Source organism: Streptosporangium sp. NPDC002544 (genome assembly GCF_040295965.1).
In the GTDB taxonomy this organism is placed as follows: Bacteria; Actinomycetota; Actinomycetes; order Streptosporangiales; family Streptosporangiaceae; genus Streptosporangium.
In genome coordinates, this window is record NZ_JBEOWJ010000003.1 from 1 (window position 1) to 113089 (window position 113089).

A 113089-nucleotide genomic window follows, 5' to 3' on the forward strand; every position below is an offset into this window, starting at 1 on the left:
GAAGTTAAGCTCTTCAGCGCCGATGGTACTGCACCGGGGACGGTGTGGGAGAGTAGGTCGCCGCCGGACAATCTTTCATGAGGGCCCTCACCTTTTGGTGGGGGCCTTCGTGCTTTCCGGGAGAGTTCCGAACGGGAGGCCGGCCGTGGGCCCTCTCCATACCCTGGAATCTGAAATGGTTGAGGGGATCCAGAGGCCCTGCGGAGGCACCCGGGTTCAGGGACGGAGCTCCGAGACATGCCTCGGAACCGGAGGCTGAGAGAGCCGCCGTACGCCTACGGAGAACCAGAAGCCCCGGCCGATGAGGACCGGGGCTTCTCGCGTTGGAGCGCCGCTCGTCAGGGCGTGATGAAGAGGGCGTCGCCCACGGTCCGCTCCGCGCCGTCCGAGGGCCGGTTGACGGGCTTGTGGCCGACGACCATCACACTGGAGCCACCACCGTCGAAGTTGATGGCCTGCTTGGCGCCCAGCCAGCGCATCAGCTGAGCAGCCTCCACCATCGAGGCACCCACGGAGATACCCGGGTTGCGTCCGTCGACCGTGACCAGGATCAGCCCGCCCGACTTGTTGACACCGACCATCGTGCGCGGGTGGCGCCGGAGCATCATGTTGACCGAGGCGTGTCCGTCGGCCGCCGCGGTGATGCGCACCCGGCCGTTCCTGACCAGCCCGACCCCGCCGCCCATGATGTGTGTATCAGGGGTGAGCGGTATCGCCCGCTGCGTCCGCAGGTCGATGACCTTGGTGTCCAGCTTCATCCAGGTGCCCTGTGTGTGTTCCTGCAGCCAGACGGCCGCCAGGCCGGTGCCGTGAAGCACGTAGGTGCCCCGGGCGACGATGCCGCCGGCCTGGCGGACCGTGACGACCTGGCCTTGGGCGTCGATGACGGCCTCGATGCCGCCGTCGGTGGCCGTCTTGCTGCCGAATTCCTCGGTGTAGAGGACGAGCTCGTCGCTTCCGGCGGCCCGGTTGATGCCGTTGACCTCGGCCTTCGTGCCGTCCGAGGAGATCGCGGTGACCTGGGTTCGCAACTCGGTGATCCGGGCCTTGCGGCCCTGGGTGATGACGAGGCCGCTGCGGCCTGGTACGGCCTCGCTGAGCAGCCTGCCACCCACCACGGAGACACCGACCGGGTCGCCCTGAAGGGCCTTGGCGGTGTGGATGTTGAAGAAGCCGCCGTTGACCCCGGCGATGGCGCCGGTCAGTTTCGACATCGAGCTGGTGGTCTCGCGCTTGGCCACGCTCTTGCCGACGCTCGTCTTGAAGGACCCTTTGAACACCTTCGGGTCGACCATCAGCACGCTCATGTTCCAGGGACCGGTGGTCTCGGTGCCGTCGTCGCCGAGATAGTCGGTCTTGGCCCGGATGCCCTGCTCCTTGAGTTCCTTCACGACCTTGTCGGCCTCGGCCCGCTTGCCGAATGACCACAGGCCGATCCTGACCATGTATCGCTCCACAGCCGGGGCGTCCGCTGCGGCGGGCTGCACGATCCGCAGGATGCTGGGAGTGAACCCCGCCGCCTCCACGGCCTCGGCGACCGTCTGCGCGGTGTCCAGGCGGCCGTCGTCGTGGCCGTTGGGCATGAGGGCGGAGACTGTCCAGCCCTGTGTGGACTTGCCGTGCTTCACGCTGAAAAGATCAATGCCCGGTGCCACACTCTGCTGGTTTTTCACCGTGGCCATGCTCACACCCAGTGGGAACGCGGAGGAGGGAAACCCCGAACTCGCCTGCTCGGCCTCAGCGGGAATCGCTGTGGCGGTGAGCGCTAGGGCCGTGAATCCGGCGACAAGGCGTCGCGACATGTATATCTCTCCCCGTTGGTTTCAGAGTTCGTGCACCATCGTGCCGAGATCTACAGGGCGAGGGGAGCGAAACACGCGAAACATCCCAAGAAAGTGTTGCTGCTCACGCAGGGTCATGTCACCCGCGGGAGAATTCACATGCCCGCGACGGTCCCGACCGGGTCAACGGTCCTGGTCAATAAGGATTAGTCCCTGGCCGTTTCGTTGCGACAGCGAGAATGCGACGCTACGGTGCAGTAGGCCGCATTTCCTCAGATCAAGCGGCACATCTTTCCGAGAGGCAGCCGTCATGGGGCTGAGCATTCTCATCGTGATCATCGCAAGCGTGATCCTCGGTGTCATCCTCGGGGCGATCCTGACGCGTCCGCGCCGCTGGGATCTCCACATCTGTGCGGATGACCCCGTTCACTTGGATGCCGCATCCGACAGACACGGTTAGTGCAGTTCGCGTACGAAGTCGGTTCAGGAAGACCCGGAAAAGTCCGCAGGAGTTACCGCGGGACGGATCGCCGCATTCGGTCATCGGGGAAAGCGGTGATCGGGGTAAACGGACGGTCGTGGGTCGTACGGAACCTCGGTTCCGTACGACCCACGACCGTGATCTGGTCAGCCCATGCAGTGATACACCTTGCGCAGGGTCTCGTGGACGATCCAGACGGTCTTGGCCCCCTCGGCGAGCAGGCAGACCGAGCCGGGGACGAGTTCGAGGGTGGTACCCCCGTCGACCTCCAGCGTGGCGCGGCCGGACAGGACCACGAACATCTCGTCACGTTCCACATCGGCCACGGTGCCCGGCGTGATCTCCCAGATGCCCCGGCTCTGCCCGCCATCCGGTGAGGACCACAGCTCGATGGACGAAACGCGCGGGGAACCCGCCAGGATCTGGTCGGGTTCCAGCTCGTCCGGTGAGAGCTGCACGTCACCGGTGGGGACGGAGAACGCCCCGGCAGCGGCGGTCATCCGGGCCAGATCGGCGGGCTCTGGGATGAGAATGTCGGGCATGGGGACCTTTCAGGGGCGGGGATTGTCTCTCCGGAAGGACTCCAGCGCCAGCAGGGCGACATGGAGGGAGAGGCAGGACTCGACATCGTCCAGATCGGTGTCGAGGACGCGTTCCAACCTGTGGAGACGGTCGTAGAAGGCGGGGCGCGACAGATGCGCCCGCTGAGCGGCGAGGGCCTTGTTGCGGCCCGCGTTGAGGTAGACCCGGAGGATCCTGGTGAGATCGCCGCCGCGTTGGGCGTCGTGGGCGAGCAGCGGGCCAAGCTCGCGTTCGGCGAAGGTCTGCAGCCGGGCGTCGTCACGCAGGAGGTGGAGCAGGCCCCGCAGACGGAGGTCGGGGAGCCGGTAGAAAGCGCGTCCGTCGGGCTGCCTGACGGCCACGTCGGCGACCTGCTCGGCCTCCAGGAAGCTTCGCCGCACGTCGCGGACCGACTCGACCACGGAACCCGCGGCGAGGACGAAGGGGGTCGTGAAGGCCGTGCGCAGGTGGTCGGCGAGCATGGTCAGCGCGGATTCGGGGAGGACGCGCGGTGGCAGGGGGAGCAGGACGCCGACCCGGTTCTGGTCCAGGGCGCCGATCAGGGCGGGAAGGCGGGCCTCTCGGCAGGCGGCGGCGGCCGCGTCGCCCAGTTCGGCGAGCTGGGCGAGTTGCTCCTGGCTGTCCATCGGCTTCTCCGCCGGCTCGGCCAGGCGCAGCACCACGCTCATGAGCCTGCGACCGGTGAGCGGCACGCCGACCGCACGGGCGCGGGCCGCGGCCTCCTCGGGGTCGGCGTACGCGTGGGTCAGGATTCCGGTGATGATCGTGCCGTGTGCCTGACGCTCCAGTGACTCCTGGTGGCGTTCCAGCAGGCGGCCCAGGGCGAGGGTGGTCGCGGCGCGTTCGGCGAGCACGATGTCGTGCGGTCCTGGCTCGCCGTCACAGAGCAGGATCAGGCGGCCCCAGTCCTGGCCCCGGGCGCCGACCATGGTGACCAGCCAGCCTGAGGCCGCGTCGTAGGCGGTCCGAGGGTGGGGTGCCACCGAGCGGGAGCGCGTCTCCCAGCCGGCCAGTAGCGTGCCCGTGTCACGTCCGGCGGTGTCGCATGCCAGGACCTGGTGGGCGAGGTTCTCCAGCAGCGCGGGGCGTCCGGACAACCGGGTGACCTGGCCGAGCACCCTCGCGGGGGAGGCGCCCTCGACCGACAGCTCGGTGAAGACCTCGTGCAACTGCTTGGAGGCGCGGAGTTCCTCCAGCTGGATGTCGATGATCCGGGCGTGCACCGACTCGGTGATCTGCACGAACGGCGTCTCCATCGCCAGAGTCACCAGGGGCAGGCCGTGCACTTCGGCGGCGTTGATCACGGCACGGGGCAACTCTTTGATGAACTTGCGGCCCAGCTCCACGATCAGCCCCGACGCACCCACGGCGGCCAGCTCGGCGACATAGTCGGCGAGCTTGTCGGGGTCGTCGGGCAGGGCTATGCCGGTGGTGAGCACGAGCTCGCCTCCGCGTAGCAGGTGGGCGATATCGGTGACCTCGCCCACGTGCACCCAGCGCACCCGGCTGTCCAGTCGGTCAGCTCCCGCTACGACCTGTGGATTGCCCCGGCGAACGGTGTCCAGGGCGAGGACGTCGGCGACTGTAGGGAGCACACACAGAGAGTATCTGATCAGAATGTAAGTACGCGTGGTCCCCCTTTTACATGCTGTTTACCTGCCATCCGTGTACCTGCGGTATCGGGCCCGCGGTGTCGTCTTCACCGGGTTAGGAGATGATCGCTAATGGATGCCCGGCCGCGGGGGCGGTGTCGCGCCGGGGTCCGCCGAGGCCGGTGCCGGTGCCGAGGCCGCGCGGTTCAGGCGGGCCTCCAGGCCGTCGAGGAGGCAGGTCAGGCCGAACTCGAAGTTGAGCGCCCTGGTGGTCTCGACGTCGATCTCCCTGAACTCGGCGTAGCGGGCGGCCAGTCCGGGGTGGCCTGACGCGGCCTTCTCCACCGCCGGATGGAGGGCCGCGTTCAGCTCGTTGGAGTCAAGGCCGGTCCGCTCCATCATGGTCCGCCAGGAGATTTCGGGCAGGGTGACCCCGGACACGTAGGCCATGAGCGTCGAGGCGGCGTAGTCCTGGTCGAGGCCACGGAACCCGGCGTGGTCGAAGGTGGCGACGAGCCGGGTCATCAGCAGTATCGCGTTGGGGCCGATGCCGGGGATGGTCCCGATGAGGTTGGTCACCCAGGGGTGCCTGAAGAGCATCTGGCGCATGCTGTACGCGAAGGAGGCGGCGGAGTTGCGCCAGGTGGTCTCCTGGACGTCCGGGACCGTCAGCTCGCCGTAGACCTCGTCGAGGACCAGCTCCAGCAGCTCGTCCTTGTTGGCCACGTGCCAGTAGATACTGGTGGCCCCCGAGCCGAGCCTGGCGCCCAGGCGGCGCATGCTCAGTGCGTCCAGCCCCTCGGCGTCGAGCAGTGCCATCGCCTCGCGCACGATCTGCGCGCGATCGAGCCCCGGACTCTTGGCGGCGCGCGACTCGCGCGTCCAGACGGAGCTGAAGTGCTGTTTCACGCTCCAAGCATAAATCCGATAGTACACCGTGCGAGCTTGTCGTACAGTGTGCGAGTGGAATCGAACACTGTACGAGTCGAACGCGATCCGAGGCGCTGGTGGATCCTCGGAGTACTCTGTCTGAGCCTGCTGGTCCTGGTGGTGGACAACACGGTCCTGAATCTGGCCATCCCGGCGTTGATGGTCGACCTGGGAGCCACCCCCGCGGACATCCAATGGATCATCGATGCCTATGTCCTGGTCTTCGCCGGGTTGCTGCTCACCTCGGGCAGCCTGTCGGACCGTTATGGCCGTAAGCGTTTCCTGGTCATCGGCCTGCTGCTGTTCGGCGGTGCCTCGCTGATCGCCGTGCTGGTCACCGAGCCCTGGCAGCTGATCGGTGCCCGCGCGCTGATGGGCGTCGGCGGCTCCCTCCTGATGCCGAGCACCCTGTCGATCCTGATCACCGTCTTCGACGAGGAGGAGCGCCGCAAGGCGATCGCCGCGTGGAGCGCGGTGGCCATGGTCGGTGTGATCGCCGGTCCCACGCTGGGCGGTTTCCTGCTGGAACACTACTGGTGGGGATCGATCTTCCTGCTCAACGCGCCCGTCGCGATCGTCGCCGTCGTCGCGGCGGTGCTGCTGATGCCCGAGTCACGTGGTCCGGCGAGAAAACTCGACCCGCTCGGCGTGGTGCTGTCCACGGTCGGCATGAGCGCCCTGGTCTACGTGGTCATCTCCGCCCCGACGGCGGGCTGGACCTCGGCGGAGTCGCTGGTCGCCGCCGGCGTGGCGGTGGTCGCGCTGGGGGCGTTCGTGATCTGGGAGCTCAGGTTGGACCATCCAATGCTCCCGCTGGAACTGTTTCGCAACCGGAACTTCAGCGGTGCCTCGTTCTCGATCGTGCTGATGTCGTTCGGCACGGGCGCGCTGCTGCTGATGCTGACCCAGTACCTGCAGTTCGTGCTGGGCTACGGTCCCATGCAGGCCGGTCTCGCGCTGCTGCCGTACGCCGTGGCCGCCGCGCTGTTCAACGGGGTCGGTGCCGGGCTGGGGCGGAAGGTCAGCAACCGGGTGCTGGTCGCCGTCGGCCTCGCCGTGATGGCGTCCGGCTTCGGGGTGCTCACCTTCATGACCGCCGACACCGGGTACGGCATGTTGATCTCCGGTCTCATGCTCATGGGGATCGGCGGCGGCCTGGCGGGTCCCGCGGCCTACGCGACGCTGATGGGCGCGGTGCCGCCCGCGCACGCCGGTGTCGGGTCGGCGCTCAACGACACGGTCCAGCAGGTCGGCATGGCGCTGAGCATCGCCGTGCTGGGCAGCGTGCTGGCCGGGGTTTACACCTCGTCGATGCCCGCGGACGCCCCGGCCGGCGCCAGGGAGTCGATCGGAGCGGCGCTGCGGCTGGGGGATCCGGGGGTGATCGAGACCGCGCGCGAGGCGTTCGTCTCCGCCATGTCGTTCGGCTCCTGGGTGGGAATCGCCTTCACGCTGGCCGCCGCCACGCTGGCGTTCCTGGTGCTGCGGCCCGCGCCCGTGGGCACGGCCGCCTCGGACACCGACCTGGTGAAGACCGAGGGCTGAGGTTCTCCGGCCGCCGCCACGGCGTGCCGATCCGCCCGGCCGATCCGCCCGGGCGGATCGGCACGCCGGCCTGGGCGTACCGACCTGACAGTGTGCTGGGTTTGGCGACTATATGCCGACATGTTGCTGGTATGAGGAGGGGGCCCCGAGCGGTGATACTCGATGTATGTCGGACCTCCTTGCGCGCCATCGCGCGGTAATGCCCAACTGGCTGGCTCTCTACTACGACGAGCCCATCGAGATCGTCTCAGGCAAGGGCAACCGGGTAGTCGACGCGTCGGGCAAGACCTACCTCGACTTCTTCGCGGGCATTCTGACCAACATGATCGGGTACGACGTGCCCGAGGTGCGGGAGGCCGTGGAGCGGCAGCTCGCCACCGGTGTCGTGCACACCTCCACGGTCTACCTGCTGCGCGGTCAGGTCGAGCTGGCCGAGAAGATCGCCAGGCTCTCCGGTATCCAGGACGCGAAGGTCTTCTTCACCAACTCCGGCACCGAGGCCAACGAGGCCGCGCTGCTGCTGGCGACCTACGCGCGCAAGTCCGACCAGGTGCTCGCCATGCGGCAGAGCTACCACGGCCGCTCCTTCGGCACGATCGGCGTCACGGGCAACCGTTCCTGGAGGAACAACTCGCTGTCGCCGCTGAACGTGCACTTCCTGCACGGAGCCGACCGGCACCTCGCCCAGTTCCGCGGCCTGTCCGACGCCGGCTACATCGAGGCCTGCGTCGACGACCTGCGCCACGTGCTCTCCACGGCCGTCTCCAACGACGTGGCGGCGCTGATCGCCGAGCCGATCCAGGGCGTGGGCGGCTTCACCATGGCCCCCGACGGGCTGTTCGCCGCCTACCAGGAGGTCCTCGACTCCGAGGGGATCCTGTTCATCTCCGACGAGGTGCAGACCGGCTGGGGCCGTACCGGCTCGGCCTTCTTCGGCATCCAGAACCACGGTGTCACGCCCGACATGATGACCTTCGCCAAGGGGCTGGGCAACGGCTTCGCGGTGGGTGGCGTCGTCGCCCGGGGTGACCTGATGGACAACCTCCACGCCGTCGGGCTGGCCACCTTCGGCGGCAACCCGATCTCCATGGCCGCGGCCAACGCCACCCTGGACTACGTCCTCGACCACGACCTGCAGGCCGCCGCGGCCAGGACCGGTGCCCTGATCATCGACGGGCTCCGCGAGGCCGCGCCGCGCCTGCCGATCGTCGGCGACGTCCGCGGCAGGGGCCTGATGTTCGCCGTCGAGCTGGTCGACCCGGCGACGGGCGAACCCTCCCCGGCGCTCGCCAACCGGTTCATGGAGGAGAGCAGGAAGGCCGGCCTGCTGGCGGGCAAGGGCGGGCTGCGGGGCAACGTGCTCCGCATGGCCCCGCCGCTCACCCTGACCATGGAGGAGGCCGCCGAGGGCCTCGGAATCATCGTCGGTGTGCTCGAAACCGTCAACGCCGAGGTCGCCTCGTGAAGAACGTCACTCACTGGATCAACGGAGCCCTCGTCGAGGGCTCCGGCCGCACCTCCGAGATCTTCAACCCGGCGACCGGAGAGGTCACCGGGCGGGTCCAGCTGGCCTCGGTGGAGGAGGTGGACGCGGCCGTGGCCGCCGCCGTCGCGGCCTGGCCCGCCTGGCGGGACGCCTCGCTGGTCAAGCGCTCGCAGGTACTGTTTCGTTTCCGCGAGCTGATGTACGCCCACCGCGACGAGCTGGCCCGGCTCATCTCGGCCGAGCACGGCAAGGTCCACTCCGACGCGCTCGGCGAGGTCGCCCGCGGCCTGGAGGTCGTGGAGTTCGCCTGCGGCATCCCGCACCTGCTCAAGGGCGGCTTCTCCGAGGGCGTCTCCACCCGGGTCGACTCCTACTCGATCCGGCAGCCGCTGGGCGTCGTCGCCGGGATCACCCCGTTCAACTTCCCGGCCATGGTGCCGATGTGGATGTTCCCGATCGCGATCGCCGCGGGCAACGCCTTCATCCTCAAACCGTCGGAGAAGGACCCCTCGGCCTCGTTGCTGATGGCCTCGCTGTGGAAGGAGGCCGGGCTGCCCGACGGTGTCTTCGGCGTCGTCCAGGGCGACAAGACGGCGGTGGACCGGCTGCTGGAGCACCCGCACGTGCGCGCGGTCTCGTTCGTCGGGTCCACGCCCATCGCCCGCCACGTCTATGAGAGCGCCACCCGTCACGGCAAGCGGGTCCAGGCGCTCGGCGGCGCCAAGAACCACATGCTGGTGCTGCCCGACGCCGACCTGGACCTGGTCGCCGACGCCGCGGTCTCGGCGGGTTTCGGCTCGGCCGGTGAGCGCTGCATGGCGATCTCCGTCGTGCTGGCCGTGGACCCGGTCGGCGACGAGCTGGTCGACAGGATCGTCTCCCGGGTCGCGGAGCTGACCGTCGGCCCCGGCGACGATCCCGCCGCGCAGATGGGGCCCCTGGTCACCGAGGCCCATCGCGACAAGGTCGCCTCCTATCTGGAGCTGGGCGTCGCCGAGGGGGCGAAGCTCGTCGTGGACGGCCGCCGGACCCCGGTCCTGGGCGGTGGCGCGGCCGAGGAGAGTCCTGGTTTCTGGCTGGGGCCCACGGTGCTCGACCATGTGCCCGCCGGCTCGCGGGTCCATACCGAGGAGATCTTCGGTCCGGTCCTGGCGATCGTGCGGGTCTCCTCCTATGAGGAGGGCCTGGAGCTGATCAACGGTGGTGAGTTCGGCAACGGTACCGCGGTCTTCACCAACGACGGCGGCGCGGCCCGGCGTTTCCAGAACGAGGTCGAGGTCGGCATGGTCGGTATCAACGTGCCGATCCCGGTGCCGATGGCCTTCTACAGCTTCGGTGGCTGGAAGTCCTCGCTCTTCGGTGACACCCATGTCCACGGGAGCGAGGGTGTGCACTTCTACACCCGGGGCAAGGTCGTCACCTCCCGCTGGCTCGACCCGAGCCACGGCGGTGTCAACCTCGGCTTCCCCACCAACGGCTAGTGGTCCCGCATCGGACATCGAGCGGGAGGTTCCCGGTAGGGAGCAGGCGCCCCGACCAGGGAGAAGGAGGCGCCCCACCCACTGGCCCCTGAACCGTGAGGTCCGCGTCCCTCCTGCCGGGACGCGGGCCTCACGTGTGCTCTGACACCTCTGCCGCGGGGCGGGGCTCGCCCACGCCTGGCCGGTGGGAACCGGGCACACACCCCAACGGACCGCGGGAGGCCGAGGATGGCCGGTAGGCTCCCGGGCAGATCGGTGGCGACGTCGGGAGGAAACCTCGTGGGCCTCGTGGGCAGGGACAGGCTCCGTCGCGCGCGTCTCGGGGCAGTGCTGGGGGCGGGCGGCCTGGCGCTCGCCACCCTGGCCCAGGCGGGGGCCGCGAGCGCGGCCCAGCCGGTGCGGAGCTCCACGCCCGTCGCGGCGCCCGGCTCCGAGCCCGGAGCCACCTCCAGCCCGGCGCCGTCGGCGTCCATCGGCAAGGGCGAGGGCATGCTCCAGGTGCTCACGTTCCAGGGGTACGTCGAGTACGGCGCGGTCAGCTCGCGGGTCAACTGGCTGACACCCTTCGAGCGGGAGAGCGGCTGCGTCGTCAAGCTCGACCGGGTCAGGACGAGCGAGGAGATGGCCGCCAGGTTCGCCCGGGGCGGCTACGACGTGCTCTCGGCCGCCCCCGACCTGGCCGGTCTGCTGGTGGAGCAGGGGAAGGTCGCGCCGCTCGACACCGCGCTGGTCGCCGACTACCGGCGGATTCCCAAGCGCCTGCGCGAGCTGCCCGGTCTGCGTGAGGACGGCAAGGTCTACGGCATTCCCTACCTGTGGGGGGTGAACCGGGTGGTCCGCGAAGGGGACGGGCCGCGGGGGCCCCTCGCCCTCTACGGGGCGGCTCCGGCGGCGATCAGGAACAGCCCGCTGAGCATCGCCGACGCCGCGCTCGCCCTCAAGGGGACGCGCCCCCAGTTGAAGATCAAGAATCCGTTCCAGCTCACCCCCGCCCAGCTCGACGCCGCGATGAAGCTCCTCGCCGAGGGCGACGGCCCCGACCGGGTTTACTGGGACGGCTCGCTCGACCTGGTCAGGGCACTGTCGGCGGAGCGGGTGCGGATCGCCCAGGTCCTGCCCTACCACCTCGACCTCTTCCAGCGCGCGGGCCGGCCGATGAAGGTGCTGAAGGGAGGCCCGGCGACAGGGTGGGTCGACTCGTGGATGCTCGCGGCCAAGCCGGCCAGCCCGAACTGCGCCTACCGGTGGCTGAACTGGATGAGTTCGGCGCGGGCGCAGCGCCCCGCCGCGGCCTGGACCGGCCTCGCCCCGGCCAACCCGGAGGCGTGCGGCGGGCGCGCCCGCCGGATGTGCGAGGCCTACCACGTGCGTGACGACCGCCGGCTGCGCGACGTCCTCTTCGCCGCCCGCCCGGCGAGGGACTGCGGCGGCCTGGGTGGGGAGTGCACCGACTACGCCGACTGGGCGGAGCGCTGGAAAAGCCTCCGAGCATCCTCGGAGCCTGGAAAGCCCCGGATCTCCGACTGAGGCCGCACCCGGTCGCCCCCTCGCCGGGAAAGGGAGGCTCCGTGATGTTCCCTCTACCCTGCTATGTCTGCGCTCTCGGCGACAAGCTACGTTTTTCGTTGCTCTGATCGTTTTCGACGATGGATTCAGTGGGAAAATCATGCTCTTAATATCGACTGGTCGACCAGTCAGTGGGTAGGCTAGTCGCCATGAGAATCCTTCTTGTTGGAGCGGGCGGCGTTGGCTCCGCCGTCGTCCCGATCGCCGCACGCCGAGATTTCTTCGAACACATCGTGGTCGCCGACTCTCAACAGGACCGGGCCGCCGCCGTGGTGGCCAGGATCGCGGACCCGCGTTTCAGCGCCATCGGGCTGGACGCCTCCGACCGGGTGGCGGTCGAGGCCGCCCTCGCCGAGCACCGCTGCGACGTGCTCTTCAACGCGGTGGACCCCCGCTTCACCATGTCCCTGTTCGAGGCGGCGCTCAACGCCGGAGCCCACTACCTCGACATGGCGATGTCGCTGTCACGCCCCCATCCCCGCAGACCGTACGAGCTGACCGGGGTGAAGCTCGGCGACGAGCAGTTCGCCCTCGGCGAGGCATGGCGGGAGCGGGGCGGGCTGGCGTTGGTCGGCATGGGCGTGGAACCTGGGCTGGCCGACGTCTTCGCGCGCTACGCCGCCGAGCACCTCTTCGAGAGCATCGAGGAGATCGGTATCCGCGACGGCTCCAACCTGGTGGTCGAGGGCTATGACTTCGCGCCGACCTTCTCCATCTGGACGACCATCGAGGAGTGCCTCAACCCGCCGGTGGTCTGGGAGGACGGTGACTGGCACACCACCGAGCCGTTCAGCGAGCCCGAGGTCTTCGACTTCCCCGAGGGGATCGGGCCCGTCGAGTGCGTCAATGTCGAGCACGAGGAGGTGCTCCTCGTACCGCGCTACATCGACGCCAGGCGGGTGACGTTCAAGTACGGTCTCGGCGAGGAGTTCATCGGAGTCCTGAAGACCCTGCACAAGCTGGGCCTGGACAAGGCGGGCAAGATCAAGGTGGGTGGTGTCGAGACCTCGCCGCGCGACGTGGTCGCGGCCAGCCTCCCCGACCCGGCCACGCTCGGTGACCGGATGCGGGGCAAGACCTGCGCCGGAACCTGGGTGAAGGGCGTGGGCAAGGACGGGCGGCCGCGCGAGGTCTACCTCTACCACGTGGTCGACAACGAGTGGTCGATGCGGGAGTACGGCTGCCAGGCCGTGGTCTGGCAGACGGCGGTGCACCCGGTGGTCGCCCTGGAGTTGCTGGCCACCGGCGCCTGGTCGGGCACCGGGGTGCTCGGCCCCGAGGCGTTCGACGCGGTGCCCTTCCTGGAACTGCTCAACGCCTACGGCTCGCCGTGGGGCATGCGCGACCAGACCACCCCGGCTCTCCTGTCGGCCTGACGCGCCGCGCCCTCGGGCGAGCCGTTACCGTTCCGCCTGCGCCAGCCGGGCGGCCCGGGTCTCCAGGTAGCGCTGTTCGGGAAGGCTGGTGGTACGGCGCGCGGCCTCGCGGTAGCCGGCGCGGGCGGCCTCACGGTCACCGGCCGTCTCCAGCAGGTGCGCGCGCACCGCGTGCAGGCGGTGGTGCCCGGCCACCCGCTCGTCGGCCTCCAGGCCCCCGAGCAGGTCGAGTCCGGCCCGCGGGCCCTTCACCATCGCGAGCGCGACGGCGTGGTTGAGCGTGACCATCGGGTTGGGGGCCAGGCGTTCGAGCAGCCTGTACAGCGCGAGGATCTGCGGCCAGTCCGTCTCCTCGGCGCAGGTCGCCTCGGCGTGCACCGCGGCGATCGCCGCCTGGAGCTGGTAAGGGCCGAGAGGTGCCCAGGCCAGCACGTCCGTGATGAGCGCGACCCCCTCGGCGGTGGCCTCCCCGTTCCAGCGGCTCCGGTCCTGCTCGGCGAGCGGTATCAGTGAGCCACCGGGCCCGGTGCGGGCCGGTCGCCGGGCGTCGGTGAGCACCATGAGGGCGAGCAGTCCGGCCACCTCGCCGTCTCCGGGCAGCAGCCCGCGGACCATGCGGGCGAGCCGGATCGCCTCCCCGGCCAGCTCGGGGCGTTGCAGGTCGGGTCCCGAGGTGGCCGTGTAGCCCTCGTTGAAGATCAGGTACAGCACGTGCAGGACCACTCGCAGCCGCTCGGCCCGCTCCGGCTCGGGAGGCGGTGTGAAGGGAATGCCCGTGCTCCTGATCCGCTGCTTGGCCCGGCTGATGCGCTGGGCCATGGTCGCCTCGGGGACGAGGAACGCGTGGGCGATCTGCGCCGTGGTCAGACCGCCGACCGCGCGCAGGGTGAGCGCGACCTGCGAGGCAGGGGAGAGCGCGGGGTGGCAGCACAGGAACAGCAGGGTCAGGGTGTCGTCCTGCCCGCCTGCCCGCTCGGCGTCGGCGGCGGGCGAGCGGAACTCGTCCGCGGGCGTCCGCGTCGCGACCAGGGTCTCCCTGCGGGTGCGCGCGTACTCGCTGCGCAGCTCGTCGGTCAGCCGGCGGGAGGCGACCGTGATCAGCCAGCCGCGGGGATTGTCCGGTACGCCCTCGCCGGGCCACTGCAGGGTGGCGGCCAGCAACGCCTCCTGCACCGCGTCCTCGCACGCGTCGAAGTGACCGTGGCGCCGGACGAGCGCGCCGAGGACCTGCGGCGCGAGCTCGCGCAGCAGGTCCTCGGTTCCACTGGCAAGGGTCACGCCTCGGTACCGGCCGTGCTCATGATCGGCCGTATCTCCACCGCGCACAGCCGGGCGTCCGGCCAGCGTCTGGCGATCTCGGCCGCCCGCTCGGGGCTCTCGCAGTCGATCACGCAGTATCCGGCCAGGTGCTCCTTGGCCTCAAGGAACGGCCCGTCCGTGGTCGCCGGCACGCCGTCGCGCATCCGCGCGGTCCTGGTCTGCGAAGGGTCGGCCAGCGCCTCCCCGCCGACCCACTCGCCGGAGTCGGTGAGCTCCTTCATGAGGGCGCCGGCCTCGCCCATTATCCCGTCGACCTCCTGCGGGGACAGGGTCTCCCAGGTCGCGGGGTTGCTGTAGATCAGCAGCATGTACTTCACGCTCTCGCTCCTCGTGCTCGCGGCGCCCGGCGCGGGTGCCTCTCACGGTCAGGTCGGAGCGGGTGGTCCGGTCTCGACATCCATCCGCAAGGAAAGTGGCGCCCGCACCTCCGTGGCCGCGAGCACCGGGCCGTACGGCGGCCTGACCTCGTGCACGGGCGCGCTCCGATGCTGGAGAAGCTACCCGAACGGTGCACGCCTCGGGACGGTGCGGGGTCGGAGGTCTAGGAGAAGGCCACGTGGCGAGGGAGGGAGTGGGCGTCGTCCTGTTGCGGCAGCAGTGCCTCCGCGCACTCGGGGCAGGCGAAGAGGGCGTTGCCGTCCGGAAGGCGGCCGATCCTGATGCGCGGGCGGGGCCACTTCTTGTGACAGGCCACGCAGGCGTCGCCCTCACGCTGGGTGCGGGTCAGCCCCTCGGGGTCGAAGGTCATCGTGCCGTGTGCCGTTCTGGCCGGCCGCCAACTCATCTTGAATTCCTCCAGCGTGGAGACCCCTGGTTCTCTCCCGCGGCTCGGCCGTGGGGAGGATGTCGACACGTTTCCTGTGGTGATCGAGCACTTTCATATCGGAACTGTTATAACGCGATCACAGCCCGTGACCGTTGTGGTAGGTGTCAAGTGGTGGTTAAATCACGGCCTACATGCAGGCCGTATAACGGCAAATAGGGCACTCAGCATCAAGCCGGGTGCCCTATTTAGTGGTATCTAAACCGTCAGACCTCGCTTATGGCTTTCTCCAGGATGGTGAGCCCCTCCTCCAGGAGGTGGTCGGGGATGACCAGCGGCGGCAGGAAGCGCAGCACGTTGCCGTAGGTGCCCGCGGTCAGCACGAGCAGGCCCTCGGCGTGGCACCTCCTGGCGATCTCGCCCGCCGCCGTGGGGTGCGGGTCCTTGGTGCCGGGAACCACCAGCTCGATGGCGATCATGGCCCCCCGGCCGCGTACGTCGCCGATCACCGGGTTCCGCTCCGCCATGGCGCGCAGCCGGGGGAGCATGGTCTCGCCGATGCGGCGGGCCTTTCCGGTCAGGTCGTCGGCCTCGATGGTCTCCAGCACGCCCAGTGCCGCCTCGCAGGCGAGCGGGTTACCGCCGTAGGTGCCGCCCAGACCGCCCACGTGAACCTTGTCGAGGAGATCGGCCCGGCCGGTGACCGCGGACAGCGGGAGGCCGCCCGCGATGCCCTTGGCGGTGACGATGATGTCGGGCACGATGCCCTCGTCCTCGCAGGCGAACAGGTCGCCGGTACGGGAGAAACCGGTCTGCACCTCGTCGGCGATGAAGACGATGCCGTTCTCCCGGCAGAACTCCGCGATCCTCGGCAGGAAGCCCTTGGCGGGCTCGATGAAGCCGCCCTCACCCGCGATCGGCTCGATCACCACGGCGGCGACGTTCTCCGCGCCGATCTGCTTGGTGATCTGGTCGATCGCCTGGGCGGCGGCCTCCTCGGCGCAGTTCTCCGGGCCCGAGGGCCAGCGGAACGGGTAGGCCAGCGGCACCCGGTAGACCTCGGGGGCGAACGGGCCGAAGCCGTGCTTGTACGGCATGTTCTTGGCGGTCAGCGTCATCGTCAGCAGGGTCCGGCCGTGGTAGCCGTGGTCGAAGACGACGACCGCCTGGCGGCCGGTGGCCTGGCGGGCGACCTTGACCGCGTTCTCCACGGCCTCGGCGCCGCTGTTGAGCAGGAAGGTGCGCTTCTCGTGGTCGCCGGGGGTGATCTCGTTGAGCTTCTCGGCGACCTGCACGTACGACTCGTACGGCGTGATCATGAAGCAGGTGTGCGTGAAGTCGGCGACCTGCTTGCGCACCCGCTCGACGACGCGCGGAGCGGCGTTGCCGGCGTTGGTCACCGCGATGCCGGAACCGAAGTCGATCAGGGAGTTGCCGTCGGCGTCGACGACCACACCGCCTCCGGCGTGCGTCACGAAGACGGGCAGTGTGGTGCCGATGCCCGGTGGTACGGAGGCCTGTTTGCGCGCGAACAGCTCACGGGACTTCGGGCCGGGGATCTCGGTGACGATGCGGCGTTCCTGCGGAAGCGAGGGGCCGCCCTCGGTGACGGTGCTCATGATGTGAAGGTATGCGGTGGATGTCGGTGTGCCGATGATGCACTATGTCAAAATTGACGGGGAACACTGGACGTAACGTACAAAACGGGGGTGGCTGTGGCGCCGACGCTGCGCACCGTCGTACGGCGGTCGCCGCTCGGGCTCGGCGTGCTCGCCGGTGGAGACGCGCTCGACCGGCCGGTGCGCTGGGTGGCGGTCAGCGAACTGGAGGATCCCACCCCGTTCCTTGAGGGCGGGGAACTGGTCCTCACCACGGGCATGCGCCTGGACGCCGGCAACGCCGCGTCCTACGTCGAGCGCCTGGTCGGCAGGGAGGTCGCCGGCCTCGGATTCGGCGTCGGGCTCGGGCACGAGACGATCCCCGGGGAACTGGTCGAGGCCGCCACCCGGGCGGGGCTGCCGCTGCTCGAGGTGCCGCGCGACACCCCGTTCGTCGCCATCGGCAAGGTGGTCAGCGAACTGCTCGCCGCGGAGCAGTATGACGAGCTCAGCCGTGCCTTCGCCGCCCAGGGCCGGCTCACCCGCGCCGCCCTGCGCCCGGAGGGGCCTCGCGCGGTGATCGACCGCCTGGCCCGCGAGCTGGGCGGCTGGGCGGTCCTGCTCGACGAGGCGGGGGCCGTGCGGCACGCGGCGGGCCGGGGTTCGGCCGGCGCCGCCGACGACCTCGGCCCCGAGCTGGAGCGGTTGAGAAAGATCACCAACCGTGGCGCGCCCGCGAGCGTGGCCCTCTCCTCGCCCAGGGAGCACGTCATCGTGCAGCCGTTCGGGGCCCGCCGGGTCAGGGGATTCCTCGCCGTCGGCCTCGGCCGGCCCTTCACCCCGGTCGCGCACACCGTGGTCAACGCCGCCGGTTCCCTGCTGACGCTTGCCGCCGAGCACGGCAGGGAGTACCTGGCCGCCGAGCGCCGGGTCCGCTCGGCGGTGCTGCGGCTGCTGCTGGCCGGGCAGGTGGACGCCGGGTGCGAGACGCTGGAGCGGCTGGGGGAGCGGCTTCCCGCCGGGCCGCTGGTGGCCATCGCCTGCGCCGGCGAGCGGGAGGCGGTGCTGGAGGCCGCGGGTGACGAGTTCGCGGCGGCAGACGGCGACACCGGCGGGGACACCGGCGGTGACAGGGTGGTCCTGCTCGTCCCGGCCTCGCGGGCCGATGCCGTGGCGGCGGCGCTCGGCGAGCACGGCCCCGTCGGGGTCGGCGATCCCGCCGGTCTCGACGATCTGCGTACCGGACTCGACCAGGCAGGCCAGGCGCTCGCCGCGGCCAGGCGCGGTGCCGTGCCGGTGATGCGCTTCGCCGATCTGGCGGGCCGGGGACTGCTCTGCCTGCTCGACTCCGACGCGGCGGCGGCGTTCTCCGCGGCGCTGCTCGCCCCGCTCAGGAAGTACGGCTCGCGCGCGGATCTGCTGGAGTCCCTCCGGGCCTACCTGGACTGCAACGGCCACTGGGACGCGGCGGCGCAGCGGCTCGGAGTGCACCGTCACACCCTGCGCTACCGCATGCGCCGGGTCGCCGAACTCGTCGGCCGTGACCTCGACGACCCGGCGGCCCGTGCCGAACTCTGGATCGCCCTGGCCGTCGCCGGGTGACGGGTCCGCTCGGTGAGCCGGAGCGGGGGCTCCGCCCACAAAGAGGCCGGGGAGCCGGTCACGCCCGGGAGACGTCGGCGACCAGGTAGCGGGAGATGACGGCCTGGGTGACCGTGTCGTAGGTGCTGCTGTCGCGCAGGTGCCCGGCACGTTCCAGGCTGATCGCGCCCTGGGCGGCGGCCCACACGGCATCGGCGATCTTCCTGGGCTGGGTGGGGACGATGTACCCGGCCGAGATGCAGTCGGCGATCACCCGGTCGACGATGTTCAGCGCCGCGCGGGCCAGGGTCCTGGCCCGCTCGCTCGGTACGAAGCCGGGAATCGCGCGCTCGAACATCAGGGCGTAGTAGCCGGGCTCGTCCAGCGCGGCCTCCCGGTAGACGGGGCCGAGCGCTATGAGGTGCTCCAGGGAGTCCCTGCGCGGGGGCACGGCCTCCAGACGCCGCCGGAAGCGCTCGAAGCCTTCCAGGTACAGAGCCTCGGCGAGGCCCTCCTTGCTGCCGAACATGGTGTAGATGACCGTTGTGGAGCACTCCGCCTCGGTGGCGATGCGGCGCATCGACAGGCTCTCGGGGCCGATGGTGACCAGCAACTGGCTGGCGACGTCGAGCAGCCTGGTGCGCAGTTCGTCGTGTGAGGCCCGTTCACCGAGGAGATACGCGCCCTGAAGGCCGCGCGGCGCCGAGGAGGTCATGCGCCCACGCCCTTCCGCTCTGAGTGTTCATTCGGTGACTTAGCCATGATGAAGATCATTTAAACCGGCGCCATGTAAGGAATATCACCGAATGCCCCTCTTTTCGTTACAGGGTCGGGGTGAATGGACCATTGGCCGGAAAGGTGTACCGGTACCGGGATCTTGTGCGGAGTGGAGTAAGACCACATCGGCGCAGGTGACATAGCGTCGAGGTATGGACGTGCGCCCCTTCTGGCTCGCCGGCCGCCCCGCCACAGGCGACGCCGAGCTCACCGTGACCAATCCGCATGACGGCCGAGTCGTCGCCGTCTGCTCCGTGCCGACGGCCGACCAGGTCGAGGAGGCCGTAGCCGCCGCGGCGGCCGTGCGGAAGGAGGCGGCCGCGCTCCCGATCCACGTACGCGCCGACGCCCTCGCGCACGTCTCGCGCCGCCTGGCCGAGCGCGCCGACGAGATCGCCCGCCTCATCAGCGAGGAGAACGGCAAGCCGATCTTCTGGGCCCGCGGCGAGGTCGGCCGTGCGATCTCCACCTTCAGGTTCGCGGCCGAGGAGACCCGTCGCCTCAGCGGCGAGACCATGCGCCTGGACACCGAGGCCGCCTCCGCGGGCCGCCTCGCCTACATCTCGCGCGTCCCGCACGGCCCGGTCCTGGGCATCACCCCGTTCAACTTCCCGCTCAACCTGGTGGCGCACAAGGTGGCCCCGGCGATCGCGGCCGGCGCCCCGATCATCGTCAAGCCCGCCCCGGCGACACCGGTCTCCTCGCTGGTCCTGGGCGAGATCCTGGCCGAGACCGACCTGCCGGAGGGGATGTTCTCGGTGCTCCCGGTGCCCAACGACCGCGCCGGAGGGCTGGTCGAGGACCCGCGCCTGCCCGTCGTCTCCTTCACCGGGTCGGCTCCCGTGGGGTACGCGATCCTGGAGACGGTCCCGCGCAAGCACGTGACCCTGGAACTCGGCGGCAACGCGGCCGCGGTGGTCCTCGCCGACGCCGACCTCGACTGGGCCGCCTCGCGGATCGCCCTGTTCTCCAACTACCAGGCCGGTCAGAGCTGCATCGCCGTGCAGAGGGTGATCGTCGAGGCGTCGGTGCACGACGACTTCGTGGCCAGGCTCGTCCCGGCCGTCGAGGCCCTGGTCGTCGGCGACCCCGCCGACGAGAAGACGCAGGTGGGCCCGCTCGTGTCCGTCGAGGCCGCCGAGCGCGTGGAACAGTGGGTCGGCGAGGCCGTCGCGGCCGGTGCCCGCCTGCTGACCGGCGGCACCCGCGACGGCGCGACCGTCGCGCCGACGGTCCTCGCCGACGTGCCGGCCGACGCCAAGGTCTCCTGCGAGGAGGTCTTCGGCCCGGTGATGATCGTCCAGACGGTGTCCGGAGTGGACGAGGCGTTCGCCACGGTCAACGATTCCAAGTACGGCCTGCAGGCCGGGGTGTTCACCCGCAGTCTCGACAATGCCTTCCGGGCCAACCGGGAGCTTGAGGTCGGCGGAGTGATCATCGGTGACGTGCCGTCGTACCGCGCCGACCAGATGCCCTACGGCGGGGTCAAGGACTCGGGCGTCGGCCGCGAGGGCATCCGCTCGGCCATCGCCGACCTCACCTACGAGAAGGTCATGGTCCTCACCGGCCTGACCCTCTGAGCCCGCCCGGTGCCCCGGTCGCGGTGTCCTGCGGCCGGTTCACCGGCGACGGCACTTCGAACCGGTCGCGGCTTCCGGTGTCAACGAGGCCCGCGCTCCTCCGCACCGGAGCCGCGGGCGCCCGGAGGCCACGGCCGCCTCGATTGTCATGACGTTGCGGCCATGGCGTAGAGCTCCCTGGCCGAGTCGCCGAAGTAGGGGCCGTACATGGTGCGGTGGTCGTCGCTGTATTTGAAACTGCTGACCGAGACGATCGTGCCGCTGCCGGTGGAGGGGTCGAAGCCGCTCAGCCACGGGCCCCCACTGGATCCGGCGGTCATGTCGCAGCGCATCCCCTGGTCGCCGGTCTGCCCGTTCGGGTCGTCGCGGAGCGTGCCCGCGCAGTAGACCAGGTGCTCGCCGTCGTAGGGCGAGTCGGCGGGGAAGCCGAAACCGCTGGCGGGGCGCCCTCTGGGGGTGCCGAAAGCGATCTGTTGACCGCCGACGGCGTCGCCGAGGTGCTTGCCGTCACTGGTGTTGACCGCCACCATGCCGATGTCGTGGCTGTCGTCGCCGCCGCGCGACCAGGGACCCGCGACGAACATGCGGCGCGCGGTGTACTGCCCGTACGGGCGGCGGCCCTGGGAGTAGCCGGGGACGAAGGTCCAGTTGTCGGCCCAGGCGCCGGCGCCGTCCTTGACGCAGTGACCGGCGGTCACGACCAGATCCCTGTTGGCACTCCTGACCGAACTCGCCGAGCACACGAAGTCACTGCCCTTGATGGTCAGGAACACCCGCCCCGTGGTGCGTTCGACCATTCCGCCGGAGGTCCAGCGGGTGCCGGAGGTGCGTGCGGCGGCGCCGTTCGGGCTCCGGTGGGGGGCGACCCCCCGGCCGGCTCGGGCGAAGAGCCGCCCGAGCAACCCGCCGGCCTTCGAGAGCCGGTCGACGGGGAGCGCCGAGGCCATCCGGCGGGGGGTCCAGTAGCCGAGCACGCGCTTTCGCTCCGACGCGGTTGGAGCGATCGTGTGCTCGACGACGTCCGGCATGCCGGACGTCGCGACTTTCGCGGTGAGAAGGGGGACGGGGGCGTTCGCGATCCGCTGCCCGGACTCGGCGGCCGTCTGCCGGATGGCCGTCACGCCGGTCGTCGGGACGCCCAGCAGCCCGGCGACGAGCGGGGCGGCCGCAAGCAGGGGGAGGCTTGAGGTCATGAGGACCGAGTTTGCACTACGGAGAGTGTTTCTGTGATTACTTTAGGGTATTCGGGGGCGTCGAGGGCCCGGTGAGTCTCAGGGGGCGCCGGTTGTCTGGGCGGCCTCGTAGACGGCCTGCGCGTCGGTGCCGAAGTACGGGCCGAACATCCAGCCGGAGGCGAAGTCGTACTTGAAGCTGTTCACCGAGTTCAGGGTGCCCAGGCCGGTGCTCTCGTTGAAGCCGAGGAACCAGGGACCGCCGCTCGACCCGCCGGTCATGTTGCAGTTCAACCCGATGTCGCGGGACATCAGGAAGTCGTCGAAGGCACGTCCGGCGCAGTAGACCAGCTTGGAACCGTCGTAGGGACCGGCCGCCGGGTAGCCGAAGGAGTGCATCTGCGCCCGGCGCGACTGGTTGAAGGAGACGCCCTGGCCGCCGACCACGTCGGTCAGCGACCTGCCGTTCAGCGGGGCCACCACGGCCGAGGCCACGTCGTAGTTGATGTCCTCGGTGTTGTTCCACTGCGGGGTGGTGTAGAGCGTGGTCGCCACCCATGTGCCGTAGGGTCGGTTGCCGTTCTCGTATCCCGGTACGAACACCCAGTTGCTGTGGAAGGCCCCGCCCATCCGCACGCAGTGCCCCGCGGTGATCACGGTGCTCCTGTTCTCACTCGTCACCGCGTTCGCCGAGCACGAGGCGTTGCGGCCCTGGTAGGTGAAGAAGACGCGGCCGGTGGTCTTGGCGATCGCCCCGCCGCGGGTCCACGGCGCGCCGGTGGAGGCGCGGACGGCCGCCGTGCCCTTGGCGGCCATGCCGGTGGCCGGGACGGCCTCGCCGTCCTGCGTGGTCGCGGGGATGGAGACGGGGTCGGCCGCGGCCTGCGCCGCGATCGCCGCCGAGGTGAGGCGGGCACCTTCCTTCTCCGGGATGAGGGTGGCGAGCGGCTGTGCCGCCTCCATCTTCGCCTCCGTCCAGTAGCGCTGGACGGTCCGCTGCTCCGCCTTGGTGTCGGCCGCCTCCTTCTCGACCGGCTGGGGGACGGCCCGCGTCGCGGTGACGCCCCCGCCCGTACCCGGGCCGCCCGCACCCGTGCCCGTGGCGCCGTGCGCGATCGTCGCGGTGAGCAGAGTGCTTCCCGCGACCGCGGTGAGAAGGGGGATGAGTCGTGCTGTGCGTCGCATATGTACCTCCCGAGGCCCGTTGCTGTTCCGGGAAGCTAGTGCGCCGTACGTGCGTATTTCTCAAGATTTACAGCTATTGATATGACGGAATTCGGACTTAAATATCGCCTTTTATCGCGTGTTTCACGTCTAACAGATTTCCGTGTGGATGAGGCCGATTCGACAGCGCGGCCCGAGCCGGGAGAATGGGACGGTGCAGCCAGACACCGTCCGCTCCGTCGTCCTGCTCGGCTCGACCGGGTCCATCGGGACCCAGTCCCTTGACGTCATCGCCCGCAACCCCGGCCGGTTCCGGGTGGTCGCGCTGGCCGCCTACGGTGGCCGGATCGACCTGCTGGCCCGGCAGGCGGCCGAGTTCAGGCCCGACGTGATCGCCGTCGCCGATCCCGCCGCAGTGCCGGAACTGCGCGAGGCCCTGGCCGCGCGCGGGGTGGACGCGCGGGTGCTGGCCGGTCAGGAAGGGGTGGCGGAGGCCGCCTCCTGGCCCGCCGACGTCGTGCTCAACGGCATCACCGGCGCGCTGGGGCTGACCTCCACGCTGGCCGCGCTGGAGGCAGGCCGGGCGCTCGCGCTCGCCAACAAGGAGTCACTGATCGTCGGAGGGCCGCTGGTCAAGCGCCTGGCCAAGCCGGGCCAGCTGATCCCGGTCGACTCCGAGCACGCCGCGCTGGCCCAGTGCCTGTGGGCGGCGGGTCCCACCGGCCCCGACGCCTCCGCCGTGCGGCGCCTGGTCGTCACCGCGAGCGGCGGGCCCTTCCGCGGCAGGTCGCGCGCGGACCTCGCGGAGGTGACCCCCGAGCAGGCACTCGCCCACCCCACCTGGTCGATGGGACCGGTGATCACGGTGAACTCCGCCACGCTCGTCAACAAGGGGCTGGAGGTCATCGAGGCGCACCTGCTCTTCGACATCGGCTTCGAGCGCATCGACGTCGTGGTCCACCCGCAGTCGGTCATCCACTCGATGGTCGAGTTCGTCGACGGCTCGACCATCGCCCAGGCCAGCCCGCCCGACATGCGCCTGCCCATCGCGCTGGCCCTCGGCTGGCCCGAGCGGGTCGCCGACGCCGCGCCCGGCGTCGACTGGACCGCCGCCCACACCTGGACGTTCGAGCCGCTCGACGACGGAGCCTTCCCCGCCGTCGCGCTGGCCCGCCACGTCGGCGCGGCCGGCGGCACGGCACCGGCCGTCTACAACGCCGCCAACGAGGTCTGCGTCGAGGCGTTCCTGGCCGGTCGGCTGCCCTTCCTCGGCATCGTCGACACCGTGGCCTCGGTGGTCTCCGAGCACACCGTCACCGAGGCCGGATCGGTGGCCGAGGTGCTCGATGCCGACTCCTGGGCACGGATAAGGGCACGGGAGCTCACCGGGACTGCCTAGACTGGTGAGCGTCGTCGACTCTTCAAGGGCTGAAAATGACTTCTGTTGCTCTCGGAATCCCGTCCGTAAGGACCAGGCCGATCGCCGAGCGACGCATATCTCGTCAGATCATGGTCGGCTCCGTCCCCGTGGGCGGGGACGCGCCGGTCTCCGTCCAGTCGATGACCACCACGGTCACCGCCGACGTCAACGCGACGCTCCAGCAGATCGCCGAGCTGACCGCCTCGGGCTGCCAGATCGTCCGGGTCGCGGTCCCCTCGCAGGACGACGCCGACGCGCTGCCGACCATCGCCAGGAAGTCGCAGATCCCGGTGATCGCCGACATCCACTTCCAGCCGAAGTACGTCTTCGCCGCGATCGAGGCGGGCTGCGCGGCGGTCCGGGTCAACCCCGGCAACATCAAGAAGTTCGACGACAAGGTCGGTGAGATCGCGCGGGCCGCCGCCGACCGCGGTGTGCCGATCAGGATCGGCGTCAACGCCGGCTCGCTCGACCCCCGCCTGCTCCAGAAGTACGGCAAGGCCACCCCCGAGGCGCTGGTGGAGTCGGCGCTCTGGGAGTGCTCGCTCTTCGAGGAGCACGGCTTCCGCGACATCAAGATCTCCGTCAAGCACAACGACCCGGTCGTGATGGTCCAGGCATACCGCCTGCTCGCCGCCCGGTGCGACTATCCGCTCCACCTCGGTGTCACCGAGGCGGGCCCGGCCTTCCAGGGCACGGTCAAGTCCGCCGTCGCCTTCGGGGCCCTGCTCGCCGAGGGGATCGGCGACACCATCCGCGTGTCGCTGTCCGCCCCGCCGGTCGAGGAGGTCAAGGTCGGCAACCAGATCCTGGAGTCGCTCAACCTGCGCGAGCGCGGCCTGGAGATCGTCTCCTGCCCCTCCTGCGGGCGCGCCCAGGTCGACGTCTACACCCTGGCCGAGCAGGTCCAGGCGGGGTTGGAGGGGCTGAAGGTCCCGCTCCGCGTCGCGGTGATGGGGTGCGTCGTCAACGGCCCCGGTGAGGCCCGCGAGGCCGACCTCGGTGTCGCCTCCGGCAACGGCAAGGGCCAGATCTTCGTCAAGGGCGAGGTCATCAAGACCGTTCCCGAGTCGCAGATCGTGGAGACCCTGATCGAGGAGGCGCTGCGCCTCGCCGAGCAGATGGGCGTGGAGGTCGACCTCGACGACGACGTCACGGGCCCCCAGGTCGTCGTCGGCTAGGCACCGTCCCGCTTCCCGCACCTGTCCGCCCCCCGGTCGCTCTCTCGCCGCCGGGGGCGCACCTTTTGCGGGGTGCTCTCCGCCGGAGATTTCCGTTTTCCGGTCTCCGTAGCCTCCGTGGCCGTTTGCGGTGTTCTGCTGGCCCACCTGGTGGCGCCGTCCGACCTGGGGTCATTACACTTAGCAATCATCTGACTACACTTTGCTAGATATCCGGTTGTGTCCCGGGTGAATCGCGCCACCTCCGGGAGACCATCGCCTCTGCCGTACGAGTAGGGGGACCGCACAGTGAAGAAGAGGGTCGTCGGGATTGCCGCGAGCATCGCGATGCTGGCAGCCGCGGTGGGAGTGCCGCAAGGGGCGGTGGCCCAGGGGGCGGTGGCCCAGGGCAGGGAGGAGCTGGTCTGGGGGCCCTGCGAGGGCGGGACCTCGGTGCCCGGGGTGATGCCGTCCGTTCCCGGGCAGCGGGCGGACAGCCGGATGGAGTGCGCCACGCTGAGTGTGCCGCTCGACTACGACAACCCGTACCAGACCATCAACATCGCCCTGAACCGGATCAGGGGGAGGGCCACCCACGACCGTCTCGGCGCGCTGCTGGTCAATCCAGGCGGTCCCGGGGCGTCCGGGCGCGATCTGGTCAAGGGCGTCGTGGCAGGGCTTCCCGGCGGCCTGGCCGACCGGTTCGACGTGATCGGTTTCGACCCGCGCGGGGTGGGGGCCAGCGAGCCGGCGCTGAGCTGTGTCGATCCCGTGGAGTACTACAAGCCGCCCCGTCCCGACCAGGTGCCGGTCACCAGGCGGGACGAGAGCGTGCTCATCGACCGGGCCCGCGAGTACGCCCAGGCGTGCGGCGTCCGGTGGGGCTGGATGCTGCCCCACATGACCACGGAGAACTCCGCCAGGGACATGGACCTGATCAGGGAGGCGCTCGGCGAGTCGAAGATCAGCTTCCTGGGCTACTCGTACGGGACCTACCTGGGCGCGGTCTACGCGACGCTCTTTCCCGACCGGCTCAGGCGGCTCGTCCTGGACAGCGTGGTGGATCCGCGCGGTATCTGGTACCGCTCGAACCTGAGCCAGAGCATCGCCTTCCAGAGCAGGCACCGGGAATTCCTCAGATGGATCGCCCGTCACAATCCGGTCTACCGGCTGGGCACCACCGAGAGGGCCGTCTCCTTCGCCTGGGACGCCATGCGTACCCGGTTGGGCGGCCACCCCGCGGCGGAAGTGATCGGCCCGAGCGAGCTCGACGACCTCTACACCGTCGGCGGCTACTCCGACGCCGTCTGGCCGCAGCTGGCCAAGGCATTCTCCGCCTACGTCAAGAAGGGGGAGACGGCACTCCTGCTCAACGCCTACCGCAAGCACGCGGAGAACGACGCCAAGGACGAGAACAACTACGCCGTCTACCTGGCGGTGCAGTGCAGCGACGCGGTCTGGCCGCGCGACTGGACACGCTGGCGGACGGACATGACCAGGGCCAACGCCAGGGCACCCTTCCTCACCTGGCCCAACGCCTGGTACAACGCGCCGTGCGCGTTCTGGCCCGTGCAGGGAGGCACCCCCGTGCGGGTGCACGACAGCACCATGCTGCCACCGGTCATGCTGATCCAGGGCGAGCGCGACGCCGCCACCCCGTACGCGGGGGCGCTGCGGATGCGTACCCTGCTCCGCGGCTCCCGGCTGCTGGCCGTGCCCGGTGGCAACCACGGGATCTCGCTCAACGGGAACGCCTGCGTCGACCGTCGCCTGGCCGCCTACCTGCGGGACGGCACCCTTCCCGGTGGAGCACGGCGGGACTCCGGCAGCCCGGACGCCCGTTGCCCCGGCCTGCCGCTGCCGGTGCCCGTGCCGGTGATCGGACCCTCGCCCGTCCGGGTGCCCGCCGGGCACCCGGGGGGAAGGGCGATCTAGCAGGTAGATGAGATGCTCTGTGTTGGTTCCTGCCAAAATCGAGGGGGTCGCGTAGGCTGAGCATGTGATGCTGCGTACAACGGCGTCGCGCGTGCTCGACGACAACGATCGAGACGAGGTCCTGGCGCTTCTCGACATCGACCCCGTCGGTAACGTTTTCGTCGCCTCCAGGGTCCGTTCTGTCGGGCTCAATCCGGCCAGACTCGGTGGCCAGATGTGGGGGTTCGGGCCGCGCGGTGGCCTGACCTCCCTCTGTTACGCCGGGGCGAACCTGGTTCCGGTCAACGCCGGTACCGACGCCGTCTACGCCTTCGCCGAACGCGCACGCAAGCAGGGCCGCCGCTGTTCCTCGATCGTCGGCCCGGCCGACGCGGTCGAGGTGCTCTGGGAGCGGCTGGAGCCGCACTGGGGAGCCGCCCGTGCGATCCGCTGGGCGCAGCCGCTCATGGTGACCACGGAGCCGTCGCCGCTCCCGGCCGACCCGCTGGTGCGGCGGGTCCGGCCCGACGAGTTCGACATCCTGCTGCCGGCCTGCGTGGCGATGTTCACCGAGGAGGTGGGCGTCTCCCCTGAGCTGGGGGACGGCGGAGCCCTCTACCGGTCCCGGGTCGCCGAGCTGATCAGGATCGGCAGGTCGTACGCCCGCATCGAGGGGGGCAGGGTCGTCTTCAAGGCCGAGATCGGCGCGGTGACGCCGCACGCCTGCCAGATCCAGGGCGTCTGGGTCCACCCCGACCTGCGTGGCCGCGGCCACGCGGTGTCAGGGATGGCCGCGGTGGTCAAGCACGCGCTCGACTACTTCGCGCCGGTGGTCTCGCTGTACGTCAACGACTACAACGCCCCGGCCAGGGCCGCCTACCGCAGGGCCGGTTTCGTCGAGGTCGGCACCTTCATGTCCGTGCTCTTCTGACCGGCGTCCCGCCGCTCCGGGCGGATCGCCGGTCTTCGAGCGACTCGGCCACCGGCGGATCGAGGTCGAGACCGTGCGCCTGGACGACCGGACGCTCACTCGTGTCCGGATGCCCGAGCCGCTTTCCGGGCTCGGCTCAGGGGCTGCGGACCAGGCAGGTCACGAGGTGCTCCAGCTCCGCCTCCGGGTCGGCGGTGAGACCGGCGTGGACCGGGCCCGTCTGCACGATCGTGCTGCGCGGGGCGGTCAGCCAGCGGAACCGGCTGCCCAGCGGCTCCTCGGTCAGCGGTCCCTCGTCGCCGCCGCAGGAGCGCCGGTAGACGTCGAGCGCGTGCCGTACGCCGTCGAGGTCCACCTGGGGATCGAGGGCGCGCAGGCGTGCCTCGTCCAGTTCCACGCGGGCGCACAGGTAGCCGCGTGGCTGGCAGTAGAGCAGCACGCCGGCGTTGATCAGCTCGCCGCGCTCCACCCGGGGGATGACCCGGATGATCGCGTACTCGTAGACGTCCTTCACCGGGTGTCCTTCCAGAACGCGCCCACCGAGCCGGGCTTTCCCTGCTGAGCCGCCGAGTCCTGACCGGAGGCGGCCGAGGGAGCCGGCAGCCAGGTGCGCGGGCCCTGGGCGCGGGTCAGCAGGTGCTCGACGTACGCCTGCCGCACGGCCTGCGCCCCGTCGAACCCCGGCTCGTTCTCCAGCCACTCGTCGGGAACCTCGTCCACCACCCCGTCGAGCAGGTCCCTGGTGATCCTCTCGCTGAACTCGGCGTCGGCCTCGGACATCCGGGTGGCGAAGGGGGCCATCACATGGTCGCGCGCGTCGAAGCCGCGCAGCGGGTCGGCCGAGGGCCAGTTGTGGTGGAACCAGAGCGCGGCGCCGTGGTCGATCAGCCAGGTGTCGCCGTGCCACAGGAGCAGGTTCGGGTTGCGCCAGCTCCGGTCGACGTTGTGGATCAGCGCGTCGAACCAGAGCAGGCGGGAGGCGAAACCGGGCTCTGGAGGCCAGGCCAGCGGCTCGAAGCCCAGCGCGCCCGGCAGGAAGTCGACGGCCAGGTTGTTGCCCTCGCTGGCCTTGAGCAGGTCCTGGATCTCCTCGTCCGGCTCGCGGGCGCCGAGCTGTGGATCGACGTCGATCACCTTCAGCTCGGGCGTGCGGAAGCCGAGACGCCGGGCCAGCCCGGCGGACACGATCTCCGCCACCAGGACCCGGCGGCCCTGGCCGGCGCCGCGGAACTTCACGACGTGCGTGCCGAGGTCGTCCGCCTCCATGACCCCGGGGAGCGAGCCGCCCTCCCGCAGGGGCGTCACGTAACGGGTGGCTTTGATCTTTTCGAGCACCCGGCCAGGCTATCGGCTCGGGCCGCCGGGCGATCGGCCACCCGGCACGCGGGCCCGGCCGGGGCACACTGTGCCGGTTCGGTGCGGTGATCACCACCGCGGCCCGATACGGGGCCGTGCCGTGTCGGGCGAGGCGTCACATCTTCGAGACGACCTCCTCGGCGAAGCGCTCCATGGTGGCTATCTTGAGCTCGATGCCCTCGCCGTACCCGGCCTTCTCCTCGGGGGTGGCGAGCCACCAGGGCGCGGCCATCGTTCCGGTCACCCCCTTGTCGGCGAAGCGGCGGTAGGTGGCGGCGTCGGGCATGACCGCGAGCGGCGCGATGATCTGCAGGGCGTCCTCCGCCCTGCCGTACTCCTTGAGGTAGCGCCGCAGGTCGGCGAGGACCGGGTCGAGCTGCTCCTCGGTGTAGATCCGGTTGCCCATCCAGCCGTCGCCCGTCCTGGCCGCGCGGCGCAGCGCCGCCTCGCTGTCGCCGCCGACGAAGAACGGCACGGGCACGGAGGGTACGGGGGAGATCGAGAGCGGGCCGTAGTCGTAGTGGGTGCCGTGGTGGGTGACGGTGCCGCCGGCCCAGAGTTCGCGCAGGGCCGGGATCATCTCGTCCAGCCTGCGACCCCGGGTGTGGAAGTCCTGGCCTGTCTGGACGAACTCCTCCTTGCACCAGCCGACGCCGACGCCGAAGGTCACCCGGTTCCCGGACAGGACCGCGGCCGTGGAGACCTGCTTGGCGACGGTGAACAGATCACGGGCCGGGGCGATGTAGACGTTGGGCGCGAAACGCAGGGTGGTGGTGACGGCGGCCATCGCGCCGATCGTCACCCACACGTCCGGCCAGTGCGTCCCGGCGTTCCAGCGGGGGGCACCGGTTCTGGAATAGGGATAGGGCGACTCGAAATCGGCATAGAAGATGTGGTCCGACAGGGTGAGCGTGTGAATGCCGCACCGCTCCGCGGCCCTGGCCAGTTCGACGAACTGGCCGGTCTCGACGAATGACGCTCCAAGCCAGAACTGCACGGATCCTCCCGGGCTCCGAAACGCTGAAATTTCGATAGATGTCCCCCGGGGGAGCCGGGGGACGTCTGCGGGTGCCGTCCCTGTCCTTACTTCCCACCGGGATTCCCGACGGGGATTTCCCGGAGGGTGGGGACCTCTGGAGGGCCGGATCGGCGAAAGGTCAGTCGGAGAACTCGGGGATGACCTTGGTGGCGAACAGCTCCAGGTTGCGCTTGACGGTGTCGAGGGGCAGGACGCCCTGCTGCCCCTGCATGAACAGGCCGAACCACTCCAGGTTCGGCATCCGGTCGAGCATGCGCTGGATGCCGCGCTTGACGTCGTCGGGGCCGCCGAGCAGGGCCATCTCGACCTCGTTCATGCGCTTGAAGTCGCCCTTCTCGGGGCTGATCGGCTGGTGCCTGTCGTCCTCCTTCTTACGCAGGACCTCCAGGTAGCCGAACGGCCCGAAGAAGGCGGCGAAGTCCTTCTGCATGCTCTTGCCGTAGGTGGCGATGGCCTCCTCCTTGGTGTCGGCCATTCCGACGATCTTGAGGATGCCGGTGTGCTCGCCCAGCTTGTAGTCACGGCCGCACTTGGCCGACTCCTCCTGGTAGAGCCTGGCCTTGGCGGCGTGATCGTCGGGGTTCGGGGTGAACATCCACGGCAGGATGTCCTCCTGCGCCGCCCTGACCACCGAGCGGTCGGAGATGGTGAACGGCTGCCACAGTTCCGGGTGGGGGTTCTGGTACGGCCGGGGGCAGACCGAGATCGCCTGGATCTTCCCGTCGTCGTCGAGCTCGCCCGGGGCGCCGAAGGCCCTGGTCCACTCCTGCGCGGGCCAGCCCTCGATCCCGTCGAAGGGCGAGGGGACCTCGTAGTCGAGCACGTCGGACTTGTAGCGGAGCGTCTCCTGGGTCCACGCCATCTTCATGATGTTCAGCACCTCGCCGAACACATCGAAGTTGCGGTTGTCGGAGTTCGACCCGTCGGACCTGGCGGCCGAGGCGTGCCAGCGCTGCCCCAGCACGTTCATCCAGCGGTTCTGGTAGCCGCGGGCCACGCCGAGCCGGAGCCGGCCCTTGCTGAACTGGTCGAGCAGGGCCACGTCCTCGGCCGCCCTGATCGGGTCCCAGGCGGGCAGCACCAGGCCGAGCGGGGCGAGCAGGATGCGCTCGGTCCTGGCCGCCAGGTCGGTGAGGAACATCAGCGGGTTGACCGAGAACTCGAAACCCTCGGAGTGGAAGTGGTGCTCGGTCATCATCAACGCGTCGAAACCGATCTGGTCGGCGTGGACGGCGATCTCGCGCACCTCGTCCAGCAGCCTCTGGTACGACTCGGTGTCGCGCCCGATCGGCCTCCTGGCCTTCGCGTTCTCCTCCTGGCTGTAGCCCGAGCCGGGGATCTGCGGGTTGAGCATCAACGAGAACTTCACGGCAGGCTCCTTAGCCAGTTGGTGACGACGATGAGGAACTCGCCCGGACGTTCCTCGTGCAGCCGGTGACCGCTGCCCTCCCAGGTGACCGCCTTGGAGTGCGGGTTCTTGAACAGTCCGGCCTCCCAGGTCGCCTGGGAGGGGTCGAACCAGAAGGTGAGCACCGGGCAGGTCCGGCGCGCGAGGTATTCGTCGGAGTTGGGGCGCAGGCCGAGCGCGTCCGGACCGCCGAACATCGCCTCGAACGCCTGGAGCAGTACGTGCGGAGGAGTGGCGAGGATCCGGCGCCGGTGCCACTCGCGCAGCCACTCGGGCGTGGCGGCGGTCTGGGTCCACTCGTCGTTGCGCAGTGAGACCCCCACGACGTCCTCGCGCATCTGCTCGATCAGGGTGGGGAGGTATTCGCTCAGCGCCCCCGCGAAGCCGTAGCCGGGATCGACCGTGACCAGCGCCCTGACCAGCGAGGGATACTCCACGGCGAGGTGGGAGACGATCTGGCCGCCCATCGAGTGGCCGATGGCGACACAGGACTCCACGCCCAGGGCCGCGCAGAGCCCGGCGAGGTCGTCCGCCATCCGCCGGGGGGTGTTGCCCTCCTCGGGCGCGGAGGAGTAGCCGTGCCCGCGCATGTCCACCGCGATCACCCGATGGTCCCTGGCGAGGGTGGGAATGTGGTGGACCCACTCGTGGGAGTCGGCGCCCAGACCATGGACGAGCAGCAGCGTCGTGTCGCCGGAGCCGTCGTCGGTGTGGAACAGCCGGACGTCGCCCAGATCCGTGAACGCCATCAGCGTCCTCCCGTGAGGATTGCCGTGTCCGCCGGCCGCGGTGCTCAGCCGTGCCCGGTGAACGCCTCGTCTTTGGTGACGTGAGCAAGCTACCCTAGGGATGATAAACGAGCAATCGCTTGGTTAACCAAGCGGGTCCGCTTGGCCGGGGCGTTCCCCCCGGCAACCTGGGCGGACGGCTGGGATACGGGACAGAATGTCCGGCGAAGACGGGGTGTCCGGCCGAGAGGCGAGACGCCCGTCGAAGGTCCGGGCGTGAAGACGGAGGCGCTGATGCGGCTGGGTGTCACGATGTTCGCCACCGACCGGTCCATGCCGGTCTCCGAACTGGCCGGGGCGGCCGAGGAGCGCGGGTTCGCCTCCCTCTACCTGCCGGAGCACACGCACATCCCCATCTCCCGCCGTACGCCCCCGGCCGCGGGACAGGCGGTGCTCCCCGAGGAGTACCGGCGTACGCTCGACCCGCTCGTCGCGCTCTCCCACGCCGCCGCCGTGACGAGCGAGATCACCCTCGGCACCGGCATCATGCTCGTCGCCCAGCGCGAACCCCTGGTCACCGCCAAGGCCGTCGCCACCCTCGACCACCTCTCCGGCGGCCGGGTGGTGCTCGGCATCGGGTTCGGCTGGAACGTCGAGGAGGTCGAGGATCACCTTGGCCCGCAGGGTTTCCGTTCCCGCCGCGACGTGGCCCGCGAGCACATGCTGGCGATGAAGGCCCTGTGGAGCCGGGAGGAGGCCGGTTTCGACGGCCGCCACGTCGGCTTCGAGCCCTCCTGGTCCTGGCCCAAGCCGATCTCCGGTCCCCCCGTCTACGTGGGCGGGGCCGCGGGCCCCAAGCTCTTCGCCCACGTCGCCGAGTACGCCGACGGCTGGATGCCGATCGGCGGCCGGGGCATCAGGGCCGCCCTCCCCGCCCTGCGCGAAGCCTGCGACAAGGCGGAACGCGAGATGGCCAAGGTCATCCCCTTCGGCACGCTCCCCAACGCGGAGAAACTCGACTACTACTCCGAACTGGGCATCGAGGAGGTCGTACTCAGCCTTCCCAGCGCCGAGGCCGACCGGATCCTCCCCATCCTCGACGAGTACACGGCCTTCCTCCGCTGACCGGCCGCAGTCCGGGCATTCCCGGTGGGCACGAGGTCGTGGACCCGTTCAGGTCGCCGACTCCGGGGGAATGGCGCGCCGGGGCCTGGCCCCGCGGGCCGTACCGGATGGCCGGCCCGGCACCGGCTCTGTGCTGGGCGTTGGCGATTCGGGAGGTGTGTCGGGACTTGCCCTGACCTGAGCATCACATGAATATCACGGTGAGGGAGAGAAGACCTGTCTGCCCGTTGACTGTCGGCGATGCTTCTTCTTGAGTGAGAAGGGTGGCGGCGAGGGGAGGCTCGCGTGCCGTATGCGCAGCCGCTCAGAACGGGGGATCCGGCGGCGCTCGGTGAGTACGAGATCATCGGGCGGCTCGGAGAGGGAGGCCAGGGAGTGGTCTATGTCGGGGTGCGCCCCGACACCGGATCAGAGCCCTACGCGGTCAAGCTTCTGCACGGCTCGGTGGGGGAGAACCCTGAGATCTTCCTGCGCGAGGTCGAGCTGGCGAAGCAGGTGGCCCGGTTCTGCACGGCCCAGATGATCGACGCCGGGCTGGACGGCGACCGGCCCTACATCGTCAGCGAGTACGTCGACGGCCCGTCGCTCCACCGCGAGGTCGCGGTCAGCGGGCCCCGCGAGGGGGGCCGGCTGGAGCGTCTGGCCATCGGCACGGCCACCGCGCTCGCGGCCATCCACCGGGCCGGGATCGTGCACCGCGACTTCAAACCGCAGAACGTGCTGCTCGGTCCGGACGGGCCGAGGGTCATCGACTTCGGGCTGGCCAGGGCGCTGGACGCGGCGGCCACCCAGAGCGGGCGCGGTGCGGGTACTCCGGCCTACATGGCGCCCGAGCAGGTGGAGGGCGCCGAGATCAACCAGGCGGCCGACGTCTTCGCCTGGGGCGCCACGATATGTTTCGCGGCCAACGCCCAGGCGCCCTTCGGCCAGGACTCGATCGCGGCGGTCCTGAACCGGATCCTCACCGCGGCCCCGCAACTGGGGCGCCTCGACGGGCTGCTCGGCGCGCTGGTGGTCGACTGCCTGGACAAGAATCCCGGTAACCGTCCCAGCAGCCGGGAGCTGCTGCTCGCGCTGCTCGGCAACGACGGGCACAGGTCGGTGCTCGACTCCCGGACCCCTCCAGTGCCCGGCGGTCTCGCCCTGCGGGCCGGCTCCGGCGAGCCTGACGTCTCAGACCCGTCCGGCGTGTCCGATCCCGCTGATTCCTCGGATACGCCCGGTTCCTTCGATGTGCCGGGCCTCGCGGGGAGGTCGCGCACCTCCGGGTCCGCCTGGCGGGCGATGTCCGGTGGGCGCGGGCACTTCACCGAAGGCGAGGACTTCGACGAGCCCCGCACTCACCCGGGGCGGGCGGCCACCAGGGCGTCGATGGCGGTCTCCGGGGCGCTGCTGGTGAGCGCCGCGGTGCTGGTGGGGGTGCTGGTCCCGGCACTGAGCGGTGTCACCCCGAAAGGCGCGGCGGTACCGCCGGCGGTGCCGGTGGTGGAGAGCAGTCCCCAGGTCGAGACGGCGCCGCAGCCGAGCAGGACGAGCCCGCCGGTCAGGCCGCTCCCGACGAATCCGGCCAAGCCGCCGCGCGCGGAGGGTGTCAGATCCTCCCCGCTGCCACCGTCCGAGGTCACGACGGTCGTGCCGGCCCTCGTCGGGCTGGACCGTTCCGGGGCGGCGCGCCTGATCAAACAGGCCGGGCTGGTCGCCGGGACCGTCCAGGAGGTCAACTCCGACCGGCCGGTCGGGGAGGTGCTCGCGAGCAACCCGGTGGCGGGGACCACACTGCCGAGGAAGGGCAAGGTCAACCTGGAGGTCTCCGCGGGGATCCAGGTGCCCACGCTGGTCGGCCTCGCCAGGAGTGCCGCCCAGGCGGCGCTTACCCAGGCCGGGCTGGTCGCCGGAGGGGTGAGTACGCGCTGCTCGGACCAGCCGGCCGGGCGGGTGCTGGCGAGCACCCCCGGTGCGGGCAAGCGCGTCTCGCCGGGCAGCGCGGTGGCGCTCGTCATCTCCAGGTACGGCGTTCCGGTGCCGTCGATCACCGGCCAGAGCGCGGCCGATGCCTCGAACACGCTCGGCGGGGCGGGTTTCGCGGTACGGACCCGGGCGCGGCTGGTCACCGACGACGCTCAGGACGGTGTGGTGCTGGCGCAGAGCGTGGCGCCGGGCACCTGTGCCCGGCCGGGCGCGACGGTTGTGATCACGGTCGGTGTGGCGGGCCAGAGCGGGCCTGGTCCGGGGCCTGGTCCGGGGCCGAGCCACGGTCCGGGGGAGACCACCGCGCCTCCCGATCCTCCCGACTCGCCGGATCCGGTGCCCGGGGAGGCGGCCCCGTCGGGATGACGGCGTCCCGGTACGGCGGCGGGCCGGGGCGATGGGCGCCCGCGGGGGAGCGGGGAACTCGGGTGTGGTGTTCGCGGGGCGGCGGGGTAGCAGTCAGATGGCGGCCAGGGCGGTGGCCAGCAGGGCCTTCCTGACGTCCTCCTGGGGGAGGTCGATCGTCTTGACCACCCCGTACTGGAGCGACCCCAGCAGGGCCCAGGCCCAGACCCGGCGGTCGGGATCGGGGTCGGGGCCGGCCAGCCGGTGGTAGATCTCGTCACGGAAGGCGCGGATGATCTCGCCGGGGGAGCCGGGTGGCGCGTCGTCGGCGCCGCCGATGTCCTCCATGATCAGCCGGATGATCGCCCGGTACCTGACCACGAAGGTCACCAGAGCCTCGACGAAGGCGCGGTCGTCGTCGAAGTCGCTCTCGATCAGGACCATGATGTCCTCGGCGGCGGGGGCGAGCAGCTCGGTGGCCAGCCGGTCCTTGGGATGGAAGTGGTAGGCGACGGCGGTCTTCGTCAGGCCGACGGCCGCGGCGATGTCGGCCAGCGAGGTCGCCGCGTAGCCGCGCTCGGCGAACAACCGGCGAGCGGCGTCGAGGATCCGGCCGCGCGTGTCGTGTCCATGTTCAAGTGTGGTCATCGTCTCAATCCCACGCTATTGGGAGTATTTCCCAGTTTGCGCGCCTACTCTCGTATCGTAGGTTCTGTACGGCCGTACAGTACGGCGTTTCAGGCACATTTCAGACTTTAATAGGGCGGTCACCGAATGTCTGGTTTGCTGGGGCGGCTGGGGAGTTGGTGCGCGCGGCATGGCAAGGCGGTGCTGGCGCTGTGGGTCGTCGTCGCGGCACTGCTGATGGCGGGCTCGGTGCTGTTCCCCGGACCGGCCACCAACGACACCAGCCTCCCCGGCACCGACGCCCAGCGGGCGATGGACCTGCTGAAGGACGGCTTCGGCCCCGGTTACGAGATGGGTGGTTCGGTCCAGCTCGTCCTTTACTCTCCCGACGGCTCCCTCATCGCCGAGCCGAGGAAGAGCGCGGTGGAACGTGCCGCGGAGCAGATCCGCAAGGTCCCGCACGTGGTGGAGGTGACCCCTCCCTCCCGGACGGGCGGGATCGCGCCCAGCCTGGAGATCGGTTTCATCGCGGTCAAGCTTGAGGGGCACGACACCACCAAGACGGCCGAGACCGCCAAGCTCCTCGTCGAGGCGGCCGAGCCCGCGCGGGCGGCGGGCCTGGAGGTCGTGCCCGCCGGCTCGTCGAGCCCGGCGAACAAGGAGATCAAGACCGGGACGAGCGAGATCATCGGAGTGATCTGCGCGCTGCTGGTCCTGCTGTTCGCGTTCGGCACCCTGGTCGCCGCGATGATCCCGATCTTCGTCGCGCTGGTCAGCATCGCGACCGGGCTCGGCACGATCGGCCTGCTCGGTCACCTGGTGGACGTGCCCAAGCAGGCGCCGATCCTGGCGACGATGATCGGCCTCGGCGTCGGCATCGACTACGCGCTCTTCCTGCTCAGCAGGCACCGCAAGCTGCTGGCCGACGGTGTGCCCGTCCACGAGGCGATCCGCCGGGTGGTCGCCAGCTCCGGCGGTGCGGTGGTGTTCGCCGGCGGCACGGTGATCATCGCGCTCAGCGCGCTCATGCTCGCCGACTTCCCCATGCTGCAGACGCTCGGCTGGATCACCGGCATCTCGGTGGTCTGCGCGGTGCTCACCGCCGTCACGCTGGTCCCCGCGCTGCTCGGGATGCTCGGGCACCGGGTCAACGCGTTCCGCCTGCCGTTCATGGGGCGCCGGGGCAGCCACGGCTCCTCCGGCTGGGCCTCGCTGGGCAACTGGGTGGCCAGGCGTCCCTGGAGCGTGCTCGCGCTCAGCGTCGTGCTCCTGGGAGCGCTCGCCGCCCCCGCCCTGGGACTCAAGCTGGGCACGCTCGACAACGGCTACGGCGATCGCGGCACCGACGCGCGGCGCTCCTACGAACTGCTGCAGGCCGGGTTCGGGCCCGGCATGAACGGCCCGCTCGTCGTGGTGGCGGATCTGGAGACCCCGGTCGTCGACCGGAAGCCCGTCCCGGCCATATTGCAGAACCTGAAGGACCGCGTCGCGGACGTCGAAGGGGTGGCCCATGTCGGCGACCCGGTTCTCAACGAGCGCGGTACGGCGGCCCTGGTGCAGGCGATCCCCGACTACGCCCCCAGCGACCCCCGGGCGCTGGAGGTGGTCAAGGCGGTCCGCGCGATCGAGCTCAACGGAGCCAAGGTGCACGTGGGCGGTGAGGTCGCGGGCATGGCCGACGCCAACTCCAAGATCGCCGGGCGTACCCCGCTGGTCGTCGGCGTCGTGGTCCTGCTGAGCGCGCTGTTGTTGCTCCTGGCGTTCCGCTCGCCGGTCGTCGCACTCAAGGCCGCGGTGATGAACCTGGTCTCGCTCGGCGCCGCGTTCGGCGCGCTCTCGCTGGTCTTCTCCCTGGGGTTGGGCAGTGGCCTGGTCGGCATGGACCCGCCGGTCAACGTGGACGCCTCCTATCTGAGCACGCTCTTCTTCACCGTGCCGATCGACAGCTACATCCCGCTGATGCTGTTCGCGATCCTGTTCGGCCTGTCGATGGACTACGAGGTCTTCCTGCTCACCGCCGTGCGGCAGGCGTACCTGAGGCACGGCGACAACCGCAGGGCGGTGGCCGAGGGGCTGGGGTCGACCGGCCGGGTGATCACTTCCGCCGCTCTGATCATGGTCTCGGTCTTCGTCGCGTTCGTCGCCTACCCCGACCCGATGGTAAAGATCTTCGGTGTCGGCCTGGCGGTGGCCATCGCGGTGGACGCCACGATCATCAGGGGGCTGCTGGTCCCGGCGACCATGGTCCTGCTCGGCAGGTTCAACTGGTGGTGCCCCGCCTGGCTGGACCGTCTCCTGCCCAATCTCTCCGTCGAGGGGCAGGAGGAGGACGAGGAGATCGAGGAGCCGAGCAGGGAACTCGTCGGCGCGGGTCGCGGCTGAGCCGAAGCGGCGACCGGGTAGGCCGTGCACGAGGGCGGCGGTCAGTCGAAGACGATGACGCTGCGGGCCACCGCCCCCTCGCGGACGTGCCGGATCGCCTCGTTGATCTCCTCCAGCGGGAGGCGCTCGCTGACCAGGCGATCGAGGTCGAGGCGGCCGCGCAGGTACTGCTCGGCGAGCATGGGCAGGTCCCTGATCGGGGCGGCGTCGCCGCCCTGGGTGCCCATCAGGCGCCTGGAGGCGAACAGCAGGCCCGGCTCGACACTGAGCGGCTCGCCCTGCGGCGGGCTGCCGACCATCACCGTCGTGCCGCCGGGCTGGGTGGAGGCGAGGGCGGCGCCGAGCACGCCGGCCACGCCGGTCACGTCGAAGGCGTAGTCCACGCCGCCCCTGACGATCTCGCCCACCTGCTTGGGCAGGTCGGTGACGAGGATCGTGTGGGTGGCGCCGAACTCCTCGGCCAGCTTCAGCTTCTGTTCGGCCACGTCCGCGGCGACGATGGTGGTGGCTCCGGCCAGCGCGGCGCCCTGGACGACGTTCAGCCCGACCCCGCCGCAGCCGACCACCAGCACGCTGGAGCCGGGGGTGACCTGCGCGACGTTCAGCACCGCGCCGACGCCGGTGATCACCCCGCAGGCCAGCAGGCACATGGTGTCGAACGGCGCGTCTTTTGCGATCTTCACGCACATCGCCTCGTTGACCACGGCGTACTCGGCGAACGAGCCGATGCCGATCATCGTCCTGGCGCCGTCGCCGTCCACGGTGATCCGGGTACCGCCGTCGCGCATCGTGCCCATGATGGCCGCCATCCTGGCGGGGCCGCCGCACAGGTGGAACCGGCCGGCGCCGCAGTTGCGGCAGCGCCCGCAGGCGCCGTTCATCGCGATGATCACATGGTCACCGGGTCTGACGCCGGTCACCCCGGCTCCGGTGCTCTCCACGATCCCGGCGCTCTCGTGGCCGAGTACGAAGGGGAGCCGTCGCACCACCGGGCTCTTGCCGTCCAGCGCCTTGATGTCGGACCCGCAGACGCCGGACGCCTTGATCCGCACCCGCACCTCGCCGGGTCCCGGGTCGGCTATCTCGACCTCGCGTACCTCCAGCGCCGTGCCGAACCCGGTGAGTACGGCCGCACGCATCAACATGTCCGCTCCCGTCGAGCCGAGGGTCCCGTGCGCTCCGCACGTCGGCCCGGAGCGGCATTATAAGCAAGCAATTGCTTGGTTATCCACCCTGTCGGGGCACCGCTCTGCCTTCCAGGTGGTCGAGTGGCCCGTGTGGGGGGTGTGGTGATCTTCCATTGACACCCCCGGATGCCAAATCTACGCTGACGAAACCAAGCGAGCGCTAGGCCAAATTGCGTCGAGTGTGCGCCGCACGGCACGGCACGGCAGGGAGCGACCTATGAGACGGCAGGCAGTGCGACTCATCGGCCTGGTGGCCGCGGCGGCGCTCGCCGCAGGCGGCTGCGCGGCCGAGCAGAAGGCCGCGGGGGGCGGTGGCTCCGAGGGGGCGGCGGGGGTGACCGACACGACGGTCAAGGTGGGCGGCGTGCTCACCAAGACCAGCGCGAGCGGCTACTCCACCAAGGACGCGGAGATCGGGGCCAGAGCCAGGTTCCAGCGCGCGAACCAGGCCGGCGGCGTGCACGGACGCACCATCGAGTTCATCGGGGCCGAGGACGACAACCAGGACGCGGCCAAGGGGGATGCGGCGGCCAAGAAGCTGGTCCAGAAGGACAGGGTGTTCGCGCTGGTCCCCGTGCACGCGCCCAACTTCGGCGGCGCGACCTTCCTGGAGCAGCAGGGCGTGCCGTGGTTCGGCTGGGCCACCGGGCCGCAGTGGTGCGGCACGAAGACGGGCTTCGGCTACAACGGCTGCCTGGCGCCGCAGCCGGGCGCGGGCTCGCAGACCTGGTGGGGCAACCAGATGGCCGAGCTCATCGGCGGCTCGGCGGGCAAGAGCGTCTACATCCAGACGAGTGACTCCAGCGGCAGCAAGTACGGGGGCAAGACCATCTCGCAGTCCTTCGAGGCCGCGGGCTTCAAGCTGGTCGGCCTCAACTCGGGTCTGCCCGCCGCGGCCCCGCCGCCCGACTGGCTCCCGTACATCAACAAGATCATGACCTCCGACGGCGGCGGGCCGCCGGACCTGGTGGTCTCGATCATCGCCGGCACCAAGTTCAACGTCGGCCTGTACGGCGCGCTGAAGAAGGCCGGCTACCAGGGCCTGATCTCCGACGCGACCAGCTACGACGCCGCGATCCTGGCGGACCCGGCGATCGCCCAGGCGCTCGAAGGCGTGATCGCGGCCCCCATGTTCGAGCCCTTCGAGTCGCAGGCCCCGGAGATCGCGCAGCTCAAGGCGGACGTGGAGAAGGCCGCACCGGGGACTCAGCTCACCCAGCATCTGGCCATCGGCTACTGGGCGGCCGACATCTTCCTCAAGATCCTGGAGCAGACCGGCAAGGAGCTGACCAGGGAGAGGTTCCTGGCCGCGGCCAACGGCTCCTTCGACTACGAGAATCCCGGCTTCGGCCGGATCCGCTATCCCCGGGACCACACCGAGCCCAACGGCTGCGGCGCCCTGGTCAAGCTGGAGGGGGGCGCCTTCAAGGTGGCCAAGAACATGAAGTGCTTCGACAACGTCCCGCTGAAATAGCGGGCGCGGGCTTGCCGCTCACGCGTCTGGCGGGCCACGTGAGCGGCGAGCCGGGGGCACCTCCGGCCGCCCCGCCGACCCTCACCCGTCAACCCCACCATCCGACCGTCGTCCTCTTCGGGGAGCGGCTCCGGCCCGCGCGAAGGCCGGCCGTACCGGTCCCGCAGGCGAACGGGGCACACCCGTGAGCAGTCAGCAACCAGGCGCGAAATTCCGGGGTGAAGGCCCTTATGTCCGAGCTTGTTGGTTACATTCTCAGCGGCCTCGTCACCGGAGCCGTCTTCGCGGTCATGGCCTCGGGGCTGACCCTGTCCTACGCGGCGACGGGCGTGTTCAACTTCGCCCACGGGGCCATCGGGTTCCTGGCCGCGCTGCTGTACTTCGAACTCAACGTGGGCCTCGGGCTGCCCGCCTGGGCGGCCGGGGTGGTCGCGGTGGCGCTCTTCGCACCGCTGCTCGGATACCTGCTGCACAGGGTCATGTTCCGCGGCCTCGCCCAGGCGGGGGAGACGGCGCAGATCGTCGGGACCATCGGCCTGACGATCGCGCTCCCGGCACTCGGGCTGCTGGTGGTCGACCTGGTCGCCGAGCCGTTCGGGCTGCCACGTGCCGACGCGACCTCGCTGCCGCGCGGCCTGGGCCCCTACCCGGCGGTCACCTACGCCTTCGGCGGCGTCCACCTCGACTCCGACCAGCTCATCACCTTCGCCTTCGCGGTGCTGGCCGCCGTGGGGCTGTGGGCCTTCATGCGGCACACGCCGTACGGCCTGAGAATGCGCGCCTCGGTGGACTGCCGCGGGCTGGCCACCCTGCGTGGGATCGACGTCGACGCCTCCTCGGCCATGGCCTGGACGCTCAGCTCGACACTCGCCGGGCTCGCCGGGGTGCTGGCGGTCTCGACCCTGGGCCTGGATTCCACCGCGTTCACCGTGATGCTGTTCGTCTCGGCGACGGCCGCGGTGTTCGGCCGGCTCCGGTCGATCCCGTGGACGTTCGCGGCCGGGCTCGGGCTCGGCGTGGTGCAGAACCTGGTCGCGGGGTACGCGGACTTCGCCGAGGACGTCACCGGACTGCGTACGGCGGTACCGGTGATCCTGCTGTTCGTCGGGCTGATCCTGCTCAACCGGTCCAGGGGCCGCATCGCGGGGTCCGCCGCCGAGGACGCGCCGCCGCCCGACCACCTGGCCGACCTGCCGCCGTGGCGGCGGCGCCTGCCGTGGGCGCTCGGCCTGATCGCGCTGCTGGCCTGGACCCTCACCCGCCCGGCCGACGACTTCTACGTGAGCGTGGTGGCCCAGGGGCTCGTCCTCGCGCTGATCTTCTGCTCGTTCGTGGTCGTCACCGGCATCGGCGGCATGGTCAACCTCGCGCAGGCGTCCTTCGCCTCGATGGCCGCGCTCACCTGCGGCTGGGCGTTCTCCTCCGGCCTGCCCCTACCGGTGGCGATCCTGCTGGGGGTGCTCGGCGCGACAGCGGTCGGCGTGCTCGTCGCGCTGCCCGCCCTCCGGCTGGGCGGCCGGATTCTCACCCTGGCCACGCTCGCCCTCGCCCTCCTCGCCGACCAGGTGCTCTTCCAGATCGACGAGTTCAGCAACGGCACGATCGGCTGGCCGCTGCCCGCCCTCGGACTGGGGTTCGCCGACACCACCGACCCCCGGGTACGGGTCCTGCTGCTGCTGGCCCTGATCGGGCTGGTCGGGCTCCTGGTGCGGAACCTGGAACGGTCGGCCTCGGGCCGGGCGGTCCTGGCGGTCCGCTCCGCGCCCGCCGCCGCGACCACCTCCGGCATCTCGGCACCCCGTACCAAGATCATGCTCTTTGCCCTGGCCTCCGGGATCGCGGGGCTGGGCGGAGTGTTGTTCGCGATCTCCAAGGGCTCGGTGACGGCCACCGACCTGCCGGCCTTCTCGGGTTTCGTCTGGCTGGCCGTGGTCGTCCTGCAGGGCGTCCGCAGGATCGGCGGCGCGGTGCTCGGCGGGCTGATCGCCGCGATCTTCCCCGAGCTGCTGGCCGGGTGGCACGTCTCCGCGCACGTCGGGGCGATCCTCTTCGGGGCCGGCGGGATGATCCTGGCCAGGCATCCGGACGGGGTGCTCGCCCAGCTGGGCGAGGCCCGCCACCGCCGCCGCACGCGCGGTGACCGCGCCGCGGCCCTCCAACGCGAGACACCCCCGCGCGAGGGGGGCGAGAGCGCGGGGCCCGCTCCGGAGCCGAAGGCGATGAACGGGACCGGCCATCGCCCGGTCACCGCGCCGCCGCGGGCACCCGCCGCCGAGGACGCGCTGTTCCGGCTGGAGGGCGTGGTCGCCGGGTACGGGGACGTCACGGTGCTGCGCGGGGTGGACCTCGCGGTACGGCCGGGAGAGGTGGTGGCGCTGCTCGGCGCGAACGGCGCGGGCAAGTCCACCACCTGCGCGGTCGCCGCGGGGGATCTCCGGGTGACGGCGGGGCGGGTGGTCCTGGACGGGGTCGACGTGACCTCCTGGCCCGCCCACCGCCGCGCGCGGGAAGGCGTGCTGCTCGCACCCGAGGGGCGCGGTGTCTTCCCCGGGCTGACCGTGGACGAGAATCTGCGGACCTGGCTCGCCGATCCCGGTCCCGTCTACGAGCGGCTGCCGCAACTCGCCAGGCGCCGGGGGCTTGCCGCCGGGGCACTCTCCGGCGGTGAGCAGCAGCTGCTCACCCTGGCTCCCGCTCTGGTCAGGCCGCCTCGGGTGCTGATCGCCGACGAGCCCTCGCTCGGCCTGGCACCGCTCGTCGTCGAGCAGGTCTTCGAGGTCTTCGCCGAGCTGCGCGAGCGCGGCGTCGCGCTGCTCCTGGTGGAGGAGAAGGCCACCTCGGTGCTCGAACTCGCCGACACCGTCGCGTTCATGCGCCTGGGCAGGGTCACCTGGACCGGCCCCCGGGCCGAGGTGGACGGCGCCAGGCTCACCGCCGCCTATCTGGGGGTGTCGTGACATGAGAGACGGGGTGGCGATGAGCGCGGCGCTGCGGGTCGAGGCCGTGTCGGTCTCCTTCGGGGGCGTCCACGCGCTCACCGACGTCTCCTTCGAGGTGCCGGCGGGCCAGGTCTGCGGGGTGATCGGGCCCAACGGGGCGGGTAAGACCACGCTGTTCGACGTGATCTCCGGACTGCGCCGGCCGACCTCGGGTTCCGTCTCGGTGATGGGCCGCGAGAGCACGGGGATCCCGGCGGTGCGGCGGGCGCGTGCCGGACTGCGCCGTACCTTCCAGCGGACCCAGGTGTTCGGCCGGCTGACCGTGGCGGACAACGTGCTGGCCGCGATGGAGTGGAGGGGCGGGGGAGGTGGGCTCCCGGCCGACCTGGTCGGCTGGCGGGGACGCCGGAACCTGGAGCGGGCACGCGGGGAGCGGGTGGACGAGGTGCTGGAGCTCTGCGGGCTGAACGGGCTGCGCGACGCCTACGCGGCGGCACTTCCCGCCGGGTCGCGACGCCTGGTCGAGCTGGCCCGCGCCCTCGCGGACGCGCCGTCGCTCCTGCTGCTCGACGAGCCCACGTCCGGTCTGGACGCCGACCAGACCGCTCGCATCGAGGAGGTCATCGGGGCGTTGGAGACGACGATCCTGCTGGTCGAACATGACATGGGATTCGTGATGGACACCTGTGACCGTCTCGTCGTCCTCGACCTCGGCCGCGTCATCGCCTCGGGCGCTCCCGCCGAGATCCGCGAGGATCCCGTGGTCCGTGCCGCCTATCTCGGCTGACCTCGTTCTCCGCGCGCGTGAGATTCCGGGGCGATCGGGGGCCGCGCGGCGCGTACGGATTCGACGCTCGCCGTTGTGGGCATATACTCGCCCATACCTTGATCGCTTACCGGCGCGGGGCCGTCCTGCCCCTTGAGCGCCGGGAGGGTTCCAGCACGTCGTCGGATGCTCTCGGCGGCCTACCAGTCGCTTACAAGTACTCCCCAAGTGGTTCCCGTCATGCTCTCGCCTCGGGAAGCAAGTTTTGGGGAGAGTACGAAGATGTGGGGAAGAATCAGCGCCGTCGCGGGCCTGGTGCTGGCGAGCACGCTGGCACTGCCGAGTACAGCGGTGGCCAAACCCGAAGAGGTCGACGTCCCCGTCGGGACGTGGCTGGCCGCCAGGACGCACCCGTCCGTCCAGCTGACCTCGGTGTCCTACACGGCGGACGTGGCCGTGCCGACGCCCGAGGCGAACCTGGAGGCGATCAGGACCCTGACGCAGCAGGGGATCAACGCCGTACAGAGCGGCAAGATCTCCTCCGACGAGAACAGCATCTACCGCTGGGTCGTGCAGCAGATGGCCAAGAACCCGGGCCGCTACTTCTCGCCCGGCGGGCAGGAGCGGGTCGTCGAGGCGACGGCGGGCGGGCTGTGCACCGGCTGGTGGATCACGCCGGACGGCTACATGGTGACCGCGGCGCACTGCGTCGGCCAGGAGGACACCGAGCTGGCCCAGACCTTCGCGGCACAGGCGCTCACGAAGATCAACGAGAAGGACGCCGCGGACCTGGTCGCCAGCCTCGGAGACATCGCCTCCGACGAGGAGATCCTCCGGAACGCGGCGAAGATCTTCCAGATCTGGAACGCGGAGAACATCAAGATCCGCAATGTCCAGAGCTCGCTCTCGCTGCTGCAGAGCCTGCCGGGCGGCGGCGTCGACAAGACCACCAAGACGGTGCCGATCGAGCTGGTCGCCAAGGGCACCGTTTACCCGGGCAAGGACGTCGCGATCCTCAAGGCCAACGGGCAGAACAACCTGCCGACCGTGCCGCTGGGCGAGGACTCGGACGTGCGCGTCGGCGACACCCTCTACATCAGCGGGTTCCCCGGCACCGTGACGCAGACCTCGATCTTCAACCTTGAGTCCAAGCTCGACCCGGCGTTCACCGAGGGCCCCTACAACGCCAGCCGCCAGACCCCCGAGGGGGTGCCGTACATCCAGACCCAGGCGCCCTCCTACCCGGGCAACTCCGGCGGTCCGGTGTTCAGCAAGGACGGCAAGGTCATCGGCATCCTGGTCGGCGGCCTGATCCAGCAGGACGGCGGTTCCACCGAGGGTGAGAGCTTCGTGCTGCCGGTCAGCATCGTCAAGGAGAAGCTGAACGAGAAGAACATCAAGCCGGCCGAGTCGGCGACGACGAAGGCCTACAACGAGGCGCTCGACTTGTTCTTCCAGAACAGGTACTCCGACGCGCTGCCCAAGTTCCGCGAGGTGCAGGCGCTGCAGCCGAACCACCCGTACGTCGCCAAGTACATCAGCGACTCCCAGCAGGCCATCACCGCGGGCAAGGACGAGAGCGGCACCCCGATCCTGCCGTGGCTGCTCTGGGGCGGCGGCGGCCTGGTCGCCGCGTTCGTGATCGGCACGCTCGTCGCGGTCGCCAGGGGCAAGAGCCGCTCCAAGGGGCCGGCCTCCTTCCCGCCCGCTCCGTACGGGGCGCAGCCCGGCTACCCGGCGCAGTTGCAGGGCGGCCAGCCACAGTACGGCCAGCCGCAGTACGGCCAGCAGGGGCAGCCGTACGGCGCGCCGCCGCAGCAGTATCAGCAGCGACCGCCCTACCCGCTCCCGGCGGGGCCCGAGACCCGGGCGGTCCGCCCGCAGTCGCCGTACGGCCCGCCGCAGCCCCAGCAGGGGGCGGGCGGACCGGGAGCGAACACCCGGATCGCAGGTCTGGAGGCGGAGCTGGAGCAGCTGCGCCGGAACATGGGGCAGCGCCCGCCCGAGCAGCGCTGATCACGTCCGCTCGGGTGGGTGTCCACTCCTGGGGGGGAGCACCGGCGGCGCCCGTCCGAGCGGAATCGGCGTCACCCGTCCGAATGTGCCGGACGGTCGTCCGTGCGACGGCGTTCGGACAGGTGACGCCGGGCGAACACCCCGGTGGTGCCCTTCGGGCGAGGGGCACCACCAGGGTGTCGAGGCCCGGAGCGGAACCATCGCTCCGGGCCTTTCGCGGTACGGCCCGCTGTACGCTTACCCAAGCGTGCGCTAGGTTGGTGTAGTGGATCTGGACTTCACCCCCGCGGAGCGGGAATTCCGGGCCGAGGTGCGGGACTGGCTGGCCCGGCATGTCCCGGCCGCCCCGCTGCCCTCGATGGACACGAGGGAGGGCTTCGAGGCGCATCGCGAGTGGGAGCGCCTGCTCGCGGCGGACAGGCTGTCGGTGGTCTCCTGGCCCGTCGAGTACGGCGGGCGGGGGGCGAGCCTCGTCGAGTGGCTGATCTTCGAGGAGGAGTACTGGGCGGCGGGCGCCCCCGGCAGGGTCGGCCAGAACGGCATCTTCCTGCTGGCCCCCACGATCTTCTCGTACGGCACGGCGGAGCAGCGGGAGCGCTTCCTGCCCGCGATGGCCAGGGCCGACGAGGTCTGGGCGCAGGCCTGGTCCGAGCCCGAGGCGGGCAGTGACCTGGCCGCCCTGCGGTCCCGCGCGGAGCGGGTGGAGGGCGGCTGGCGGCTGTACGGGCAGAAGACCTGGAGCTCCCGGGCCTGCTACGCGGGCTGGGGCTTCGGCCTGTTCCGGACCGACCCCGCCTCGGCCAGGCACCGGGGCCTGACCTACTTCATGTTCCCGCTGGCCGACGTCACCGTACGGCCCATCGCCCAGCTCGACGGCGAGCACGGGTTCGCCGAACTGTTCTTCGACGGCGTCGAGGTCCCCGACGACCTGGTGCTCGGCGCCCCCGGCGAGGGCTGGCGGATCGCGATGGCGGCCACCTCCTCGGAGCGGGGACTCACCCTGCGCAGCCCCGGCCGGTTCACGGCCACGGCCGACCGGCTGGTCCGGCTGGCCCGCTCGGGTGGCACCGAGGGCACCGATCCCGCCCTGGCCGACCAGGTCGCCCGCGCCTGGCTGGACGCCGAGGCCTACCGCCTGCACACCTTCGGCACCGCCCGCCGTCTGGCGGCGGGGGAGGAGATCGGCTCCGCCTCCAGCATGGGCAAGGTCTTCTGGTCCGAGCTGGACGTGCGCATGCACACCCTCGCCCTGCGGCTCCTCGGCGAGCGCGGCCTCCTGGACGGGGGTGCCCCCGAGGCCGAGGACGGCGGGCGCTGGCTGGACGGCTTCCTGTTCTCCCTGGCCGGACCGATCTACGCGGGCACCAACGAGATCCAGCGCAACATCATCGCCGAACGCGTCCTGGGGCTTCCACGATGAACTTCGCCTTCACCGATGACCAGCTCGCACTGGCCGCCACGGTCAGGGAGGTACTCGCCGCGCACTGCCCGGCTCGGGCCGCGCGGACGGAGCGGACCCCCGCCTGGTCCCGGCTCGCCGAGATCGGACTGTTCGGGCTGCTGGTCCCCGAGGAACACGACGGCCTCGGGCTGGGGCTCCTCGACGCGGTGCTCGCCTTCGAGGAGACGGGCCGGGTCGCGCTCCCCGGTCCGGTGGCCGAGACCGCGGTGGCGGCCCCGGTGCTGCTCGCCGGCGACCCGGGGCTGGGCAAGCTCGCCGCCGGCTCGCTGCGGGTGAGCGTGCGCATCGGCGACCAGGTCTACTCTCCCGACGCGGACCTGGCGGACCTGCTGGTCGTCGAGCGCGACGGCGTCCCGTACGCGGTGCGGCCGGGGCGGGCGCGGCTCACGCCCCAGTCGGGGGTCGATCGGACCAGAAGGCTGTTCGCGGTGGACTTCGACGCGGGCTCCGACGGTGTGTCCGACGGTGTGACCCGGCTCACGGCCCCGGTGGCCCCCGCGGTCCGCGCGGTCACCGTGGCGGTCGCCGCCCAGCTGGTCGGGGCGGCCAGGCATCTGCTGGAGACGAGCGTCGGCCACGCGCTGACCCGCAGGCAGTTCGGTGTCCGGATCGGGTCCTTCCAGGCGGTCAAGCACCTGCTCGCCGACGTGGCGGTGGCCGTCGAGTTCGCCGCGCCGCTGGTCTACGCCGCGGCCTTCGCGGTGGACAGGGAGTTGCCGACCGCCGGCCGGGACGTCGCCGCGGCCAAGGCCGCCGCGGGAGAGGCCGCCGAGCTGGCCGCCAGGGCCGCGCTTCAGGTGCACGGCGCGATCGGCTACACCGAGGAGCTCGATCTGCACCTGTGGCTCGCCCGGGTGTGGTCCCTCTCCGCCGCCTACGGCGGCACCGCCCTGCACCGGTCCCGGCTGAGAGCCGAGATCCTCGGTTCCGCCGGACCGGTGAGGTGGCCGTGAGCCGGGAGGTCCCGGCCGGCCGTGAGCGGGGCCGCCCGCGCGAGGGCGCGGTTCCCGCACGGCCACCGAGGGAGGCGTCGTGAGGTTCGGGGTCCCGCTGGGGCTGATCCATCCGGACGCGTGGCGGGACGTCGCGGTCGCCGCCGACGAGCTGGGGTTCGAGTCGGTCTGGCTGCCCGAGCACCTGGTGTTCACCACCGACCTGTCGCTGGCCGTCTATCCGGGAACCGACAGGCCGGGTATCTCCCCGGTCACCCCGCTCTTCGACGCCCCCGCCTACCTGTGCTGGCTGGCCGGGCTGACCTCGCGGATACGGCTCGGCACCGCCGTGCACCTCTACGCGCTGCGGCATCCCTTCGTCTCCGCCCGCGCCTTCGCCACCCTGGACAGGGTCTCGGGAGGGCGGGCGATCTGCGGGGTCGGCGCCGGTTGGTACGAGGGGGAGTGGCTGGCGGCCGGGGTGGACTTCGCGACCCGGGGCCCACGCCTGGACGAGGCGATCGAGGTGACCCGGCGGCTCTGGTCCGAGCCGGTCGTCGCGCACGCGGGACGCTTCTATGACTTCCCCGAGGTCGCGTTCGAGCCCAAACCGGTCCAGGACCGGCTGCCGATCCTCGCCGGGGGCGAGTCGGGCGCGGCCCTGCGGCGGGCCGCCCGGCTCTGTGACGGCTGGATCAGCATGCCGCACTCCCTGGAGACGATCCGCCCGCAGCTCGACAGGCTCGCCGCGCTCCGCGACGACCGCCCCTTCTCGGTCACCGCGCACGCCTACGAACTCGGCGGCCCCGCCGAGATCCCGCGCTGGGAGAGGCTCGGCGTGGACCGCATGATCGTCCGCCCCTGGCGACGCAGCCGCGACGCCGTGGCCGCGCTGGCCGCCTTCGCCGCCGATCATCTCTAGATTCATCGGGTCCCTAGGCAGGCACCCCTGTCCTGCGGCGGCGCCCCCGGTAGCCGCTGTGCACCAGGACGTCGCCCGGTTCGGCGGGTGAGGTGAGGGGGCCGGCCGGGATGGCGGACCCACCCCGACCGCCCCGACCGCTCCGGGCCACCGGGAGGGAGGCGGAGACGGTGGCCGTTCTCGGGCCGGTGGCCCGGTGAGCGGGCATGGTGGAACGGGCGGGGTGGGCGGAACGGGCCGGGGTGGCCGGGATGGTGGTGGTGATCACGGGGTCGGCCCGGCGGTGGCGGCGGCCGCGCAACGGGGCGTCTTGCACGAAGGTGGACGACTCCACCACGGGACGCTCGGGCAAACGACGCCTGCCCCGGTAGGGCGCGTTGGAACGGCCGGGGGTGCCGGTCCGGCCGGGGGCGCGGCGGCGGCCCGGAGCCCTGCGGGACGGGGGAACCGGCGCGGTGCGCTCGGTGGCGAGCGCGAGCCGTACCCTCGACTGCTTGGCCCTGGTGTGCGCGATGATCGCGGCCGCGGCGAGCAGCACCGGCGCGAGCACGGCGGGGGTGCCGAGCTCCGGGGGATGCACGGTGAGATCACGGACGGTGGCGGTCGGCGAGACGGCGAGCGCGCTGGTGTCGGCGGTGGAGGCCTTGGCGTGCTTGCCCGGCGAGGTACGGCCGGTGGGGGCCGGCACCTGGGCCTGACCGGGCGTTCCGGCGGCCGCCCGGTCACCCTCCGAGGTGTTCGCGGTGCCGCTCTGCCGCGATGCGGCGGCCCCTTCGCCGTTCCCCGGGACGGTCCTGCCGTCATCTCCCGAGGCGGTCTTGCCGCGGTTCCCCGAGGTGGACTCCCGGCCGTTTCCGGCGGCTGTCCCGGTGGCGTGCCCGGGGGTCTGTCCGGCCTTGCCGGGGCCCGCGGACGCCGAGGTCTTTCTCGCGGGGACGGGGGCGGGGACCAGGGCGAGCAGGTCGGGTCCTGGATCGATCGCCACCAGGTTGCCCCCGCCGCCGCCCCCGCTCGCGGTGGTGGCGGCGGGGTCGAGAACCGTCTGCTTCTCGGTGGCCTCCCGGTCCAGCCGGGCCTTGATCTTCTCCGGATACCCGTAGCCGACGACCTTGCCGGTGTCGCGCTCCTTGCGCTTGGCGATCCCCCCGTCGATGTTGCCCTCGATCGTGTGGATCCTGTTCCCCTCGACCCGGGTGACGATCCCCACGTGGTCGATGCCGTCGATCCTCTTCGAACCGCTCCAGTCGAAGAAGACGATGGCCCCGGGCTTGGGAGTGGTGCCCCAGGCGTCCTGCTGGCGGAACCACCGGGCGTGGTAGACGGTGTAGGCGAACTGGCCGATCCACTCCTCGTAGCCCAGCTTGGCGGCCGCCCAGGAGAGGTACATGTCGCACCAGGGGGCGGCGGTGTAGTCGGCGTCGAACTCGACGGTCCTGCCGTACCAGTCGCCGAACTTGGTGTAGCCGCCGCTCTTCTCGGAGTATCCGAGCTGGCTCTCCAGCAGCTTGATGAACTTCTGCATCTCAGGGGTCATATGAGGTTTCAGGGGACCCCCGGTGGCCGTGCGGGCATGGTCGCTCCGCCTCGCGACCTGGCCACCGGGAGACGGGGTCGAGCGACGGCGCGTTCACGCGAGCCTCCCGGGGACGGGTGAGACGCGTGCGGCGGCACCACTGGCCGGTTGTCTTCCGTGACGAGGGAGGCTACCCGGCCTCAAGGACAGGTCACGACAGTCTAAAGTGCATGCAAAGTCACTCGGCGTCATATACCTAGACAAAAGGCGACGTCAGGGGGTTTTCACGCGATCTTCCGTGAGTAGAGCATTTGGCGAAAAGATCTACGGGGCGTCCGCAACCGGAGCCAGGAGCGCTGTCTCCGCGTGGATCGGCCCTGTTGACCATCCCCCCTGCCGAGGGCCGACCTCTTTACCATCGGCGAAATAGGTATGGATATGGGTATTTATCCCGATATGCCGGGATCGGTGCTGGGAGATGCTCGTCACAACGAAGGCTCAACTGCAACCAATGAAGGACCAAAGGTAGGAGCCATGTGTCAGCACCAGCCGCGATGCCCTCTCGCAAGCGCCCCCGATCATGAAGCCGCGTCCCTCGTGGCCTTCCACCCCGAGCAGGGGTGGGGTCTGCTCTGCAACGGCGTCGTGGTCTTCGATGACACCGGAGCGCTCCTGCCGGACGGGCGGAGCACTCCCGTCCACGACATGCCCACTCACCGCGTTCCAATGAGGCAGGCGGCATGAGTCCGGTTCGCGTTCCCGCCGGCCAGGGGGCGAGCACGCCGCTCCAGCGGGTCACCCAGCCGTGGCCGGTCGCCGACGGCGGCCGGGTGCGCGAGCCGCACCCGGCCGAGGTGGCGCCCATGACCCTCTTCCCTGAGAAGCCGGACGTGAAGGAGACGTCGTTCTCCCTCACTCCCGAGTCGTCGTCCGTGCCCCGGGCCCGCCGGATGACCCGCGCCTGCCTGGCGGACTGGGGGCTGCGGGAGGAGCACAGCACGGTCGCCGAGCTGCTCGTCAGCGAGCTGGTCACCAACGCGCTGCACCACTCGCGGGGGACCATCAGGCTCGCCCTCTCCTTCGAGGACGGCCTGCTGCGCTGCGAGGTCGAGGACGCGGACGCGGACCCCTCCCCGATCCGCGTGTACCAGGCCTGCGAGGACGACGAGCGGGGACGCGGGCTGCACCTGCTCGACCTGCTCTCCTGCTGCTGGGGTAGCGACCGTACCTGCGGCGGCAAGGCCGTCTGGTTCGAGCTTCCCGCGCACGCCGCCGCCGAGTGCTGACCGCGGGTCCGCCATACGCGCCGGTCACCCCCGCTCCCGCCGGGAGCCGAACCCACGTACCACCTCGGAAAAGCGGAGGCAGAGTTCCCCGACTCGCCGTCCGCTGGCCGCCGGAGCCGACGAGATCGCCGCACTCGTCGGCTCCGGCGTCCCCCTCCTCCCATCAGGTGCCGGATGGGTGACTCCCGTCCGTGTCCCGGTTGCGCTCGCCGATCCAGACGGCGATCTGGGCCCGGGAGTGGAAGCCCAGTTTGGTCATGATGTGCTCGATGTGACCCTCCGCGGTGCGCTGGGCGATCGTCAGCGAGGCCGCGATCTCCTTGTTGCTCAGCCCCTGGGCGACGAGCTGGGCGATCTCGGTCTCCCTGCGGGTCAGCGGGGACGGCGACGGCTCGGCCCTGTCGGGATGCCTGCCGGGGCGGGCGCCCTCGCCGAGGGCGAAGGCCAGCGCCTCGTCGCAGGGCAGTTTCGCGCCCCGCCTGACGGTGGCGTCGAAGGCCGCTTTCCCGAGGGCCTCACGCGTACGGGCCTCGCACTCGTCGTGGTAGTGCATGAGGTGTCCGAACCCGGACATCGGCGCTCCGATCGCCTGCCAGATCGTCTCCAGGATCCCCAGTAGTGCGGCCGCCCGCCGGTGGTCTCCCTCCGCGGCGGCGATCCAGGCCAGCACCTCCAGGTTGACGCCGATGCCCAGCAGGTCGTCGAGCGAACGGTTGAACCTCAGGCTCTCCCTCTCCAGCTCGGTCGCGCGCCGGGCGTCGCCCCGGGACCAGACCCCGATGCCGAGCGCCATCATCGCGTAAGCCCGGTGCCAGCCCTCCCCGTGGGCTTCGCAGAGCGTGAGGCACTCCTCGCCCGCGGAGACGGAACTCGTCCAGTCGCCCAGGAAGGAGTGGGCGAGGCAGAGCCGGATGAGCGTCAGGGCCAGGCCCGCCGGGTCGTCGTCGACGCGGTGACGCGCCGCCGCCTCCTCGTAGAGCTCGATCGCGGCTCCGAGGTCTCCCCGGGACATGGCGATCATTCCCGAGTAGAGCGCGACGTAGCCCAGGATCGGCTCGTGCCCCGGCCGGTCCCCCAGCACCCGGGCCTCCTCCAGCATCGCCGCGGCGGCGGTGACGTCGGCCTGGATGATGGCCAGCCAGCTGTTGGACCACAGCGCGCGGCCCCGGATCTCGTCGGGCCCGGTGACGGCCGGCAGGCTCCGGTCCAGCCAGTGGCGTCCCTCGCTGAGATAGTGGCTCGTGATCCAGTGGTAGAGCAGGTCGGCGGCCATGCCCAGGGCGGCGGGGGTCTCCTCGGGGTCGGTGAAGCAGTACTCCAGCGCGGTGCGCAGGTTGGCGTGTTCGAGATTCAACCTGCCGAACCAGGCCACCTGGAACGGGCCGAACCGCTGCGCGTACGCCTCCGTGGACAGCCGCCGGTAGTGGTCGCGGTGCAGCCGCCGGAGCGCGGTCTCCTGCCCCAGGTCCACGAGCCGTTCCCGGCCGTACTGCCGGATCGTCTCCAGCAGCCGGTAGCGGGTCACCGAGGAGGTGGCGGGGGAATTCTCCTTGATCAGGACGGACTTGCCCACCAGCCCGATCACCAGGTCGATCACCTCCTCGCGATCGATGCCGTCCCCCGAGCAGACCGCCTCGGCCGCCTCGAGGTCCAGGCCGTCGGCGAACACCGAGACGCGCGCCCACAGCAGCTGCTCCTTCTCCGTGCAGAGGGCGTAGCTCCAGTCGATCAGTGCGCGCAGCGTCTGCTGGCGGGGCAGCGTCGTGGGCGAACCTCCGGTGAGCAGCCGGAACCGGTCGTCCAGCCTGGCCAGCAGGTCCTCGGGAGAGAGCGCGCGCAACCGTGCGGCCGCCAGCTCGATCGCGAGCGGGATGCCGTCCAGCCTGCGGCAGATCTGCTCCACGGCGGCCCGGTTGGCCTCGGTGACCGTGAAATCCGGCAGGACGGCGCAGGCCCGCTCGGCGAACAGCCGTACCGCCTCGGACTGCGTGGCGGGCTCGGCGGGCAGCCTCGGACGGTCGGAGTCGGGTGCCGGCGGCGGCAGCGGCAGCGTCGGCACGGCCAGCGTCTGCTCGGCGGCGATGCCCAGCGCCTGCCGGCTGGTGGTGAGGATCCGCAGGCCGGGGGCCGAGCGCACCAGGATCTCCACCAGCACGGCGCAGTCCCGCAGGAGGTGCTCGCAGTTGTCGAGGATCAGCAGCGCATGCTTCTCCCTGAGGTGCTCGACGACCACCTCCACCGGGGGGCGGTGCGAGGTGTCCCTGATCGCCAGGGCCTCGCTCACCGACGCGTCGAGCAGTTCGGGGTCCTTCAGCCCGGCGAGCTCGACCAGCCACACCCCGTCGGGAAAGGCCCGTTGGACGTCGGCCGCGACGCGCAGGGCCAGCCGGGTCTTGCCGACGCCGCCGGGGCCGGTGAGGGTCACCACGCGGGCTCTGGACAGCAGACGCCTGACCTCGGCCACCTCATGCCGACGTCCTACGAAACTGGTCACCTCGGGTGGCAGCCCCGCTGTCTGCCACCGTTTCGGGGTGGCCGGTGCCACCTCATCCATCAGCGTTCATCAGCGCCTCACGCCGGCCTCGGCAGGCGAACCGTCACATGTTCGGGTCCGACCGGCACCATCCACACTATGCGCAGGGGGGTTTGCCCCCGTACGCGCCGTGACCGTGACCGGATGGGCGCCGGTGGATCAGTAGCCCGCGCCGGTCAGCAGGCCGCCGTCCACCGTGAACTCGCTACCGGTGCAGTAGCTCGCCCGGTCGGAGGAGAGGAAGGCCACCACATGAGATACCTCGACGGGCTTGGCGAAACGCTTGATGACCATGGACTTCATGAACGCCTCCGCGTCCACCTTGGCGATGATCTCCGGGTCCAGCACCATGGAGGTGTTGATCGCGCCGGGGTGCACGGAGTTCACCCGGATCTTGAACTGGGCGAGCTCGCGGGCCGCGGCCTTGGTCACCCCGCGTACGCCGAACTTGGAGGCGGAGTAGGCGGACATGCCCTCGGCGCCGATGAAACCCTCGACCGAGGAGATGTTCACGATCGAGCCCCGGCCGGCGGCCCTCATGGGCTCGATGACGGACTTGACGCCGAGCCAGGTGCCCTTGAGGTTGACGTCGAGGACACGCTCGAACTCCTCCAGCGCCATGTCCTCGATTCGACGAAATTTCAGGATTCCGGCGTTGTTGACCAGGACGTCGAGCTTGCCGTAGGTATCGACGGCGGCGCCGACCGCGCGCTCCCAGTCCTCGGGCCTGGTCACGTCCTGGTGGACGAAGAGCGCCCCGGTCTCCTCCGCGAGCGCCTTGCCCTCCTCGTCGAGCACGTCGCCGAAGACGACCCGCGCCCCCTCCTGCAGGAACAGCCGTACATGGGACTCGCCCATGCCCCTGGCACCACCGGTGACCAGCGCGACCTTGCCGTCCAGAAGACCCATGTCAAGCTCCTCGGATGAAACGTGCGGCGGCGGCGACGGCCACGGCGGCCGCCTCCATCGAGCGGTAGACGGGGATTCCCGCACCGGCGGCGATCGCGCGGACCTCGTCCTCGACTCCGGGCGGCGCGCACTCGCCGTTCCTGGTGACCAGGGTGATCCTGGTTCCCGGCAGGTCCCGCTGCGCCCGGGCGAGGTTGTGCGCGTACGCGTAGAGGGGGTCGGCGGAGGTTCCGAAGGTGAAGAAGCTCTGCACGTTCACGTGCGCCACGACGTCGGGGTACGGCCGGCGCGCCACGATCGCCCCGATGACCTCCCTGACCAGCTCAGGGCGGCCTCGCGGACCCACCGGGACCTCCAGCGGATTGGCCGGAGAGGTGCCGGCGGCCCCCGCGCCCAGGGCCTTCAGCACCTCCCGCGTCTCGTCGGGCAGCGCCGCCAGCACCAGCCCCGCCGCGTCGAGGACGTCCGCCGCCAGCACGCTCGCTCCGCCGCTCGGGCCGATCACCAGCACGGAGGGAAGGCCGTCCTCGCCGCGGCCCGTCCACGGCTCCCGCGCGGTGTCCGCGACGGACCCGGTGGGGGGAGCGATCCTGGAGGCGTGGGACTGGAAGAAGGACAGGGCGCCGATCAGGTCGTCCTGGCTGCCGACCAGGACGGCGCCGGTCTGGTCGGCCAGGGCCCGCCAGACGCGGCCGTCGCCGACCATGCCGCCGGTGTGCGAGGCGGCCGCCCTGCGCCCCTGGCCGCTCCGGCCGCCGACCAGCAGGACGACCGGGAGCCGTCCGCGCACGGACATCAGGGCCTCGAAGAGGGCACGGCCGTCCCGGGGGTCCTCCAGGTACATGCCGACGACCGAGGTGTGCTCGTCACCGCCGAGCCAGCCGAGCAACTCGGCGGGGGTCACGTCGGCGGAGTTGCCGACCGTGGCCACGCGGCTGAACGCCAGCCCGCGCCGCTCGCCCACCCTGACCACCTCTCCGGCCAGGCCGCCGCTCTGCGAGATCAACGCCACGTGGCCCGGAGGCCCCGGCTCGCCGCCGATGAAGGTCTGCCCGCCGCGCGGGCTGTAGACGCCCATGCAGTTCGGCCCGAGCAGCCGGGCCCCCGCCTCCCGTGCCGCCCTGACCAGCTCGGCCTCCAGCCCGGCGGCCCCGGCCTCGCCGAACCCGCCGCTCATCACCTGGACGAACGAGAGGCCCTTCGCGTGGCGCACGACCTTCGCGCAGCGGTCGGCCGGTACGGCGACCAGCGCGTAGTCGGCGTCCGCCTCCGCGAGGGTCGGCACCGTGGGCACACCGTTGATCTCGTCCGCCTCCGGGTGCACCGCGACCAGCGGCACGCCGGTGGCCTTGTAGAACTCCAGGAACATGTTCCCGAAGTTCGGTCTGCTCGCGGACGCGCCCACCACGGCCACCGCCCTGGGCTCGAACAGCGCGGTGAAGTCCTGCCCGGACCCGTGCTGTCCCGGGGTTTCCGGCCCCGGCCCGGTGGGCTCCGCCGTGCCGGGAAGGTAGCGCGCGTCCACCGCGACCACGCCCTCCTCGGTGGCGATCACCGGGTTGAGTTCGAACTCGCCGAGATCCAGCCGTTCCCACACTCCTCCGGCCCCGCCGATCGCGAGCAGCAGCCCGACCAGGGCCTCCGAGTCCACGGCGGGCCGGCCGCGGTGGCCGTGCAGCAGTGGCGCGCCGCGCAGTGAGGCGAGCATCCGCCGGGCGTCGGCCTCGGAGGCGGGGCAGAGACAGAGCGCGGTGTCGCGCATGACCTCGGTCCACACGCCACCGAGCCCGGCGAGCAGGACGGGTCCGAAACCCGGGTCGCGCATCACGCCGACGATCAGCTCGACCCCCGGTGCGGCCTGCTCCTCCACCAGGAACCCGTCGGGCGTGATGCCCCGCGAGACGAGTCCGGCCAGCATCTCGTCGGCGGCGGACGCCGCCTCGGCCGGCCCGGACAGCCCGAGCTGTACCGCCCCCGCGTCCGACTTGTGCACCAGGCCGGGACCATGGGCCTTGAGCACCAGGGGAGGCGTCAGTCCCCGGGCCGCCGCGGCGACCTCGGCGGGGGAGGCGGCCGTGGCGCCTCGGGGCACCGCCACCCCCCACTCCCGCAGCAGGGCCTTGACCTCGTGCTCCGCGAACCGTGCGGGGGCGGGCCGCTGAGATGCTCCGGACGCCGTGGATACCGCGGATACACCGGACATCTCGGGCGGCCCGCCGGTGGATGCGGTCACGCCTCGTCCATCCGGTTCTGGTACCTCTCCCGGATCTCCCGCCTCAGCAGCTTGCCGGGTCCGCCGGAGGCGTCCTGGAAGTGCGGGAGTTCGGTGGCGACGACGACGTGGTCGGGGCGCTGGTGCGCGGGCAGCGTCTCGGCCAGGGCGAGGGCGATCTTGGCAGGGTCGGCCGGGTGTCCCGTCCTGGCCACCACCGCGAGCAGGATCCGCTGCTCGACCGCCTCCTGCCCCTCGGTCTGGGCGGGCACGCCGACCGCACCGGCCTCCGCCACGCCGTCCAGCGCCACCGCGGCCTCCTCGATCACCGAGGGCTGGGACCAGATGCCGCCCTTGAACACGGACTCCTCGCGGCGGCCGAGCACCGTGAGGTTTCCGTCCTCCGACAGGACGCCCAGGTCACCGCCGACGTACCACTCGTCGCGCAGCACCTCGGCGGTCTTCTCCGGCAGGCCGTCGTACCCGGTCATCCGGTGCGGCCCGGCGAGGTTGATCTCACCGACCTCGCCGGCCGGCCGGGCGCCCGAGGGGCCGGTGATCCGCACGGCGTTGCCGGTCCGTGCCCTGCCCGAGGAGCCGAGCGGCGTGCTGCCGTCGTCGACCCGGCCGAGGCAGGTGTAGGGGGCCTCCGTCTGGCCGTAGTAGCAGTAGACGCCGGCGTCGGGCAGCCGCTCCTTCATCCTGGCCAGCAGCGCCGCGGGGAGCGGCTCGCCGCCCAGCATGATGACCCGCAGGGACGACAGATCGGCGCCCGCGTGGTCGTCGGAGCCCAGCAGCGCCGCGTAGAAGGAGGGGATCTGCGAGACGTGGGTGACCTTCTCCCGGGGGACCACCCTCAGGAAGTTCGCCGGTCCCCAGTCCTGTTCGAGCACCAGCCGCATGCCCGCGTAGAGCGCCGGCCCGACGAGGGCGGGGAAGCCGATGCCCCAGATGATCGCCCCGGTGCCGAGCACCGAGTCCTCGGTGCGCGGCACGTCGAGCCAGATCTGCGCGATGGCCAGCGACGAGGCGTGCGTGTGGACCACCGCCTTGGGCAGGCCCGTCGTCCCGGAGGTGTAGTAGAGCGCCAGCGGATCGTCCCAGAAGCCGCCGAGGGCCATCTCGTCCTCGGCGGCGCCCGCGGTGAGCGCGTCCAGGTCCACGGCGTCCTCGCCGGGGCCGCCGACCCTGATCCAGCGGGTGATCTCCGGCAGCCGGGGGCGGATCTCCGCGACGGCGGCCTCCACCGTGGAGTCGTACACGAACGCGGTGGCGCCGGAGTGCGCGACGACCGCGGCCAGGGTGTCGACGGGCCAGTACGGGTTGAGCGCCGCGGTGACGACGCCGAGCTTCGCCGCGGCCAGGTAGACCTCGGCCACGTGCAGGGTCTCGTTGAGCAGCGCGGCCATCCGCTGCCCGGGGGCGAGGCCGGCCTCCGCCAGCGCGTGGGCGCGCCGGTTGACGAGCCGGTCGAGTTCCGCGTAGGTGAAGCTCTGCTCACCGCAGTAGGTCAGCGCGACCCTGTCGGGGGTGCGCATGGCGTTGGCGGTGAGGATGGCGTGGGCGTAGTTGCCGTACGGGGTGCCTGCCGGGGTCGGGCGCGCCATCTCTGGCCTCCGTTCGGAGCGAGGGGTGGAGGGGTGTCAGTGCGAGGAGTAGAGGACGAAGACGTTTCCTGACGGGTCGCGCAGTACGGCTCTGATCTCGTGCGGCCCGGTCTCCGGCTCCCGTACGAGCTCGGCCCCGGCCCCCGCCAGCTCCCTGGCGGCCCGCGCGACGTCGTCCACCTTGTACGAGGGCGCGGTGACCTCGCCCGCCACCCGCTCCTCGGCCGCGACCAGCGCGACCGTGGCGCCCCCGCCGTCCAGGGCGGCGAACCGGTCGCCGTCGCGGAACCTGACCGCCAGCCCGAGCGTCCCCGAGTAGAAGGCGATCGCCGTCTCCAGGTCGTCCACGGGGATCAGGACGTTGCCGAGCTTGCTCACGCGGGCCTCCACTGGGGCAGGTCGTCGACGAAGGTCACGCGCACCGGCATGCCGATCCGCACCAGGTCCGGCGGGCACTCCACGACCTGCCCGAACGCCCGTACCCCTTCGGGAAGGTCGATCCAGGCCAGCACGTACGGCTCCCGCCCCCGGAACTCGGGCACGAACGAGCGGTGCACGACCGTGAAGGTGTGCACCGTGCCGTCGCCGGAGACGGGTTCGTAGGGAAGATCGGTGCCGCCGCAACCGGGGCACTCGGGGGCAGGCAGGTGCACCCGCCGGGCGCAGGCGGTGCAGCGTTGGACGACCAGCTCGCCGCGACGGCAGGCGTCCCAGTAGGCGAGCGTGTCGCCGGTCATCGATCCGGTCATCGATCGCCAAGCTAGCGCACGCTTGGTTGCCTCACAAGATGCCGTCCACGCCGGTTCGCTCGGGGCCTGGCTCGTCCACGGCGGGCCGTTCGGAGTCCTGCGGTCTCTCCGAGGCCGGGTCCGGGGTCGGGCCGGAGGTGGGAGTGCAGGAGGGCAGATCGATCCGGACGGTCCGGGAGGGCATGTCGCCCGCGGGGACCGTACTGATCGTCACCAGCCGGGTGACACGCTCCCCGCACCGGGGCAGCTCGGCGAACTCCCCCTTCACCTCCCGCGCGTACTCGGTGGCGCCGGACAGCTCCAGCTCCCGGGTGCCGCTGGTCACCGCGCCGTCGAGCCGCTGGGCGAACCCGAGCCGCACGGTCACCGGTGCGGTGCCCGAGGTCCTGACCAGGAAGCCGACGGTGGTGCCGTCGAAGGCGGTGATGGAGACCGAGGGCGGCGAGCACGGCTCGCCGTGGACCTCCTGGGTGCGGACGGCGGTCCCGCCCGAGGAGCGGGGCGAGGTGGAGACCGTGACCCGGCGGTAGAGGGTCTGCCCACAGGCCGGAACCGTGAAGGCGTGCGGGACGGTGTGCGAGTAGGCCGCGGACCCGTCGAGGACGGAGGTGCGCGGGGGTGCCTGGACGAGCCGGTCGCGCTCCGGTCCCTCGGCGAACGTGACGGTCACCGCGACGTCCGCCGCGGTGGAGGCGCGGAAGGCGACCGTGGTGCCGTTCGCGTCGATTCCCACGATCCGCAGACCGCTGACCGTGTGCGCGGGCTCCGGCGGCATCACCGTCACGGTCGGCGCGGGTGTCGGGGTGCGCGTGGCGGTGGGCGTCGGCGGACGCGGCGTGGGTGTCGGTGTGGCCTTCGGCGTGGGTGTGGGTGTGGGCGTGGGTGTCGGTGTGGGCTTCGGCCGGGAGGTGGAGGGGGTGGGGTCCACGGTCCGGCTCGGCGCCGGCGAGGGGAACGTGACGGGGACGGGGGCCGTGCTCTCCGCGGGGGGCACGGGCCGCCCGACGGCGGCGCTTCGCGAGGGGCTCGGCCCGACGGACGGCTCCGGCGGCTCCGGCACCCGGCTCCGTCCCGCCGGTGTCTCCTGGATGATCGCTGAGCCGGGCGGCGGGGTGAAGATCGTGTCGGCGGAGAGCCGGTCATGCGGCCGGTTGGCCGCGATCACACCGGCGGTCATCGCGACGGTGACCACCCCAAGCCCGGCCAGCGTCCTGGGGCCCAGCCGGGGACGGCGCACCCGCCCCATCCGGCCGAGCACGGTCTGGGCCACCGAGGAACTCGCCCTCGGCGCGGGCTTGGCCAGCGGGAACGCCAGTGCCAGCAGCGTGGCGAGCTCGGCCAGGTGCCGCCGTCCGCGCTGCTCCCACTCCGGCCCGTACGCCGACAGCGCCGCGGCCTCCAGCTCCTCCAGGAACGCCCGCGCGTCCTGCGGCCGGTCATTCGGGTCCTTGGCCATGCCCCGCATGACCAGGGCGCGGACCGAACCGGGCACCTCCGCCACCGGGATCGGCGTGGTCAGGTGTCCGTGCATCAGCGCCGCGCGGTGATCCGCCAGGTACGGCCTGCGCCCGGTGAGGCACTCGAAGAAGACGCAGGTGGCCGCGTAGACGTCGGTCGCGGCACTCGCCGCCGCTCCCTCCCACTGCTCGGGAGCCATGTAGGCGGGGGTACCGGCGGTGATGCCGGTCTCCCCGACGTGGGCGGCGATGCCGAAGTCCGCCAGCTTGCTGCCGCCGTCGGCCTGGATCAGCACGTTCTCCGGCTTGTAGTCGCGGTGCACGACCCCGGCCGCGTGCGCGAAGGCCAGGCCGAGCAGCGAGCCCTTGAGCACGGTCAGCGCCGCCTCCGGGCTGGTGCTGCCGTGCTCGCTCAGGATCCGCCTGAGCGCGACCCCGTCGACCAGCTCCATCACGATCGCGGCTTCGAGCACGTCCTCGTAGTACTCGTACAGCTGGACCACGTTCGGGTCCTGCAGCTCCACCATGACGCGCGCCTCCGCACGGAAGCGCACCAGGAAGCGGTAGTCGTCCTTGAGCGTCGCGTTGAGGTATTTGATAGCCACGTAGGCACCGGTGGCGGCGTACGTGGCCAGCACCACGCGCCCGCCCCCGCCGACGCCGAGTTCCCGAATCTCGCGGTATCCCGGAACCATCCAGCCCCCTTCCGAGTGCCGTCGACTTGTTCGACGGTCTCACCCATGGGGTTGGTTGTCACGGTTGGTCAACTTTTGCGAAGGGTAACAATCGAAACCGTGCTCGATGGTCGATCCGGTCGCGTGTTAGGCTCCGATCGTTAACCAAGCAAGCGCTCGGGTTAGTGGAGGTCGCATGGCCGTCGATCTGGGCGCGCTCGCCGCGCCGGACCGCAGCGCGGTGCTGGTGATGGAGATGCAGCGCGGCGTCGCCGGAGACCTCGCGAAGTTCCCGGACCTGGTGGAGGTGTGCGCCCGGCGCGACGTGGTGACCAACGCCGCCGCGGTCCTGGCCGCGGCCCGTGCGGCCGGGGTGCCGGTGATCCACTGCACCGCGGCCTTCCGCGCCGACCGCGCCGGGTCGCACACCGCGAACAGCCCCTTCATCACGGCCCTGCTCAAGGACCCCGCGCACATGCTGGAGGGCAGCGGCGCGGTCGAGGTGCTGCCCGGCCTGCGCGACCCCGGCGACCTGGAGTCGCGCCGCCACCACGGGTTCTCGCCCTTCACCGGGACGTCGCTGGACATGACCCTGCGCTCGCTCGGCGTCTCGACGGTCGTCGCCGTGGGGTTCTCCCTCAACCTCGGCATCCCCGGGCTCGCCCTGGAGGCGGTCAACCTCGGCTACCGGGTGGCGGTGGTGACCGACGCCGTGGCGGGAGTCCCCGACGACTACGCACAGGCGGTGCTGAGGCACACCGTGAGCCTGCTCGCCGCGCGGGTGCGGGCCGCCGACATCGTGGAGGCCTGGAAGTGATCGACGGCCTGAGGCTGGACGGGCGCACGGCGGTGGTGACCGGGGGAGCCGGGGCGATCGGCGCCGCGGTCTGCCGCGACCTCGCCGCGCTCGGGGCCGGGGTCGTCGTGGCCGACGTGGACGAGTCCGGTGCCGCGGCGATCGCCGACGAGCTGAACAGCGAGTCGATCGGCCTGGGTCCCGGGGCCGGAGTGCCGAGGGGGCCGAGGGCCCCGGCCACGGCCCTGCGGGTCGACCTGGCGGACCCGGCGTCCATCGAGGACTTCTGCGGGCGGGCCGGGCCGGTGGACATCCTGGTCAACAACGCCGGGGTGTCGATCGTCGAGCCGTTCGTCACCGGCGACCCCGCAGGCTGGGAGCTGATGTGGCGGGTCAACCTGCGCGCCCCGATGTTGCTCACCCGCCTCCTGCTGCCCGGGATGATCGAGCGCGGCTGGGGCCGCCTGGTCTTCGTCTCCTCGGACGGGGCGCGGGCCGGCTCCGGCGGCGAGGGCGCGTACGCCGCGACCAAGGCGGGACTGTTCGGCCTGGCCAAGACGCTGGCGAGGGAGGCGGCCCGGGGGAACGTCACCTCCAACGTGGTCTGCCCGGGGCCCACCGACACCCCGATGCTCCGCCGCGTGGACGCGGAGAAGCCGGGACTGGTCGACAGGATCGCCAGGGGCATCCCGCTGCGCCGCCTCGGCGCCCCCGAGGACGTCGCCGGGATGGTCGCCTACCTCTGCACCGACAGGGCCGCCTACGTCACGGGCCAGACCCTGTCGGTCAGCGGCGGCGTCACGATGCATTGACACCTCGGGCGAGTGGCCGACGACGGCACCCGGGAACCGGTGCCGCCGGCCGGCGGGGGCGTCACGACGTGTCGACCCGCTCCTTCCCGGGGGCGCCACCGGAGTTCTCCCGGCGGTTCTCCCCGGCGGCGTCCCTGCGGGGTTCAGCGCGTGGGGCGCCCCGGGGGGAGCGACTCGTAGACGGCCTCGGCCAGGCGGTAGGCGCGGAGGTTGCCGGAGACGGCGCCCGCCATCCTGTTCATCGTGTACGCCATGCCCAGGCCGTGCTCGGCGTCGCCGAGGCCCAGCGACCCGCCGAGACCGGTGTGGCCGAAAGCGGTCTCCGCGCCGCCGGCGGGGGTGAGGAAGGTCATCGCCGGACGCATGTAGCCCAGCCCGAAGGAACTGTCGATGAACATCACCCTGTCCGGGCCGTGCACCCTCCTGCGCGTCGCGTCGCGCAGGGTCTCCGGGGCCACGATCCGCCCGGCCACCAGGTCGCGGTAGAACCCGGCCAGTCCCCGGGCGCTGGTGACGGCGCCCATCGCGGGCCAGCCGGCCCGCAGGACGACCGGATTGTTGGCGCCGCCGGACAGCCGGTGGATCGGCGGGTTGCCCAGCGCCCGGTTCATCAGGCTGTTCCTGTCGAGCGAGGCCCTGGCCATCTCGTAGACCGGGTCCCCGGGTCCGTGTCCCGGCAACTCCGCCACCGTGGAGACCGTCGCGGGGCCGCCTGCCGCGCCGTTACCGGCCCGCCCGTCTTCCGCGGCCCGCGCGGTGCCGGTGACCTGTCCGGCCTGGTCCGCCGCGCCCGCCGGCGCGGATTCGGCGGGCGCCGGGGCGGAGGGCTTCGCGCGCTCCCGGGCGGACAACCGGGCCGCCCGCTCGATCACGTCGTCGCCGGCGCCGACCTGGAGGTCCAGATCGAGCGGCCCGGAGATCTCCGCGGCCACCAGCTCGCCCACGGAGCCGCCCGACACCCTGCGGACCACCTCGCCGACCAGGAACCCGTACGTCAGCGCGTGGTAGCCGTGCGCGGTGCCCGGCTCCCAGATCGGCGCCTGGCCGGCCAGCCGGTCCGCGATGGCGGCCTGGTCGCCGAACTCCTCCACCGGGACCTGCTCCTCGATCACGGGCAGCCCCGCCTGGTGGGTGAGCAGGTGCTCGACGGTGACGCGCTCCTTGCCGTGCCGCGCGAACTCCGGCCAGACGTCCGCGACCGGGGCGGCGATGTCGAGCAGGCCCCGCTCGGCCAGCAGCAGCGCGACCGTCGCGGTCACCGCCTTGGTGCACGAGTACGCCAGCACGGGGGTGTCACGCTCCCAGGGCCGCCCGCTGTGGCGGTCGGCGACCCCGCCCCACAGGTCCACGACGGGTTCGCCGTCCAGGAAGACCGCGAACGCCGCGCCCAGTTCCTCGCCGCCGGTGAAGTGCGCTTCGAACACCTCCCGCACCCGGGAGAAGCGGGGGTCGCAGTGCCCGTACGTGTCCGCCCGACCCTCGATCGCACCGTCCGCAGTCATCGTCCGTCCCCGCATCCTTAGAAAGTGAGCACTTGCTTGGTAGTCGAGCCTAACAACTGGGGCCGCTTCGGCCCAGGAGACCAGCGTGGCACCCTCAACCTGCTGACCCCCGGCACGGTCCTGGCCGCCCTCGCCTCCGCCGTCACCGGCCAGGTGATCAGCCTGGCCATGCCCATCAGGGGCGCCACCTCCTCGCCCGCCCCCACGACGGTTCCGCACCTGCGGGGCCGCCCGCTGCCGCAGCACTTCATGTCCGTGGACGGCGGCGACTACGCGGCCGGCACCCGCCCGATCGGGGCCGGGCTGCGGATGGCCGACGACGCCCTGATGGTCACCCACCACGGCACCACGACTCATATGGACGCGCTCTGCCACATGTGGGCGGGGGAGGAGCTCTACAACGGGCACCCCGCCGCCAGGGTCAGGTCCTACGGGGCCACCCGCTGCGGTATCGAGACCGCGGGCGGCGTCGTCGCCCGGGGGGTGCTCTTCGACGTCCCCCGCCATCTCGGCCTCGACCACCTGCCGGTGGACTTCCGCGTCTCCGGCGACCTGCTGGCGGAGATCCACGACGATGTGCGCCCCGGCGACGTGGCGGTGGTCCGCACCGGCTGGCCCCTGGTCTGGGAGGGCTCGCCGCAGGACTACTGGGCGGGCCAGCCGGGCCTGTCCGCGGACGGCGGCAGGTGGCTCGCCGCCCGCGACGTCGCCGTGGTCGCCTCGGACAACGCCGCCATCGGGGGCCTCAACGCCCGCCAGCTCGCCGACGAGGACCTGACGGACGATCTGCACCTGATCCTGCTCTGGCGGCACGGCATCCACCTGGCCGAGATGCTCTCGCTGGAGGAACTGGGCGCGGCCTGCGCCGGCCGCGGCGGCGGGGACTTCGTCTTCGTCGCGGCCCCGTTGAGGATCGAGGGGGGCACGGGAAGCCCGATCAACCCGCTGGCGATCCTCTGAGAGCGGCGCCCGGTGGCCGTTTCCCGGGCACCGGGACAGGGGAGACGCCGAACGTCCGTGGAGGAGCGGTAAGACCTGGCACACGTGTCGGGCGCGGTGCGGCCCGTCGACCACGCCGCCGACCACGATCTCGCCTGCTGGCCGTCACCGTCCTGACCCGATCCGCCCGGGGGCGCACCGGGCGGATCGGCGCCTTCGAGACGGTTCCGAGGGTCCGTGCCGGACGTGGCGATTCCCCGCGCGACCTGGGAAACTCTCCTCGCGCCCGATGCGGGTGCGGCGCGCCTCGCCGGGCAGGAGTGTGCTCGATGAGCATTGGCCGCGAGTGGCTAGAGTAGTAGTTGTACTAACATTTGAAATTACTTCCCCGGGGAGAAGCATGAGCCGTCCACAGCGGGGGACCCTCCGTGATGTGCGGAAGGGCAACCGGTCCGTGGTCCTGTGGACGTTGTATTTCGCCAACGAGCTGAGCAGGCACGACCTGGCCCAGACGACCGGTCTCAGCGCCGCGACGGTCAGCAACGTGATCGGCGACCTCATCGCGGACGGCATCGTGGTCGAGACCGGTTCCGTCGACTCCGACGGCGGGCGCCCGCGGATCATGCTCAGGGTCGACCCCTCGTACGGATACGTGGTCGGGGTGGGGGTCGGGGAGACCCGCGTCCGCGTCGAGCTGTACGACCTGGCGATGAAGGAGCGGGCGAGGAAGGAGTTCGCCCTCGACCCGAGCCACCACGAGCCCGCCGTGGTGGCCCGGCACATCCTCGACGGGCTGGAGGCGGTCCTGTCGGAGGCGGGGGCGGACGAGTCCGAGGTGCTCGGCATGGGGCTGGGCGTCCCGGGTGTCGCCGAGCAGGGGCCCGACCTGCTCATCCACGCCCGCGCGTTCGGCTGGGACGGCGTACCGCTGGGCGCGCTGCTGCGCGAGGGCACCTCGATCCCGGTCTTCGCCGACAACGGGGTCAAGACCACCGGCCAGGCCGAACTCTGGTTCGGGGCGGGCAAGGGCGCCCAGCACCTGGTCATGACCTTCATCGGCACCGGTGCCGGGGCGAGCATCATCAACGGCGGCGTCACCTACCGGGGAACGGCGAACGGCGCGGGGGAGTGGGGCCATACGAAGATCGTCCTCGACGGGCGCCCCTGCCGCTGCGGCGGCCAGGGCTGCCTGGAGGCGTACGTCGGCGCCGAGGCGATCCTCGCCGGCGCGGGCAGGGATCTGGGGGACGACGACGAGGAGAGCGTCTTCGCCGCGCTTCTCGCCGATCCGCTGGCCAGGCCCGCGTTCGAGGAGGCCGTCCGCTGCCTCGGGGCGGGGCTGGCCAACCTCATCAACCTGTTCAACCCCGATCGTGTCATCCTCGGCGGCTGGGCCGGGTCCCTGCTCGGGCGGGAGTTCCTCGCCGAGATCCGTGCCGCCGCCGCCAGGTACGCCCTGCCGCTGCCCTTCTCGCAGGCGTCGATCGAGCTGGGCCGGCTCGGTCCCGAGGCGGTCGCCCTGGGCGCGGCCACCCTGGTCGTCGAGGACTTCCTGCTGCGCAGCCACGCGGTGCGCCCCGCGGGGCGGGACGAGAGCCCGGCGCGGGCGGCCGGGCCCGCGCACGGCTGACCGGTCTCCGGTGCCGGGCGCCGCGGCTGTTGACGCCGTCCCGCCCAGCACTTATTTTGCATTCTGTACTAAGAGTGGCGACGGGGGGAACGACTGTGGGCGGGGCGGACATCGACGGGACGTTTCAGGGCGCGGCCTCCGGACGCGCCGCACCCCGTGGGGGAAGGCCGTCGTCAGGTGAGCGCCAGGCGAGTGGCCGGGCGGGCCGCCGATGAGGAGGGCGCTGGTCGTCCGTGGTGGCTGGGAGGGGCACGTCCCCGTCGAGGCGACCGAGCTGTTCATCCCCGAACTGGCCGCCGCCGGCTTCTCGGTGACCGTCGCCGACGACCTGGAGGTCTACGCCGACCGGCCGCTGCTGGCCGGGACCGACCTGGTCGTGCAGTGCTGGACGGGCGGCACCCTGACCCGGGAGCAGGAGGCGGGGCTGGTGGCCGCGGTCCGCGCGGGTACCGGTTTCGCCGGCTGGCACGGCGGCCTGGTGGCCACCTTCGACGGCAGCCATGACTACCTGCGGATGGTCGGCGGGCTCTTCCTGCACCACCCCGAGGACTTCCTCAGCTACGACGTCGTCATCGACCCCGCGCGCGCCGACCACCCGATCGTCGCCGGGCTGGACGACTTCACCGTCGAGACCGAGCAGTACTGGATGCTCACCGACGCCCACAACGAGGTTCTCGCCACCACGCGGTTCGCCTCACCGGAAACCGTCATGCCGGTCGTCTGGACCCGCAGGTGGGGGAGGGGAAAGGTCTTCTTCTCCGCCGTCGGCCACCGGCTCGCGGACCTGCGGCATCCCACCGTGTACGAACTCACCCGGCGCGGCCTGATCTGGGCCGGCCGGTGACCGCCTGACGTGACGTTCCCCGCGCCTCCCTCGGGGATGGGGGCGCGGGGAACGTCGCCTCAGATCCCGTTCCTGCCGATGACACCGCTGTACCACAGGGCGCTGTCCTTGGGGATGCGCCGTTGGGTGTCGTAGTCGACGTGGACCAGCCCGAACCGCTTCTCGTAGCCGTACGCCCACTCGAAGTTGTCCATCAGCGACCAGGCCAGGTAACCGCGCAGGTCGGCTCCCTCACCGATCGCCTGGTGGGCGGCGAGCAGATGGGTGCGCAGGTAGTCGACGCGCTCGGCGTCGGCCACCCGGCCGTCCTCGGCGGAGTCGTGGTAGGCCGCCCCGTTCTCGGTGATCATCAGCGGGGTGGTGGGATAGTCCCGCGCCAGCCGCACGAGGAGCCTGCGCAGGCCGTCGGCCTCGACGGGCCAGCCCATGGCGGTCACCGGCAGGCCGGGGTCGAGGTGTTCGACGCCCTCGGTGCCGGGGAAGCGGTTCGAGGAGGGCGTGCCCACCTTCGCCGCGACGAGGGTCGGCGCGTAGTAGTTGACTCCCAGCAGGTCGATCGGGGCGCCGATCAGCTCCTCGTCGCCGTCGGCGATGTGCTCCAGAGTGGTGAAGCGGGCCATGTGCTCCAGCATGTCGGCGGGGTAGCGGCCGTTGAGGATCGGGTCGAGGAAGATCCGGTTGTGCAGGCCGTCGACGAGCCCGGCCGCCGCGACGTCGTGCCGGTCCTGCGGGTCGCGGGGGGACACCGGGGTGAGGTTGACCGTGATCGAGACCTCTCGGGCTCCCGCCGCGCGCAGGGCGCGGGCCGCCAGACCGTGGCCGAGCAGCAGGTGGTGCGCCGCGCGGAAGGCCGCGTCCGGCTCGGTCCTGCCGGGCGCCTGATCGCCGGTGGCGTACCCGAGGAAGGCCGAGCACCACGGCTCGTTGAGCGTGGTCCAGGTCCTGATCCGGTCTCCGAGCCGGTCGTACACCACTCCGGCGTACTCGGCGAAGTGGTGGGCGGTCTCCCGCACGGTCCAGCCGCCCCGGTCCTCCAGGCACTGCGGCAGGTCCCAGTGGTACAGGGTGGTCATGGGCTCGATGCCGGCGGCCAGCAGGGTGTCCGTCAGCCGGTCGTAGAAGTCGAGACCGAGGGGGTTCACCGGCCCCGTGCCGTCGGGCCTGACCCGGGGCCAGGAGACGGAGAAGCGGTAGGTGTCGATGCCGAGGTCCCGCATGAGGGCCACGTCGTCGGCGTAGCGGTGGTAGTGGTCGCAGGCGATGTCGCCGGTCTGCCCGAGGTGCACCCGGCCGGGGGTCCTGGCGAAGGTGTCCCAGATGGAGGGGGCGCGTCCGTCCTCCGCGGCGGCGCCCTCGATCTGGTAGGCCGCGGTGGCGACCCCCCAGCGGAAACCGGGGGGGAACAGGGCCAGGCCGGTGCCGGTCCGGTCGTCGGTCTGGGTCATCCCTTGATCGCTCCTTGCGTGGTTACGCGGATGGGTCGCCTGCCGGGCGGCGTCAGGTCGACGATCGGTGGCAGGGGCGCCGTTCCACCCTCCCGCGCTCTGTGGGCGCCCGAGGGGAGTGGTGGCTGCTCAACTTTGAGGCTTAATTCATAATGAAATTTAAGGGGAAAAACTCCGTCTGCGTCAAGGTGGAGTTACCGAGTCGTGCCCAGGCCGTGGACGATTCCGATCGTGCCGGAACGGCCGACGAGAGCCGGCTCCCGGGAGCCGGCTCTCGTCGCGGACCGTGCGGGACCGGGGTGAACCGTCAGGTGCCGGGGTAGCCGCCCCCGCCGTGGGCGGCGTCGAGGGCGTCGTAGTCGGGGGTGAAGCCCTTCTTGGGGATGGCCGCCACGAAGTCCACGTGCCGTGGCCTCTTGTATGAGGCGAGGCCGCCCCGCACATGCTCGACGATCTCCTCGGCGGAGGCCGTGGCCCCGTCCCCGAGGACCACGACGGCCTTCACCGCCTGCCGCCACCGCTCGTCGGGGACGCCGATGACCGCGGCGTCGGCGACGGCGGGATGGGTCTTCAGCACCCGCTCGACCTCGGCCGGGTAGATGTTCTCGTTGCCGGACTTGATCATGCGGAGCCGGGGGCCGATGAAGGTGATCGTGCCGTCGGCCTCGCGGCGGCCGAGGTCGCCGGTGTGGTGCCAGCCCCCGCGCGTCTTCGCCTCGTTGAGCTCAGGTCTGTTGAAGTATCCGGAAAAAAGGGACTTGCCGCGGGCGCAGATCTCGCCCACCTCTCCCGCGGGCACCTCGTCGCCGTCAGGGGTGAGGATGCGCACCTGGACCAGTGGCGACGGCCGTCCGGCGAACCCCGCGGCCCCCGGGGCGAGCCCCAGGAAGGTCAGCATCCCGGCCACCTCCGTCTGCCCGTAGCCGCCCATCCTCGACCGGCACCAGGGGGAGTCGTCCACGCTCGTCATGGCGTCCCACTCGGCCGAGTGGGAGACGAAGCGGAGCGACGTCAGGTCGTACTTGCCGCCCTCGTTGGCCTTCACCACCGCGTCGATCATCTGCCCGAACAGGAACGCCTGGGTGACCTTCTCCGCGTCGACGAGGCGGCAGACCTCCTCGGGGTCGAAAGCCGGCGTGAACACGTTCGTCCCGCCGATCTGTAGCGTGGCCAGGCAGAACATCATCGTGCCCACGTGGAACAGCGGGCCGCTGTTCAGGAAGGTGAAGCCCGGCTCCATCTGCCGCACCACCAGCAGCGAGGCGCTGTGCGCGACCAGGGCGGCGCTGCTCAGCAGCGCCGCGTTGGGACGGCCGTCGAAGGCGGCGGTGTAGAGCGCGAGCACCGGCGCTGTGTCGTCGGCGTCGTCGGCGAACCCGTCCGGCACGGCGTCCGGGGACCCGCCGGCCAGGAACGCCTCGTAGCCCGCCCCCGCGAGGATCCAGTCCTCGCCGCTCAGCGGGGCGGCGACCTCGGACTCCTCCCAGACGACGACCTTCGGAGCGAGGTCCGAAAGGACGAAGGAGAGCTCTTCGGCCGACTGCCGCCAGTTCGCCGGGCAGAGGATCGCGCCGAGCCTGGACGAGGCGAGCAGCAGTTCGAGCACCGCGTGGTCGTTTCTGCCCAGCCAGAGCACCCGCTCCCCGGTCGTCACGCCCCGCGCGGCCAGCGCGCCCGCCAGGCGGGTGACCCGCGCGTCCAGTTCGGGGTAGGTGAGCCGCAACTCGCCGTCCACCACCGCGGTCACCCCGGGGCGGCTGCGGGCGTGCTCGGCGAGGACGTCGGACAGGGTCAACTGGTGGATCATCGCGCCTCCTGGTGGGGGTGGCGTACGGCCCGCGACCTCCCGCCTCGGCCGGTGCGAGCCGTACGGGGACGGATCATTCGAAAGCCGGCATGACCTCGGCGGCGAAGAACCGCATGACCTTCCTCATCTCCGCCAGTGGCATCGGCCGGGTGCTGCCGAAGTCGCAGAGCAGGTTGGCGAATCCGGAGTCCCGCAGCAGCCGGATCTGGCCGATCACCCGCTCGGGGTCGCCGATGACCTCCAACTGCTCCCAGCGGAAGTCGTTGGAGACCGAGCCACCCTTGAGGTAGCGGTCCTGGTAGTACTCGAAGCCCTGTGCGGCCTTGCCGGTCCTGGGGTCGATCGGGGCGCTCTTCTCGTTGAAGATCCGGCTCCGGTCGAACCCCGCCTCGAACCTGGCCTGGTCCTCGCGGGCAGCCTCCGCCGTGGCGGCGACGTAGACGCTGCGCGCGACCACCAGCTCGTGCCCGGTCACGTCGTGCCCGGCCAGTTCCGCGGTCGTCCGCCAGGTCTCCGCCGCCTTGACCACCTTGCGGAACGGCGCCGCCGGGTCGGCCAGGATGGGCAGGCCGCGCTCGGCGTACATGGTCACGGTCTCCGGGGACACGGCGGCCACATGGATCGGCGGGAACGGGCTCTGGAGCGGCCGGGGGACGAGTTCGACCTCGGTGCCGGTCCGGTAGAACTTGCCCTCGTACCGGAAGGTGGGGCTGCCCCAGAGGCCGAGGATGACCTCCAGCGCCTCGTTGAACCGGTCACGGGCCTCGGCCAGGTCGATGCCGAAGCCCTCGAACTCGAAGCTCTGGTAGCCGCGCCCGATGCCCAGCTCCAGCCGCCCGCCGGAGAGCACGTCCACCATGGCCGCCTCCTCGGCGACGTGGATCGGGTTGTGCAGCGGCAGCACCACGATGCCGGTGCCCAGCCGGAGCCGCTCGGTGCGCGCGGCCATGGCGGCCAGCATGGTGAACAGGTTCGGGACCACTCCGTAGTCGCGGAAGTGGTGCTCGGCCAGCCGCACGCCGTGGAAACCCAGCTCCTCGGCCAGCTCGACCAGTTCGAGATGGTAGTCGTAGACATCCTTGAAGCTCTGGCCGTCGAACCGGTGGAAGAGGTGGAAGGTCGAGAACTTCATCGGCTTGTCCCCTGGCGGTCGTCTCCGTCTGTCCCGTTCCGCGGTCTCGGTTGCGGCGGGCCGCACGAAACCAAGCGCTCGCTTGGGAAGCGTATCAGTTCTCCGCGTCCGGGGAAGTGCCGCGCCCGTCAGGAAATGGCGGTCGTGGGGTCGGGTAGTTTTCCGGGGTGACTGTCCTTCTGCCCGGTGTGGCGCTCACCGACCACGTGTTCACCGTTCCCCTCGACCACGCCGACCCCGGCGGCGAGACGATCGAGGTCTTCGCCCGGGAGGCGGTCGACCCGGCCAGGCAGCGGGAGGACCTGCCGTGGCTGCTCTTCCTGCAGGGCGGTCCCGGCGGCAAGTCGCCGCGCCCGACCGCCGCGGAGGGATGGCTGGGGCAGGCGCTGAAAACCCATCGCGTCCTGCTGCTCGACCAGCGGGGGACCGGTCGCAGCACTCCCGTCACCGCGAAGACGGTGCGCGGCACGGACGCCGAGCTCGCCGCCCGCCTCGGGCACTTCCGGGCCGACTCGATCGTGGCCGACGCCGAGCTGATCCGGCGCGAGCTCGCCGGTGACCGGCCGTGGGACACCCTCGGCCAGAGCTACGGCGGCTTCATCACGCTGACCTACCTCTCGCTGGCCCCCGAGGGCCTGGCGACCTGCTACGTGACCGGCGGCCTGGCCGGGCTCGACGCCACCGCCGACGACGTCTACTCCCGCACCTACCCGCGGGTCCTGGACAAGGTGCGCCGTTACTTCGCCCGTTACCCGCAGGACTCGGACCGCCTGGACGCGATAGCCGCCCACCTGCGCCTGCACGAGGTCTCGCTCCCCGACGGTGACGTGCTGACCGTACGCCGCCTGCAGACCCTCGGCATGTGCCTGGGGATGAGCGACGGCGCCGAATACCTGCACTGGTTGCTGGAGGAGGCCTGGACCGGCAGCAGGCTCTCCGACCTCTTCCGGTACGAGGTCATGATGGCCACCGGTTTCGTCGGCAACCCGCTCTACGCGGTCCTGCACGAGTCGATCTACGCCCAGGGCGCCGCCACGGACTGGGCCGCGCACCGGCTGCTGCCCAAGGAGTTCCACGAGGACGCGGGACCGACGCTCCCCACCGGGGAGATGATCTACCCCTGGATGTTCGACGAGATCGCCGCGCTCCGTCCCTTCCGGGGCGCCGCCGAGATCCTCGCCACCGTCTCCGGCTGGCCCGCCCTCTACGACCCGGCCCGGCTGGCCGCCAACCGGGTCCCGGTGGTCGCCGCCGTCTACTACGACGACATGTACGTCGACGAGGGCCTGTCCATGCGCACCGCGCGCGCGGTGGGCAACGTGCGGACCTGGGTGACCAACGAGTGGGAGCACGACGGCGTCCGGGTCTCCGGCGGCAAGGTCCTCGCCCGCCTGATGGACATCGCGGGCGGCGTCCACGGCTCCTGAACGTCTCGGGGCCTTCTGAGCCCGTGCCGTCCAAAGCGCCCGCTCCGGACGGCACGGGCTCAGGCCGGGTTGGACGCCTCGGTGACGGGGAGGCGTACCTGGAAGCGGGTGTCGCCGGGCCTCGACTCCACACGCAGGTCGCCGCCGTGGCGGCCGGCGACGATGCGGAAGGAGATGTCCAGGCCGAGCCCGGTGCCCTCGCCCACCGCCTTCGTGGTGAAGAACGGCTCGAAGATCCGCTCGCGCAGGGCCGCGGGGACGCCGGGGCCGGTGTCGCAGATCTCGATCAGCGCGATCGTGTCGTGTTCGAGGCGGGTGCGGACGGTCAGGACGCCGCTGCCGGCCATCGCGTCCAGCGCGTTGTGGATCAGGTTGGTCCACACCTGGTTGAGTTCTCCCGCGTAGGCGGGGATGGGCGGCAGCCCGGGGTCGTAGTCGGTGGCGATGGTGACCCCCGGCGGGATCTTGCCGCGGAACATGGTGAGGGTGCTGTCGAGCAGCTCCCGCACGTCCACCGTCTGGTACGGCGCCCGGTCCATCTGGGAGTACTGCTTGGCGGAGGCGATCAGCGAGGAGATCCGCTCGGTCGCGTCCGTCACCTCGTTCAGCATCTGGGAGATCTCGGTGGCCTCCGACAGCCAGTGCATCGCCGCGTCCAGGTGCCGGTCGCCGATCGCCTCGCGGACGGCGTCGAGCTTGCCGACCTCGAACCCGGCCGCCACCAGCGCCGGGGCGATCTCCCAGGCGTCTGAGACCCCGGCCTCCTCCAGGGCATCGGACAGCTCGTCCTCGGCGTCGGAGGTCTCCAGCGGCGAGCGGGGCGGCGCCTTCGAGGCGCTGTCGGCGCACGCCTCCTGCAGGTCGACCAGCTCGCGCAGCCGCTCGGGCTCGATGCCCTCCTCCGCCAGCGCGGCCAGCCGCCTGCGCGAGCTCCGTACCTTCACCCGCAGGTCGTCCACGGCCCGTACCGCCGCCGCGGCCGGGTTGTTGAGCTCGTGGGTGAGCCCGGCGGTGATCGTGCCGAGCGCGGTCAGCCGCTGCCGCCGGTCGATGAGCTCCCGCTGTGCCATCCCGCCCAGGCGGGCCCCGTCGAGCAGATGCACCGCCATCGGGAACCACTCGGCCATGATCATGCCGTACTTCCTGGCCGGGAGCATGAACATGCGGCTCGGCTTGGTGGCGCGCAGCGAGTGGGCGTAGGTGGCCGGGGCGCGGTCGCCCAGGTAGGCCAGGACCGCGCCGCCGTAGACGCCGGGCTGCGAGGTCGGGGTCATCGTGACCGGTCCGGCGGGGGTCTCGGTGATCATCACCACCTCGCCGTCGATGAGCACGGCGAAGCAGTCGGCCGGATCACCCTGCTTGATGATCGGCTCGCCCGCCTCGTACTCCTCCTCGGTCCCGTGTTCGGCGAGCCAGCGGAGCTTGTCCTCGTCGAGCCGCTCGAAGAGGAACAGCCCGCGGAGCACGTCTGTGTCGATCATGTGACCTCCTTGCCGAGCACGGAGAGGGACCTGGTCACGTCTTCTCCAGGTAGCGGTGGACGAGGGCCACGGCCATCGCGCCCTCGCCGACCGCGGAGGCGACCCGCTTGATCGAGTCGGCCCGGACGTCGCCGGCGGCGAACACCCCGGGAACGTTCGTCTCCAGGTGGTACGGATCCCGCCGGAGCGGCCAGTTGCGCGGCCTGTTCTCGTCGGCGGTCAGGTCGGGACCGGTCAGGACGAAGCCCCTGGCGTCGCGTTCGACGGTCTCGCCGAGCCAGTCGGTGAACGGCTCGGCGCCGATGAAGACGAACAGCCACTCGGCCCCGACCGTGCGCTCGCCGTCCGGGCCCTTCAGCGTGATCCGCTCCAGGTGCCCCTCGCCCTCGGCGCCGACCACCTCGGTCTCGGTGAGCACCTCGATGTTCGGGATCTGCGAGATCTGCTCGATCAGGTAGTGCGACATGGTCCGCTCCAGCCCGTCACCCCTGACGACCAGGTAGACCCTGCTGGCGTACCCGGACAGGTAGACCGCGCCCTGACCCGCCGAGTTGGCGGCGCCGACGATGTAGACCTCGCGGTTGCTGCACTCGGGCGCCTCGGTCATGGCCGCGCCGTAGTAGCAGCCGGAGCCGATGAACTCGTCGAGGCCGGGGGCGTTCAGCCGCCGGTAGGAGACGCCGGTGGCCAGGATGACGGTGTGCGCCGCGATCGAGCCGCCGTCGGCGAAGCCGACCACCCGGGCCTGGCCCTTGACCTCAAGGCTGGTGACCGTGCGGGCGGTGAGCAGCTCGGCGCCGAATTTCAAGGCCTGACGCCTGGCCCGGTCGGCGAGTTGCGCGCCGGAGACGCCGTCGGGAAAGCCCAGGTAGTTCTCGATCCTGGAGCTCTGGCCCGCCTGCCCGCCCGAGGCGTGCTGCTCGACCATCACCGTGCGCAGTCCTTCGGAGGCGCCGTAGACCGCGGCGCCCAGCCCGCCGGGGCCGCCCCCGATCACGATCAGGTCGTAGAAGTCGGTGGCCGGGGCGGTGGACAGCCCGACGGCCTGGGCCAGCTCGGACAGGTTCGGCGCGGTGAGTTTCGCACCGTCGCCGGTGACGACCAGCGGCACCCTGGCCGGACCGGTACCGCCCTTCTCCCCGGCCGCCGCGAGCAGCTCGGCGCCCTCGGGGGAGTCGTCCAGCATCCAGCGGTAGGGCACCTGGTTGCGCGACAGGAAGTCCCTGACCTCGTACGAGGGAGCCGACCAGCGCGCGCCCACCACCCGCAGCTCGTCGGACTCGCGCCGGTCGGTGCGCTGCCAGGCGTCGAGCTGGGCGTCCAGCACCGGGTAGAACTTCTCCTCCGGCGGGTCCCACGGTTTGAGCAGGTAGTGGTCGAGGTCGACCACGTTGATCGCCTGGATCGCGGCCTCGGTGTCGGCGTAGGCGGTCAGCAGTACGCGGCGGGCGTACGGATACAGGTCCATGGCCTGTTCCAGGAACTCCACGCCGTTCATCTGGGGCATTCGGTAGTCGGCGAGAATCGCCGCGACGTCGTCGCCGCGGAGCCGAAGTTCGCGGACGCTCTCGATGCCCTGGACAGCGGTGTCGGCCCGGACGATCCGGTAGGAATGGCCATAGCGGCGCCGCAGGTCGCGCGCGACGGAGCGTGATACACCTGGATCGTCGTCGACCGTCATGATGACCGGTTTATCCATGCGCTGTCTTCCCCCACAGATAGAGACCCTCGAGATGGGGACAACCTCTCCGAAGGATGCCACATTCGTGTTAAAGCAATCGCCCATCGGGCGCGGTCGTGGGGGCCGGATCGGGACCGTGGCCGGGTATCCCGGCGGCGCGCAGCAGGGCGGTCGCGCAACCGTGGTCGGTGAGGAAGCGCCTGAGTTCGGGATCACGGGCACAGAGCTCGCCCATGCTCTCGTGGCCGATCCGGTCGGCGATGATCTGCAGGGCGATGTCCTGCCTGACGTACTGGACGGCCATCGCGACGACGGCCGGGTCCTCGGTGTAGACGCCCCACGCGGTGCCGCCGGCGAAGCCGCCGACCAGGGCCTCCCGCCTGTCGCCCACGACGACCAGCAGCCGATGGTCCAGGCCCTGCCCCCCTTGGGCCTCCGTGGTCGCGCACGGGGCGGGGAAGCGGTGCTCGTAGAGGTTCCCGACCGGCTTTTGCACCGGTCCGAAGTGCAGCACCGAGGTCTCGACCCCGCGCTCGACGGCCCGCCCGACCAGTGGGGAGAGCCGCTCCATCTCCGCGGGCCAGATCGACAGGAACAGGTCGGTGTGCGCCTCGGCCACCACGTCCTCGGCCCGCGCGAGCAGTGCCTCCGCGTCCTTGAGGCTGTGGATCAGGTGTGCCCTGGGGGACGCCACGATCACGGGCAGCGAGACCTCCAGCGACTCGATCGAGTCGTCGAACTCCCGGCGCATGCGTTCCAGCAGGGAGCGCGGTGGCAGCGGCAGGTAGTCGACGGCGTCGTCGGCGCCACGCAACTCGTAGGCCGCGCTCTTGGCCACCAGCTTGCCCAGGGTCGCGTAGACCATGCTGCGTGGCACGCCTGAGCGCTTGGCGACCTCGTAGCCGTTGAGGGGCTGGCCGGCACCGACCAGGGTGACGTATGCCTTGGCCTCGTAGCCCGACATCCCCAAACGCTGTAATTGCTCCACTACGTCCTGCATCGCAGTTATGGTACGGCGCGAGCTACCCCTTTAGCGCTGTCCTAAAGCAGCTGTTTCGTGGGATTTTCGTCACGCACCCGGGTTGGAGGCCATCGTTTGGCGAGAGGGGGCCTGCCGGGTTTACCCGGCAGATGAATCGCCTGCCCGTTTGTGGTTCCTGTGTTCGAAACGGTCACGGGCCTGGCGCCCGCCCATCCCGGCCGGGCGGGGCGAGAAGCCGCTCCCGCCGGGGTGGGGGCGCGGAACGTCCCGATGGGCGGTATATCGACATTTTACTTTTATTTGGGCTGCGCTATTTCGGTCCGGCCGGCACCGGCCGCTGTGCGGTCGCCACCGGGAAAGCGGAAGGCCGCGGACGCCCCCGGCAGGACGTTCGCGGCCTTCGCGTTCTTCGGTCGGGATCAGACCTGTTCGGCCTTCTCCAGAGCGGAGCAGCAGGTGTTCACGATGAGGCGGGTCACCTGGTAGGGGTCGACGTTGGCGTTCGGACGCCGGTCCTCGATGTAGCCCTTCTTCTCCACCTCGACCTGCCACGGGATGCGGACCGAGGCGCCGCGGTCGGAGACGCCGTAGCTGAACTCGTTCCAGGGGGCGGTCTCGTGGAGGCCGGTGAGACGGTCCTCGATGCCGGCGCCGTAGTACTTGACGTGCTCCAGGGCGTTCGCCGCGAGGGCCTCGCAGGCGGTGATGATCGGGTCGTAGCCCTCGCGCATCGCCTTGGTGGAGAAGTTGGTGTGCGCGCCCGCGCCGTTCCAGTCACCCTTCACCGGCTTGGCGTCCAGGGTGGCGGCGATGTTGAAGTCCTCGGCGGTGCGGTAGAGCAGCCAGCGGGCGATCCACATGTGGTCGGAGACCTCCAGGGGGCCGGCCGGGCCGATCTGGAACTCCCACTGCCCGGGCATGACCTCGGCGTTGATGCCGGAGATGGCCAGGCCCGCCTCGATGCAGTAGTCGAGGTGCTTCTCGACGATCTCGCGGCCGAAGACCTCGTCGGCGCCGACGCCGCAGTAGTAACCCCCCTGCGGGGCGGGGAAGCCGCCGAGCGGGAAGCCGAGCGGACGGCCCTCCTTGAAGAAGGTGTACTCCTGCTCGATGCCGAACCACGACTCCTGGTCGGCGTACTTCTCCGCGACCTCGACGAGGGCCGCACGGGCGTTGCTGGCGTGCGGGGTCATGTCGGGGTTGAGCACCTCGCACAGCACCAGCACGTTGCCGCCGCCGCGGATCGGGTCCGGGCAGGTGAACACCGGCTTGAGCACGCGGTCGGAGGAGGAACCGTCGGCCTGGTTGGTGCTGGACCCGTCGAAGCCCCAGATCGGGAGTTCGGCACCGTCCGCCATGACCTTGGTCTTTGAGCGGAGCTTGGCGGTCGGCTCGGTACCGTCGATCCAGATGTATTCGGCCTTGAAGGTCATCGGCGGAGTCCTTGAGGGTGGAGGTGTCTGCTGCCACCAAAGATTTGCAAGTCGCGATTTCGCAACTGTTGCCCGTATGTGAACAGAGTGTTACCCAACCTCATCCGGGCAGGCAGCGGCCGCCCCGAAAACCGCACATGCCATTCTCTGCCCCTGTGAGCTGCCCTTTTGCCGGCCGATTGGCCCGATGTAGACGTTCATCGCGGAGGAAACGGCGTGCCGCGGAGCGGTGGGCGGAGGTCGAGGGCGGCCGGCCCGGAGCCTCCGGCCAATCCGCCGCCCACTTAACCGAGCAAGCGCTTGCCTAAGAAAGGTGACCGCGTTACCGTGACGGGCGATGGCCGAGATCCGCCCGCGTCCACGACGTCCCGGCGGTCCACGGACGTCGTCCGCCGGGACGGATCGCGCCCCGTCTCGGCGGGCGACCCGATCTGTCAGGAGCCGGATGCGAGGTAGGGCGGCCGTCGCGGGCCTCGGGATGACGGCCCTGACGCGGGCCTCGGGCAGGACCGAGCTGGAACTCGCCGTCGAGGCGTCCCGCGCCGCGCTGGCCGACGCCGGCCTGGAGGCCGGGCAGGTCGACGCGGTCCTCAGCTACCACATGAACGACTCGGCCCCCGTGGTCGGTGTCGCGAGGGCACTGGGAATCGAAAGGCTGGGCTGGCACAACGACATCTCCGGCGGCGGTACCCAGACGGCGTCCATCCTCGGCGACGCGGCGATGCTCATCGCCTGCGGCGTCGCGGGCAGCGTGCTGGTCTACCGGGCGCTGAACGGCCGCTCGGGCAGGCGTATGAACACCGTCTCCACCGGTCCGCAGGAGCGCTTCACGGTCCCGTACGGGATGGCGGGACCGATCCCGATGTTCGCCCTGGCGGCGCAGCGCTACCTGCACGAGACCGGTCTGGGAGAGGAGCATCTGCACGCGGTCGTCGCCCAGTCACGGGACAACGCCGCGGCCAACCCGCGCGCCCTGCGGCGCGATCCGCTCTCGCTGGAGGAGTACCTGGCCAGGCCGTACGTCTGCGCACCGCTGCGGACCGTCGACTGCTGCCAGGAGACGGACGGCGCCTGCGCGCTGGTGATCCGCGACGCGCGGCTCGCCCCGGAGGCTCCCCGGATCCACGCCGTGGTCAGGGGAGGGGGGCCGGGCTGCTCGTCCATGGACCGTTCGCCCGACGTCACCGCGGTCTTCTCCGCCCATGTCGCGGCTCCCCTGTGGGAGAAGTCGGGCATGCGGCCCCGGGACGTGGACGTCGCCCTGCTCTACGACGCCTACTCCTGGCTGGTGCCCCGGCAGCTGGAGGACTTCGGCCTGGCCGGCCGGGCCGAGCTGGGCGAGTTCCTCCTCGCCCGCCGCCACGCCGGGGTCAATCCGCACGGCGGCCTGCTGTCGGAGGGGTACGTGCACGGGCTGAACAACGTGGCCCAGGCCGTAAGGGAACTCAGAGCGGGTCGCGAGACCGCGCTGGTGACCGGATTCGGCGGCAGCTACGGCAGCGCGGCCCTGCTGGTCCGCCCCGGCTGAGGCCGCGACGCGCGCGGGGGGTGGGCGAGTGCCGACCACGCCGGGTCGGCCACTCGGCGGGGCGCGGCGGGCGCGGGGCCGGACACGGGCTCAGCTGGACTCGTCCCAGTCGTCCTCCCGAGAGCCGGCGAGCTCGGCCTCCATCTCCTCCAGATCCCGCATGAACCCCTGGAACCCCCTCGGGCCCAGGCGGCGCCAGACGAGCAGCTGCAGGGAGCGCGTCTCCTCGTCCAGCGTCGGCTCCTCGTGGCGTGGCGCCCGCGTCTCCTGGGCCTGCCGGTCCACGGCCTGGAGCTCCTCGACCGTGAAGCGAACTCCGTGCTCGCGTTCGAGCAGCCGGAGGTGCGGGTCGTTGCGCAGTCTCTGGTCCCGGGCGCGCCGGGCGCGCCGGGCGGCCAGCTCGTCGTGGACGTGCGCACTGGAAACCTGGGGCGGCGTGTCGGCCGGACGTCGAGTCATCGTGGGTTCGCCTCCGTCGGGCGGCTCCTTTTCTGGAACCTCTGCCATGAACGACGCTTGACGGGCGGCGTAGGTTGTCGGAACTTTTCCCGCGGACTCCGGAGCCACCGGCGTCACACCCTCCACCATGCCCCCGATGGTCTTGACTCGGCCCCGAGTTGAGAATAATTTTCACCCAGATGATTTTTGATGAAAGGAATACTTGTGGCCGCAGGTGCGCTCGGACGCATCCAGACCGAGACGCCCGCGCTGCCGGAGGCGCTGCGCCGGGTGGGTGAGGCGATCCTGGCCGACCCCGCGGAGGCGGCGCGATCCACGATCATCACGCTGGCCGAGCGGAGCGGCAGCTCGCCCGCCACGGTCACCCGTTTCTGCAGGGTGTTCGGTTTCGCGGGATACGCCGGGCTACGGGTCGCGCTGGCCACCGAGACCGGCCGCGCGGCGCAGGCCAACTGGGACATGGGGGTGGGCCACGAGATCGGCCCCACCGACCCGCTCGACGCGGCGATCGGCGTGATGGCCGCCGCCGACTCGCGGCTCATCCAGGAGACCGCGGCCCAGCTCGACGCGGGCACCGTCGCCAAGGTCGCCGAGGCCATCGTCGCGGCCCGCCGCGTCCTCATCTTCGGGGTCTCCACCAGCGGGGCGGTGGCCGGGATGATGGGCGGGCGGTTGCGCCGCATCCGGGTCCCCTGCTGGAGCCACGCCGACGCGCACGAGGCGCTCGCCGACGCGGCGCTGCTCGGCGAGGGCGACGTCGCCATCGGCATCTCCCACCAGGGCCGTACCCGCGAGGTGCTGGAGTCCCTCGGCGAGGCCGGAGACCGGGGCGCGCTGACCGTCGCGGTCACCTCCTTCGCCCGTTCCCCGCTGGCGGAGTTGTCGGAGCTGGTACTGACCACCGCCAGCCGCGAGACCACCTTCCGGCTGGGTGGCCTGGCCGCGGTCCACTCCCAGCTCTTCGTCCTCGACACCGTCTACGTCGCGGTCGCGCAGCGCACCTACGAGCAGACCAACGAGGCGTTCGAGCTGACGATCCGGGCCCTCGAGAGCCACCGCGTGGAGAGGAACTGAGCGTGGACATCAATATCGGGGCCGTCGAGTACGTCCATGAGGTGAAAGCCCTGGTGGACGAGGTCTCCCGGACCCAGGAGGCCGCGGTACGGGACGCGGCCGCGTTGACGGTGACCTCCCTGCTCGACGGCGGCGTGATCCAGGCCTTCGGCTCCGGGCACTCCGAGGCGATCGCCATGGAGATCGCCGGGCGCGCGGGCGGCCTGGTGCCCAGCAACCGTCTGGCCCTGCGTGACGTCGTCCTGTACGGGGACGCCCCGGTCGGCACCCTCCTCGGAGCCCCCGGCGAGCTGGAGCGCGATCCGTCGGTCGCCCGGCGGATCTACGACCTGGCGCCCGTCCGGCCGCAGGACGTGTTCGTGCTGATCTCCAGCTCCGGGGTGAACGGCTCGGTGGTCGAGCTGGCCTCGATCGTCAAGGAGCAGGGGCACGGCCTGATCGCCCTGACCTCCGTACGGCACAGCACCGCGATGACCTCGCGCCACCCCTCGGGCCGCAAGCTGCTCGACCTCGCCGACGTGGTGCTCGACAACCGAGCTCCGTACGGTGACGCGGTACTCCCGCTCCCGGACGGCGGCACGTTCGGGGCGGTCTCCACGATCACCTCGGCGCTGCTGGCCCAGATGGTCGTGGCCGAGGTGGTGCGCACGCTGATCGAGGCGGGCCACACTCCGCCGATCTACCGCTCCGCCAACGTGACCGGCGGAGACGAGCACAACCGTGCTCTCGAGAACCGCTACGCCGGAAGGATCCGGCGAGGTGCCTGACCACTGCCTGTCACTTCCAGGCCACCCCCAGGAGGAAGCATGACCCAGCTATCCAGGCGCGAGCTCCTGCGCAGCGCGGCCCTGGCCGGCCTCGCCCTGCCCGCCCTGTCCGCGTGCGCCACCCCCGCGGGCAACGGCGGCGCCGCGTCCTCGGCACCCGCCGCCGGGGCCACCAGCGCGGCCAACCCGCTCGGCTTCGCCGAGGACAGGCCCCTGGAGATCTGGATCTTCGACGGCGGTTTCGGCGACGCCTACGCCAAGGACGTCCACGAGAAGCTGCTCCAGGCCAGGCACCCCAAGCTGGAGATCAAACACAACGCGACCAAGGAGATCGCCAAGACCCTCCAGCCGCGCTTCGCCGGTGGGAACCCGCCGGAGTTCATCAACAACTCCGGCGCCAACGCGATGGACTTCGGCGCCCTGGTCCAGGACGGTCAGCTCGCCGACCTCACGCCGCTGTACGACGCGCCCAGCTGGGACGACCCCGCGGTCAAGGTGCGCGACACGATCGACCCGAACGCGATCGAGCTGGGCAGCTACGACGGCAAGCCCTACGTCCTCAACTACGCCACCACCGTCTGGGGCATCTGGTACTCGCAGAAGCTCTTCGAGGCCGAGGGCTGGCAGATCCCCAAGACCTGGGCCGACTTCCTGGCCCTGTGCGAGACCATCAAGAAGGCGGGCAAGATCGCGCCCTTCACCTACGCCGGCAAGCACCCCTTCTACATCTACGAGACCATCCTCACGCTCGCCGCGAAGATCGGCGGCAAGGACGTGCTGAAGAACATCGACAACCTCGAGGACGGCGCCTGGAAGGCCGAGCCGGTCAAGCAGGCCGCGGCGGCCTTCGCCGAGGTCGGGGCGAAGTATCTGCTCCAGGGCACCGCGGGGCTCGACCACGTGCAGACCCAGACGGCGCACAACAAGGGCCAGGTCGCCATGTTGCCCTGCGGCTCCTGGCTGGAGAACGAGCAGAAGGACTCCACCCCGGCCGACTTCGGCTACGCGATGTTCACGCTGCCCGACTTCGGTTCCTCGGACGCCCTGCCGTACGGCACCCTGCACGCCCGGCCCGGCGAGGAGTACGTCGTCTCGGCGAAGTCGGCCAACCCCAACGCGGGTCTGGAGTACATGCGCGCCATGCTCTCCAAGGAGGGCGCGGGCAAGTTCATGGAGCTGGTCTCCACGCTCACCGTCGTCAAGGGCGCGGGGGAGGGCAAGACGCTCAAGCCCGGCCTCAAGAGCGCCTCGGCCGCGCTGAACGCGGCCGGTGACAACGCCGTCTGGTTCCTGTTCCGCAAGTGGTACGTCGAGCTGCACGACGAGGTGGCCGCCGCGACCGGGCAGCTCATGGCCGGCAAGCTGACCGTCGACGCGTGGGCGGACCGCGCGCAGCGGAAGGCCGACGCGATCAAGAAGGACACCTCGGTGAAGAAGTTCAACCGTTGACGTCCGCCCCCGTTCGGTAACGGGGGACGCCAGTGCCGACACCACCCCTAGGCAGGAGATCGCGTTGAGGTCCACGGTTCACCGGCCCGCCCGGCGACGGGCCGATCACCGAACGGCGAGTCGCTCATGAACCACGGCAGGACACGGTTCGTCGCGGGATTCCTGGTGATCCCGGTGGCCCTCTACGTGATCTACGTGATCGCGCCCTACGCGCAGGCCTTCTACATCGCGTTCACCGACTGGCGCGGGGTGAACGCGAGCCCGCGGCTGGTGGGCCTGGAGAACTTCCAGCGACTCCTGGCCGACAACGTGTTCTGGAAGGCCGTCAGTCACAACCTCATCCTGCTGGTCCTGATGCCGATCCTGACCCTGGGGATCGCGCTCTTCTTCGCCTTCCTGCTCAACGCGGGCGGGCGGGGCGGCACCGGGGGCATCTGGGGGTCGAAGTTCTACCGGGTGGTGTTCTTCTTCCCCCAGGTGCTGGCCGTCGCCGTGGTCGCCGTACTGTTCCAGCAGGTCTTCAGGCCCGACCGCAGCGGGATGCTCAACGCGCCGCTCATCGCCCTGGGGTTCGAGCCGATCGGCTTCCTGTCGGACACCAGGGTCGCGTTCTGGTCGATTCTCGCCGTGCTGGTCTGGCAGGCCGTCGGTTTCTACGTCGTGCTCTTCTCCGCCGGCATCTCCTCCATCCCCCGCGACCTGTTCGAGGCGGCGGCGATCGACGGCGCGGGAAGGGTGCAGCTGTTCCTGCGGGTCACGCTGCCGCTGCTCTGGGACACGATCCAGGTCGGCTGGGTCTACCTCGGCATCGCCGCGCTGGACGTCTTCGCCATCGTGTGGGTGATGACGGCGGAACACGGCGGGCCCGACCACTCCACGACCGTGATGGCGGCGGAGATCTACCGCACCGCCTTCCAGTACTTCAAGTTCGGCTACGCCTCCGCGATGGGCGTGGTGCTGTTCTTCTTCACCATCGGGTTCGCGACACTGGCCCTGCGCCTGTCGCGACGTGAACGGATCGAGTTCTAGTGGCGGACGCCGTGATTCCCCGGAGCCGGGCCTGGGCCCGCGAGGAGCGCAGGAGGCGGCTCGGCCCCCTGTCGGCCCTGACGCACGTCGCACTGCTGGTCTGGACGGTCCTGGTCGTCGTGCCGATCGTGTGGACCTTCCTCGCCTCGGTGAAGAGCGAGGACGAGATCTTCGGCGACGCCTGGTCGCTGCCGGCCTCCCTCCGCTTCGACAACTGGGCTCGCGCCTGGGAGCAGGCGCACATCGGCCAGTACATGATCAACAGCATCGTGGTGGTGGCCTTCAGTACCTTCGGCACGATGCTGTTCGGCTCGATGGCCGCGTACGTGCTGGCCCGCTACCGCTTTCGCGGCAACCGGGCGATCTATCTGCTGTTCGTCTCCGGCCTGGCCTTCCCGGTCTACCTGGCGCTGACCCCGCTGTTCTTCGTCGTGCAGAACATGGGGACGGTTCCGGTGATCGGCCGGTTCATCGGCCTGAACACGCACGGCGGGCTGGTGCTGGTCTACATCGCCTACTCGCTGCCCTTCACGGTCTTCTTCCTCGCCGCGTTCTTCAGGACGCTGCCGGGCGCGGTGGCCGAGGCGGCCTTCGTGGACGGGGCCTCGCATGCCCGGGTCTTCTTCCGGATCATGCTCCCGATGGCCAAGCCGGGCATCATCAGCGTGACCATCTTCAACGTGCTCGGCCAGTGGAACCAGTATCAACTGCCCCTGGTGCTGCTCACCTCGGACAGGGACAAGTGGGTGCTCACCCAGGGCATCGCCGACATCTCCACGGCGGCCGGCTACGACGCCGACTGGTCGGCCCTGTTCGCCGCGCTGAGCATGGCCATCCTGCCGATGATGATCGTCTACACGCTCTTCCAGAGCCAGATCCAGAAGGGCCTCACCGCGGGCGCGCTCAAGTAGGCCGCTTGAGCCTTTTGAAGCTTTCATAAGGCAGCCTTGAGGTTCGATTCGTGCGAACGGGTTGACTGGCGGGGCTTGTTGGCGGTTAGGTTCGTTAGGAAAGTTTCCTAACGAGCGAGATACTCCCCGCCCGCGTCCCGTCATCGGAGAGATCGTTCCTCCACCATCCCCTTGGAGAGACACGTGTCCATCTCATCGAACTCCCGCCTCGGCCGCCGCACCCCGCGCCTCCTGCTGGCCTCGGCCGCGATCGCGGTCCCGGCCCTGATCGCCCCCGCCGGCGTCGGGCACGCGGCTACGCTCTCGCCCGCCGCCGCGCCCGCCGGGCTGGTCGCCGACTCCGCGGCGGCCGACCTCAACAACCCGCGCAAGAAGGACATCGCCATGCAGCTGGTGTCCAGCGCCGAGAACTCCTCGCTGGACTGGAAGGCGCAGTACAAGTACATCGAGGACATCGGCGACGGCCGCGGCTACACCGCCGGGATCATCGGCTTCTGCTCCGGAACCGGCGACATGCTCGACCTTGTCGAGCTCTACGCCCGGCGCAAACCGGGGAACGTGCTCGCCAGGTATCTCCCCGCCCTGCGCAAGGTCGACGGCACCGCCTCCCACAAGGGTCTCGACCCGAACTACACCAAGGACTGGAAGACCGCCGCCAAGGACACGGCCTTCCAGCAGGCCCAGCACGACGAGCGTGACCGGGTCTACTTCAACCCCGCGGTCAGCCAGGCAAAGAAGGACGGCCTGCGCGCCCTCGGCCAGTTCGTCTACTACGACGCCATCGTCATGCACGGCGACGGCACCAATCCGCAGAGCTTCAGCGCGATCCGCAAGAACGCCCTGAAGAAGGCGAAGCCCCCCGCGCAGGGCGGCGACGAGACGAAGTACCTGCACGCCTTCCTCGACGCCCGCAAGGTCGCCATGAAGGCCGAGGAGGCTCACGAGGACACCAGCCGCGTCGACACCGCCCAGCGGGTCTTCCTCAACAAGGGCAACCTCGACCTCGACACCCCGCTGTCCTGGAAGGTCTACGGAGACTCCTTCAAGATCAGCTGACCCCGCCAAGCCCCGGCGGCCCCCACCCCGCCGGGGCACTCCGCCTCGACATTCCTGGTCGGCGTCGTTGACGCTCTCGAATACCGAGAGACATCGTCGGCTATCCGCGACAGGGGAGGTCCTGGAGGGAGGTGCGGAGCGCGATCACCCGGAACGCCGCGCCGGGAGGTTCTTCAGGGCCTCGCGGCGGCTCAGGCCGCTGATGCCGGTGTGGTCGACGTAGCGGACGACCTCGTCGGGGTTGGTCTTGGCGTACTCGCGCAGGGCCCAGCCGATCGCCTTGCGGGCGAAGAAGTCGTTGTCCGACAGGCTCGGCTCGATGCAGGCGTACAGCAGGCCGATGTCGGTGGCGGACTTGAAACGGTTCTGGGAGAGGATGGCCGTCCGGCGCTTCCACAGGTCGGTGCCGCGGGCCCAGCGCAGCATGAGGGGGCGCATGGTGTCGGGGAAGGCCGCGAGCAGGCCGCCGACGCGGTGGACGGCGAGGTCGTCGACGTAGTCCCACCAGGCTCCGGTGACGATCATCTCCTCGTACATCGGCAGCGCGTCGAGCGTCTGGAAGCCCCGGTAGAGGCGGAAACCGGTCAGCTCGATCGCCGCGTAGCGCTCCTCGCGGTACTCGGCCCCGTGCCACAGGGCCAGCGTCGCCTCCCGCCACGCGGGCGCCGTCTCCACGTAGTACTCGGTGAACACCCGCTTCAACGCCGCGCGGCGAGGTGCGGCCTGCACCCCGAGGAAGGGCATCTCCGACTTCATGTAGGCCCGCATGACCGGGGCCTTGGCGGGGTCGGCCACCTCGGTGAGTGCCATGCGCACGGCCTTCTGCAGTATCTCCACGCTCGCCCACCACTTCCCGTTCGCTTCGCGGACGGCTTGATTCTCACAGGCCGCGTCGCTCTCCGCGCGGGGTTCCGCTCACGGGTGTCAAGCCTTCTGGCTGCTCCGCTCGCCGGTCGCCAGGCCGTCGAACAGGACGGTGATGTAGTGCTCGGCGAGACCCGCGGTGTTGAGGCGTCCTCCCGGGCGGAACCAGCGCACCGCCACCCAGATGGTGTCGCGGATCATGCGGTAGGTGAGCTTGGGATCGACGTCGGCGCGGAACAGGCCGGCGGCCTGGCCGAGCTTGATCTGCCCGACCCACATCCGCTCGACCTCGTCCTCGGCCTTGACCAGGTAGTCGAAGCGGTCACCGGGGAGTGAGCGCAGGTAGTTCCAGTCGTTCTGCATGACGGTGATCGCCGCGCGGTGGGGCTCCAGAGTGCTGAACCCGATGCGCACCATCTCTGAGAGGATCGTGCGGGAGTCGCCGTCCTGTTCCAGGGCGGCGCGGTAGCGGCCGACGAGGTCGTCGAGGAAGGTGGTCAGCACCTCGTCGACGATCGTCTCCTTGGAGTCGAAGTGGTGGTAGAGGCTTCCGGAGAGGATGCCGGCCTCTTCGGCGATCTCCCGGACGGTGGTCGCCTGGAAGCCCTTGCGGGCGAAGAGCTCGGCGGCGAGTTTGACGAGATGATCGCGGCGCTCTGACGCCGGGCCGGATGCGGCCGCGCGCTTGGTCCCACCCTGGCGCTTGACCGGGGTCGTGGTCGCGCCGCCGGAGTTCTTTCGCGTGTTCACTCCCCCATTATGAACCCTTGCGCAATCGCTTGTTCACCGAAACGCGCCAGCTCATCGCGGCTTCTGTTTTTAACCAAGCGCTTGCTACGCTTGTCGCCAGGTGAAGACCGAAGGGATTCAGACAATGACCGAGGCATACATCGTCGGCGCGGTCCGTACCCCGGTGGGCCGCAGGAACGGCGGTCTCGCCGACGCGCACCCCGCCGACCTGGGCGCCCACGCCATCCGCGAGCTTGTCGGGCGCACCGGAGTGGATCCCGAGGCCGTGGACGACGTCGTGTTCGGGTGCGTCGACACCGTCGGCCCGCAGGCCGGCGACATCGCCCGTACCTGCTGGTTGGCCGCCGGGCTGCCCGAGGGGGTGCCCGGCGTCACCGTCGACCGCCAGTGCGGCTCCTCCCAGCAGGCACTCCACTTCGCCGCCCAGGCGGTACTGTCGGGCACCGCCGACCTGATCGTCGCCGGTGGCGTGCAGAACATGAGCCGGGTCCCGATCGGCTATGCCATGACCGCCGGGCAGGCGCTCGGCTTCGACAGCCCGTTCGCGGGTTCCAAGGGCTGGCAGGCCCGGTACGGCGGACAGGAAGTGTCCCAGTTCCGGGGCGCCGAAATGATCGCCGAAAAATGGGATATATCGCGACTTGAGATGGAGGAGTTCGCGTACCGGTCCCACCGGCGGGCGCTCAGCGCGATCGACGAGGGGCGCTTCGCCGCCGAGATCGTCCCCTACGAGGGCGTCTCCACCGACGAGGGCCCGCGCCGTGACACCAGCCTGGAGCGGATGGCCGGGCTCAGGACCCTGGTCGAGGGGGGAAGGCTCACCGCCGCGCTCTCCTCGCAGATCTCCGACGGCGCGGCCGCGCTTCTCGTCGCCTCCGAGCGGGCGGTCAAGGCCCACGGACTGACCCCGCGCGCCCGGATCCACCACATCTCCGCCCGCGGCGACGACCCCGTCATGATGCTCTCCGCGCCGATCCCCGCCACCGCGTACGCCCTGCGCAGGGCGGGTATGACGATCGGCGACATCGACGCCGTCGAGATCAACGAGGCGTTCGCCCCCGTCGTGCTGGCCTGGCTGAAGGAGACCGGCGCCGACCCCGGCCGGGTCAACCCCAACGGCGGTGCCATCGCCCTCGGCCACCCGCTCGGCGCGACCGGCGCCCGGCTGATGACCTCGCTCCTGCACGAGCTGGAGCGGACCGGCGGCCGGTACGGGCTGCAGACGATGTGCGAGGGCGGCGGCCAGGCCAACGTGACGATCATCGAACGGCTCTGACCGCCTCCGGCGAGGCCGCCCCACCGGGATCTGCTCCCGAACGTGTCCACAGCCGCCAGGTAGCTCCGTATACCGGTCGGTAGTGGGCGTGTGGCGTTCGAGCGTGTTCCTGATCTCGGGGGCGGTTCGGGGGAGTGGGATGCCGGGTGCGGTCGGGTTCGCCTTCGCTCACCTGCCGCAGTCGGCGCCGGTGTTCTCCTGGCCCAGTCGGTGAGGGGAAAGGGGAGTACCCACTCCTTTCCACTCTCAACGTATAGCGCACCGGGGGGCTTGCCACAAGACCCGGGTCGTGCCGCAGAATCGTCGGCCGAGGCCAGAACCTGCGGAAACGGGGGATACGAAATGCGAGTGTTGTTGTCGACGTATGGGTCACGCGGGGACGTCGAACCGCTGGTGGGACTCGCGGTGCGGTTGCGGGAACTCGGCGCGGAGGTGCGGGTGTGCGCGCCGCCGGACGAGGACTTCGCGCAGCGGTTGGCCGGTGTCGACGTGCCGCTGGTGCCGGTCGGCCGGTCGGCGCGCGCGCTGACGACCATGGCACCGTCGGCGGCGGACCTGCCCCGGCGCGCGGCCGAGTTGATCGCCGGCCAGTTCGACGCGGTCACCGCGGCGGCCGAGGGGTGTGACGCGTTGGTGGCGACCGGCATGATGCCAGCCGCGGCCGGCGCGCGGTCGGTGGCCGAGAAACTGGGCATCCGCTCCGTGTTCGTGGCCTTCCAGCAGATCACCCTGCCGTCGCCGTACCACCCGCCGCTGGCGTATCCGGGCCGGCCGTTCCCGCCGGACGTGACCGACAACCGGGTGCTGTGGGAGCTGGACGCCCAGAGCGTCAACGCGCTGTTCGGTGCGGCGCTCAACACGAACCGGGCGTCGATCGGCCTGCCACCGGTGGACAACGTTCGCGACTACGTCATCGGCGACCAGCCGTGGCTGGCGACGGACCCGACGCTGGACCCGTGGCAGGAGACGCCGGACCTCGACGTCGTGCAGACCGGCGCGTGGATCCTGCCGGACGAACGCCTGCTCCCGGCCGAGTTGGTGACGTTCCTGGACACCGGCACACCACCGGTGTACGTGGGCTTCGGCAGCATGCCCATGCACGCGTCGAAGGACGCCGCCCGGGTGGCCATCGAGGCGATCCGCGCGCAGGGCCGCCGTGTAGTGGTCTCCCACGGCTGGGCGGACCTGGCCCTGATCGACGACCGGGACGACTGCTTCGTCGTCGGCGAGGTCAACCAGCAGGCACTGTTCGGCCGGGTGGCCGCCGTCGTGCATCACGGCGGCGCGGGCACGACGACGACGGCCACCCGGGCCGGCGCGCCTCAGGTGGTGGTACCCCAGGCGACGGATCAGCCGTACTGGGCCGGCCGGGTGGCCGGCCTGGGCATCGGTGCGGCACACGACGGTCCGGCTCCGACCGTCGAGTCCCTGTCGGCCGCGCTCAGAACGGTCCTGGCCCCCGAGACCCGCGCACGGGCGAGGGCCGTGGCCGGCACGATCCGCACCGACGGGACGACGGTGGCCGCGACGCTGCTGCTCGACGCGATCAGCCGGGAAAGGCCGCCGGTGTCCGCGTGAACCACATGGGATCGGCGATCCAGGACCCGGAACACGAGAACCCGCGAACCCTGGCGACCTGAACCGGCAACGGCCGGGGGCCACGTCAGGCGGAGCGTTGCTCGTCATGGCCACCAGGTTCGTCACGCTCGTCCAGACGCCTTGCCGCGCGCAATGGCCGCAAGCGACCCCAGATCGGAGCCAACGACGTGAACCCGCTGACCACCAGCGCGTTTGACCTTCCCGACCACCTCGCCCCCAAGGCCGACCCGAGGCTGATCGACGGCGACGAGCAGCACTTCGCGGCCATCGCGGAGAGCCTCGAGCAGTCGATCGCCGACCTGTCCGACCGCCTCGATGCCGAGCGCAAGGCGCCCGGCGGCAAAGGCCGGCAGGCGGTGGACCGGGACCTGGAGATCCACCGGCTGACCGCTCGCCTGCGCGCGCTGCGTCGCTTCGGCTTGGACCTGTGCCTCGGACACATGGTCGGCGCGGACAACTCCGAGCCCGTGTACGTCGGACGACTCGGCCTCACGGACAGCGCGGGTCGTCGGCTGCTGCTCGACTGGCGCTCCCCCGCGGCCGAGCCGTTCTTCGGAGCCACCCACGCCAACCCGATGGGCCTGGCAAGCCGCCGCAGGTATCGCTGGACCCGCGGCCGGGTCAGTGACTACTGGGACGAGGTGTTCACCTCCGACGGGTTTGAAGGGCACGCCGCGCTCGACGACCAGTCCGCCTTCATCGCCAGCCTGGGCGGCAACCGGTCGGCCCGGATGCGAGACGTGCTCGGCACCATCCAGGCCGACCAGGACGCCATCATCCGCGCGGGATCGCGCGGCGCTCTCGTCGTCGACGGCGGTCCGGGTACGGGGAAGACCGTCGTCGCTCTGCACCGCTCCGCCTACCTCCTCTACTCCGACCCTCGCCTCGGTCACCACCGGGGCGGCGTGCTGTTCGTCGGTCCGCACCAGCCCTACCTGGCCTACGTCGCCGACGTCCTCCCCAGCCTCGGAGAGGAGGGTGTGCAGACCTGCACCCTGCGGGATCTCGTCGCCGAGGGAGCCGCAGCGGCGATCGAGGCCGACCCGGACGTGGCCCGCCTGAAGTCGTCCGCGGACCTGGTGAAGGCGATCGAGCCTGCCGTCAGGTTCTACGAGAACCCGCCCACCAAGGGGATGACGGTCACCACCCTCTGGTCCGACGTCTGGCTGAGCGCCGACGATTGGGCCGAGGCGTTCGAAGCACCGGACCCCGGCACTCCGCACAACGAGGCCCGCGACCAGATCTGGGAGGAACTGCTCACGATCCTGATGGACAAGCACGACGACGGCGCCCCGGCTCACCTGCTCCGCAAGTCGCTGCTGCAGGACAGGGAGTTGCTCACGACCTTCAACCGCGCGTGGCCGCTGATCGAAGCGGCCGACCTCGTCGGAGACCTGTGGTCGGTACCCGCCTACCTGCGGAAGTGCGCTCCCTGGCTCAGCCGCGATGACGTTCAGGCGCTGCAGCGCGCGGACGCCCAGGCCTGGACGGTGTCCGACCTGCCGCTCCTGGACGCGGCGCGGCAGCGGCTCGGCGACCCGGAGGCGTCACGTCACAGGCGTCGGCAGGAAGCTGCTCTCGCCGCCCAGCGCGAGCGCATGGCCCAGGTCGTCGACGCCCTGATCGAGGCCGATGACGACGGCGAAGGCCTCGTGACACAGCTGCGCCGAGAGGACCTCCAGCGAAATCTGGTTGACGAGTCCGAGCTGCCCACCCTCGACCCGGACCTGCTCGCCGGCCCGTTCGCGCACATCGTCGTGGACGAGGCTCAGGAACTGACCGACGCGGAGTGGCAGATGTTGCTGCTCCGCTGCCCGTCCCGGAGCTTCACCATCGTCGGGGACCGTGCCCAGGCCAGGCACGGGTTCACGGAGTCGTGGCAGGAACGGCTCGAGCGAATCGGGCTCGACCGGATCAACCTGGCCTCCCTGACCGTCAACTACCGGACGCCGGAAGAGATCATGGCGGAGGCCGAACCGGTCATCCGGGCCGTGCTCCCGGACGCCAACGTGCCGACCTCCATCCGTAGCGGCGACGTCCCCGTCGTCCACGGATCCGCTTCGGATCTGGGCTCGATCCTCGACACCTGGCTCGCCGCGCATGCCGAGGGGACCGCCTGCGTCATCGGTGATCCCACGTTCCGGGCGACGCCTCGCGTCCGGTCGCTGACCCCGGAGCTGTCGAAGGGGCTCGAGTTCGACCTGGTCGTCCTCATCGACCCGGAGGCGTTCGGCGACGGCATCGAAGGAGCGGTCGACCGCTATGTCGCGATGACCCGAGCGACCCGGCAACTCGTCATCCTCACGAGCTCCTGACATCGGCCGGACGAAAGCCCGCTCCCGGCCGAGTCGGTGGCCTTCCTGGACGCCGGCGCACCGTCGAGTCCCTGTCGGCCGCGCTCAGGACGGTCCTGGCCCCCGAGACCCGCGTACGGGCGAGTGCCGTGATCCGTACTGACGGGGCGGCGGTGGCCGCCACGCTGCTGCTCGACGCGATCAGCCGGGAAGGCCGCCGGTGTCCGGGTGAACCACGCGGGATCCCCGGGTGCCCGGCGACACCGGAGGTATCGCGCGGCATCGGGCACCCGTCACGTCGCGCCCAGGCTTCGTGTCGGCCGGTCTTTGACTCGTCCTCGTCGAGGTCCGGTAAACCTTTACTCGAAGGCCAATGGTCAGCCCACTAGCAATTAGGAAACTTTCCTATTAGATTTGCGCCAAGCCGCCGTGGGAGCGCTTTCCCCGGAGGTTCTGGACAACGTGGGGTCTGCGCGCCTTCGGCATGGGACGCCGACCGGTCGTCAGGCGAGGAGTGGTGAATGAAGCGCGGCCCAGAGCTGCTCCGTCTGGCGGAGACCGTCGTCCTTCCCGGTTTCGAGGGCAAGGCCCCGCCCGACTGGGTGCGGCGCAGACTCGGTGAAGGACTGGCCGGGGTGGTGCTCTTCTCCAGGAACATCGCCACCCCCTCCCAGGTCGCCGACCTCACCGCCGCGCTCCGCGAGGAGAACCCCCAGGTCCTCGTCGGCATCGACGAGGAGTCGGGCGAGGTCACCCGTCTGGAGGCGGCCGGCGGGAGCACCCGGCCGGGCAACTTCGCCCTCGGCGTGGTCGACGACACCGGCCTCACCGAGGAGATCGCCGCCGACCTCGGCCGTGACCTGGCCCTGGCGGGCGTCAACCTCAACTTCGCCCCCTCGGCGGATGTGAACTCCAACCCCGACAACCCGGTCATCGGCCTGCGCTCCTTCGGCGCGGACCCCGATCTCGTCGCCAGGCACACCGTGGCCTGGATCCGGGGCATGCAGTCGGCGGGCGTGGCGGCCTGCGCCAAGCACTTCCCCGGCCACGGCGACACCTCGGTCGACTCCCACCACGGCGTGCCGCTCGTCGCCGCCACCGTGGGGGAGTTGCGCGACGTGGCGCTGCGGCCCTTCCGTGCGGCCGTCGAGCAGGGGGTGCGCACGGTCATGACCGGCCACCTGCTCGTCTCCGCCCTGGACCCGGTGATGGCCGCCACGCTCAGCCGCCGGGTCCTGCACGACCTGCTCAGGGTCGAGCTGGGCTTCGAAGGCGTCATCGTCACCGACGGCATCGAGATGACCGCGGTCTCCGGCCCGTACGGCATCGGCGGCGCCTCGGCCCTCGCCGTCGCCGCGGGCGCCGACGCGATCTGCGTGGGCGGCGAGCACGCCGGAGAGGAGACCGCGATCGCGGTCCGTGACGCGATCGCGGACGCCGTGATCGAGGGCAGGCTCTCCGAGGAACGGCTGGCCGACGCCGCCCGCCGCGTCCGCGAGCTCGCCCTCTGGACCGCGACCACCCACCGGGACACGCCCGCGCGCGCCGCCTCCGGCGGTTCCGGCGACGCGTCGATCGGCCTGGCCGCGGCCCGGCGCGCGCTGCGGGTCACCCGCCGGTCCGCGACCGCGGCCTTCCCGCTGTCCGCACCACCGCACGTCGCCGAACTCGCCCCCGAGATGAACCTCGCCATCGAGAAGGACACCCCCTGGGGCGTCGGCGAGCCGCTCGGCAAGCTCCTCCCCGGCACCACGGTCACCCGGCTGGACGCCTCCACCGCCACCGGGAGCGCCATCGAGACCGTACTCGCCACCGCGGCCGGGCGCCCCCTGGTCATCGTCGTCCGCGACGCGCACCGCCACCCCTGGCAGACCGACGCGCTCCGGCACCTGCTGGCCGCCCGCTCCGACGCCGTCGTGGTCGAGATGGGCCTGCCCGGCCGATCCGACCTCGGCGCCGTGCACATCGCCACCCACGGATCCGCCCGCGTCTGCGGCCAGGCGGCCGCCGAACTCCTCGCCGGAGACGAGAACGGGACCTGACCGGCGTACGGCGCGAGCGTCGCCCGACGCCCGGCTCCTTCCTGCGGGGGCGTACGGCGCGGTGATTCTGTCGGGGCGGGCTGCTTGAATCGCCGGATGGATGTGGCACGGTTGCTGGCGGACCAGCGGGAGATCAACGGGGTCGATCTGGCGAGGCTCTCGCTCGGCGATCATCTGACCGGCGAGGGACCCTACGTCTTCAAGGAGTGCGACCTCACCGGCGCCGACTTCAGCGGGGCGTCGCTGGTGGGGGCCTCGTTCGAGGGATGCGTGCTGGAGCGGGCCGACTTCCGCCGTACGGATCTGGACGGGGCGCGTTTCTCCGGCGGCGGGGGAGCGGGGCTCAGGTTCGCGAACGCCGAACTCGTCGACGCGGCCTTCACCGACGTCGACCTGTCCGGCGCGAACTTCGGGCGGGCACTGCTCACCGACGTCGTCTTCACCGGCTGCCGCATGATCGGCGCGGTGCTGACAGGCTGCCGGGGCATCGGCTACCGGTTCGACGGTTCCAACCTGATGCTGGCCGACCTGATCGGCTGCTCGTTCCGAGGCGCCCACCTGCGGGGCACCCGTCTCGACGAGGCCAACCTGTCGAGCTGCGACTTCACCAATGCCGTGTTCGAGGACTGCCGCATGATCGGCGCCCGCACCGTCGACACCGTCTTCACCATGGCCGACCTGCGCGGCCTGGACCTCGGCGAGGTCGACGACACCCGGCTCCGATCGCTGCGCGGAGCGATCATCAGCCCGTCCCAGGCCGCCCTGATCCTCGCCTCCCGAGGTCTCACCGTGAACTGACCCGACGACTGGGGCCCCGCGGAGGCACGCAGAACCCGGCCCGCCGATCCTGCTCGGCCTGCCACGCCCACTCCGCCACGTCGGCTCCAGGGTGTTCGGCGGGGCCTGCCCGGCAGGTGAATCGCTGCCCTGTCACGGTTCCGGTGTTCGAAGCGGCCGCCTGCCCGGTGGAGGGAGCAGCGGAGTCACCTCGGGTTCGTTGCGGACGGCCCACCGGGCCGAGACCGTCAGGATCAAGGCGTCCGGTCCAGGCGGTCCAGACGGTCCAGCACGGCGTGCGCCTCCCACATGATCCGGTCGATCAGCTCCGCGCAGGACGGCAGGTCGTCGATCAGCCCGACGACCTGCCCGGAGGCCATGACGCCGAGGTCCGCGCGCCCGTCCACCATGGCGGCCTTGAGCAGCATCGGGGTGTTGGCCGCCTGGAGCACCTGGGCCCAGGTCAGGTCCCGGCCGTGCCGCATCCGGCGGCCTTCGCGGATCATCGCCGCCCACGACATGCCGGACAGCCGCTTGAACCTGGCCCCGTTGGCGACCGCGCGGAGCAGTCGCAGGCGCGAGCGTTCGAGCGAGTCGACGAACGGGGTGCGCAGCACGCGGTGCGGAACGCCGTCCACCCGCGTGGTGACCACCGTCTCGGCGGTGCCGAGGTAGACCTTCTTCACCTCGTCGCCGACCGTGGAGTCCGAGGTCAGCAGGAAGCGGGTGCCCATCGCGACCCCGCAGGCGCCGTACGACAGGGCGGCGACCAGCCCGCGCCCGTCGCAGAACCCGCCCGCCGCGATCACCGGGATGTCCACCGCGTCCACGACCTGGGGGAGCAGCACGGTGGTGGGGACGGCCCCGGTGTGCCCGCCGCCCTCGCCGCCCTGCACGATCACCGCGTCCACGCCCCAGGCGGCGACCTTCTCGGCGTGCCGGCGCGCGCCGACCGAGGGGATCGTCAGCACCCCGGCGTCCTTGAGCCGGGCGATCAGCTCGCGCTTGGGGGCCAGCGCGAACGACGCGACCCGTACGCCTTCGCGGATCATGACGTCGATCCGCTCGCCGGCGTCGTCGGCGTCGGAGCGGATGTTCACCCCGAAGGGCGCGTCGGTGCGCTCCTTGATCGACCGGATCGCGGCGGTCATCTGCTCGACGGGCATGGTGGCCGCCGCGATGACGCCCAGACCTCCGGCAGCGGAGGTGGCGGCGGCCAGCCGAGCCCCGGCCACGTAGCCCATGCCGGTCTGCACGACGGGGTGGCGGCAGCCGACCATCTCGGTGAGCCGGGTCACCAGCCCCGGCGGCTCCTTGCGCGGTGCGGACGTGCCGGTCACGGGTCCCGGCGGGTCCGGGACGGGTCCGGAGTACGAGGTCATGGGAGTTCTCCTGACGGGCGGCCGGCGGTGAGGCGGGAAGCCCGGCCGGCGAGGACTCTGCCGGTCTCGTCATCCGATGCGGGACACCCCGGTCGCGAAGATCGAGAACGAATCGACCGGCAGGGTCCGTGCGGGATGGAATCCCCGGTTCCGGCGGTGGGGAGGAGGTCAGGCGGGGATCTCGCGGTCGCGGAGTGAGCCGGGGTCGAGGACCTCGCGCAGGACGCGGAGTTCCTCGCCGGTCGGCTGCCGGGTCTCGGGGACGTCGCCGGTGACGGCCAGCGGGAAGCCGGTCGCCGCCACGACCTCGTCCACGGTGACGCCCGGGTGGACCGAGGCCAGGCGCATCGAGTGGTCGGGGCTCTGGAAGTCCAGCACCGCCAGGTCGGTGACCACCCGGCGCAGGTCGTGGTGGCGGTGGGCGCTCGACCCCGCCTCGGCCGCGCGGTCGTGGCCGACACCGCTGACCATGTCCACCCGCGGTACGAACACCCGGGTCGAGTGCCGGGGAACCCAGTAGCTGGTCGGGCAGCACACGGTGTTGCCCGGCACCCCGCGCACGCCCAGGAGCTGGGACTTCGGCCGGGACCAGTCACCGATGCAGGAGATGTTGCTGTTGCCGTACCGGTCGATCTGGCTGGCACCCAGCATGACGTGCCGCCTGCCGTTGAGCACCAGCCACAGGTGGTCCCGGAACGGCAGCCAGCCCTCGACGACCTGTGGACTCTGTCCCAGCGGCGGCACGTCGCCGGTCAGCAGGCACAGCCCGTCGTGCGTGATGAGGTCGGGCTCGAAGGTGAGCCGGGCCAGCCGGGCGGCCAGCACGGTGATCGCGCCGCCGATGCCCGCGGCCAGGATCTCCCCGTCCCCCCTGAACGCCTCGGCACAGGCGACGACGCACACCTCGGCCCGCGTGGCGACGGTCACGCTCATGATTCCTCCCGAAACTGGCGTACGGCCTCCTGGTAGGCGGCCTCGTCCCCGGACAGGTAACGGCCGGTGAAGGCCCGCCACGTCTCGGGGCCGGTGGCGGCGCTCGCATACGCCTGCTGGAACGCCTCGTCGCGGCCGTAGTCGGGCTCGCAGGTGGTGAAATGGGCACCGCCGGGGGTCTCCACCACGCCGGTCACCATGGACCGGCTGATCAGCAGAGACTGGACCGGCCCCTCCTTGAGCAGGTCGGCGGTGTCCACCACGCGCTCGCAGGAGACGTAGCAGCGCTCGGCCGCCTTGGCGTAGAGGTCGTCGAAGTAGGGGTCGGGGCCGAGATACTGGGCGTTGCCGCGCTGGTCGGCCCGGTTGAGGTGGACGAGCGCGACGTCCAGGGTCAGCGCGGGGACGGCGACGAGTTCCTCGCCTCCGGCGTAGGGCGACCGTACGGTCCGCAGCTCGGGGTTGACCCGCATCACATCCGAGCCGAGCCCGGCGCGGGTCGGCAGAAACGGCAGCCGGTGCGCCGCCGCGAGCAGGCCGAACATGAACATGCTCTCGTCGTACTCGGTGAACTTCACGGTCCCGGCCTGCCTGGCGGTCCGGAAGTGCGGTTCGAGGGGGATCGAGTCGAGCGACACGAACGGGGCGACCACCCGGGCGACCTTGCCGTACGCGCACAGCAGGCCGACGTCGGGGCCGCCGTACGAGACGACCGTCAGGTCTTCCAGAGAGGACCGGCAGATCGCCCGGACCAGCGCCATCGGTTTGCGACGCGATCCCCAGCCGCCGATCCCGACGGTCATCCCACTGCGCAGTTCCCCGACGACGCCGTCAATGGACATGATCTTGCTCACTGCTCGCTCACCGCTCCTCACTCGCTGCGCGGGCGGCTTCGTTCCTCAGCCGACCGCTCCGCTCGCTGCGTCGGGTTCGCTTCGGGCTCACTGCTCGCTCACCGCTCCTCACTCGCTGCTTCTCCCTCACTGCGCGGGCGGCTTCGTTCCTCGCTCACCGGCGGTCCGCCTCTCCAGCCGGCGATGCGCCGGACGGCTCCCGACTCGCAGAGCCATTGCCTCTCGCGATGAACGCGTCGCGGTGCCTGTCACCGGAGCCCATCAGGTTGAGTTCGAAGGTGAAGCCCTGCTCGAACCGGTAGCTGCGCCTGACATCGACCGGGTCGATGCCGTTCAGCGACTCCTTGGCCCGCCGGATGACGTAGGGGTCCTTTCCGGCGATCTGGGCGGCGACCTCGAAGGCGGTCTCGCGCAGCCGGTCGCGGGGCACGACCTCCAGCACCGAGCCGAAGGCGTGCAGTTCGGCGGCGGTGACGGTGCGGCACGTGTAGACCATGGCCCGCATCAGATGCTGGGGGACCAGCCTGGCCAGGTGGGTGGCCGCGCCGAGCGCGCCCCGGTCCACCTCGGGCAGGCCGAAGTAGGCGTCGTCGGAGGCCACCACGATGTCGGCGTTGCCCGCCAGCCCGACCCCGCCACCGAGGCAGAAACCGTGCACGGCGGCGATCACCGGGACCTCGCACTCGTAGACCGCCGCGAACGCCGCGAAGCATCCGCGGTTGGCGCCGACCAGCGCGGCGTGCCCGGTGGTGGCCTGCATCTCCTTGACGTCCACCCCGGCGTTGAACCCTCGCCCCTCCGCGCGCAGCACCACGACGCGGGTCTCGGGCGCGTGCCCGGCCTCCTGGACGGCCTCGGCCAGCTCGAACCAGCCGGAGACGGGTAACGCGTTGACCGGTGGCACGTCCACTACGACCTCGGCGACCGCTCCGCCGCCGTGAAGGGTGATTCTCATCGCGCCTCACTGTTCGCACCTAACGCTTGCTTGGTACGGTAGCACGCGACAGCCGGACACAGGAGTGCGCCCGGCGGTCGCCGCCGGGCGACCTTCCGGGAGGCATCCCGGTGGCCGGTTCGAGGCTCGGCCGGCCCACCTGGGAGGGCATGTGACGGCGGTCGGTCTTCCGGAGACTCCCCCGGGTGACCGCTTCGAGGACGAGGGCGAGGAGGCGAGCGCCGTGAACGCTGAGGGCGATGCGGATCGCGCGGCCGGGGTGGACGGCGCGACGGGCTCTCGTGGCGAGACGGACGCCGAGGCTCGTGGAAGTGGCGGAGTACCCGGCCGGGTTCGCTACGACCACACCGAATCGGTCGTGCTGGTGACCGGTGGCACCAGGGGGCTCGGCGCGGGTATCGCCGACGCGTTCCTGGCCGCCGGAGCCGAGGTGGTCGTGTGCGCCCGCAGGAAGCCGGAGGCCCTGCCCGAGGGCCTCGCGTTCGTCCCGGCCGACGTGCGCGACACGGCGGACGTGGACCGGCTGGTCACCGAGGTCGAGGAACGGTACGGGAGGCTCGACACGGTGGTCAACAACGCCGGAGGCTCGCCGTACGCGTTCCTGGCCGGAACCTCCCCGCGGCTGCACGCCCGGATCGTGGAGCTCAACCTGATCGCCCCGCTGCTGGTCGCGCAGCGCGCGCACCCCCTGCTCGCCGCCTCCGGCGGCTCGGTCATCATGATCGGCAGCTCCAGCGGTACCCGCCCCTCCCCGGGCACCTCCGCGTACGGCGCGGCCAAGGCGGGCCTGCACCACCTGGCCGCCTGCCTCGCCGCCGAGTGGGCGCCGCGGGTGCGGGTCAACACGGTGGTCGTCGGCCTCGCCGAGACGGAGGACTCGGCAGACCACTACGGCGGCCCCGACGGGGTCGCGCGGATGGGCGCCGCCGTTCCCGCGGGCCGGATGGCCCTCCCCGCCGACGTGGCCGAGGTGTGCCTGTGGCTGGCGGTCCCCGGCTACGTGACCGGCGCGGAGATCGCGGTGCACGGCGGTGGCGAGATCCCCGCCTGGCGGGAGATCGCATCTGGACACGACGGGTGAACAGCCGGGAAACTCTGCATGATCACGATGAAAGGAGCCCTGGCATGGGTGGGATCTGTGACGGGCGCGTGGTGATCGTGACCGGCGCCGGGCGCGGCATCGGCAGGGAGCACGCCCTGGAGTTCGCCCGGCAGGGGGCCAGGGTCGTGGTCAACGACCTCGGCACCGGCCGCGAGGGGGACGGGCGGTCGGGCGACCCGGCGCTGCGGGTGGTCGAGGAGATCCACGCCCTGGGCGGCCGGGCCATCGCCAACAACGACGACGTCACCGACTGGGGCGGCGCCGACCGGCTGGTCAAGACGGCGCTGAGCGCCTTCGGGCGGCTGGACGTACTGGTGAACAACGCCGGATTCGTCCGTGACCGGATGCTGGTCTCGATGACCGAGCAGGAGTGGGACGACGTGATCCGGGTCCACCTCAAGGGCCACTTCCTGCCGCTCCGGCACGCGGGCGCGCACTGGCGGGAACGCTCGAAGGCGGGCGACCCGGTGGACGCCCGAGTGATCAACACCTCCTCGGGGGCCGGACTGCTCGGCAGCGTCGCTCAGGGCAACTACTCCGCGGCCAAGGCCGGCATCGTCGCGCTCACCCAGGTCGCCGCCGCCGAACTCGGCCGCTACGGCGTCACGGTGAACGCGATCGCCCCGGCCGCCCGCACCCGGATGACCGAGGAGGTCTTCGCCACCATGATGGCCAGACCCGAGGACGGCTTCGACGCCATGCACCCGGCCAACATCGCCCCTCTGGTGACCTGGCTCGGCTCGGCCGCCTCCGGGCACGTCACCGGCCGGGTCTTCGAGGTGGAGGGCGGCGTCATCTCCCTCGCCGACGGCTGGCGCCACGGCCCCCGCGTCGACCGGGGCGCCCGCTGGAACCCGGCCGACATCGGCGACGCCGTCGCCGAACTCCTCACCGAGGCCCCCGACCCCGAGCCGGTCTACGGGACGTAGCCACCGGGCCGCGGCCTTTGGCGAGAGGCGAGCACTCGGCTCATGTCCTTTGGGTAAGCAGACCTGCTCGCGCCCCGGCGCCTGGGCGGCGGCGGCCAAAGCGCATCGTGATCAGGCTTGATGGGTCGTCGCCCAGAGCTCGTCGAGATGGCTGGTGAGGATGGTCATCATCCGCACACCCTCTGAAGGGGTGCGTATCGAGACACAGGTCTTTACGGTTTCCCGCCATTGAAGTCGGAGGTTCGCCTCCATGGTGGCCGTGGCCGTCGGTTGCCTAGCGTTGGCCGACGTGATCAGTCTCCAAGGTTTGTGCAAACGCTACGGTGACCGGATGGTCGTCGACGACCTGTCGTTGGATGTGAGGCCCGGCACGGTCACGGGCTTCCTCGGGCCGAACGGGGCAGGAAAATCGACGACGATGCGCCTGATCCTCGGGCTCGACCGCCCTACTGCGGGCACGGCGCTGATCGGCGGTGTGCCGTACCACGAGATCAGGAATCCGCTGCGGACGGTGGGCGCGATGCTGGACGCACGGGCGCTGCATCCCGGGCGTAGCGGGCATGCGCATCTGATGGCGCTGGCGCGCAGCAACGGCATCACGCGGAGCCGGGTGACGGAGGTCCTGGAGCAGGTCGGGATGGCGGATGCGGCGGGTAAGCGGGCCGGTGGGCTGTCGCTGGGAATGAGCCAGCGGCTCGGTATCGCGGGCGCGTTACTGGGCGATCCGGAGGTGCTGATGTTCGACGAACCGGTCAACGGTCTGGACCTCGACGGCGTGCGCTGGGTGCGCCACCTGATGCGCTCGCTGGCCGAGGAGGGCCGCACGGTGTTCGTCTCCAGCCACCTGATGAGCGAGATGCAGCTCACCGCCGACCATCTGGTGGTGATCGGCAGGGGACGGCTCATCATGGACGCGCCGCTGGCGGAGGTTATCGGGCGCAACTCCCTGACCGCCGTGGTCATCCGCACCCCGCACGCGGCCGACCTGTCCGTACGGCTGAACGGCGCCGGGATCACGGTGGAACGGCTCGGCGAGAACGAACTCGTCGCCACCGGCGCCACGATCGAGCGGGTCGGCGACCTGGCGTACGAGGCGGGCATCCGGCTGCACGAGCTGCGTACCCGCGAGGCCTCGCTGGAGCAGGCATATCAGGAGCTGACCGCGAGCAGCGTGGAGTACGGCACACGGGAAGCGGGAGTGTGAACATGCGGACCAGAGAGTTGGGCCAGGCGGTCGGCGCGGAGTGGGCGAAGCTGTGGTCGGTCCACTCCACCTGGTGGTGCCTGGCCGGCGCGGTGGTGCTCATGGTGATGAGCGCGCTGATGCTGGGCGGGGCGACGGCCACGGACATGCTCCGTGCCGAGGGCGGCGGAACCCGCTTTCCGGCGAGCGAGCCGGTGATCTCGGCGACGTCGTTCGCCCAGTTCGCGCTGGTCGCGCTGGCGATGTTGGTGATCACCTCGGAATACGCGTCGGGCAGCATCCGGAGCACGCTGCAGGCCACGCCGATCCGCGGCCGGGTGATCGCCGCGAAGGCGCTGGTGGTGGGGCCGGTGATGTTCGCTGTCGGAGTGCTGTCCGGGGCCGTGGCCACCGCGGTCGTCTACACGGTGCTGTCCGCCGACCTGTTCGGCGGCTATGTGGCGCTGCCGCCCGCCGAGGTCGCGCTCGACCTGCTGAAGGTCGGCGTCTTCTTTGCCCTGGTATCGGTGATGACGCTCGGCGTGGGCACCGCGGTGCGCAGTGCGGCGGGCACCCTGACCGTGGTGTTCATGCTGCTGATGGGCCTGCCGCTGATGTTGCTGATGACGGGTGTTTCGGTGGCGTTGGAGGTGTCCCTGCGCATGCCGCTGTTCGCCGGTCTGGCCTTCATGGGCAGTACCGACAACCTGACCGGCGGCCCGATGCCCTATGGGGCGGGAGAAGGTCTCCTCTGGCTGCTGGCATGGACGGTGGCGGCGGTGGCGGCCGGCCATGTCGTGCTGCGCCGGCGTGATGCCTAGACTTCGGGCCGTGTCAGGTAACCGTGCCGCGCGCACCCTGGTGGGGGTGCTCGTGGGCATGGTCCTCGGGGTCGTCGAGCTGGCCTTCCTCTGCCTGGCCTGGCCGGCTTCCCTGATCGCGGCCACGCGGCCTGTCGCCGACCGGGGCCTGGCCCGGCTGATGGCACTCGAACGGGCCCGGCTGGCCAGGTGGCTGGGCCACGACACGACGCGGACGGCCGGCGGCTACGGCTTTCTCACCGCCCGCGCCGCCCTGGGCGTGGTGGGCGGGTACGGTTGCGCGGCGGGTCTGTTCCTTGGTGGCCTGCTCCTGTTCGGAGGGCTGTGGGACCTGCTCTGGGGTGAGTCCGAGGCGGTGCCGGTGAACCTGCCCGGAGTGAAGCTGGTCACCACCAGCGGGATCCTCGGGCTGACCAGCGCGGGGGCGCTACTGGCCCTGGTGACGCTCGGGGTCCTCGCCGTGGGAGCGGCCGAACGGCGGCTGGCCGACCACTTCCTCGGACCGGGCAGGCAGGAGCTGATGCGCAGGCGCATCGCCGAACTGACCGCGACCCGCGCGGGCATCATCCGGGCCGTCGACGACGAACGGCGCAGGATCGAGCGCGACCTGCACGACGGCGTGCAGCAACGGGGGGTGGCGCTGGCCATGCTGCTCGGCCGCGCCCAGCACAGCCCCGACCAGGCCAGGACCGCCGAGCTGGTGGGCCAGGCCTACGCCGAGTCGCGCCAGCTCCTCGACGAGTTACGCAGTGTGGCCTGGCGGATCTATCCGACCGCACTCGACGAGCTGGGCCTGCGCGCCGCGCTCGCGGGCATCGCCGAGCGGTCGAGCATGCCGGTGACCGTGCACTACGGACTGGCCGACCGGCCCGTCTCCGAGGTCGAGACCGCCCTGTACTTCACCGCCCGTGAGGCGATCACCAACGCGATCAAGCACGCGGGAGCCCGTGACATCCTGGTCATGCTGACAGAGGACGAGCGGACGGTGAGCGTGGCGATCTCGGACGACGGCAGGGGCGGCGCGGACCCCTCGGGGGGAGGGCTCTCCGGGCTGGCCAGGCGAGTCCTGGCGCTCGACGGAGTGTTCACCGTCGACAGTCCGGCAGGCGGCCCCACCAAGATCGCCGCGACGCTGCCGAAGGACACGCCGTGCGACTGATCCTGGCCGACGATTCCGTGCTGCTCCGCGAGGGCCTGATCCGGCTGCTGAACGACGCCGGGCACGAGGTCCTCGCCGCCGTCGGCGACGCGCGGGCGCTGCTCGACGCCATCCGGCGGCACCCGCCGGACGTGGCCGTGATCGACGTACGCATGCCCCCCACGCACACCGACGAGGGGCTGCGGGCAGCACTGGAGATCCGCGAACACCGGCCGGACGTCGGGGTCCTCGTGCTGTCCCAGTACGTGGAGAAGACGTACGCGGCCACGCTCCTCGCGGGAAACACCGAAGGGCTGGGCTACCTGCTCAAGGACCGGGTCTCGGAGGTCGCCGACTTCCTGGACTCGCTGGAGCGGGTACGCGCCGGCGGCACGGTCTTCGACCCGGAGGTGGTCCGCCAGCTGCTCGCCCGCACCACCCACGCCGACCCGTTGAGCAGGCTGAGCAGGCGCGAGACGGAGGTGCTGCGACACCTCGCGCAGGGCTACGTCAACGCGGCGATCGCCGAACGCCTGCACGTGTCGCTCAGCACCGTCGAAAAGCACATCAACGCCATCATGGACAAGCTCGACCTACCCCGCGACCCCGGCTACAGCCGCAGGGTGCTGGCCATCCTGCGCTACCTCGACGCCTGAAGGCCCGGCCGGTCGCCGGTCGAGCGTTTCTCATGTCTCGCCGGTCCTCACGGCATCGACCCTGCGCTGTGTCGGAGAGACACGCGTCTCCGGGGGCGGTTGCGTCCAATTCCTCCTGGACCCTCAACCTAGCGCCGCAGAAGGCGCCGCAGAAGGCGCCACAGGGTGTGGAAGACCCATGCCACGAACATTTCGGGGAGGGCACTGAGAATCTGCCCGATGGCGTCTATGTGTTCGTCTATATCCCCTGACCGGGCGGTCCAGCACCAGCCGCGGTGTCCTTTGATCCGGTACACCACTGCCGAGATCACGGTCACCAGGAGCGCCAGTCCCAGTACGCCGGCCAGCGCCAGCGGCCCCAGCCAGATGGAGGGGATCACTCCAAGTATGACGATCAGCCCCCAGTGGATCACGTAATCCAACAGGAACGAGTTCATACCCCCGCCCTCCCGGACCAGGATTGCGAAACACATCTTCTGGTGCACGCACACGTCCGGGAGAGAGGTGTCCAGGGGAACTTCAGGCTTCATGCCGGGTTCCGGTGGCGGTACGGGCCCCTCGCGTCTACTCAGGGGATGAATGTCATCGCTCACGCCACCGTTGTATTGAGATCATCTTGGAACTTGCTGGCGTTCCACTTGGCCACCACGCCGATAGACCGGTCATCGGCTCTCCCGGGATCGGGCGGCCATCGCTTGGACCAGCCAGGCGCGCTCGGCGGCCAGCGTGGCCTCGTCATCGAGACCACGGGCGGCGTCAGGCTCAGGTTCGCCGGCCCACTGCGGGGCCGGTGGCAGGGCGTGACGGTCCAGGACCTCACGCCCGAAGCTCTCCCAGCAGAACACTCTCGCACGACGGCGGTGACGCCCTACGGCGAGATTCACAGCAGCTCACAACCGGCGTACAAGCCCGTCCGGCTATCCATAAGGGTGTGAGGAAAGAAACGACCATGTGGATGGAACCCGCGTTCACCGTGCCCGCAGGCCGTGCCCGCGGTGCCTCGGTCACCGCGGGCGCCGGCGAATCGTCGTCGGGGACGCTTTTGTGAGCCGGTACGTCAGCAGCGGGGATCCGCATGATCCGGATCTGTCACGCGTCCCGGTCGACGTCGAGGGGCTGGCCGACCTGGTGCACAACCGATACACCAGTAATCGCAGACTCCCGCAGATCCGTGACCTGGCCGCCCTGCTGGCCGAGAAGCGGCCGGTCCACCGGTTGCTGCCGCTACTGGAACGCGTCCCGGCCAAGCCCGACATGTGGGCGGAGCTGGTCGCCTGCCTGATGCAGGAGCTGGTGGTGCGCCGCGTCAACCTGACCCGGGTGCCCGCGGCGCTGCGCTGCGCGACTGCCCTGCGGGAGCTGCGCCATCCCCTCGCGGGACTGCCCCTCAAGCGCTCCAAGGGAGAACGCCACATATACTCCTTCGACTTCCCCTGGCGAGACCAGAGCGAGTTCTACGTTCCGGAACACCCGCAGATCGAGTGGATTCCCCAGCCCCAGAAAGGCACATGGGGGGGAGCCCGGGAGTCCACCCCGTTGTGGGACGCCTGGCTGGCGAAGGTACCGGTGTGTGAGTCAAGGATCGTGAGCACCAGGCAGGACGAGCGGCTCATCAACTCCGCTGTGCAGCACTGGGGTGAGCCCTCGCTGGCGGTGATCATCGAACTTCCCCGGCGGTTCGATCCCCGGGAGGTGGCATCGTTGTGGGTGAACGCGTTCCTGCCGGAGCCCCACAGAACCGAAGGCGCGCTGAACGGCCAGCTGGAAAGCCTGGACACCGTGGTGCGCGAGCTGCTCACCACGGCTTACTGCGACCCCCTCTTCTCCGAGAAGGGGTCGCGCGGTGCATACGGCAGGTTGAAGGCGTGGCAGTCGATCGCGGGCCTCGTGCGTGCCCCCGCCGACGCGTCCGTGCACCGAATCAACGAACTCGCCGCCCGATGGACGTGGATGGCGTTCAGACTCACCACACGGGAACCGTATTACGCGGACCAGGAGATCGCGATCGGCGCGCTCAGCCCAGGCGGGAACGTGCTGAGCCTGCTGGTCTCCTATGACACCGACTGACATCTCGCGACCGGCACGTCGGCGCGGGCGCCCCCGCCGCCTTCGGCCCGAAGACGATCGGCGTACTGTACGCCGATCACCACCGGGCCCGATCTGAGCGGTGGCTGCCGGTCAGTGTCACCGACCAGGGGTTCGCCGGGCGGCTGATGCTCTGGGCGCGGCAGGTGCCAGATGTTTTGCAGCCAGAGCTACGCTCCCCCACTCGGGTCGGTGCCACCAGCCACAAAATAACTCTGTGTGACGATTGCTGGACAATGTGGTCAGGCTGTGTCTGCTTCGGGTCCGCCACAAAGTAACAGAGCGCTGCGTCTCAAGTCCGCTGTCATCTGGAGGTCAGCCGGTAGCCGTCCCGGTGGAGCTCGTGGAGGGTGGCGAGGTTGTCCAACGATTCGGGCGGGACACTCAGCTCGTTGCCGTTCAGGTCGAGGAAGGTGAGGACGTTGAGGTCGCCGAGCCACTCGGGCAGGATGGTCAGCCAGTTAGCGCGCAGGCTGAGCATGGTGAGAGCGGTGAGGTTGCTCAGTGACTCAGGCAGAGCGGTCAGCTTGTTGTAGCCCAGGCTGAGCCTGGTCAGGTGAGTGAGGTTGCCCAGTGACTCAGGCAGAGCGGTCAGCTGGTTGTAGTCCAGGTTGAGGTCGGTCAGGTGAGTTAGGGTGCCCAGCCACTCGGGCAGGACGGTCAGCCGGTTGACGGCCAGGTTGAGCCTGGTCAGGTGAGTGAGGTTGCCCAGTGACTCAGGCAGAGCGGTCAGCTTGTTGCTGCTCAGGTCGAGGAAGGTGAGGGCGTTGAGGTCGCCGAGCCACTCGGGCAGGATGGTCAGCCAGTTAGCGCTCAGGCTGAGCATGGTGAGAGCGGTGAGGTTGCTCAGTGACTCAGGCAGAGCGGTCAGCTTGTTGTGGTCCAGGCTGAGCCTGGTCAGGTGAGTGAGGTTGCCCAGTGACTCAGGCAGAGCGGTCAGCTTGTTGTGGTTCAGGTTGAGGTCGGTCAGGTGAGTGAGGGTGCCCAGCCACTCGGGCAGGAGGGTCAGCCGGTTGCCGACCAGGTTGAGCCTGGTCAGGTGAGTGAGGGTGCCCAGCCACTCGGGCAGGACGGTCAGCCGGTTGCCGACCAGGCCGAGCATGGTGAGAGCGGTGAGGTTGCTCAGTGACTCAGGCAGAGCGGTCAGCTTGTTGTAGCGCAGGTCGAGCATGGTGAGAGCGGTGAGGTTGCCGAACGCGCCGGGTAGGACAGTCAACCGGTTGTCGGCCAGGTTGAGGTCGGTCAGGTGAGTGAGGTTGCCCAGTGACTCGGGCAGGGCGGTCAGTTTGTTACCGTACAGGTTGAGCCTGGTCAGGTGAGTGAGGTTGCCCAGCCACTCGGGCAGGACGGTCAGCCGGTTGACAGGCGCCTCGATACCGATCAGCTCGCTACCGCCCAGGTCGAGCGTGGTGAGGGCGGTGAGGTGACCCAGCGACTCGGGCAGGACCG

General features: G+C 70.8%; 92 protein-coding genes and 1 rRNA gene. 49 read left to right on the plus strand and 44 right to left on the minus strand.

Going from position 1 to position 113089, the window contains the following annotated elements; all coding sequences use genetic code 11:
- Positions 1–69, plus strand: a 5S ribosomal RNA gene (rrf, locus tag ABT061_RS48335); the annotation flags it as partial.
- A 269-nt stretch (positions 70–338) separates the two neighbouring features.
- Here rrf and ABT061_RS04835 read toward each other — a convergent pair.
- The 4 genes from ABT061_RS04835 to ABT061_RS04850 all read right to left on the minus strand — a co-directional run bounded on the left by ABT061_RS04835 (position 339) and on the right by ABT061_RS04850 (position 5345).
- Positions 339–1802 carry a phosphodiester glycosidase family protein gene (locus ABT061_RS04835; protein WP_350912734.1) on the minus strand — a complete coding sequence of 488 codons (1464 nt, stop codon included), beginning with the start codon at positions 1800–1802 and terminating at the stop codon, positions 339–341.
- Positions 1803–2408: 606 nt separating this feature from the next.
- Complete coding sequence (locus ABT061_RS04840) at positions 2409–2804, minus strand: cupin domain-containing protein (RefSeq protein WP_350912735.1); 396 nt, start codon at positions 2802–2804, stop codon at positions 2409–2411.
- 9 nt (positions 2805–2813) lie between these two features.
- Entirely contained in the window at positions 2814–4439 is a 1626-nt protein-coding gene (locus ABT061_RS04845) for a PucR family transcriptional regulator (RefSeq protein WP_350912737.1), read from the minus strand.
- 126 nt (positions 4440–4565) lie between these two features.
- A complete protein-coding gene (locus tag ABT061_RS04850; protein WP_350912739.1) occupies positions 4566–5345 on the minus strand; it encodes a TetR/AcrR family transcriptional regulator in 780 nt (259 codons plus the stop codon).
- A 54-nt stretch (positions 5346–5399) separates the two neighbouring features.
- On the opposite strand from ABT061_RS04850, the gene ABT061_RS04855 reads away from it, so the two are divergent.
- From ABT061_RS04855 to ABT061_RS04875, 5 genes are all read left to right on the plus strand, one after another.
- On the plus strand, positions 5400–6911 hold the full coding sequence (locus ABT061_RS04855) for an MFS transporter (RefSeq protein ID WP_350912741.1): 1512 nt from the start codon (positions 5400–5402) through the stop codon (positions 6909–6911).
- 166 nt (positions 6912–7077) lie between these two features.
- Positions 7078–8376 carry an aspartate aminotransferase family protein gene (locus ABT061_RS04860; RefSeq protein WP_350912743.1) on the plus strand — a complete coding sequence of 433 codons (1299 nt, stop codon included), beginning with the start codon at positions 7078–7080 and terminating at the stop codon, positions 8374–8376.
- The gene (locus tag ABT061_RS04865) at positions 8373–9878 is read left to right on the plus strand and encodes a CoA-acylating methylmalonate-semialdehyde dehydrogenase (protein WP_350912745.1); all 1506 of its coding nucleotides are present in this window, start codon (positions 8373–8375) and stop codon (positions 9876–9878) included. The genes ABT061_RS04860 and ABT061_RS04865 overlap by 4 nt, the downstream gene beginning before the upstream one ends.
- A gap of 228 nt (positions 9879–10106) precedes the next feature.
- Positions 10107–11405, plus strand: a complete 1299-nt coding sequence (locus ABT061_RS04870) for a type 2 periplasmic-binding domain-containing protein (RefSeq protein WP_350912748.1) — start codon at positions 10107–10109, stop codon at positions 11403–11405.
- 188 nt (positions 11406–11593) lie between these two features.
- Positions 11594–12820, plus strand: a complete 1227-nt coding sequence (locus ABT061_RS04875; protein ID WP_350912750.1) for a saccharopine dehydrogenase family protein — start codon at positions 11594–11596, stop codon at positions 12818–12820.
- A gap of 24 nt (positions 12821–12844) precedes the next feature.
- On the opposite strand, the gene ABT061_RS04880 is transcribed toward ABT061_RS04875, so the two are convergent.
- The 4 genes from ABT061_RS04880 to gabT all read right to left on the minus strand — a co-directional run bounded on the left by ABT061_RS04880 (position 12845) and on the right by gabT (position 16522).
- Complete coding sequence (locus ABT061_RS04880; RefSeq protein ID WP_350912752.1) at positions 12845–14098, minus strand: RNA polymerase sigma factor; 1254 nt, start codon at positions 14096–14098, stop codon at positions 12845–12847.
- The gene (locus ABT061_RS04885) at positions 14095–14448 is read right to left on the minus strand and encodes a YciI family protein (RefSeq protein WP_350913419.1); all 354 of its coding nucleotides are present in this window, start codon (positions 14446–14448) and stop codon (positions 14095–14097) included. Before ABT061_RS04885 ends, ABT061_RS04880 begins: the two co-directional genes overlap by 4 nt.
- Positions 14449–14681: 233 nt before the next feature.
- A complete protein-coding gene (locus ABT061_RS04890) occupies positions 14682–14924 on the minus strand; it encodes a hypothetical protein (protein ID WP_350912754.1) in 243 nt (80 codons plus the stop codon).
- 245 nt (positions 14925–15169) lie between these two features.
- Complete coding sequence (gene gabT, locus ABT061_RS04895) at positions 15170–16522, minus strand: 4-aminobutyrate--2-oxoglutarate transaminase (protein WP_350912756.1); 1353 nt, start codon at positions 16520–16522, stop codon at positions 15170–15172.
- Positions 16523–16612: 90 nt separating this feature from the next.
- Between gabT and ABT061_RS04900 the strand changes: the two genes are divergently transcribed.
- Entirely contained in the window at positions 16613–18103 is a 1491-nt protein-coding gene (locus tag ABT061_RS04900; protein WP_350912758.1) for a PucR family transcriptional regulator, read from the plus strand.
- Between the two features lie 58 nt (positions 18104–18161).
- Here the strand turns inward: ABT061_RS04900 and ABT061_RS04905 are convergent, their stop codons facing one another.
- Positions 18162–18797 (minus strand): TetR/AcrR family transcriptional regulator, encoded by a 636-nt coding sequence (locus ABT061_RS04905; RefSeq protein WP_350912759.1) that lies wholly within the window; start codon positions 18795–18797, stop codon positions 18162–18164.
- Between the two features lie 214 nt (positions 18798–19011).
- Here ABT061_RS04905 and ABT061_RS04910 point away from each other — a divergent pair, with 214 nt between their 5' ends.
- Positions 19012–20439: an aldehyde dehydrogenase family protein gene (locus ABT061_RS04910; RefSeq protein ID WP_350912762.1), complete on the plus strand. Its 1428-nt coding sequence runs from the start codon at positions 19012–19014 to the stop codon at positions 20437–20439.
- A 146-nt stretch (positions 20440–20585) separates the two neighbouring features.
- Here ABT061_RS04910 and ABT061_RS04915 read toward each other — a convergent pair whose 3' ends face one another.
- Together ABT061_RS04915 and ABT061_RS04920 are read right to left on the minus strand one after the other, a co-directional pair.
- Entirely contained in the window at positions 20586–21632 is a 1047-nt protein-coding gene (locus ABT061_RS04915) for a trypsin-like serine peptidase (RefSeq protein ID WP_350912764.1), read from the minus strand.
- A gap of 78 nt (positions 21633–21710) precedes the next feature.
- Entirely contained in the window at positions 21711–22796 is a 1086-nt protein-coding gene (locus tag ABT061_RS04920) for a trypsin-like serine peptidase (protein WP_350912766.1), read from the minus strand.
- Between the two features lie 193 nt (positions 22797–22989).
- Between ABT061_RS04920 and dxr the strand changes: the two genes are divergently transcribed.
- The 4 genes from dxr to ABT061_RS04940 all read left to right on the plus strand — a co-directional run bounded on the left by dxr (position 22990) and on the right by ABT061_RS04940 (position 28200).
- Complete coding sequence (gene dxr / locus ABT061_RS04925) at positions 22990–24174, plus strand: 1-deoxy-D-xylulose-5-phosphate reductoisomerase (protein ID WP_350912768.1); 1185 nt, start codon at positions 22990–22992, stop codon at positions 24172–24174.
- 35 nt (positions 24175–24209) lie between these two features.
- Entirely contained in the window at positions 24210–25376 is a 1167-nt protein-coding gene (gene ispG, locus ABT061_RS04930; protein ID WP_350912770.1) for a flavodoxin-dependent (E)-4-hydroxy-3-methylbut-2-enyl-diphosphate synthase, read from the plus strand.
- Between the two features lie 288 nt (positions 25377–25664).
- Positions 25665–27290: an alpha/beta hydrolase gene (locus tag ABT061_RS04935; RefSeq protein ID WP_350912772.1), complete on the plus strand. Its 1626-nt coding sequence runs from the start codon at positions 25665–25667 to the stop codon at positions 27288–27290.
- Between the two features lie 67 nt (positions 27291–27357).
- Positions 27358–28200, plus strand: coding sequence for a GNAT family N-acetyltransferase (locus tag ABT061_RS04940; protein ID WP_350913421.1), 843 nt, complete (start codon positions 27358–27360; stop codon positions 28198–28200).
- 136 nt (positions 28201–28336) lie between these two features.
- On the opposite strand, the gene ABT061_RS04945 is transcribed toward ABT061_RS04940, so the two are convergent.
- From ABT061_RS04945 to ABT061_RS04965, 5 genes are all read right to left on the minus strand, one after another.
- On the minus strand, positions 28337–28714 hold the full coding sequence (locus ABT061_RS04945; RefSeq protein ID WP_350912774.1) for a DUF3037 domain-containing protein: 378 nt from the start codon (positions 28712–28714) through the stop codon (positions 28337–28339).
- A complete protein-coding gene (locus ABT061_RS04950) occupies positions 28711–29535 on the minus strand; it encodes a HipA family kinase (RefSeq protein WP_350912776.1) in 825 nt (274 codons plus the stop codon). The genes ABT061_RS04945 and ABT061_RS04950 overlap by 4 nt, the downstream gene beginning before the upstream one ends.
- 136 nt (positions 29536–29671) lie before the next feature.
- Positions 29672–30553 carry a TIGR03619 family F420-dependent LLM class oxidoreductase gene (locus ABT061_RS04955; RefSeq protein ID WP_350912778.1) on the minus strand — a complete coding sequence of 294 codons (882 nt, stop codon included), beginning with the start codon at positions 30551–30553 and terminating at the stop codon, positions 29672–29674.
- A 160-nt stretch (positions 30554–30713) separates the two neighbouring features.
- Positions 30714–31964 (minus strand): LLM class flavin-dependent oxidoreductase, encoded by a 1251-nt coding sequence (locus ABT061_RS04960; protein ID WP_350912780.1) that lies wholly within the window; start codon positions 31962–31964, stop codon positions 30714–30716.
- Positions 31961–32752, minus strand: a complete 792-nt coding sequence (locus ABT061_RS04965; protein ID WP_350912782.1) for an alpha/beta fold hydrolase — start codon at positions 32750–32752, stop codon at positions 31961–31963. Before ABT061_RS04965 ends, ABT061_RS04960 begins: the two co-directional genes overlap by 4 nt.
- Positions 32753–33007: 255 nt before the next feature.
- On the opposite strand from ABT061_RS04965, the gene ABT061_RS04970 reads away from it, so the two are divergent.
- Positions 33008–33856, plus strand: coding sequence for an LLM class F420-dependent oxidoreductase (locus ABT061_RS04970; protein WP_350912784.1), 849 nt, complete (start codon positions 33008–33010; stop codon positions 33854–33856).
- A gap of 285 nt (positions 33857–34141) precedes the next feature.
- Positions 34142–36190 (plus strand): protein kinase domain-containing protein, encoded by a 2049-nt coding sequence (locus ABT061_RS04975; RefSeq protein ID WP_350912786.1) that lies wholly within the window; start codon positions 34142–34144, stop codon positions 36188–36190.
- A 93-nt stretch (positions 36191–36283) separates the two neighbouring features.
- Here ABT061_RS04975 and ABT061_RS04980 read toward each other — a convergent pair whose 3' ends face one another.
- Positions 36284–36817, minus strand: a complete 534-nt coding sequence (locus ABT061_RS04980; protein ID WP_350912788.1) for a TetR/AcrR family transcriptional regulator — start codon at positions 36815–36817, stop codon at positions 36284–36286.
- A 126-nt stretch (positions 36818–36943) separates the two neighbouring features.
- Here ABT061_RS04980 and ABT061_RS04985 point away from each other — a divergent pair, with 126 nt between their 5' ends.
- Positions 36944–39178, plus strand: coding sequence for an MMPL family transporter (locus ABT061_RS04985; protein ID WP_350912790.1), 2235 nt, complete (start codon positions 36944–36946; stop codon positions 39176–39178).
- A 41-nt stretch (positions 39179–39219) separates the two neighbouring features.
- Here the strand turns inward: ABT061_RS04985 and ABT061_RS04990 are convergent, their stop codons facing one another.
- Entirely contained in the window at positions 39220–40323 is a 1104-nt protein-coding gene (locus ABT061_RS04990) for an alcohol dehydrogenase catalytic domain-containing protein (RefSeq protein ID WP_350912792.1), read from the minus strand.
- A gap of 259 nt (positions 40324–40582) precedes the next feature.
- On the opposite strand from ABT061_RS04990, the gene ABT061_RS04995 reads away from it, so the two are divergent.
- The 7 genes from ABT061_RS04995 (at position 40583) to ABT061_RS05025 (ending at position 50876) form a co-directional block, all read left to right on the plus strand.
- Complete coding sequence (locus ABT061_RS04995) at positions 40583–41839, plus strand: ABC transporter substrate-binding protein (RefSeq protein ID WP_350912794.1); 1257 nt, start codon at positions 40583–40585, stop codon at positions 41837–41839.
- 230 nt (positions 41840–42069) lie between these two features.
- Positions 42070–44796, plus strand: coding sequence for an ABC transporter permease subunit (locus ABT061_RS05000; RefSeq protein WP_350912796.1), 2727 nt, complete (start codon positions 42070–42072; stop codon positions 44794–44796).
- Position 44797: 1 nt separating this feature from the next.
- The gene (locus tag ABT061_RS05005) at positions 44798–45565 is read left to right on the plus strand and encodes an ABC transporter ATP-binding protein (protein ID WP_350912798.1); all 768 of its coding nucleotides are present in this window, start codon (positions 44798–44800) and stop codon (positions 45563–45565) included.
- A gap of 261 nt (positions 45566–45826) precedes the next feature.
- A complete protein-coding gene (locus ABT061_RS05010) occupies positions 45827–47560 on the plus strand; it encodes a trypsin-like peptidase domain-containing protein (RefSeq protein WP_350912800.1) in 1734 nt (577 codons plus the stop codon).
- Positions 47561–47825: 265 nt separating this feature from the next.
- Complete coding sequence (locus ABT061_RS05015; protein ID WP_350912802.1) at positions 47826–48980, plus strand: acyl-CoA dehydrogenase family protein; 1155 nt, start codon at positions 47826–47828, stop codon at positions 48978–48980.
- On the plus strand, positions 48977–49975 hold the full coding sequence (locus tag ABT061_RS05020) for an acyl-CoA dehydrogenase family protein (RefSeq protein ID WP_350912804.1): 999 nt from the start codon (positions 48977–48979) through the stop codon (positions 49973–49975). Before ABT061_RS05015 ends, ABT061_RS05020 begins: the two co-directional genes overlap by 4 nt.
- 79 nt (positions 49976–50054) lie before the next feature.
- Positions 50055–50876, plus strand: coding sequence for a TIGR03619 family F420-dependent LLM class oxidoreductase (locus ABT061_RS05025; protein WP_350912806.1), 822 nt, complete (start codon positions 50055–50057; stop codon positions 50874–50876).
- A 13-nt stretch (positions 50877–50889) separates the two neighbouring features.
- On the opposite strand, the gene ABT061_RS05030 is transcribed toward ABT061_RS05025, so the two are convergent.
- Positions 50890–52398 carry a CHAP domain-containing protein gene (locus ABT061_RS05030; RefSeq protein WP_350912808.1) on the minus strand — a complete coding sequence of 503 codons (1509 nt, stop codon included), beginning with the start codon at positions 52396–52398 and terminating at the stop codon, positions 50890–50892.
- A gap of 525 nt (positions 52399–52923) precedes the next feature.
- On the opposite strand from ABT061_RS05030, the gene ABT061_RS05035 reads away from it, so the two are divergent.
- Both ABT061_RS05035 and ABT061_RS05040 read left to right on the plus strand, forming a co-directional pair.
- On the plus strand, positions 52924–53133 hold the full coding sequence (locus ABT061_RS05035) for a DUF5999 family protein (protein WP_350912810.1): 210 nt from the start codon (positions 52924–52926) through the stop codon (positions 53131–53133).
- The gene (locus ABT061_RS05040; protein ID WP_350912813.1) at positions 53130–53675 is read left to right on the plus strand and encodes an ATP-binding protein; all 546 of its coding nucleotides are present in this window, start codon (positions 53130–53132) and stop codon (positions 53673–53675) included. The genes ABT061_RS05035 and ABT061_RS05040 overlap by 4 nt, the downstream gene beginning before the upstream one ends.
- Before the next feature lie 163 nt (positions 53676–53838).
- Here ABT061_RS05040 and ABT061_RS05045 read toward each other — a convergent pair whose 3' ends face one another.
- The 7 genes from ABT061_RS05045 to ABT061_RS05075 all read right to left on the minus strand — a co-directional run bounded on the left by ABT061_RS05045 (position 53839) and on the right by ABT061_RS05075 (position 63837).
- Positions 53839–56229 carry an ATP-binding protein gene (locus ABT061_RS05045; protein WP_350912815.1) on the minus strand — a complete coding sequence of 797 codons (2391 nt, stop codon included), beginning with the start codon at positions 56227–56229 and terminating at the stop codon, positions 53839–53841.
- 138 nt (positions 56230–56367) lie between these two features.
- Positions 56368–57117, minus strand: coding sequence for a glucose 1-dehydrogenase (locus ABT061_RS05050; protein ID WP_343966456.1), 750 nt, complete (start codon positions 57115–57117; stop codon positions 56368–56370).
- Between the two features lies 1 nt (position 57118).
- Complete coding sequence (locus ABT061_RS05055) at positions 57119–59320, minus strand: acetate--CoA ligase family protein (protein ID WP_502991366.1); 2202 nt, start codon at positions 59318–59320, stop codon at positions 57119–57121.
- Positions 59321–59346: 26 nt separating this feature from the next.
- Complete coding sequence (locus tag ABT061_RS05060; RefSeq protein WP_350912821.1) at positions 59347–60936, minus strand: class I adenylate-forming enzyme family protein; 1590 nt, start codon at positions 60934–60936, stop codon at positions 59347–59349.
- A gap of 36 nt (positions 60937–60972) precedes the next feature.
- Positions 60973–61314, minus strand: a complete 342-nt coding sequence (locus tag ABT061_RS05065) for a VOC family protein (RefSeq protein WP_350912823.1) — start codon at positions 61312–61314, stop codon at positions 60973–60975.
- Positions 61311–61685 carry a Zn-ribbon domain-containing OB-fold protein gene (locus tag ABT061_RS05070; protein ID WP_350912825.1) on the minus strand — a complete coding sequence of 125 codons (375 nt, stop codon included), beginning with the start codon at positions 61683–61685 and terminating at the stop codon, positions 61311–61313. The genes ABT061_RS05065 and ABT061_RS05070 overlap by 4 nt, the downstream gene beginning before the upstream one ends.
- Before the next feature lie 31 nt (positions 61686–61716).
- On the minus strand, positions 61717–63837 hold the full coding sequence (locus ABT061_RS05075) for a protein kinase domain-containing protein (protein WP_350912827.1): 2121 nt from the start codon (positions 63835–63837) through the stop codon (positions 61717–61719).
- 175 nt (positions 63838–64012) lie between these two features.
- Between ABT061_RS05075 and ABT061_RS05080 the strand changes: the two genes are divergently transcribed.
- Both ABT061_RS05080 and ABT061_RS05085 read left to right on the plus strand, forming a co-directional pair.
- A complete protein-coding gene (locus ABT061_RS05080; RefSeq protein WP_350912829.1) occupies positions 64013–64633 on the plus strand; it encodes an isochorismatase family protein in 621 nt (206 codons plus the stop codon).
- Positions 64633–65424 carry an SDR family NAD(P)-dependent oxidoreductase gene (locus ABT061_RS05085; protein WP_350913423.1) on the plus strand — a complete coding sequence of 264 codons (792 nt, stop codon included), beginning with the start codon at positions 64633–64635 and terminating at the stop codon, positions 65422–65424. The genes ABT061_RS05080 and ABT061_RS05085 overlap by 1 nt, the downstream gene beginning before the upstream one ends.
- 143 nt (positions 65425–65567) lie before the next feature.
- Here the strand turns inward: ABT061_RS05085 and ABT061_RS05090 are convergent, their stop codons facing one another.
- On the minus strand, positions 65568–66926 hold the full coding sequence (locus ABT061_RS05090; protein ID WP_350912831.1) for a serine hydrolase domain-containing protein: 1359 nt from the start codon (positions 66924–66926) through the stop codon (positions 65568–65570).
- Between the two features lie 36 nt (positions 66927–66962).
- On the opposite strand from ABT061_RS05090, the gene ABT061_RS05095 reads away from it, so the two are divergent.
- The 3 genes from ABT061_RS05095 (at position 66963) to ABT061_RS05105 (ending at position 70339) form a co-directional block, all read left to right on the plus strand.
- Positions 66963–67886, plus strand: coding sequence for a cyclase family protein (locus tag ABT061_RS05095; protein ID WP_350912833.1), 924 nt, complete (start codon positions 66963–66965; stop codon positions 67884–67886).
- 379 nt (positions 67887–68265) lie between these two features.
- Positions 68266–69495 (plus strand): ROK family transcriptional regulator, encoded by a 1230-nt coding sequence (locus tag ABT061_RS05100; RefSeq protein WP_350912835.1) that lies wholly within the window; start codon positions 68266–68268, stop codon positions 69493–69495.
- Positions 69496–69706: 211 nt separating this feature from the next.
- Positions 69707–70339, plus strand: a complete 633-nt coding sequence (locus ABT061_RS05105) for a ThuA domain-containing protein (protein ID WP_350912836.1) — start codon at positions 69707–69709, stop codon at positions 70337–70339.
- 59 nt (positions 70340–70398) lie between these two features.
- Here ABT061_RS05105 and ABT061_RS05110 read toward each other — a convergent pair whose 3' ends face one another.
- From ABT061_RS05110 to ABT061_RS05120, 3 genes are all read right to left on the minus strand, one after another.
- Entirely contained in the window at positions 70399–71784 is a 1386-nt protein-coding gene (locus ABT061_RS05110; protein WP_350912838.1) for a GH1 family beta-glucosidase, read from the minus strand.
- A 307-nt stretch (positions 71785–72091) separates the two neighbouring features.
- Complete coding sequence (locus tag ABT061_RS05115; protein WP_350912840.1) at positions 72092–73591, minus strand: AMP-binding protein; 1500 nt, start codon at positions 73589–73591, stop codon at positions 72092–72094.
- Positions 73592–73664: 73 nt separating this feature from the next.
- Positions 73665–74723 (minus strand): LLM class flavin-dependent oxidoreductase, encoded by a 1059-nt coding sequence (locus ABT061_RS05120; protein ID WP_350912842.1) that lies wholly within the window; start codon positions 74721–74723, stop codon positions 73665–73667.
- Between the two features lie 167 nt (positions 74724–74890).
- On the opposite strand from ABT061_RS05120, the gene ABT061_RS05125 reads away from it, so the two are divergent.
- Positions 74891–76150 (plus strand): alpha/beta fold hydrolase, encoded by a 1260-nt coding sequence (locus ABT061_RS05125; RefSeq protein ID WP_350912844.1) that lies wholly within the window; start codon positions 74891–74893, stop codon positions 76148–76150.
- Between the two features lie 59 nt (positions 76151–76209).
- Here the strand turns inward: ABT061_RS05125 and ABT061_RS05130 are convergent, their stop codons facing one another.
- The 4 genes from ABT061_RS05130 to glnII form a co-directional block, all read right to left on the minus strand.
- Entirely contained in the window at positions 76210–77631 is a 1422-nt protein-coding gene (locus ABT061_RS05130; protein ID WP_350912846.1) for an ATP-binding protein, read from the minus strand.
- A gap of 34 nt (positions 77632–77665) precedes the next feature.
- A complete protein-coding gene (locus tag ABT061_RS05135; protein ID WP_350912848.1) occupies positions 77666–79330 on the minus strand; it encodes an NAD(P)/FAD-dependent oxidoreductase in 1665 nt (554 codons plus the stop codon).
- A 70-nt stretch (positions 79331–79400) separates the two neighbouring features.
- Entirely contained in the window at positions 79401–80312 is a 912-nt protein-coding gene (locus tag ABT061_RS05140) for a TrmB family transcriptional regulator (RefSeq protein ID WP_350912850.1), read from the minus strand.
- A 401-nt stretch (positions 80313–80713) separates the two neighbouring features.
- A complete protein-coding gene (gene glnII, locus ABT061_RS05145) occupies positions 80714–81727 on the minus strand; it encodes a glutamine synthetase (protein WP_350912852.1) in 1014 nt (337 codons plus the stop codon).
- 445 nt (positions 81728–82172) lie between these two features.
- Between glnII and ABT061_RS05150 the strand changes: the two genes are divergently transcribed.
- The gene (locus tag ABT061_RS05150) at positions 82173–83255 is read left to right on the plus strand and encodes a thiolase C-terminal domain-containing protein (protein ID WP_350912854.1); all 1083 of its coding nucleotides are present in this window, start codon (positions 82173–82175) and stop codon (positions 83253–83255) included.
- 90 nt (positions 83256–83345) lie between these two features.
- Here the strand turns inward: ABT061_RS05150 and ABT061_RS05155 are convergent, their stop codons facing one another.
- On the minus strand, positions 83346–83714 hold the full coding sequence (locus ABT061_RS05155; protein WP_350912856.1) for a hypothetical protein: 369 nt from the start codon (positions 83712–83714) through the stop codon (positions 83346–83348).
- 189 nt (positions 83715–83903) lie between these two features.
- Between ABT061_RS05155 and ABT061_RS05160 the strand changes: the two genes are divergently transcribed.
- The 6 genes from ABT061_RS05160 to ABT061_RS05185 all read left to right on the plus strand — a co-directional run bounded on the left by ABT061_RS05160 (position 83904) and on the right by ABT061_RS05185 (position 90000).
- Positions 83904–84788 carry a MurR/RpiR family transcriptional regulator gene (locus ABT061_RS05160; protein WP_350912858.1) on the plus strand — a complete coding sequence of 295 codons (885 nt, stop codon included), beginning with the start codon at positions 83904–83906 and terminating at the stop codon, positions 84786–84788.
- A 2-nt stretch (positions 84789–84790) separates the two neighbouring features.
- On the plus strand, positions 84791–85555 hold the full coding sequence (locus ABT061_RS05165) for a sugar isomerase domain-containing protein (RefSeq protein WP_350912860.1): 765 nt from the start codon (positions 84791–84793) through the stop codon (positions 85553–85555).
- Positions 85556–85594: 39 nt separating this feature from the next.
- Entirely contained in the window at positions 85595–87004 is a 1410-nt protein-coding gene (ngcE, locus tag ABT061_RS05170; protein ID WP_350912862.1) for an N-acetylglucosamine/diacetylchitobiose ABC transporter substrate-binding protein, read from the plus strand.
- A 126-nt stretch (positions 87005–87130) separates the two neighbouring features.
- The gene (locus ABT061_RS05175) at positions 87131–88033 is read left to right on the plus strand and encodes a carbohydrate ABC transporter permease (RefSeq protein WP_350912864.1); all 903 of its coding nucleotides are present in this window, start codon (positions 87131–87133) and stop codon (positions 88031–88033) included.
- Entirely contained in the window at positions 88033–88944 is a 912-nt protein-coding gene (locus ABT061_RS05180) for a carbohydrate ABC transporter permease (RefSeq protein WP_350912866.1), read from the plus strand. Before ABT061_RS05175 ends, ABT061_RS05180 begins: the two co-directional genes overlap by 1 nt.
- A gap of 183 nt (positions 88945–89127) precedes the next feature.
- Positions 89128–90000, plus strand: coding sequence for a chitosanase (locus tag ABT061_RS05185; RefSeq protein WP_350912868.1), 873 nt, complete (start codon positions 89128–89130; stop codon positions 89998–90000).
- Positions 90001–90144: 144 nt separating this feature from the next.
- Here the strand turns inward: ABT061_RS05185 and ABT061_RS05190 are convergent, their stop codons facing one another.
- On the minus strand, positions 90145–90837 hold the full coding sequence (locus ABT061_RS05190; RefSeq protein WP_350912870.1) for a DNA alkylation repair protein: 693 nt from the start codon (positions 90835–90837) through the stop codon (positions 90145–90147).
- An 87-nt stretch (positions 90838–90924) separates the two neighbouring features.
- Entirely contained in the window at positions 90925–91614 is a 690-nt protein-coding gene (locus ABT061_RS05195) for a TetR/AcrR family transcriptional regulator (RefSeq protein WP_350912872.1), read from the minus strand.
- A gap of 124 nt (positions 91615–91738) precedes the next feature.
- Here ABT061_RS05195 and ABT061_RS05200 point away from each other — a divergent pair, with 124 nt between their 5' ends.
- The 5 genes from ABT061_RS05200 (at position 91739) to ABT061_RS05220 (ending at position 99623) form a co-directional block, all read left to right on the plus strand.
- Positions 91739–92890 (plus strand): acetyl-CoA C-acetyltransferase, encoded by a 1152-nt coding sequence (locus ABT061_RS05200; protein ID WP_350912874.1) that lies wholly within the window; start codon positions 91739–91741, stop codon positions 92888–92890.
- A 342-nt stretch (positions 92891–93232) separates the two neighbouring features.
- On the plus strand, positions 93233–94468 hold the full coding sequence (locus ABT061_RS05205) for a glycosyltransferase (protein ID WP_350912877.1): 1236 nt from the start codon (positions 93233–93235) through the stop codon (positions 94466–94468).
- Positions 94469–94656: 188 nt separating this feature from the next.
- The gene (helR, locus tag ABT061_RS05210; RefSeq protein ID WP_350912879.1) at positions 94657–96804 is read left to right on the plus strand and encodes an RNA polymerase recycling motor ATPase HelR; all 2148 of its coding nucleotides are present in this window, start codon (positions 94657–94659) and stop codon (positions 96802–96804) included.
- A 500-nt stretch (positions 96805–97304) separates the two neighbouring features.
- Positions 97305–98825 carry a glycoside hydrolase family 3 protein gene (locus tag ABT061_RS05215; RefSeq protein WP_350912881.1) on the plus strand — a complete coding sequence of 507 codons (1521 nt, stop codon included), beginning with the start codon at positions 97305–97307 and terminating at the stop codon, positions 98823–98825.
- A gap of 96 nt (positions 98826–98921) precedes the next feature.
- Positions 98922–99623 carry a pentapeptide repeat-containing protein gene (locus tag ABT061_RS05220; RefSeq protein ID WP_350912883.1) on the plus strand — a complete coding sequence of 234 codons (702 nt, stop codon included), beginning with the start codon at positions 98922–98924 and terminating at the stop codon, positions 99621–99623.
- 233 nt (positions 99624–99856) lie between these two features.
- Here ABT061_RS05220 and ABT061_RS05225 read toward each other — a convergent pair whose 3' ends face one another.
- The 4 genes from ABT061_RS05225 to ABT061_RS05240 form a co-directional block, all read right to left on the minus strand.
- Complete coding sequence (locus ABT061_RS05225; RefSeq protein WP_350912886.1) at positions 99857–100984, minus strand: NAD(P)H-dependent flavin oxidoreductase; 1128 nt, start codon at positions 100982–100984, stop codon at positions 99857–99859.
- 168 nt (positions 100985–101152) lie between these two features.
- Entirely contained in the window at positions 101153–101917 is a 765-nt protein-coding gene (locus ABT061_RS05230; RefSeq protein ID WP_350912888.1) for a CoA-transferase subunit beta, read from the minus strand.
- Entirely contained in the window at positions 101914–102759 is an 846-nt protein-coding gene (locus ABT061_RS05235; protein ID WP_350912890.1) for a CoA transferase subunit A, read from the minus strand. The genes ABT061_RS05230 and ABT061_RS05235 overlap by 4 nt, the downstream gene beginning before the upstream one ends.
- 166 nt (positions 102760–102925) lie before the next feature.
- Positions 102926–103726 (minus strand): enoyl-CoA hydratase family protein, encoded by an 801-nt coding sequence (locus tag ABT061_RS05240; RefSeq protein ID WP_350912892.1) that lies wholly within the window; start codon positions 103724–103726, stop codon positions 102926–102928.
- Between the two features lie 151 nt (positions 103727–103877).
- Here ABT061_RS05240 and ABT061_RS05245 point away from each other — a divergent pair, with 151 nt between their 5' ends.
- The 6 genes from ABT061_RS05245 to ABT061_RS05270 all read left to right on the plus strand — a co-directional run bounded on the left by ABT061_RS05245 (position 103878) and on the right by ABT061_RS05270 (position 109555).
- On the plus strand, positions 103878–104807 hold the full coding sequence (locus tag ABT061_RS05245) for an SDR family oxidoreductase (protein WP_350912894.1): 930 nt from the start codon (positions 103878–103880) through the stop codon (positions 104805–104807).
- 44 nt (positions 104808–104851) lie between these two features.
- A complete protein-coding gene (locus tag ABT061_RS05250; RefSeq protein WP_350912896.1) occupies positions 104852–105757 on the plus strand; it encodes an SDR family oxidoreductase in 906 nt (301 codons plus the stop codon).
- Between the two features lie 289 nt (positions 105758–106046).
- A complete protein-coding gene (locus ABT061_RS05255) occupies positions 106047–106961 on the plus strand; it encodes an ABC transporter ATP-binding protein (RefSeq protein ID WP_350912898.1) in 915 nt (304 codons plus the stop codon).
- Positions 106962–106963: 2 nt separating this feature from the next.
- A complete protein-coding gene (locus tag ABT061_RS05260) occupies positions 106964–107761 on the plus strand; it encodes an ABC transporter permease (RefSeq protein ID WP_350912900.1) in 798 nt (265 codons plus the stop codon).
- A gap of 10 nt (positions 107762–107771) precedes the next feature.
- Positions 107772–108920 carry a sensor histidine kinase gene (locus tag ABT061_RS05265; RefSeq protein WP_350912902.1) on the plus strand — a complete coding sequence of 383 codons (1149 nt, stop codon included), beginning with the start codon at positions 107772–107774 and terminating at the stop codon, positions 108918–108920.
- Entirely contained in the window at positions 108911–109555 is a 645-nt protein-coding gene (locus tag ABT061_RS05270; protein ID WP_350912904.1) for a response regulator, read from the plus strand. The genes ABT061_RS05265 and ABT061_RS05270 overlap by 10 nt, the downstream gene beginning before the upstream one ends.
- Positions 109556–109683: 128 nt before the next feature.
- Here ABT061_RS05270 and ABT061_RS05275 read toward each other — a convergent pair whose 3' ends face one another.
- Both ABT061_RS05275 and ABT061_RS05280 read right to left on the minus strand, forming a co-directional pair.
- Positions 109684–109992, minus strand: coding sequence for a hypothetical protein (locus tag ABT061_RS05275; protein WP_350912906.1), 309 nt, complete (start codon positions 109990–109992; stop codon positions 109684–109686).
- 225 nt (positions 109993–110217) lie between these two features.
- Positions 110218–110400, minus strand: a complete 183-nt coding sequence (locus ABT061_RS05280) for a hypothetical protein (protein WP_350912908.1) — start codon at positions 110398–110400, stop codon at positions 110218–110220.
- A 199-nt stretch (positions 110401–110599) separates the two neighbouring features.
- On the opposite strand from ABT061_RS05280, the gene ABT061_RS05285 reads away from it, so the two are divergent.
- Positions 110600–111622, plus strand: coding sequence for a DUF6183 family protein (locus ABT061_RS05285; protein ID WP_350912910.1), 1023 nt, complete (start codon positions 110600–110602; stop codon positions 111620–111622).
- 322 nt (positions 111623–111944) lie between these two features.
- Here the strand turns inward: ABT061_RS05285 and ABT061_RS05290 are convergent.
- On the minus strand, positions 111945–113089 hold a 1145-nt coding region (locus ABT061_RS05290; protein WP_350912913.1), incomplete at its 5' end, for a leucine-rich repeat domain-containing protein.

What these genes read in the sequence shown, in the direction of transcription:
- ABT061_RS04835 (WP_350912734.1), bottom strand. Translation starts at nt 1,802, where the DNA reads ATGTCGCGACGCCTTGTCGCCGGATTCACGGCCCTAGCGCTCACCGCC.
- ABT061_RS04840 (WP_350912735.1), bottom strand. Translation starts at nt 2,804, where the DNA reads ATGCCCGACATTCTCATCCCAGAGCCCGCCGATCTGGCCCGGATGACC.
- ABT061_RS04860 (WP_350912743.1), top strand. Translation starts at nt 7,078, where the DNA reads ATGTCGGACCTCCTTGCGCGCCATCGCGCGGTAATGCCCAACTGGCTG.
- ABT061_RS04870 (WP_350912748.1), top strand. Translation starts at nt 10,107, where the DNA reads ATGGCCGGTAGGCTCCCGGGCAGATCGGTGGCGACGTCGGGAGGAAAC.
- ABT061_RS04875 (WP_350912750.1), top strand. Translation starts at nt 11,594, where the DNA reads ATGAGAATCCTTCTTGTTGGAGCGGGCGGCGTTGGCTCCGCCGTCGTC.
- ABT061_RS04885 (WP_350913419.1), bottom strand. Translation starts at nt 14,448, where the DNA reads ATGCTGCTGATCTACAGCAACCCCGCGACCTGGGAGACCCTGTCCCCG.
- ABT061_RS04890 (WP_350912754.1), bottom strand. Translation starts at nt 14,924, where the DNA reads ATGAGTTGGCGGCCGGCCAGAACGGCACACGGCACGATGACCTTCGAC.
- gabT (WP_350912756.1), bottom strand. Translation starts at nt 16,522, where the DNA reads ATGAGCACCGTCACCGAGGGCGGCCCCTCGCTTCCGCAGGAACGCCGC.
- ABT061_RS04905 (WP_350912759.1), bottom strand. Translation starts at nt 18,797, where the DNA reads ATGACCTCCTCGGCGCCGCGCGGCCTTCAGGGCGCGTATCTCCTCGGT.
- ABT061_RS04910 (WP_350912762.1), top strand. Translation starts at nt 19,012, where the DNA reads ATGGACGTGCGCCCCTTCTGGCTCGCCGGCCGCCCCGCCACAGGCGAC.
- ABT061_RS04915 (WP_350912764.1), bottom strand. Translation starts at nt 21,632, where the DNA reads ATGACCTCAAGCCTCCCCCTGCTTGCGGCCGCCCCGCTCGTCGCCGGG.
- ABT061_RS04920 (WP_350912766.1), bottom strand. Translation starts at nt 22,796, where the DNA reads ATGCGACGCACAGCACGACTCATCCCCCTTCTCACCGCGGTCGCGGGA.
- ispG (WP_350912770.1), top strand. Translation starts at nt 24,210, where the DNA reads ATGACTTCTGTTGCTCTCGGAATCCCGTCCGTAAGGACCAGGCCGATC.
- ABT061_RS04940 (WP_350913421.1), top strand. Translation starts at nt 27,358, where the DNA reads ATGCTGCGTACAACGGCGTCGCGCGTGCTCGACGACAACGATCGAGAC.
- ABT061_RS04965 (WP_350912782.1), bottom strand. Translation starts at nt 32,752, where the DNA reads ATGGCGTTCACGGATCTGGGCGACGTCCGGCTGTTCCACACCGACGAC.
- ABT061_RS04980 (WP_350912788.1), bottom strand. Translation starts at nt 36,817, where the DNA reads ATGACCACACTTGAACATGGACACGACACGCGCGGCCGGATCCTCGAC.
- ABT061_RS04985 (WP_350912790.1), top strand. Translation starts at nt 36,944, where the DNA reads ATGTCTGGTTTGCTGGGGCGGCTGGGGAGTTGGTGCGCGCGGCATGGC.
- ABT061_RS04990 (WP_350912792.1), bottom strand. Translation starts at nt 40,323, where the DNA reads ATGTTGATGCGTGCGGCCGTACTCACCGGGTTCGGCACGGCGCTGGAG.
- ABT061_RS04995 (WP_350912794.1), top strand. Translation starts at nt 40,583, where the DNA reads ATGAGACGGCAGGCAGTGCGACTCATCGGCCTGGTGGCCGCGGCGGCG.
- ABT061_RS05000 (WP_350912796.1), top strand. Translation starts at nt 42,070, where the DNA reads ATGTCCGAGCTTGTTGGTTACATTCTCAGCGGCCTCGTCACCGGAGCC.
- ABT061_RS05005 (WP_350912798.1), top strand. Translation starts at nt 44,798, where the DNA reads ATGAGAGACGGGGTGGCGATGAGCGCGGCGCTGCGGGTCGAGGCCGTG.
- ABT061_RS05010 (WP_350912800.1), top strand. Translation starts at nt 45,827, where the DNA reads ATGTGGGGAAGAATCAGCGCCGTCGCGGGCCTGGTGCTGGCGAGCACG.
- ABT061_RS05020 (WP_350912804.1), top strand. Translation starts at nt 48,977, where the DNA reads ATGAACTTCGCCTTCACCGATGACCAGCTCGCACTGGCCGCCACGGTC.
- ABT061_RS05030 (WP_350912808.1), bottom strand. Translation starts at nt 52,398, where the DNA reads ATGCAGAAGTTCATCAAGCTGCTGGAGAGCCAGCTCGGATACTCCGAG.
- ABT061_RS05035 (WP_350912810.1), top strand. Translation starts at nt 52,924, where the DNA reads ATGTGTCAGCACCAGCCGCGATGCCCTCTCGCAAGCGCCCCCGATCAT.
- ABT061_RS05040 (WP_350912813.1), top strand. Translation starts at nt 53,130, where the DNA reads ATGAGTCCGGTTCGCGTTCCCGCCGGCCAGGGGGCGAGCACGCCGCTC.
- ABT061_RS05045 (WP_350912815.1), bottom strand. Translation starts at nt 56,229, where the DNA reads ATGGATGAGGTGGCACCGGCCACCCCGAAACGGTGGCAGACAGCGGGG.
- ABT061_RS05050 (WP_343966456.1), bottom strand. Translation starts at nt 57,117, where the DNA reads ATGGGTCTTCTGGACGGCAAGGTCGCGCTGGTCACCGGTGGTGCCAGG.
- ABT061_RS05055 (WP_502991366.1), bottom strand. Translation starts at nt 59,320, where the DNA reads ATGTCCGGTGTATCCGCGGTATCCACGGCGTCCGGAGCATCTCAGCGG.
- ABT061_RS05060 (WP_350912821.1), bottom strand. Translation starts at nt 60,936, where the DNA reads ATGGCGCGCCCGACCCCGGCAGGCACCCCGTACGGCAACTACGCCCAC.
- ABT061_RS05070 (WP_350912825.1), bottom strand. Translation starts at nt 61,685, where the DNA reads ATGACCGGATCGATGACCGGCGACACGCTCGCCTACTGGGACGCCTGC.
- ABT061_RS05075 (WP_350912827.1), bottom strand. Translation starts at nt 63,837, where the DNA reads ATGGTTCCGGGATACCGCGAGATTCGGGAACTCGGCGTCGGCGGGGGC.
- ABT061_RS05080 (WP_350912829.1), top strand. Translation starts at nt 64,013, where the DNA reads ATGGCCGTCGATCTGGGCGCGCTCGCCGCGCCGGACCGCAGCGCGGTG.
- ABT061_RS05090 (WP_350912831.1), bottom strand. Translation starts at nt 66,926, where the DNA reads ATGACTGCGGACGGTGCGATCGAGGGTCGGGCGGACACGTACGGGCAC.
- ABT061_RS05100 (WP_350912835.1), top strand. Translation starts at nt 68,266, where the DNA reads ATGAGCCGTCCACAGCGGGGGACCCTCCGTGATGTGCGGAAGGGCAAC.
- ABT061_RS05105 (WP_350912836.1), top strand. Translation starts at nt 69,707, where the DNA reads ATGAGGAGGGCGCTGGTCGTCCGTGGTGGCTGGGAGGGGCACGTCCCC.
- ABT061_RS05110 (WP_350912838.1), bottom strand. Translation starts at nt 71,784, where the DNA reads ATGACCCAGACCGACGACCGGACCGGCACCGGCCTGGCCCTGTTCCCC.
- ABT061_RS05115 (WP_350912840.1), bottom strand. Translation starts at nt 73,591, where the DNA reads ATGATCCACCAGTTGACCCTGTCCGACGTCCTCGCCGAGCACGCCCGC.
- ABT061_RS05120 (WP_350912842.1), bottom strand. Translation starts at nt 74,723, where the DNA reads ATGAAGTTCTCGACCTTCCACCTCTTCCACCGGTTCGACGGCCAGAGC.
- ABT061_RS05130 (WP_350912846.1), bottom strand. Translation starts at nt 77,631, where the DNA reads ATGATCGACACAGACGTGCTCCGCGGGCTGTTCCTCTTCGAGCGGCTC.
- ABT061_RS05135 (WP_350912848.1), bottom strand. Translation starts at nt 79,330, where the DNA reads ATGGATAAACCGGTCATCATGACGGTCGACGACGATCCAGGTGTATCA.
- ABT061_RS05140 (WP_350912850.1), bottom strand. Translation starts at nt 80,312, where the DNA reads ATGCAGGACGTAGTGGAGCAATTACAGCGTTTGGGGATGTCGGGCTAC.
- glnII (WP_350912852.1), bottom strand. Translation starts at nt 81,727, where the DNA reads ATGACCTTCAAGGCCGAATACATCTGGATCGACGGTACCGAGCCGACC.
- ABT061_RS05150 (WP_350912854.1), top strand. Translation starts at nt 82,173, where the DNA reads ATGCGAGGTAGGGCGGCCGTCGCGGGCCTCGGGATGACGGCCCTGACG.
- ABT061_RS05155 (WP_350912856.1), bottom strand. Translation starts at nt 83,714, where the DNA reads ATGACTCGACGTCCGGCCGACACGCCGCCCCAGGTTTCCAGTGCGCAC.
- ABT061_RS05160 (WP_350912858.1), top strand. Translation starts at nt 83,904, where the DNA reads ATGAAAGGAATACTTGTGGCCGCAGGTGCGCTCGGACGCATCCAGACC.
- ngcE (WP_350912862.1), top strand. Translation starts at nt 85,595, where the DNA reads ATGACCCAGCTATCCAGGCGCGAGCTCCTGCGCAGCGCGGCCCTGGCC.
- ABT061_RS05175 (WP_350912864.1), top strand. Translation starts at nt 87,131, where the DNA reads ATGAACCACGGCAGGACACGGTTCGTCGCGGGATTCCTGGTGATCCCG.
- ABT061_RS05200 (WP_350912874.1), top strand. Translation starts at nt 91,739, where the DNA reads ATGACCGAGGCATACATCGTCGGCGCGGTCCGTACCCCGGTGGGCCGC.
- ABT061_RS05205 (WP_350912877.1), top strand. Translation starts at nt 93,233, where the DNA reads ATGCGAGTGTTGTTGTCGACGTATGGGTCACGCGGGGACGTCGAACCG.
- ABT061_RS05215 (WP_350912881.1), top strand. Translation starts at nt 97,305, where the DNA reads ATGAAGCGCGGCCCAGAGCTGCTCCGTCTGGCGGAGACCGTCGTCCTT.
- ABT061_RS05220 (WP_350912883.1), top strand. Translation starts at nt 98,922, where the DNA reads ATGGATGTGGCACGGTTGCTGGCGGACCAGCGGGAGATCAACGGGGTC.
- ABT061_RS05225 (WP_350912886.1), bottom strand. Translation starts at nt 100,984, where the DNA reads ATGACCTCGTACTCCGGACCCGTCCCGGACCCGCCGGGACCCGTGACC.
- ABT061_RS05230 (WP_350912888.1), bottom strand. Translation starts at nt 101,917, where the DNA reads ATGAGCGTGACCGTCGCCACGCGGGCCGAGGTGTGCGTCGTCGCCTGT.
- ABT061_RS05235 (WP_350912890.1), bottom strand. Translation starts at nt 102,759, where the DNA reads ATGTCCATTGACGGCGTCGTCGGGGAACTGCGCAGTGGGATGACCGTC.
- ABT061_RS05240 (WP_350912892.1), bottom strand. Translation starts at nt 103,726, where the DNA reads ATGAGAATCACCCTTCACGGCGGCGGAGCGGTCGCCGAGGTCGTAGTG.
- ABT061_RS05250 (WP_350912896.1), top strand. Translation starts at nt 104,852, where the DNA reads ATGGGTGGGATCTGTGACGGGCGCGTGGTGATCGTGACCGGCGCCGGG.
- ABT061_RS05260 (WP_350912900.1), top strand. Translation starts at nt 106,964, where the DNA reads ATGCGGACCAGAGAGTTGGGCCAGGCGGTCGGCGCGGAGTGGGCGAAG.
- ABT061_RS05275 (WP_350912906.1), bottom strand. Translation starts at nt 109,992, where the DNA reads ATGAACTCGTTCCTGTTGGATTACGTGATCCACTGGGGGCTGATCGTC.